The 115,343-nt window shown below is 58.3% G+C and carries 94 protein-coding genes and 4 pseudogenes (1 of these 98 only partly in view); 41 read left to right on the top strand and 57 right to left on the bottom strand.

Annotation, left to right across the window (positions count from 1 at the left end):
* The 6 genes from LDZ28_RS30925 to LDZ28_RS30900 all read left to right on the top strand — a co-directional run.
* Nucleotides 1–429 carry the end of an MmgE/PrpD family protein gene (locus LDZ28_RS30925; RefSeq protein WP_244832030.1) on the top strand. The gene continues 999 nt to the left of window position 1, outside the view, so 429 of the gene's 1,428 nt are visible here — the last part of the coding sequence; its start codon lies beyond the left edge, outside the window; its stop codon occupies nt 427–429.
* 74 nt (nt 430–503) lie between these two features.
* Nucleotides 504–1,700: a multidrug effflux MFS transporter gene (locus LDZ28_RS30920; protein ID WP_244832029.1), complete on the top strand. Its 1,197-nt coding sequence runs from the start codon at nt 504–506 to the stop codon at nt 1,698–1,700.
* Nucleotides 1,701–1,851: 151 nt separating this feature from the next.
* Entirely contained in the window at nt 1,852–3,084 is a 1,233-nt protein-coding gene (locus LDZ28_RS30915) for a porin (RefSeq protein WP_244832028.1), read from the top strand.
* A 216-nt stretch (nt 3,085–3,300) separates the two neighbouring features.
* A complete protein-coding gene (locus LDZ28_RS30910) occupies nt 3,301–4,428 on the top strand; it encodes a CaiB/BaiF CoA-transferase family protein (protein ID WP_244832027.1) in 1,128 nt (375 codons plus the stop codon).
* A gap of 40 nt (nt 4,429–4,468) precedes the next feature.
* A complete protein-coding gene (locus LDZ28_RS30905) occupies nt 4,469–5,386 on the top strand; it encodes a fumarylacetoacetate hydrolase family protein (protein WP_244832026.1) in 918 nt (305 codons plus the stop codon).
* Complete coding sequence (locus LDZ28_RS30900; RefSeq protein WP_244832025.1) at nt 5,335–6,264, top strand: alpha/beta fold hydrolase; 930 nt, start codon at nt 5,335–5,337, stop codon at nt 6,262–6,264. The genes LDZ28_RS30905 and LDZ28_RS30900 overlap by 52 nt, the downstream gene beginning before the upstream one ends.
* Nucleotides 6,265–6,313: 49 nt before the next feature.
* On the opposite strand, the gene LDZ28_RS30895 is transcribed toward LDZ28_RS30900, so the two are convergent.
* From LDZ28_RS30895 to LDZ28_RS30860, 8 genes are all read right to left on the bottom strand, one after another.
* Entirely contained in the window at nt 6,314–7,975 is a 1,662-nt protein-coding gene (locus LDZ28_RS30895) for an FAD-dependent oxidoreductase (RefSeq protein WP_244832024.1), read from the bottom strand.
* Between the two features lie 24 nt (nt 7,976–7,999).
* A complete protein-coding gene (locus LDZ28_RS30890; RefSeq protein ID WP_244832023.1) occupies nt 8,000–9,058 on the bottom strand; it encodes a cupin domain-containing protein in 1,059 nt (352 codons plus the stop codon).
* Nucleotides 9,059–9,082: 24 nt separating this feature from the next.
* On the bottom strand, nt 9,083–10,015 hold the full coding sequence (locus LDZ28_RS30885) for an electron transfer flavoprotein subunit alpha/FixB family protein (protein WP_244832022.1): 933 nt from the start codon (nt 10,013–10,015) through the stop codon (nt 9,083–9,085).
* Nucleotides 10,012–10,764: an electron transfer flavoprotein subunit beta/FixA family protein gene (locus LDZ28_RS30880; RefSeq protein ID WP_244832021.1), complete on the bottom strand. Its 753-nt coding sequence runs from the start codon at nt 10,762–10,764 to the stop codon at nt 10,012–10,014. Before LDZ28_RS30880 ends, LDZ28_RS30885 begins: the two co-directional genes overlap by 4 nt.
* Before the next feature lie 38 nt (nt 10,765–10,802).
* On the bottom strand, nt 10,803–11,945 hold the full coding sequence (locus LDZ28_RS30875) for an acyl-CoA dehydrogenase family protein (protein ID WP_244832020.1): 1,143 nt from the start codon (nt 11,943–11,945) through the stop codon (nt 10,803–10,805).
* Between the two features lie 14 nt (nt 11,946–11,959).
* Nucleotides 11,960–12,754, bottom strand: coding sequence for an SDR family NAD(P)-dependent oxidoreductase (locus LDZ28_RS30870; RefSeq protein ID WP_244832019.1), 795 nt, complete (start codon nt 12,752–12,754; stop codon nt 11,960–11,962).
* A gap of 54 nt (nt 12,755–12,808) precedes the next feature.
* Nucleotides 12,809–13,687 carry an enoyl-CoA hydratase/isomerase family protein gene (locus LDZ28_RS30865; RefSeq protein WP_244832018.1) on the bottom strand — a complete coding sequence of 293 codons (879 nt, stop codon included), beginning with the start codon at nt 13,685–13,687 and terminating at the stop codon, nt 12,809–12,811.
* A 63-nt stretch (nt 13,688–13,750) separates the two neighbouring features.
* Entirely contained in the window at nt 13,751–15,010 is a 1,260-nt protein-coding gene (locus LDZ28_RS30860) for a nitrate/nitrite transporter (RefSeq protein ID WP_244832017.1), read from the bottom strand.
* Between the two features lie 168 nt (nt 15,011–15,178).
* Between LDZ28_RS30860 and LDZ28_RS30855 the strand changes: the two genes are divergently transcribed.
* Complete coding sequence (locus LDZ28_RS30855) at nt 15,179–15,994, top strand: FadR/GntR family transcriptional regulator (RefSeq protein WP_244832016.1); 816 nt, start codon at nt 15,179–15,181, stop codon at nt 15,992–15,994.
* 16 nt (nt 15,995–16,010) lie between these two features.
* Here the strand turns inward: LDZ28_RS30855 and LDZ28_RS30850 are convergent, their stop codons facing one another.
* Genes LDZ28_RS30850 through LDZ28_RS30825 form a run of 6 tightly spaced genes read right to left on the bottom strand, consistent with a single transcriptional unit; the run spans nt 16,011 to nt 22,147 of the window.
* The gene (locus LDZ28_RS30850; RefSeq protein ID WP_244832015.1) at nt 16,011–17,450 is read right to left on the bottom strand and encodes an FAD-dependent oxidoreductase; all 1,440 of its coding nucleotides are present in this window, start codon (nt 17,448–17,450) and stop codon (nt 16,011–16,013) included.
* Between the two features lie 29 nt (nt 17,451–17,479).
* Nucleotides 17,480–18,190: an ABC transporter ATP-binding protein gene (locus LDZ28_RS30845; protein WP_244832014.1), complete on the bottom strand. Its 711-nt coding sequence runs from the start codon at nt 18,188–18,190 to the stop codon at nt 17,480–17,482.
* Complete coding sequence (locus tag LDZ28_RS30840) at nt 18,177–18,992, bottom strand: ABC transporter ATP-binding protein (RefSeq protein WP_244832013.1); 816 nt, start codon at nt 18,990–18,992, stop codon at nt 18,177–18,179. Before LDZ28_RS30840 ends, LDZ28_RS30845 begins: the two co-directional genes overlap by 14 nt.
* Nucleotides 18,989–20,011 carry a branched-chain amino acid ABC transporter permease gene (locus tag LDZ28_RS30835; protein ID WP_244832012.1) on the bottom strand — a complete coding sequence of 341 codons (1,023 nt, stop codon included), beginning with the start codon at nt 20,009–20,011 and terminating at the stop codon, nt 18,989–18,991. The genes LDZ28_RS30840 and LDZ28_RS30835 overlap by 4 nt, the downstream gene beginning before the upstream one ends.
* Nucleotides 20,008–20,889 carry a branched-chain amino acid ABC transporter permease gene (locus tag LDZ28_RS30830; RefSeq protein WP_244832011.1) on the bottom strand — a complete coding sequence of 294 codons (882 nt, stop codon included), beginning with the start codon at nt 20,887–20,889 and terminating at the stop codon, nt 20,008–20,010. The genes LDZ28_RS30835 and LDZ28_RS30830 overlap by 4 nt, the downstream gene beginning before the upstream one ends.
* Before the next feature lie 25 nt (nt 20,890–20,914).
* The gene (locus LDZ28_RS30825; RefSeq protein WP_244832010.1) at nt 20,915–22,147 is read right to left on the bottom strand and encodes an ABC transporter substrate-binding protein; all 1,233 of its coding nucleotides are present in this window, start codon (nt 22,145–22,147) and stop codon (nt 20,915–20,917) included.
* A gap of 205 nt (nt 22,148–22,352) precedes the next feature.
* On the opposite strand from LDZ28_RS30825, the gene LDZ28_RS30820 reads away from it, so the two are divergent.
* Entirely contained in the window at nt 22,353–23,438 is a 1,086-nt protein-coding gene (locus LDZ28_RS30820) for an alcohol dehydrogenase catalytic domain-containing protein (protein ID WP_244832009.1), read from the top strand.
* Here the strand turns inward: LDZ28_RS30820 and LDZ28_RS30815 are convergent.
* From LDZ28_RS30815 to LDZ28_RS30780, 8 genes are all read right to left on the bottom strand, one after another.
* Nucleotides 23,435–25,162: a GMC family oxidoreductase gene (locus tag LDZ28_RS30815; protein ID WP_244832008.1), complete on the bottom strand. Its 1,728-nt coding sequence runs from the start codon at nt 25,160–25,162 to the stop codon at nt 23,435–23,437. The genes LDZ28_RS30820 and LDZ28_RS30815 overlap by 4 nt on opposite strands.
* Nucleotides 25,163–25,164: 2 nt before the next feature.
* Nucleotides 25,165–26,673: an aldehyde dehydrogenase family protein gene (locus LDZ28_RS30810; protein WP_305038193.1), complete on the bottom strand. Its 1,509-nt coding sequence runs from the start codon at nt 26,671–26,673 to the stop codon at nt 25,165–25,167.
* 24 nt (nt 26,674–26,697) lie between these two features.
* Entirely contained in the window at nt 26,698–27,942 is a 1,245-nt protein-coding gene (locus LDZ28_RS30805; RefSeq protein ID WP_244832007.1) for an NAD(P)/FAD-dependent oxidoreductase, read from the bottom strand.
* 33 nt (nt 27,943–27,975) lie between these two features.
* Nucleotides 27,976–28,173, bottom strand: coding sequence for a ferredoxin (locus LDZ28_RS30800; protein WP_244832006.1), 198 nt, complete (start codon nt 28,171–28,173; stop codon nt 27,976–27,978).
* A 32-nt stretch (nt 28,174–28,205) separates the two neighbouring features.
* Nucleotides 28,206–29,417 (bottom strand): cytochrome P450, encoded by a 1,212-nt coding sequence (locus tag LDZ28_RS30795; RefSeq protein WP_244832005.1) that lies wholly within the window; start codon nt 29,415–29,417, stop codon nt 28,206–28,208.
* A 20-nt stretch (nt 29,418–29,437) separates the two neighbouring features.
* Entirely contained in the window at nt 29,438–30,697 is a 1,260-nt protein-coding gene (locus LDZ28_RS30790) for a CaiB/BaiF CoA-transferase family protein (RefSeq protein WP_244832004.1), read from the bottom strand.
* Complete coding sequence (locus LDZ28_RS30785) at nt 30,694–31,884, bottom strand: CaiB/BaiF CoA-transferase family protein (protein ID WP_244832003.1); 1,191 nt, start codon at nt 31,882–31,884, stop codon at nt 30,694–30,696. Before LDZ28_RS30785 ends, LDZ28_RS30790 begins: the two co-directional genes overlap by 4 nt.
* Nucleotides 31,885–32,203: 319 nt before the next feature.
* Entirely contained in the window at nt 32,204–32,455 is a 252-nt protein-coding gene (locus LDZ28_RS30780; protein WP_244832002.1) for a hypothetical protein, read from the bottom strand.
* Nucleotides 32,456–32,676: 221 nt separating this feature from the next.
* Between LDZ28_RS30780 and LDZ28_RS30775 the strand changes: the two genes are divergently transcribed.
* Nucleotides 32,677–33,327: a TetR/AcrR family transcriptional regulator gene (locus tag LDZ28_RS30775; protein WP_244832001.1), complete on the top strand. Its 651-nt coding sequence runs from the start codon at nt 32,677–32,679 to the stop codon at nt 33,325–33,327.
* 55 nt (nt 33,328–33,382) lie between these two features.
* Complete coding sequence (locus tag LDZ28_RS30770) at nt 33,383–33,739, top strand: BON domain-containing protein (protein WP_244832000.1); 357 nt, start codon at nt 33,383–33,385, stop codon at nt 33,737–33,739.
* Between the two features lie 1,197 nt (nt 33,740–34,936).
* Here LDZ28_RS30770 and LDZ28_RS30765 read toward each other — a convergent pair.
* A complete protein-coding gene (locus tag LDZ28_RS30765) occupies nt 34,937–36,325 on the bottom strand; it encodes an FAD-dependent oxidoreductase (protein ID WP_244831999.1) in 1,389 nt (462 codons plus the stop codon).
* A 251-nt stretch (nt 36,326–36,576) separates the two neighbouring features.
* A complete protein-coding gene (locus LDZ28_RS30760; RefSeq protein WP_244831998.1) occupies nt 36,577–39,255 on the bottom strand; it encodes a tetratricopeptide repeat protein in 2,679 nt (892 codons plus the stop codon).
* 550 nt (nt 39,256–39,805) lie between these two features.
* Between LDZ28_RS30760 and LDZ28_RS30755 the strand changes: the two genes are divergently transcribed.
* Together LDZ28_RS30755 and LDZ28_RS30750 are read left to right on the top strand one after the other, a co-directional pair.
* A complete protein-coding gene (locus LDZ28_RS30755; protein ID WP_244831997.1) occupies nt 39,806–40,225 on the top strand; it encodes a hypothetical protein in 420 nt (139 codons plus the stop codon).
* Between the two features lie 156 nt (nt 40,226–40,381).
* Nucleotides 40,382–40,777, top strand: a complete 396-nt coding sequence (locus LDZ28_RS30750; protein ID WP_244831996.1) for a DNA-binding transcriptional regulator — start codon at nt 40,382–40,384, stop codon at nt 40,775–40,777.
* 382 nt (nt 40,778–41,159) lie between these two features.
* On the opposite strand, the gene mobF is transcribed toward LDZ28_RS30750, so the two are convergent.
* Genes mobF through LDZ28_RS30735 form a run of 3 tightly spaced genes read right to left on the bottom strand, consistent with a single transcriptional unit; the run spans nt 41,160 to nt 46,127 of the window.
* A complete protein-coding gene (mobF, locus tag LDZ28_RS30745; protein WP_244831995.1) occupies nt 41,160–44,216 on the bottom strand; it encodes a MobF family relaxase in 3,057 nt (1,018 codons plus the stop codon).
* A complete protein-coding gene (locus tag LDZ28_RS30740; protein WP_244831994.1) occupies nt 44,216–45,772 on the bottom strand; it encodes a type IV secretion system DNA-binding domain-containing protein in 1,557 nt (518 codons plus the stop codon). Before LDZ28_RS30740 ends, mobF begins: the two co-directional genes overlap by 1 nt.
* Nucleotides 45,765–46,127 (bottom strand): hypothetical protein, encoded by a 363-nt coding sequence (locus tag LDZ28_RS30735; protein WP_244831993.1) that lies wholly within the window; start codon nt 46,125–46,127, stop codon nt 45,765–45,767. The genes LDZ28_RS30740 and LDZ28_RS30735 overlap by 8 nt, the downstream gene beginning before the upstream one ends.
* Nucleotides 46,128–46,576: 449 nt before the next feature.
* Here LDZ28_RS30735 and LDZ28_RS30730 point away from each other — a divergent pair, with 449 nt between their 5' ends.
* From LDZ28_RS30730 to stbC, 3 genes are read left to right on the top strand one after another with little or no spacing between them, the layout of a single operon-like run.
* Nucleotides 46,577–46,987 (top strand): hypothetical protein, encoded by a 411-nt coding sequence (locus tag LDZ28_RS30730; RefSeq protein ID WP_244831992.1) that lies wholly within the window; start codon nt 46,577–46,579, stop codon nt 46,985–46,987.
* Between the two features lie 8 nt (nt 46,988–46,995).
* Entirely contained in the window at nt 46,996–47,700 is a 705-nt protein-coding gene (gene stbB / locus LDZ28_RS30725) for a StbB family protein (RefSeq protein ID WP_244831991.1), read from the top strand.
* Entirely contained in the window at nt 47,700–48,089 is a 390-nt protein-coding gene (gene stbC / locus LDZ28_RS30720) for a plasmid stabilization protein StbC (protein WP_244831990.1), read from the top strand. The genes stbB and stbC overlap by 1 nt, the downstream gene beginning before the upstream one ends.
* A gap of 29 nt (nt 48,090–48,118) precedes the next feature.
* Here stbC and LDZ28_RS30715 read toward each other — a convergent pair whose 3' ends face one another.
* From LDZ28_RS30715 to LDZ28_RS30705, 3 genes are all read right to left on the bottom strand, one after another.
* On the bottom strand, nt 48,119–48,472 hold the full coding sequence (locus tag LDZ28_RS30715) for a TrfB-related DNA-binding protein (protein ID WP_244831989.1): 354 nt from the start codon (nt 48,470–48,472) through the stop codon (nt 48,119–48,121).
* Nucleotides 48,473–48,611: 139 nt separating this feature from the next.
* Nucleotides 48,612–49,031, bottom strand: coding sequence for a hypothetical protein (locus LDZ28_RS30710; protein ID WP_244831988.1), 420 nt, complete (start codon nt 49,029–49,031; stop codon nt 48,612–48,614).
* Between the two features lie 65 nt (nt 49,032–49,096).
* Complete coding sequence (locus tag LDZ28_RS30705; RefSeq protein ID WP_244831987.1) at nt 49,097–49,924, bottom strand: DUF932 domain-containing protein; 828 nt, start codon at nt 49,922–49,924, stop codon at nt 49,097–49,099.
* Between the two features lie 1,289 nt (nt 49,925–51,213).
* Between LDZ28_RS30705 and LDZ28_RS32940 the strand changes: the two genes are divergently transcribed.
* Both LDZ28_RS32940 and LDZ28_RS32935 read left to right on the top strand, forming a co-directional pair.
* Entirely contained in the window at nt 51,214–51,573 is a 360-nt protein-coding gene (locus tag LDZ28_RS32940; protein ID WP_370652299.1) for a transposase, read from the top strand.
* A 103-nt stretch (nt 51,574–51,676) separates the two neighbouring features.
* A pseudogene (locus tag LDZ28_RS32935) lies at nt 51,677–52,258 on the top strand (IS3 family transposase); the annotation flags it as partial.
* Nucleotides 52,259–52,823: 565 nt separating this feature from the next.
* Here the strand turns inward: LDZ28_RS32935 and LDZ28_RS30690 are convergent.
* The 6 genes and pseudogenes from LDZ28_RS30690 to LDZ28_RS30665 form a co-directional block, all read right to left on the bottom strand.
* Nucleotides 52,824–52,925, bottom strand: a pseudogene (locus LDZ28_RS30690) (AAA family ATPase); the annotation flags it as partial.
* A gap of 258 nt (nt 52,926–53,183) precedes the next feature.
* Nucleotides 53,184–53,720, bottom strand: a complete 537-nt coding sequence (locus tag LDZ28_RS30685; protein ID WP_244831986.1) for a DUF4411 family protein — start codon at nt 53,718–53,720, stop codon at nt 53,184–53,186.
* A 1-nt stretch (nt 53,721) separates the two neighbouring features.
* Nucleotides 53,722–54,900 (bottom strand): ImmA/IrrE family metallo-endopeptidase, encoded by a 1,179-nt coding sequence (locus LDZ28_RS30680; RefSeq protein WP_244831985.1) that lies wholly within the window; start codon nt 54,898–54,900, stop codon nt 53,722–53,724.
* A 150-nt stretch (nt 54,901–55,050) separates the two neighbouring features.
* The gene (locus tag LDZ28_RS30675; RefSeq protein ID WP_244831984.1) at nt 55,051–55,377 is read right to left on the bottom strand and encodes a hypothetical protein; all 327 of its coding nucleotides are present in this window, start codon (nt 55,375–55,377) and stop codon (nt 55,051–55,053) included.
* Nucleotides 55,378–55,458: 81 nt separating this feature from the next.
* Entirely contained in the window at nt 55,459–57,450 is a 1,992-nt protein-coding gene (locus LDZ28_RS30670; protein WP_244831983.1) for a phage integrase family protein, read from the bottom strand.
* Nucleotides 57,443–58,165 (bottom strand): hypothetical protein, encoded by a 723-nt coding sequence (locus LDZ28_RS30665; protein WP_244831982.1) that lies wholly within the window; start codon nt 58,163–58,165, stop codon nt 57,443–57,445. The genes LDZ28_RS30670 and LDZ28_RS30665 overlap by 8 nt, the downstream gene beginning before the upstream one ends.
* Nucleotides 58,166–58,444: 279 nt before the next feature.
* Here LDZ28_RS30665 and LDZ28_RS30660 point away from each other — a divergent pair, with 279 nt between their 5' ends.
* The 3 genes from LDZ28_RS30660 to LDZ28_RS30650 all read left to right on the top strand — a co-directional run bounded on the left by LDZ28_RS30660 (nt 58,445) and on the right by LDZ28_RS30650 (nt 61,854).
* Nucleotides 58,445–58,648: a hypothetical protein gene (locus tag LDZ28_RS30660; RefSeq protein WP_244831981.1), complete on the top strand. Its 204-nt coding sequence runs from the start codon at nt 58,445–58,447 to the stop codon at nt 58,646–58,648.
* Nucleotides 58,649–58,852: 204 nt separating this feature from the next.
* Nucleotides 58,853–59,302: a hypothetical protein gene (locus tag LDZ28_RS30655; RefSeq protein WP_244831980.1), complete on the top strand. Its 450-nt coding sequence runs from the start codon at nt 58,853–58,855 to the stop codon at nt 59,300–59,302.
* A gap of 1,445 nt (nt 59,303–60,747) precedes the next feature.
* Nucleotides 60,748–61,854: an IS5 family transposase gene (locus LDZ28_RS30650; protein WP_244829659.1), complete on the top strand. Its 1,107-nt coding sequence runs from the start codon at nt 60,748–60,750 to the stop codon at nt 61,852–61,854.
* Between the two features lie 441 nt (nt 61,855–62,295).
* On the opposite strand, the gene dld is transcribed toward LDZ28_RS30650, so the two are convergent.
* The 8 genes from dld to LDZ28_RS30610 all read right to left on the bottom strand — a co-directional run bounded on the left by dld (nt 62,296) and on the right by LDZ28_RS30610 (nt 72,552).
* On the bottom strand, nt 62,296–64,041 hold the full coding sequence (dld, locus tag LDZ28_RS30645; protein WP_244831979.1) for a D-lactate dehydrogenase: 1,746 nt from the start codon (nt 64,039–64,041) through the stop codon (nt 62,296–62,298).
* Nucleotides 64,042–64,209: 168 nt separating this feature from the next.
* The gene (locus tag LDZ28_RS30640) at nt 64,210–64,767 is read right to left on the bottom strand and encodes a gamma carbonic anhydrase family protein (RefSeq protein WP_244831978.1); all 558 of its coding nucleotides are present in this window, start codon (nt 64,765–64,767) and stop codon (nt 64,210–64,212) included.
* Nucleotides 64,767–66,368 (bottom strand): acyl-CoA synthetase, encoded by a 1,602-nt coding sequence (locus LDZ28_RS30635; RefSeq protein WP_244831977.1) that lies wholly within the window; start codon nt 66,366–66,368, stop codon nt 64,767–64,769. Before LDZ28_RS30635 ends, LDZ28_RS30640 begins: the two co-directional genes overlap by 1 nt.
* 40 nt (nt 66,369–66,408) lie before the next feature.
* Nucleotides 66,409–67,584 (bottom strand): acetyl-CoA acetyltransferase, encoded by a 1,176-nt coding sequence (locus LDZ28_RS30630; protein ID WP_370652304.1) that lies wholly within the window; start codon nt 67,582–67,584, stop codon nt 66,409–66,411.
* 19 nt (nt 67,585–67,603) lie between these two features.
* A complete protein-coding gene (locus LDZ28_RS30625; RefSeq protein ID WP_244831975.1) occupies nt 67,604–68,410 on the bottom strand; it encodes an SDR family NAD(P)-dependent oxidoreductase in 807 nt (268 codons plus the stop codon).
* 21 nt (nt 68,411–68,431) lie between these two features.
* A complete protein-coding gene (locus LDZ28_RS30620; RefSeq protein WP_244831974.1) occupies nt 68,432–70,327 on the bottom strand; it encodes a TRAP transporter large permease subunit in 1,896 nt (631 codons plus the stop codon).
* A 5-nt stretch (nt 70,328–70,332) separates the two neighbouring features.
* Nucleotides 70,333–71,352 carry a TRAP transporter substrate-binding protein gene (locus tag LDZ28_RS30615; RefSeq protein WP_244831973.1) on the bottom strand — a complete coding sequence of 340 codons (1,020 nt, stop codon included), beginning with the start codon at nt 71,350–71,352 and terminating at the stop codon, nt 70,333–70,335.
* Between the two features lie 129 nt (nt 71,353–71,481).
* Nucleotides 71,482–72,552: a sigma-54-dependent Fis family transcriptional regulator gene (locus LDZ28_RS30610; RefSeq protein WP_244831972.1), complete on the bottom strand. Its 1,071-nt coding sequence runs from the start codon at nt 72,550–72,552 to the stop codon at nt 71,482–71,484.
* Between the two features lie 108 nt (nt 72,553–72,660).
* Here LDZ28_RS30610 and LDZ28_RS30605 point away from each other — a divergent pair, with 108 nt between their 5' ends.
* The 3 genes from LDZ28_RS30605 to LDZ28_RS30595 all read left to right on the top strand — a co-directional run bounded on the left by LDZ28_RS30605 (nt 72,661) and on the right by LDZ28_RS30595 (nt 74,864).
* The gene (locus tag LDZ28_RS30605; RefSeq protein ID WP_370652298.1) at nt 72,661–73,623 is read left to right on the top strand and encodes a LysR family transcriptional regulator; all 963 of its coding nucleotides are present in this window, start codon (nt 72,661–72,663) and stop codon (nt 73,621–73,623) included.
* Nucleotides 73,624–74,160: 537 nt separating this feature from the next.
* Nucleotides 74,161–74,403, top strand: a complete 243-nt coding sequence (locus LDZ28_RS30600; RefSeq protein ID WP_244831971.1) for a hypothetical protein — start codon at nt 74,161–74,163, stop codon at nt 74,401–74,403.
* Nucleotides 74,400–74,864: a PCC domain-containing protein gene (locus tag LDZ28_RS30595; protein WP_244831970.1), complete on the top strand. Its 465-nt coding sequence runs from the start codon at nt 74,400–74,402 to the stop codon at nt 74,862–74,864. The genes LDZ28_RS30600 and LDZ28_RS30595 overlap by 4 nt, the downstream gene beginning before the upstream one ends.
* Nucleotides 74,865–75,104: 240 nt before the next feature.
* Here LDZ28_RS30595 and LDZ28_RS30590 read toward each other — a convergent pair whose 3' ends face one another.
* Complete coding sequence (locus LDZ28_RS30590; RefSeq protein ID WP_244831969.1) at nt 75,105–76,331, bottom strand: ISL3 family transposase; 1,227 nt, start codon at nt 76,329–76,331, stop codon at nt 75,105–75,107.
* Nucleotides 76,332–77,240: 909 nt separating this feature from the next.
* Here LDZ28_RS30590 and LDZ28_RS30585 point away from each other — a divergent pair.
* The 3 genes from LDZ28_RS30585 to LDZ28_RS30575 all read left to right on the top strand — a co-directional run bounded on the left by LDZ28_RS30585 (nt 77,241) and on the right by LDZ28_RS30575 (nt 81,159).
* A complete protein-coding gene (locus tag LDZ28_RS30585; protein WP_244831968.1) occupies nt 77,241–78,407 on the top strand; it encodes a thiolase domain-containing protein in 1,167 nt (388 codons plus the stop codon).
* Nucleotides 78,408–78,552: 145 nt separating this feature from the next.
* Nucleotides 78,553–79,779 carry an ISL3 family transposase gene (locus LDZ28_RS30580; protein ID WP_244831967.1) on the top strand — a complete coding sequence of 409 codons (1,227 nt, stop codon included), beginning with the start codon at nt 78,553–78,555 and terminating at the stop codon, nt 79,777–79,779.
* Nucleotides 79,780–80,169: 390 nt separating this feature from the next.
* Nucleotides 80,170–81,159 carry an aldo/keto reductase gene (locus LDZ28_RS30575; RefSeq protein WP_244832104.1) on the top strand — a complete coding sequence of 330 codons (990 nt, stop codon included), beginning with the start codon at nt 80,170–80,172 and terminating at the stop codon, nt 81,157–81,159.
* A 70-nt stretch (nt 81,160–81,229) separates the two neighbouring features.
* Here the strand turns inward: LDZ28_RS30575 and LDZ28_RS30570 are convergent, their stop codons facing one another.
* Nucleotides 81,230–81,955: a helix-turn-helix transcriptional regulator gene (locus LDZ28_RS30570; protein WP_244831966.1), complete on the bottom strand. Its 726-nt coding sequence runs from the start codon at nt 81,953–81,955 to the stop codon at nt 81,230–81,232.
* A gap of 217 nt (nt 81,956–82,172) precedes the next feature.
* Between LDZ28_RS30570 and LDZ28_RS30565 the strand changes: the two genes are divergently transcribed.
* The gene (locus LDZ28_RS30565) at nt 82,173–83,078 is read left to right on the top strand and encodes a DMT family transporter (protein ID WP_244831965.1); all 906 of its coding nucleotides are present in this window, start codon (nt 82,173–82,175) and stop codon (nt 83,076–83,078) included.
* Nucleotides 83,079–83,087: 9 nt separating this feature from the next.
* Entirely contained in the window at nt 83,088–84,041 is a 954-nt protein-coding gene (locus tag LDZ28_RS30560) for an ATP-binding protein (protein ID WP_244831964.1), read from the top strand.
* A gap of 142 nt (nt 84,042–84,183) precedes the next feature.
* Here the strand turns inward: LDZ28_RS30560 and LDZ28_RS30555 are convergent, their stop codons facing one another.
* Nucleotides 84,184–85,215: a CDP-6-deoxy-delta-3,4-glucoseen reductase gene (locus LDZ28_RS30555; protein ID WP_244832100.1), complete on the bottom strand. Its 1,032-nt coding sequence runs from the start codon at nt 85,213–85,215 to the stop codon at nt 84,184–84,186.
* 319 nt (nt 85,216–85,534) lie between these two features.
* Nucleotides 85,535–86,578 (bottom strand): sigma-54-dependent Fis family transcriptional regulator, encoded by a 1,044-nt coding sequence (locus tag LDZ28_RS30550; protein ID WP_244832103.1) that lies wholly within the window; start codon nt 86,576–86,578, stop codon nt 85,535–85,537.
* Between the two features lie 291 nt (nt 86,579–86,869).
* On the opposite strand from LDZ28_RS30550, the gene LDZ28_RS30545 reads away from it, so the two are divergent.
* The gene (locus LDZ28_RS30545) at nt 86,870–87,775 is read left to right on the top strand and encodes a LysR family transcriptional regulator (protein WP_244832099.1); all 906 of its coding nucleotides are present in this window, start codon (nt 86,870–86,872) and stop codon (nt 87,773–87,775) included.
* 748 nt (nt 87,776–88,523) lie between these two features.
* Nucleotides 88,524–88,958 (top strand): PPC domain-containing DNA-binding protein, encoded by a 435-nt coding sequence (locus LDZ28_RS30540; RefSeq protein WP_244832098.1) that lies wholly within the window; start codon nt 88,524–88,526, stop codon nt 88,956–88,958.
* 29 nt (nt 88,959–88,987) lie between these two features.
* On the opposite strand, the gene LDZ28_RS30535 is transcribed toward LDZ28_RS30540, so the two are convergent.
* From LDZ28_RS30535 to LDZ28_RS30515, 5 genes are all read right to left on the bottom strand, one after another.
* On the bottom strand, nt 88,988–90,190 hold the full coding sequence (locus tag LDZ28_RS30535) for a PLP-dependent aminotransferase family protein (RefSeq protein WP_244832097.1): 1,203 nt from the start codon (nt 90,188–90,190) through the stop codon (nt 88,988–88,990).
* Nucleotides 90,191–90,332: 142 nt separating this feature from the next.
* Nucleotides 90,333–90,821, bottom strand: coding sequence for an SRPBCC family protein (locus LDZ28_RS30530; protein ID WP_244832096.1), 489 nt, complete (start codon nt 90,819–90,821; stop codon nt 90,333–90,335).
* Between the two features lie 31 nt (nt 90,822–90,852).
* Nucleotides 90,853–94,500 (bottom strand): amino acid adenylation domain-containing protein, encoded by a 3,648-nt coding sequence (locus LDZ28_RS30525; RefSeq protein WP_244832095.1) that lies wholly within the window; start codon nt 94,498–94,500, stop codon nt 90,853–90,855.
* A gap of 10 nt (nt 94,501–94,510) precedes the next feature.
* On the bottom strand, nt 94,511–95,434 hold the full coding sequence (locus tag LDZ28_RS30520; RefSeq protein WP_244832094.1) for a diiron oxygenase: 924 nt from the start codon (nt 95,432–95,434) through the stop codon (nt 94,511–94,513).
* A gap of 85 nt (nt 95,435–95,519) precedes the next feature.
* The gene (locus tag LDZ28_RS30515; RefSeq protein WP_244832093.1) at nt 95,520–96,302 is read right to left on the bottom strand and encodes a DUF3050 domain-containing protein; all 783 of its coding nucleotides are present in this window, start codon (nt 96,300–96,302) and stop codon (nt 95,520–95,522) included.
* Between the two features lie 1,268 nt (nt 96,303–97,570).
* Between LDZ28_RS30515 and LDZ28_RS30510 the strand changes: the two genes are divergently transcribed.
* The 6 genes and pseudogenes from LDZ28_RS30510 to LDZ28_RS30485 form a co-directional block, all read left to right on the top strand.
* Nucleotides 97,571–98,338 carry a ParA family protein gene (locus LDZ28_RS30510; protein ID WP_244832092.1) on the top strand — a complete coding sequence of 256 codons (768 nt, stop codon included), beginning with the start codon at nt 97,571–97,573 and terminating at the stop codon, nt 98,336–98,338.
* A gap of 270 nt (nt 98,339–98,608) precedes the next feature.
* The gene (locus LDZ28_RS30505; protein WP_244832091.1) at nt 98,609–98,908 is read left to right on the top strand and encodes a hypothetical protein; all 300 of its coding nucleotides are present in this window, start codon (nt 98,609–98,611) and stop codon (nt 98,906–98,908) included.
* Between the two features lie 379 nt (nt 98,909–99,287).
* Nucleotides 99,288–99,689 (top strand): hypothetical protein, encoded by a 402-nt coding sequence (locus tag LDZ28_RS30500; protein ID WP_244832090.1) that lies wholly within the window; start codon nt 99,288–99,290, stop codon nt 99,687–99,689.
* 18 nt (nt 99,690–99,707) lie between these two features.
* Entirely contained in the window at nt 99,708–100,001 is a 294-nt protein-coding gene (locus tag LDZ28_RS30495) for a hypothetical protein (protein ID WP_244832089.1), read from the top strand.
* A gap of 7 nt (nt 100,002–100,008) precedes the next feature.
* Nucleotides 100,009–100,959, top strand: a pseudogene (locus LDZ28_RS30490) (tyrosine-type recombinase/integrase).
* Nucleotides 100,960–101,590: 631 nt separating this feature from the next.
* Nucleotides 101,591–101,878: pseudogene (locus LDZ28_RS30485) on the top strand (DUF6088 family protein); the annotation flags it as partial.
* Nucleotides 101,879–102,089: 211 nt separating this feature from the next.
* Here the strand turns inward: LDZ28_RS30485 and LDZ28_RS30480 are convergent.
* On the bottom strand, nt 102,090–103,217 hold the full coding sequence (locus LDZ28_RS30480) for a sensor histidine kinase KdpD (protein WP_244832088.1): 1,128 nt from the start codon (nt 103,215–103,217) through the stop codon (nt 102,090–102,092).
* A gap of 914 nt (nt 103,218–104,131) precedes the next feature.
* On the opposite strand from LDZ28_RS30480, the gene LDZ28_RS30475 reads away from it, so the two are divergent.
* The 5 genes from LDZ28_RS30475 (at nt 104,132) to LDZ28_RS30455 (ending at nt 110,441) form a co-directional block, all read left to right on the top strand.
* Nucleotides 104,132–104,665, top strand: a complete 534-nt coding sequence (locus LDZ28_RS30475; RefSeq protein WP_370652301.1) for a spore coat U domain-containing protein — start codon at nt 104,132–104,134, stop codon at nt 104,663–104,665.
* Nucleotides 104,666–104,675: 10 nt separating this feature from the next.
* A complete protein-coding gene (locus tag LDZ28_RS30470; RefSeq protein WP_244832087.1) occupies nt 104,676–105,449 on the top strand; it encodes a molecular chaperone in 774 nt (257 codons plus the stop codon).
* A 6-nt stretch (nt 105,450–105,455) separates the two neighbouring features.
* On the top strand, nt 105,456–107,942 hold the full coding sequence (locus LDZ28_RS30465) for a fimbria/pilus outer membrane usher protein (RefSeq protein ID WP_244832086.1): 2,487 nt from the start codon (nt 105,456–105,458) through the stop codon (nt 107,940–107,942).
* Complete coding sequence (locus LDZ28_RS30460) at nt 107,939–108,898, top strand: spore coat U domain-containing protein (RefSeq protein ID WP_244832085.1); 960 nt, start codon at nt 107,939–107,941, stop codon at nt 108,896–108,898. Before LDZ28_RS30465 ends, LDZ28_RS30460 begins: the two co-directional genes overlap by 4 nt.
* Before the next feature lie 436 nt (nt 108,899–109,334).
* Nucleotides 109,335–110,441, top strand: a complete 1,107-nt coding sequence (locus LDZ28_RS30455) for an IS5 family transposase (RefSeq protein ID WP_244829659.1) — start codon at nt 109,335–109,337, stop codon at nt 110,439–110,441.
* Nucleotides 110,442–110,618: 177 nt separating this feature from the next.
* On the opposite strand, the gene LDZ28_RS30450 is transcribed toward LDZ28_RS30455, so the two are convergent.
* The 3 genes from LDZ28_RS30450 to LDZ28_RS30440 form a co-directional block, all read right to left on the bottom strand.
* Entirely contained in the window at nt 110,619–111,869 is a 1,251-nt protein-coding gene (locus LDZ28_RS30450; RefSeq protein WP_244832084.1) for an IS256 family transposase, read from the bottom strand.
* 494 nt (nt 111,870–112,363) lie between these two features.
* Nucleotides 112,364–114,085, bottom strand: a complete 1,722-nt coding sequence (locus LDZ28_RS30445; protein WP_244832083.1) for a methyl-accepting chemotaxis protein — start codon at nt 114,083–114,085, stop codon at nt 112,364–112,366.
* A gap of 664 nt (nt 114,086–114,749) precedes the next feature.
* Nucleotides 114,750–115,214, bottom strand: a complete 465-nt coding sequence (locus LDZ28_RS30440; protein WP_244832082.1) for a hypothetical protein — start codon at nt 115,212–115,214, stop codon at nt 114,750–114,752.
* Between the last annotated feature and the right edge of the window lie 129 nt (nt 115,215–115,343).

Raw genomic sequence — 115,343 nt, 5'->3', positions numbered from 1 at the left:
GCCGAATTCAGCCACGCGCACGCGCTGGCTGCGGCGGCGTATCGCGTGCCTGCTGGGCCACGCTGGTACACACCGCAAACCATGAACGATCCAGCCATCTCCGACTTCCGCGCCCGCGTGAGCGTGACGGCGGAGCCGCGCGCGGCGAATATCGCCGAATGGATGACAGGCGGACAGTGGCGCGGCGTGCCGGGCGGCGTCGATATCCACGCGCGCTCACAGGTGTTCAGCGCGACAGCCGATTACGCACTCGGCGATCCGTGGCGCGAAGACACGCATCTGCCGGACGCCGCGCTGCTCGCAAAATTCAACGTAATGACCGGTGCCGACGCGGCTGGCGACACGCCACCCGCGCTCGCAAAGGCCGTCATGAACATCGCGGATTCGCCGGTCTCGCGCCTCACCGAGGCACTCACCGCACGCAGGTAAAGCACGATTGACGCGCCTTGCATGAATTCATATATTAATGGTTCATCCAATGACATAATGACAATTCAAACGATATGAACGATCCTGCCGCCGTCTCACGAGTCCGCGCGCCGTCGCTGTTCATTCTCGTGTGCATCACGCTGTCGGGCACCTTTCCGCTGCATGTGTTCGTGCCGGCGTTGCCGCTGGCGGCGAGCGAACTGGGGGCGTCGTCGGCAGGAATCGGCCTCACGATTACGCTGTACGTGATTGGCTTGTCGATCGGGCAACTGATCTACGGGCCGCTATCCGATCGCTATGGACGCCGGCCGGTGCTGCTTGCCGGTCTCACGCTGTTCGCACTCGCCAGCCTTGCCGCCACCTTCGCGCCGTCGCTCAGAAGTCTGGAATTCGCGCGCGTGGCGCAGGCGCTCGGCGGCTGTTCGGGGCTGGTGCTGGGGCGCGCCATTGCGCGCGATAGTTCCGGCTCGACCGCGCTGATCCGGCGGCTGGCCACGCTCAGCATCGCGATGGCGGTGGCCACGGCGGTGGCGCCCGTGATCGGCGCGCAGTTCGTCGCGCATCTCGGCTGGCGCGCGATCTTTCTCGCGCTCTCCGTTGCCAATGTGCTCGTGCTGGTCAGCGTGTGGCTGCTGGTGCCGGAAACACATACGGCGTCCCGCGATATCGCGGCGGGCCGTTATGCGCGCAGCTATCTGCGGCTGTTGCGCTCGCCGGTGTTTCTCGCTCACGCGCTGGGCGGTGCGAGCGCCACGACGGGCATCTATGCGTTTTTATCGGCGTCGCCCTTCATACTGGAAGCGCGGCTGGGCTTATCGGCGCAGGCTTTCAGCTTCGCTTACTTCGCGCTGGTGGTCGGACTGGCCGCCGGGCAATCCACGGCGAAGCGGCTCGCGGGCATGGTCCCGGCGCGCACGGCATTGATCGCCGCGAGCGTCATCATGGGCGTGGCGTCACTGAGCCTGTTCGTGTCGTGGTACTTCGACGTGCTCTCCGTCACCGCCGTGATGGCGCCGATGATCGTCATGTTCTTCGGCACCGGCTTGTCCAGTCCGTTTGCCATCAGCAGTGCGCTCGACGTCGAACCGGCCGTGGTCGGTGCGGCGGCAGGCCTCTACGGCTGCCTGCAAATGGGCTACGGCGCGCTGTGCACCGCCGCGGTGAGTCTCGCGCCCGGCAACCCCACGCTCTCCATGATCGTCGCGCTAGCCGTCTCCAGTGCAATTGCCTGGGCATCGTTCAAGGCCGTGCCGCGCCGTCTCGCCGTCTGAGCGCATCGCCCGATTAGGGTTTGTGCCGTTTGACACGAAAAACCGTCTCTCACATATTAAAGCTAACAAAGTCAATGGTTCATCCAATGAAATTATCGAAGTGAAGACACATCCCAGTCTGTCGATATAACAAAACATCCAGGAGACGAAATTGAACTTAGCGAAACCCTTGTTCGGTGCGCTCGCGCTGACAGTCGCAGGCAGCGCGTGGGCGCAGAGCAGCGTGACGCTGTACGGTCTGCTCGACGAAGGCATCAACTACGTGAACAACGCGCAGACCGCCCGCGCCGGCGCCCCGAACGGCCGCACCGGCGCCTCGGTCTGGTCGATGACTACCGGGCTTGCGCAGGCATCGCGCTGGGGTCTGCGCGGCGTGGAAGATTTGGGCAACGGCTACAAGGCCATCTTCGTGATCGAGAATGGCTTCGATGTCGGCACGGGCCGCTTCCAGCAGGGTGGCACCTTCTTCGGGCGTCAGGCGTATATCAGCCTGTCGACGCCGAAATGGGGCACCGTGTCGCTCGGCCGCCAGTACGACTCGATCGTCGACATGATCGGCCCGATGCAGGCAGGAAGCTATGCAGGCGGCGCCTTCGCCGACCATCCGGGCGATATCGACAACGTGGCGGATTCGCAGCGCATCAACAATGCCATCAAGTACACCAGCCCCAAGTTCGCGGGCGTGACGCTCACGGGTTTGTATAGTCTCGGCGGCGTGGCGGGATCGTTCGGGCGCAACAGCATCTGGTCGGTGGGCGGGCGTTTCGATACCGGGCCGGTCAGCATCGCGGCCGGTTACATGCACATCAACAATCCTAACCAGTCGTTCTACGGCAATAACGCGACGGGTTCGACCACGGCCAACAATCTCGGCCCGACGAGCGGCGTACAGGTCAATCCGATCTACGGCGGCTTCGCGTCGGCAGGCAGAATGCAGATCGTCGCGTCGGCGGCGCAGTACACGCTGGGCGATTTCATCCTCGGTCTGGGCTATTCAAATATTCGCTTTCAGGATCTGAATGATCCGGCTTCCGGCACGCTGTCGCTCACCAATCCCTTCGGCTACACGGGCAACGCCGCGTTCAACAACTACAACGTCTATGCGGCCTACTTCATCACGCCGGCGCTGGTGGCGGGCGGCTCGTACAACTATCTGCGCGGCGGCGCGGTGAACGGCAAGGACAGCGCGGCCTATCAGACCGTCAATGCCTCGCTCGATTATTTTCTTTCGAAGCGCACCGATGTGTATCTCGCGGCCGCTTATATGAAGGGCTCGGGCACCGATTCCACCAAGCAGGCGGCCGTGCCCTATCTCGTCACGCTCACGCCGGCCAATACGCAGAATCAGGTGGTGGCGCGTATCGGTATCCGGCACAAGTTCTGAGACCCAGACGCAGCGCACGCTTTTCGTGCACGACGGCCGGCAGATTCTGCCGGCCGTTTTTGTTTGCGCGGACCTTGGTGAACTTGACGCGCTTGACATCGCGCCGCATGCCGCTCAACATAGCGATGGAAATGTCATTGGTTGATCCAATGAAAAAAGAGACGAACAATCGATCTGGTGGTCGATGGTTCGATCGTTTGCCGAAACGGAGATGTGATGCCTGAAACCCCAACCCGCGCCCACGACACCGCCGGCCGTCCGCTCGACGGCGTGGTCGTCGTCGAAACATCGAGTTTTCTGACCGGCCCGTTCGCCTCGATGATGCTGTCCGATCTCGGCGCCGACGTCATCAAGGTCGAGCCGCCCGGCGGCGACGGCTTTCGCAAGTTCGGCCATAACCGCGATGGCTACGGCGCGTCGTGGACCAATGCCAATCGCGGCAAGCGCAGCGTGGTCATCGATCTGAAGACGGCGGAAGGCGTCGCGCGCCTCAAGAATCTGCTCGCACAGGCCGATGTGCTGGTGGAGAACTGGCGGCCGCGCGTGGCGGCATCGCTCGGTCTGGGTCAGGATGTGCTGGCCGAACTGAACCCGCGTCTGGTGCGCCTGTCGATCAACGGTTTCGGCGATACCGGCGCGCTCGCCAACGCGCCCGCCTTCGATTCGCTGATTCAGGGCCGCACGGGCATCGTCGCTGCCGAAGGCCGCAACGGCAAGCCGTCCGTGACGCCCTTCAACATGGTCGACAAGGTAACCGGCGTATTCGGCGCGCAAGCCATTCTGGCCGCGCTGCTGGAGCGCGAAAAGACCGGCCGCGGCGCACACGTCAAACTGCCGATGCTCGACGTGATGGGCTACTTCAACTTCCCCGACATGTACCAGCATCGCACCTTCGAGGGCGATACCTCGGCGTGGAAGCCGCCTGCATCCCAGGTACTGGAAACGTCGGACGGGCACGTGGTGATCTCGCCTGCCAACGGCGCGCAGATGTCGAAAACGCTCAATGCGATCGAACGTCCCGAGTGGAAGGACGAGTTCAAACAGATGCGCGATCCGGTGGCAATGGCGGAAGAATTTTTCCGTCGCGTGGGCGAGGTCGTGAAGACGCGCGATACGGCGTTCTGGCTGGAGCGCTTCGAAAGCCTCGACGTGCCTGCCGCGCCCGTGTTCTCCCTCGACGATTACCTCGACGATGCGCAAGTGGCGCACAACCGCGTGTTCGAAACCGTTGCCTCGCCGGTCGGACCGATCCGCACCGCGCGCTATCCCGCCACCTTCGACGAACGGCGTTTTGCCGCGCGCTTCGGTCCGCCCGCCATCGGCGAGCACGACGGCGAAATTTGATTCCACCCATTGCATACACCGTAGATCAAGGAGACACATCATGAAACTCGCAAGCTTCGACGGCGGGCGCATCGGTATCGTGGACGGCGGCGAGATCGTCGATATCACGGACATCGTCAACGCTACTCCAGGCGCATGGCCGCCCGTCGGCATGTTGCATCTGATCGATCGATTTCCCGCGCTGCGCGAGTCGCTCGCCGAACGCGCACGCAGCGCAACGCGCAAGCCACTTGCCGACGTGCGTCTGGAAACGCCCGTTGCGTGGCCAAACAAGGTGATTGCCTTTCCGGCGAACTATCACGCCCACGTCGAGGAAATGAAGTCCGGCACCGGCCTGATCTCGCCGTTCAAGGCGGACGGTCAAGGCTTCTTTCTCAAGGCCAATTCGAGTCTCAGTGGTCCGAACGATCCGATCCGCCTGCCCGACATTCCGGGCCGTCAGATTCATCACGAATGCGAGCTGGCCGTAATCATCGGTAAAGGCGGACGGCAGATCAGCCGCGAAAACGCGCTCGACCATGTGTTCGGCTATGCATGTCTGATCGATGTGGTGGTGCGCGGCAAGGAAGAGCGCGTGATGCGCAAGTCCTACGACACGTTCTGCCCGGTCGGCCCGTGGATCGTCACACGGGATGAAGTGCCCGATCACGAGGCCATCGACCTGAATCTGTCGGTCAATGGCGAGATCAGGCAACACGCCAGCACGCGCGATCTGATCGTCGATATTCCCGAGATGATCCGCATGGCCTCGGCGGTGATGACGCTCTATCCTGGCGACATCATCGCGTCGGGCACGCCGGCCGGCGTCGGGCCGATCGTGCATGGCGACAAGGTCGTGATCGAGATCGCCAACGTCGGCTCGATGACGCTCGATGTCGTGCAGGGCGAGGAAGGCGGCCATCCGGTGTGGGACAAATCGCGCACGGCGCCGGACCCGGCCGCCGTCACGGCATCGTGACGCGCGCGGATTTCGGCACCGCGCAAGCGCCCGTCAGCGAAGTACGTATCGACGCTGGCGACGGCGTCGTGCTGGCGGCGAGCGTTGCGGGCGAGCGCGGCCGGCCCGGCGTTATCCTGCTGCACGGCGCAGGGCAGACGCGCCATTCGTGGCGCGGCAGCGTCGCCACGCTCGGCGCGCTCGGCTATCACGCCCTCGCCTACGACGCACGCGGTCACGGCGACAGCGACTGGTCGTCCAAGCCCGACTATTCATACGAACGCCTCGCGGACGATCTCGACGCCATCGTGCGCCATATGGACTGCGTGCCCGCGATGATCGGCGCATCGATGGGCGGCATGACGGCGCTGCACAGCATCGCCCGCACGGACGCGCCGCGCGCCCGTGCGGTGGTGCTGGTGGATATCGCACCGCGTGTCGATCCGCGTGGCCTGAAGCGCGTCCACGATTTTCTGCACGGGCATCGCGAAGGCTTCGCCACCGTCGACGAAGCTGCCGATGCGGTCGCCGCCTACAATCCGCATCGGCCGCGCCCAAAGAGTCCGCGCGGGCTGATGAAAAACCTGCGTCTGCGTGACGACGGCCGTCTGCACTGGCACTGGGACCCGAGCTTTTTCCGCGAACGTGGCGACGGCGCACGCGAGCGTCATGCCGCGCGGCTGCTCGCTATGTGCAAGGGCGTATCGATTCCGGCGATGCTGGTCGTCGGCGAGGAAAGCGATGTGGTGAGTCAGGAAGGTATCGACGAATTGCGTGCTGCTCTGCCTCAACTGGAGCTCGGGCGCGTGACGGGCGCGGGGCACATGATCGCAGGTGATCGCAACGAAGCCTTCAACGGCGCGATTCTGCCGTTTCTGGAGCGTCATCCGGCAGCTTGAGGGTTGACCTTCGATAGGCAATCGGGCCGCATTGCGCGGCCCGATTTTTTTACGCTGCGTTCCGCGCTTCCTGTGCGCTGGCAGCCTGTTGCGCATACACGCCGCGCACCGTATCGATCAACGTGCCCGCGTCTTCCGGCAGCGCATCGCCGCGCCACGCCACGGTGCCGTCGGGACGGACCAGCACGAAGTCGCGCTCGTACAAGGCGCGCGCCTGCGCATGATCGATCCGCGCGACCTCGAACGGCACGCCGGCGGCGCGCGCGGCATCCGTTATCGCATCGACGCCTACGCGGTTGTCGCCGAAGCACATCAGCACGAACGACTTACCGAACAGATCGAGCGTCGAGCGGCCTTCTTCGAGCCATACATGCGGCGCGCGCGATCCCGGCCGCGCGGTCTGCACATAGCTCGATACTTCGTCGGCGGGTTGCGGCGTGCCGTCCGGGACCACGATCGGCGAGCCTTCGTACATATAACCCAGATGGATGCCGATGGAAAACCATTCGCGCTTCATCAGTTCGGTGTACGCATTACCGAATTCGATGCGCGCCGCATCGGCTTCCGGCCCTTCGTCGAAAATCGCTGCGGAGGGCGACACGACACGCGGCGACAACATGCGCTTCAGATTGCCGGTTGCTTCGGCCACGTTGCGGATTGCCACGGGACGCATCTCCGACTCGTAGGTATCGAGCAAATGTTCGCCGCCCCATCCCTGCAACATCGCCGCGAGTTTCCACGACAGATTCACCGCGTCCTGAATGCCCGTGTTCATGCCGAAACCACCCGTCGGCGAGGTCAGATGCGCCGCATCGCCGGCGATAAAAACGCGCTTCGTGCCGTACGTATCCGCGACCAGTTGACGCCGCACCCACGGCAGCATCGACAGAATCTCGAAGTCGAATTCGCGGCCCACGGCGCGCACGATCGCGCGGCGCATATGTTCCTCGTCGTGCGTCTGACGCGTATCGTCGCCGACCAGCGAGAAGCGCCACTGATCGCGGCCATTGATGGCCACCAACGTCGCCCACGTGCCTTCCGGACCGATAAAGATATACCGATACGCGCGCTTCTTGTCATGCAGCGCTTCGAGATCCTTGGTGCGAAACACGACATTGGTCGTATAGGTAAGTGTCGCCTCGCCGGTCATCTGAATGCCCAGCGCCTGACGCACGACACTCGCGCCACCGTCCGAACCGACGAGGTATTGCGCATCGACCGTGCGTTCCTCGCCGGTACGGACATCGCGCAGACGCACGTTCACGCCGTCTTCCGTTTCGACGAACCCGGCCAGCTCCGTGTGATATTCGATGGTCGCCAGCGACGAACGCTCGGCAAAGCGGCGCAATACCGGATCGAAGAAATTCTGTGGGCAGCGCTCGCGTTTCTGCGGGCTCTGCGGCGGGCACTTTTCGTCCTTCGGCGCGGGAAAAACTTCGCGGCCGAACTCGTAGCCGGTCAGCGTCGTGACCCACGCGCAATCCTGCGGATATTCGCGGTTGTAGCCCGCTTCGTGCACCCACGGCACGATGCCCCAGCGGCGGCAATATTCCATTGTCCGCACGCCGATCATGTCCATCTTCGGCTGGACCACCTGACCATCGCTGCGCTCGATCAGCATGCACGGCACGCCGCGAAAGCCCAGGTCGCCGGCGAGCGCGAGTCCGATCGGACCCGCTCCTACGATCAATACCGGTGTTTGCATCTTCATTCTCCCCTCTATGTCCTCATTGGTTCAGATTTGCGCATCTGCGGGTTCTTCGCGATACAAGCCGAGCGCGCGCAGCGCAGGAAAGTCGTTGACCTGGAAGAGCATCGCCGTGGTGTCGCTGCTGCGGTTGATGTGTTCGTGCACGGCCCACGGCGGAAGCGACATGAAATCGCCCGCGCCCCAGTCGAAATGCGTGCCATCGACGATGGTGGTGCCCGTGCCGCGCATCACGTAATACACCACGCTGCCCGTATGCCGATGCGCCTTGGTATGCACGCCCGGCCGCAGAGACTGCAGCACCGTGCCGATGGTCGGCAATGCCGGCCCGCCCGTCAGCGGATTGAGATATTCGAGCGCGGTGTCGTCGTACGGATCGGGTGGCAAAGCGCTGGCGAGATGCAAGGCTTCCTGTGCGCGCTCGGCCGAATACACGAGCAGCGGATTGAGCGCGGGCGTCGCGCGGTCGGCAAGCGGCTTCATAATGCCGCTGCCGTACTTGCGATACGACGCATCCGGCAGCGTGGCCACCGGCTGACGCGGCGCTTCCGAGCCTTCGAAGAAGGTCGCGTGCATGGAGCGAACCAGCGAGATATCGAGCACGTCGAGCCAGATCATCGGTTCGTCGCCCTTGTGCTCGTGGTCGTGCCATGTCCATGCAGGTGTTAGCACGAGATCGCCTTCTTTCATCTCGTAGCGTTCGCCATCGACGATGGTGTCCGCGCCGCGCCCTTTCATGATGAAGCGCAACGCACTCGCCGCATGACGATGCGCGGTGGCGATCTCACCCGGCAGGATCACCTGAATCGAGGCCCAGAACGTGGGCGTGGTGCCGAACGGCAGCCCGCGATTGGCGAGCCGCAGCGTGCGCCGCTGACCGCCCGCTTCGAGCTTGAGGTTTGCGCCGATCTTGTCGAGCAGGCGTTCGAGATCGCTCGCTTTCCAGTGCGCGGCCTGCATCGCCGACTGCGGCGTGCGCGTGAACAGCGGTGCATCGGTCGGCTGCGCGATGCGGCAGTTGTGCTGCGCGAGTTCATCGGCGAGCGCCGCGCGTTGCGCCGTATCGGTCATGACGGCTTCGGTCATGGCGGTCCTCCGCTTGAGTTGAATCTAGAGACGGTTGACGAAATCGGGCACGAGCGCGAACAGATCGCCGACCAGACCGTAATCGGCGACGCTGAAGATCGGCGCTTCCGGGTCCTTGTTGATCGCAACGATGACTTTCGAGTCCTTCATGCCCGCGAGATGCTGAATTGCGCCGGAGATGCCGACCGCGATATAAAGCTGCGGCGCGACGATCTTGCCGGTCTGCCCGACCTGATAGTCGTTCGGTACATAGCCCGCATCGACCGCCGCGCGCGATGCGCCGAGCGCGGCATTGAGCTTGTCGGCGAGTGGTTCGAGCGTGCGCGTGTAGTTTTCGCTGCTGCCCAGACCGCGCCCGCCGGACACGATGATCTGTGCGCTCGTGAGTTCCGGGCGATCGAGCTTCGTCACTTCACGGCTGATGAATTGCGACAGACCCGAGTCGGGCGCGGCTTCGATCGTTTCTATGCGAGCGTTGCCGCCTTCGTTTGCAGCGGGATCGAAACCCGTCGCGCGCACGGTGATGACCTTGACCGGATCGTTCGATTGAACCGTGGCGATGGCATTGCCCGCGTAGATCGGGCGCTCGAATGTGTCCGCGCTGACTACGGCCGTGATATCGCTGATTTGCGCGACGTCGAGCAGCGCGGCAATACGCGGCGCGATGTTCTTGCCGTATGCCTTCGCGGGCAGGCAAATATGCGAATAATCCTTCGCCATACTGATTACTGTTGCGGCGACGTTTTCGGCAAGACCGTCGGCTAGTTGCGGTGCATCGGCAAGCAGTACGGTCGATACACCGGCGATTTTCGCCGCCTGATCGGCCGCGCCTTGCGCATTCGCACCCGCGATCAGCACATGAATCTCGCCGCCGATCTTCGCGGCGGCTGCAACCGTATTCAGGGTGCCCGCCTTGATCGATGTCCGATCGTGTTCCGCGATGATGAGTGTCGTCATGAGAGCACCTTCGCTTCGGTCCTGAGTTTGTCGAGCAGCGTCGTCACATCCGGCACGGTGATTCCCGCGCCACGCTTCGGCGGTTCAGCGACCTTCAGCGTCTTCAATCGCGGCGCGATATCGACACCGAGATCGGCCGGCTTGATGATCGTCAACGGCTTCTTCTTTGCTTTCATGATGCTCGGCAGCGTCACATAACGCGGCTCGTTCAGACGCAGATCGGTGGTCACCACAGCGGGCAATCTCAGCGCAATCGTTTCGGTCCCGCCATCGACTTCACGCGATACCGTGGCCTTTCCTTGCTCGATCACGACACTCGATGCAAACGTCGCTTGCGGCCAGCCTGCGAGCGCGGCCAGCATTTGACCGGTCTGATTCGAATCGTCGTCGATCGCCTGTTTGCCGACGATCACGAGCTCGGGCTTCTCCTGATCCGCCAGCGCCTTCAGAAGCTTGGCGACCGCGAGCGGTTCCGGCGGTTCGTCCGACTCCACCAGAATGGCGCGATCCGCACCGATAGCCAGCGCCGTTCGTAAGGTTTCCTGACATTGCGCCACACCGCACGACACCGCGATCACCTCGGTCACGACGCCCGCTTCCTTCAGGCGCACCGCTTCTTCCACGGCGATCTCGTCGAACGGGTTCATCGACATTTTCGCGTTGGCGATATCGAGTCCCGAGCCATCGCGCTTCACGCGCGGCGTCACGTTGTAGTCGAGCACGCGCTTGACCGCCACCATCACTTTCATGTTTTCCGTTTCTCCGCTTCAGAAGGCGCTTTCCGTTCTCAGGCCGCTAGCAGCCGCCGCGCCACGATCAGCCGATGAATCTCGTTGGTGCCTTCGATAATCTGGTTGAGCTTGGCGTCGCGCATCATGCGTTCGACCGGAAACTCCTTCGAATAGCCGTAGCTGCCGAGCACCTGCACGGCTTCGGTGGTGACCTCCATCGCAATGTCCGTGACGAAGCACTTGGTGATCGACGACAGCATGTTCAGGCGCGAGTGGTCGCCGGAATCGATCTCGTCGGCGCAGTTGTAGAGCAGATTGCGCGCGGCTTCGACCTTGATCGCCATGTCGGCGAGCTTGAACTGCATGCCCTGGAATTCCGCGATCGGACGGCCGAACTGGCGACGATCCTTGGCATACGCGACCGCCACATCGAGCGCGCCCTGCGCCAGTCCGAGCGAGGTCGCGGCGATGGTCGGACGGTTCAGATCGAGCACCTTCATGCAGGCCTTGAAGCCCTCACCTTCCGCGCCCAGACGGCAATCGGCGGGCACGCGCATGTCGTCGAAGAAGAGCTCGTGATTGGGCGCGCCGTGGCGACCCATCTTGTGCTCCTGGCGGCCGAGCCGGAAACCGGGCGTGGTGGTATCGACGAGAAAGGCGCTGATGCCGTCCGAGCCGCCTGCTTCCGAGGTGCGCGCGAACACCAGCACATAGTGCGCGTGACCGCCCCAGGTGATCCAGTTTTTCTGGCCGTTGATCACATAGCTGTCGCCATCTCGAACGGCGCGCGTGCGAATGGACGACACATCCGATCCGGATTGCGGCTCCGTCACGGCAATCGCGCTGACCAGGCGACCTTCAGCCGCAAGCGGCAGCAAGCGGCTCTTTTGCTCCTCGGTGCCGAAGTGCAGCAGCGGCAGCACGAAGGAAATCGAGTTATTGCCGCAGAGCGTGGCCGCAGCGAGCGAGACCTTCGCAATCTCTTCCTTCACGATACACACGGTCTTCAGATTGCCGCCCGGACCGCCGTATTCCTCGGGCAGCCACAATTGCAGCAGACCCATATCGCCGAATACCGGCACCAGTTCCTGCGGAAAGCGGTCCTCTGCTTCCATGCTGGCGACGAGCGGAACGACATGCTTTTGCACCATGCGGCGAACCGAATCGCGAATGGCGACGAGATCTTCATCGAGACGCATATGAACTCCTGAATTCAATAGCCGGGAAACGAGAGGCCACCGTTGATGCTCAACGTCGATCCCGAGACTTGATCCGATTCGCGGCTCGCCAGATAGAGGATGTATTCGGCGAGGTCTTCTGCGCGGTTGAGCTTGAACTTCACGCGCTGCTCGGCCTTCGTAAAGGCCTTGACGATGACTTCCTGCGAACCCGCTTCCTTCGCCGCCAGAAAGCGATCGTGCGCGGGCGTGCCGGTGGTGAGCGTCGTCGCTACCGAATTGATACGGATACCGAAATGTGCAAGCTCCGCGCCGAGCGCGCGCGTCAGAAACATGATCGATGCCCCCGCCGCGCCGATCATCGATTCGCTGGGCGTGGGAATGCGCGCCGCGTCCGTGGTGATGAGCACGATCTTGCCGTAGCCCTGTTCGCGCATAAAGCGCGTGGCCGCGTGCACGGCATTCAGGCGCGGCATCAGCCGGCTGTTCAGACAAGCGACGCCTTCTTCCGGCGACATATCGACGAACAGCTTCGGTTTCGGGTCGCGCGGACCGCCGCTCGCCACCACGATATCCACCTTGCCGAAGCGCTCCACCGCATGCGCGACGGCACGCTCGATCCCTTCGTAACTCAGCAAATCGCTGTTGACGAACACGCGTTCGCCCGCATGTTCCTTGCATTCGTCGATCAGGGCGCGCGCGGCGTCTTCGTCGCGTCCCTGAATCACGACATTCGCGCCGCTTTGCGCGAGCTTCACGACCGAAGCCCGCCCGATACCCTTGGTGCCGCCGAGCACGACCGCCGCCGCGCCGGTGAGATCAGTAATCATGTTCTGCCCTTTTTACTTGCTCAGTTGCTTCTTCGATGGCCCTTGATGCCAGCATCATTCTTCAGTCTTGCCCTGCCCTTCGTAGCGCGATTCGCGCGAATGGGCCGCGCCCGTCACGCCCTTGCTGCGGCGCTCTTTCATGAAGTTGTTTTCATCGGACTCGTAGCGGATATTGGTGCCGAGCGCGTGCATCACATAGCCGTGCACGAACTGCGAGGTCATGCCGAGCGAGTCGAGCGACAAGTGCGTCGCCGCTTTGCCGATAGCGATGGCATCGCGCGGCAGGCGCACGATGCGCTCTGCCCAGTCCTCGCCAGCCGCAGCCAGTTCACTTGCAGGCACCGCCTTGTTCACGAGGCCGATGCGCGCCGCTTCGGTGCCGCTCATGGTTTCGCCAAGCAGAAGAATTTCGCGGGCCTTTTTCGGCCCGAGTGCGAGGATATTGATGCTCGTCATATAGGACGCGCCCGCGAGCCCCATCTTCTGTTCGGGATGGCCGATCTTCGCGTCGTCCGCTGCAATCGCCAGATCGCTCGCCTCGACGATATAAAGTCCCGCGCCGACGCAATAGCCTTGCACCAGCGAGAGCGTCGGCTTGGTGCAGTAGAGCAACTGACGGAATTGCTCGACGTGGCGCTTGTCGAAGGACAGACGAACGCGCTGGCTCGGGCGGCGCGCGCCCGGTTCCTTCGAGAAGCCATATTCCGCGCCACCGACCTGTGCGAGATCGTGCCCCGTGGAAAAGTCGCGCCCTTCGCTGCGGAAGATGATGGCGCGCACATCGTCGTCGGCTTCGGCGCGTTCGATGTGCTCCATCATCCGGTCGAACATTTCATAGGTCAGCGCATTGCGTTTCTCGTCCCGGCAAAACGTGATGTAGGCACGGCCGTCGTGCGCTTCGTAGGTCACGAGGTCTCGCAGGTCATCGCTCATCTTTATCTCCACAATATCATTGGTTGAACCTTTGAATAATAGTTGCGCAGATGCGCGTGGATGTCAAGCGTCCGCATCCAAATCGGATGCGTGTGGCTGTGGGTTCTCACGCACGAAGGCCAGCACGAGCGCGCCGGCGAGCGGCCCGGCGGCGATGACGGCGAGAGTGGTATCGACGGAGCGGCCGTGCGCGAACACATAGCCCGCGACGATGGGCGAGACGAAGCTGCCCACTGACCACACGGTATTGACGAGTCCCGCCGCCGCGCCCGCGAGACGTGCGCCGGATGCGCGTGTATAGAGTCCGATGAGCAAAGGCGTGTAGCCATAGGCGGCCGCGCCGAGCAGGGGCGCGATCACGTAGTAGCCCGTCATCGAAGTGCATTTGCCGAAGGCGATCAGCAGCACGACGAAGCACAAGAGCGCTGCAATGGCGATGAATCTGGCCTGCGCGTGCCATCGGTCGTAGAGCCAGCCGAAGCACGGCTTGGACACGAATGCGCCGACGCCGAAGCCCATCAGCACCGAGCCCGCGCCGATCTGCGAGACGCCGTGCGCCACCGTCAGCAAGGTATTCGCCCACGCGACAAAGCCGAGCGTGCCGTACAGCGCGCCCGCTCCCGCGAGCGCGACGAGCATGAGCGCGCGGTTTCGGAGCAGCGCAATCAGTTCACCCGATGTGACCCGTTCCCTCGCGCGTCGCCGTGGCGCGTTTCTCACCATCAGCACGCACAGCACGGTGAACGCGAACGTCGCGATACCGAGCCATCGATACGCCAACTGCCATCCCCACGATGCGGCGATGCGCGGCACCGTCGCGTTGGCGAGCACCACGGACACGGATGTGCCGGTCGCCCAGATGCCGAACGCGCGCCCTTTATCCTTGACGAACCACACGGTCAGCACTTTGATGGTCGCGCCGTACTCTGCGCCTGCGGCGAATCCCATTGCCGCGTGCAAGGCGACGGCCGTCGTGAAGCTCTGCGCATAGCCGAAGCAGAAGGTGAGCGCGGCGAGCGGGAACATCGACAGCGCGAGCGTCGCGCGGCTGCCGAACTTATCCGCCAGCACGCCGCCCAACGGGCACGACACCGTGTATCCCACATAGAAAGCCGTGGTCAGCGAGCCGAGCAGCGCTAACGGAAAGCCCAGTTCGCGTCCGACCGATGCGGCCACGCTCGCCCACGCGAAGCGGTCCACGCAACTCACGGTGAAGGCCGACCAGATCACCAGCAGAATGATCCAGCGATAACCCGGCGCCGCCACATCGTCATCGGTTTCGGCTGCGGCGGTTTCGTCAACTGTCAGGCGATTGGATTTCATTGCTTTAGTTTAAATACGCATATTTCAATGGTTCATCCATTGTTTATTTTAAGCAATTGGCGTATACCTGCGAAAGCGGAAACCGACTTCCCAATTGGCCATTCGGCCTGGCTTGTCGATTCCCGGACGAGCGGTTAGCATCTGTCTATCCCTTGAATGGATTAATCATTGAAAGCCACTGCCATGAACCGCACGCTGCGCCGCGCCGCCTCTCCCACCGCTGCTCCAGCGGCCGAATCGGGCGCTGCGTCTGCACGGCCCACCCCTGCTTACTCGCCGGTGCAGACGCGCCGGGCCTTCGAAGCGGTCGCCGATCAGATTCGCAGCCAGCTTGCGAGCGGCGCGCTTCAGCCTGGCGACCGGCTGCCGTCGGAACGTGATCTGGCGGAGTCGTTCGATCTGTCGCGCAACACGGTGCGCGAAGCGCTGCGCTCGCTGGAAATCGCCGGCGTGCTCGAATTCCGCAAGGGCGCAACCGGCGGCGCATTCGTGCGCGAAGGCCAGGGCGACGCGGTCATCGCAGGCTTTTCCGACTTGTTCCGGCTCGGCGCGATCAAACCTGCCGATCTCACCGAAGCGCGTCTGATCGTCAGCGTCGCGGCGGCGCGCTTCGCCTGTCTGCGCGCCAATGACGAAGACCTCGAAGCGATGAAGGAAAACGTGCGCGAAAGCGAAGCCGCCGTCGCTCAGGGCGATGTCCGCGAGCGTGTGCGCATCAATCTGGAATTTCATCGGCTGTTGGCACGGGCGGCGCGCAATCCGGTGATCGTGATCCTCACGGACGCGCTGGTCGAAATCCACGAACAGTTGCTCGAAGTGCTCGCGCCGCTGCCCGACAGCGCCGTGATGCCGTCACGCAAGCGCCTGCTCAAACATCTGATTGCGCGCGACGAAGAGAAAGCCGTCGCCGAGATGGAAACGCATCTGAAGGCGCTGCAGAAGCACTATCTTTCGCAGACGCTGGATACGAAACGCGCCGGTTGAACCGGCGCTTTCGTGTTTATTCCGCCGCGCGGTCGCCGGCAATCGCCTCGGCCGCGCGCATACCGAACACGGCGGCCTTGATCAGGCCGCCTACATAACCCGAGTTCGTACCGCCTTCGATTCCACCTGTCGTCGCGCCCGCCGCGTAGAGTCCGCGCACGGGGCGATCGTGTGAGTCGAGCGCGCGTGCGTCGGCGTCGATCACGATTCCGCCCATCGTGTAGGTCAGGCCCGCGCACAGCGGAATCGCGAGATAGCGCGGTCCGCGAATCGGCGCGGCGCCGCCTGCGAGCATCGCGGGCTTCACGGTACGCGGCGGCTGCAATGATCCGAGCGCGCCCCTTTCCAGCGCGGCGTTATACGTATCGATACTGCGCGCAAGGGCTTGCGCATTCATGCCGGTTTCGGCCGCCAGCGCATCGAGACCCCTCGCACGATGCAGCGTCGCGCCGAGCGATTCGAGCGCCGGATTCGGCGCGAGTAAAAACGCACGGCCTGCGGTTTCCCACAGGTTTTCATCGAGCACGACGAAGGACGACAGCGGTTCGTCCAGTGCCGCAATAGCGTTGGCGAGCGCAACCCCGCCCAGCCCTTCGTCCGTGAAACGACGCCCGTTCGCATCGACGACGATTGCGCAAGAGGCGACGATATCCAGCACCGGATACGGCCAGAGCGATTCGTCATACAAAGCATTTTTATGCTGCACATGCCCATAAAACCGGTCCATGCCGATCAGCGCCGCGCCCGCCTCTTGCGCCATGCGGATGCCATCGCCGAGACCCGTGCCCGCGCCGCGCCTGCACAGATGTTCCGGACGCGGCGAAATATGCTCTCGAACCATCTGCGCATTGCCGGCGAAACCGCCATCGGCGAGCAATACGCTGGATGCACGCACCACGAAGCGGCGACCATCCTTCATCTGTGCGTCGACGCCCGCGCATCGGCCATCGGACAACATCAGTTCGCGCGCCCGCGCACCGCGCACGATGCGCCCGCCGGCCGCGACAAACGCGTCCTCCAGCGCCTGCAACAGCCGGTCGCAGCCCTTGCCGCGCCAGTGATTTTGAAAGCCCGTCTCGCGCAGGCTGAACGGCATCAGCATATTGCCCATGAAGGGGTACTCGCCACCGCGTCCGAATTCGCCGCCGTGCGCGGCCAGCCAGCGCACCGTGCGCGCGCCGTCGTGGGCGAGTGCGAGGGCCAGTGAAGGATCGCGCAGACCCGCGCTTGCTTCGGTGATGGCCTGCGCGAGCACATGCGGTGCATCGTCGAGATCGCGGAAGGCGAGGTGGAATACGCCGCCCGCATAGCGCGAATTGGCCGCGTAATGCGCGTCCTCGCCCGCTTCGAGCAAGACGGCGGACAGGCCGAGTTCGGCGAGACGCACGGCCGCCGACAGACCGGCCAGCCCACCGCCGACGATCGCCGCATCCGCGCTGATCGCATCCTGAGTCATCGATAAATCTCCGGTGTCGATAAGCGGCATCAGCCGAGATAAGCCTGAGCGATCGCTTCGTGCTGCCGCAGCGTTTCGCCCGTGCCGTGCGCCGCCACGTTGCCGACCGACAGCACGTAGCCGTAGTCCGACAGCGCGAGCGCTTCGTCGGCATGTTGCTCGACCAGCAGAATGGTGAGTCCCGCCCGACGCAGCGTGTGCAGCACGTCGAACATGCGTTCGACCACCAGCGGCGCGAGACCGAGCGACGGCTCGTCGAGCAGGAGCAGCTTCGGATCGGCCATCAGCGCGCGGCCGATTGCGACCATCGACTGTTCGCCGCCGGAGAGCGTGATCGCGCGTTGATTCGCGCGTTCCTTGAGCTTGGGAAAGAGCTCGTACACGTAGTCCAGACGCTGGCGAAACAGCGCGGGATCGCGCCGTCTCAATAGCCGGTGAAACCCGAGCCGAAGATTCTCATGCACGGTAAGCGCGGCGAACACCTGCCGTCCTTCCGGCACTTGCACGATGCCCAGTCCCACCACTTCCGGCGCGGACAAGCGTGTGATGTCCTCGCCATCGAAGGTGATGCTGCCGCTGGTGACATCCACCAAACGCGAAATGGCGTTGATGAGTGTCGACTTGCCCGCGCCGTTCGCGCCCACCGCCGCGACGATACTGCCCGCCGCGATATCGAGCGAAATGCCGTGCAAGGCTTCGGTGCCTTTATAGCCCGCGCGGAGACTCTTAATGTTGAGCATTCGCCTTCCTCACGCCGAGATATGCTTCGATTACCTTAGGATTGGACTGCACCGTGGCGGCATCGCCTTCCGCGATCTTCGCGCCGTGATCCAGCACGACAATGCGATGGCACAGGTTCATGATGAAACCGATATCGTGTTCGACGATAAGAATGGTCAGGCCGTCGTCGTTGAGCTGGCGCAGCATACGGCCGAGCGCGGCGGTTTCGTCGTCGTTCAGACCGGCAGCGGGTTCGTCGAGCAGAAGGATGCCGGGTTCACTGGCGAGCGCGCGGGCAATCTCGATCAGGCGTTGCTGGCCGTGCGGCAGATGCGAAACCAGATCGTGTGCGCGCTGCGCGAGTCCCACGAATTGCAGCAGTTCCATCGCACGGGCGGCGCAGCGGCGTTCATCGGCGGCGACGCGGCGGCGGCGCACGAGCGAGGCGACAAAGCCATCCACGAGCATCGGATGAAAGCCGAGCATCACGTTTTCCAGAACCGTCAGTCCTCCGAACAGACGCACGATCTGGAACGTGCGCGCCATGCCCATTGCGCTGCGTCTATGCAGCGGCGTGCCGGTGATGCGCGCGCCTTTGTAGAACACATCGCCCGATGTCAGGCCGTCGACCCCGGTGATGAGATTGAACGTGGTCGATTTGCCCGCGCCGTTCGGCCCGATCAGTCCGACGGCTTCGCCCTGGCATACATCGAAGGACACGGTATCGACGGCGCACAGGCCGCCGAAGCGCTTGACGCCGCCTTGCATCGACAGCAGCACGGGCGCGTTCACCGGCGTGCGCGGTTGAGTCAGCGTTCTCATCGCCCGGCTCCTTTTCTGGCGACTTCTCCGCCGATGGGTTCGACCACCGCACGCGTACGCGGGCCGCGCAAGCGTGCGACGAGCCCGGCGATCAGCCCGGACAATCCGTTCGGCACGAAGATCAGGAACAGCAGCAGGCACGCGCCGTAGACCAGCGTTTGCAGGTCGCCGAAGCGGGCGAGAAACTGCGGCGCGATCACCACGACGATGGCCCCGAGGATCGGTCCGTAGCGCGTGGCGAGGCCGCCGACCACGGCGATGGTCAGCATCGAGACGAGCACGGGGAATTCACCCATGCCGGGACTGACCTGACGATTGACGATGGCGAACCCGACGCCGGCCACGCCCGCCAGCGCGGCGCTGAACACGAAGGCGCGCAGCTTCTGCACGGCGACGTTCACGCCGAGCGCGGCGGCGGCACGGTCGTCGTCGCGAATGGCTTGCAGCGAACGGCCCAGATGCCCGGACACGATGGTGTTCTGCAACACCAGCGCGACCGTGGTGGCGACGACGATCAGGTAGTAGAGCGTGACGCGGTCCAGCGGTGTATCGCCGATCATGATCGACGGAATCAGCAGGCCGGCCGAACCGCCCGTCACGTCGATCCACCGATTGGCCACGCCCGAGATCACCAGGCCGAAGCAGAGCGTAGCCATCGCCAGATAATGCGTGCGCAGCCGGAGCAGCGGAATGCCGATCAGCAATGCCGCGAGCGCGCACACGACGAGGCTCGCCGGGAACGCCGCCAGCGCGGAAAAGCCTGCTTTCGATTGCAGCAGCGCATAGACGTAAGCGGCGATGGCAAAGAAGCCCTGATGCCCCATCGATACCTGTCCGCAATAGCCGTACAGCACGTTGAAGCCCATGCCGAGGATCGCATAGATGCAGATGAGCGAGACCACGCGCAACTGAAATCCCGTGCTCATGACAAGCGGCGCGGCGAGCGCAACGGCGAGAAAAATCGCGAACGGCAAGTAGGGCGGCGCGACGCGGTGCGCCGAAGAAGAGGAGCTTTTCATCGGCGGGAGGCCTCGAAGTCGCCCAGCAGTCCGAACGGACGCACCAGCAGGACGAGCAGGATTAACAGAAAAATAATTGGTTCGGCATACAGACTACTTCCGTATCCCGCGACGAACGCCTCCAGCACGCCGATGGCAAGCCCGCCCGCCGCCGATGCGAACGGACTGCCCAGGCCGCCGAGAATCGCCGCCATGAAGCCCTTCACGGTCAGTTCGACGCCCATCGACACCTGTCCGCCGAGCAAAGGGCCGACCAGCACGCCCGCAAGGCCGCTGACCGCCGCGCTGAACATAAAGCCGAAGCGCACCACGCGCGAGGCGCGAATGCCCATCAGTTGCGCCACGCGCGGTTGCGCACCCGTCGCACGGATACACAGCCCGAAGCTGGTGCGATACAGCAGGAACCACGTCACCGTGAGCAGCACGACGAAGGCAACCATGATCGCGAGCTGCTGAAGGTTGGTCGTGAGCGGCCCGAGCGTGATCGGAGCGAGCGAAAAGATCGCGGGCACATACAACTGATTCGCACCCCATATCAACAACGCACCGCCGCTTGCGATGATCGCGCCCGCGAGCGTGCCGATCATGATGGTGAGCGGCGGCGCACCGCGCTTCATCAGCGGGCGATAGATGCCGAACTCCAGCGCGAGCGCCGCCACCAGCACCACGGCGATCACCGCCGCGATCGCGAACGGCGCGGGCAGGCTGCACGTCACCATGAAGAGAATCGCCGACATCGCGCCCGCCATCACGAAATCGCCCTGCGCGAAATTGATGATGCGGTTGGTGCCGTAGATCAGCGAAAGCGACAGGCCGATCAGCCCGTACACGCTGCCGTTGGTGAGACCGGCGAGCAGGAATACCGCCATTTTGTCCATTGGAAAGGCCTTATGTCAGACCGCGTCAGAGCGGCTTGAACTTCGAAAGATCGGGTTTGACGAGCTTCGCGCCATCGCCCGCCACTTCGACGAACACGTACCACTTTTCGTCGGGCGAACCGTGATGCTGTTGCGGACCGAAGCGATATGTCGCGCCCTGCTCGCCCTGCAGTCCCTTGTACTGCGTAAGCTTTTCGACGCCGTCGCGCAGGGCCTTGCGGGCTGCGTCGAGATCGCCTGCATCGAGCGCCTTTTGCACCGGCGGCGTGGCGATCACCTGAAGCGCAGCCTTCGCCGCGTCATAGCCGATCACCGGGTAGAGCGTCGGCTGATGCGGACCGTAGCGACCGTTGAAATCGGCGAAGAATTTCTGCACATCGGGGCGGGCGGGATCGACGGTATCGGGGATCAGCGCGCCGTCGCTGGCCTGGCCCGCGAGGCGGCGCAAGGTGTCGAGCAAGGCACTGCGCGACACGATCACCGGCGCGCTCATATTGAGCTGACGCGCGGTGCGCAGCACGCGTGCGCCATCGGCGGCGTAGGGGAACACCAGCAGCACGTCGGGCTTTGCTTCGCGGAGGTTGGTGAGTTGCGGCGACAGGTCGGTCGCGTTCACGTCGTAAGTCTGCTGCGCGACGACCGTGATGCCTTTCTTCTTGAGCGCGGCGGTGGTGGCACGTGCGCCGTCGGTTCCGAACGGCAGCGAATTGTTGATGATGGCCGGGCGCTTGAAACCCTGCTTGGCGAGCAGATCCGCAATCGCCGCAGCGTCCTGGCGATTCGCCGGTCCGAAGCGGAAGTGATACGGCGCGGGCGGATCGGTGAGCGAGTCGGTGCCGGCCGAGAGCATGAAGTAGGGAATCTTGTTTTCGGTAGCGACCGGAATCATCGCGGCGGCCGGGGCGGACGGATTCCCGCCGATGATGATCAGCGCGTGATCGTCTTCCGCACAGCGCGATGCAAACGTCGCGGTGAGCTGCGGATCGGTCTTGCCATCGTAGGCGACCAGTTTGATCTTGCGGCCCGCCACGCCGCCCGCCGCATTGGCTTCGTCGATCGCCATCTGCACGGCCTGATAGCCCTGCGTGCCGGTGTCGGCCGCCGCGCCGCTGCGGTCATCGACCGAGCAGATCACGATGGGGTCCGCCGCATGCGCCGACACCGAGCAGGCGAACGCCGCCGCAGCGAATGCGCTCCACATCATCTCTTTCCACCTGAATGCAGATTTCGGACCGGTTGCAACTTTTTCGCGATTCATTGTTTGTCTCCTCAACTTTTGAAAGCGGAATCAGGATTGTTTTTAACCTTTGACAATCGTTACTTTTATCATTGGATGAACCATTGCATTTATCATAGAAGCGTGCATTTTCCGCTGTCAAGAATGGGGCGCTCGGGGTTTAACCTCGGTAGCCGTGTGCCGGACTTGTGCGCGAATCTTTCCAACAATCGAACAGGAGACACTTATGCAAACCAACGGATGCTGCGACACCATGCTCGGCGTACGACTCGCGAGACCCGGTGAAGTCGGGCTCGCCGAATTACCGCGCCCGACGCCCGGTGCAGGCGAAGTGCTGCTGCGCGTGCTCGCGGCAGGCCTGTGTCAGACCGACCTGCATATCCGCAGCGCCGCCGACTCGCGCACGCCCGACGGCACCACGCTCGGACACGAGATCGCCGGCGTGATCGAGCAATGCGGCAACGGCGTCACGCGCTGGCATCCGGGCGAGCGCGTGGTCGTACATCCGTGCTGGTCGTGCGGTACGTGCGCCGCGTGTCTCGCGGGACGGCAGAACGCCTGCCGCAAGACTTCATCGCGCGTCGCGCCGCCGCATACGCCGGGCGTCACCAGGCACGGCGGCATGGCGCATTTCGTCTGCGCGCCCGCCGGCTCGCTCATGCCCATCGGCACACTCGATCCGGCCATCGCCGCCACGCTCACCGATGCCGCGCTCACGCCCTACCACGCCATCCGCACGTGCGCCGAACATCTGCATCCCGGTTCGACCACGGTCGTCATCGGTCTCGGCGGACTGGGCAATCTCGCCGTGCAAATCCTGCGTGCGACCACGGCCACGCGCATCGTCGCCGCCGATGTATCCGATGCCGCCATCGACGCCGCCCGCGCCCATGCCGACCTCACCCTGCGCGCCGATGCCCCCGATTTCGCCGATACCATCGTCGCCATGACCGACGGCTTCGGCGCGGACGTCGTGCTCGACTTCGTGGGCAACGACATCACCTTGCGCCACGCCGCAGCCATCGTCGGCCGATACGGCACGATCCGCGTGGTCGGTCTTTCCGGCGGCACGCTGCCGTTCATCGCGCGCTCCGCCAACAATCCTTTGCCGCGCGGCGTCACGGTCATGTGCCCGTACGGCGGCACGTATTCCGACCTCGCCGCCGTGATCGCACTCGCGCAATGCGGCGCGATCCAACCGCTCGTCACACGCTTCCCGCTCGCCGATGCCATGCAGGCTTTCGACGCTCTCGAAGCCGGCAACGTGCGTGGCCGAGCCGTGCTGATTCCCGACCACGCAACATCGTCCTAAGCCGTTTGCGCGGCCGCGAATCGCGGCTGCGCGATCATCATGTCGGCGATTTTTTCAGCGGCCATCATCACCGGGAAGTTGAGATTGCCGCTCGGGATATGCGGAAAGATCGATGCATCGACCACGCGCAAACCGTCCACGCCGCGCACGCGCGCTGCAGGGTCGGTGACGGCGAGCGGATCGTCGGCCGCGCCCATGCGGCACGAACACGACGGATGCCACACGCCCACGCATGCGCCGCGCACGAAGGCACGCAGCGCGGCCTCGTCGGCGAGCAGATCGGCAAGGGTCGGACCGCCTGCAATGACCTTGCGCATCAGCACATGACGCAGCGGCGCGGGACCGTCGAGCAGCGCGGCGAGTAGATCGGTAATGAGTTTGTTGCGCGGGCTGAGCATCGCCACTTGACGGACTTTCTCGCTGTAGCTGGCGGGGAACGGATTGTCGGTGACGGCGCGTACCGAGGCCAGCGCCTGCACGGCGGCCATGCGGCGGAAGCCGTCGGTCAGACGGTCGAGATCGCGCGTATCGGCGAGCATGTTGAAATCGATCTCGGGCGCGACGCGCCAGTCGGACGATGCGAGCCGTACTTCGCCGGTATTCGAGAACGGCTTGTTCACGTACATCAGCATGGTGCCGATCCGCTCGCCCACCGCATGCCACGACGTCCTCGTCACGATCGACACGAACATGTCGCCGGCCGGAGCGCCGCCCATCTTCGATGAATAACGCCAGCCGGTCATGATGTGCCGGCGCGTGGCGGCGTTGATGCGCGCGCCCTTCCTGATGAACGATGCCAGCGCCACCGACGGATGCTCCATCAGATGTTGTCCGACGCCTTCGAGTGCATGCACCACGTCGATACCATGTGCGCGCAGATGCGCTGCCGGCCCGACACCCGAGCGCATCAGAATCGCGGGCGACTGCAACGCGCCCGCCGACAGCACCACTTCGTTCGCGCGGACTTCGGACGGCTTGCCCGGTGCCGACAGACGAATGCCGACGCAGCGCTTTCCATCGAATATGAGGTTCGATACTTCCACGCCGGTCCAGATCGTCAGATTGGGACGCGCGCGCGTGGCGTCGTCGAGATAGGCCATCGAGGCCGACACGCGCTTCTCGCCGACGTTGGAAATGGCGATCGGAAAATAACCGTCGCGGAATTCGCCGTTCTGATCCGGCAGATAGTCGTAGCCCGATTCCGCCAGTGCAGTGGCAATGGCGGTGGCATGTCCCGGCCAGACATCGCGATGGATACGGCGCACGGGAATCGGCCCCGACGCGCCGTGCAGCGGGCCGTCGAAATCCAGATCGCGTTCGACCTTGCGAAAGTACGGCAGCACGTCGTCCCAGCTCCAGCCGGTCACGCCGCGCGCCTGCCAGTCGTCGTAATCGGTCGGCGCGCCGCGATTGAAGAACTGTCCGTTGATGGACGAGCCGCCGCCGAGAATGCGCGCCTGCTCGTATTTGCGCAGCTTGCGCGCGGCCTTGGAGCCGGGTTCCGGCGCAACGGTGGTGACCCGCAACTCGGGCCACAGATAGGCGGGATTCAGATAAGCCGTGCCCGGATAGCTGTCGAGAATCGCAGCGGGCAGCTTGTCGTTCGGCAGGTCCGCGCCCGCTTCGCACAGCAGCACGCGGCGCGCCGGATCGGCGGAAAGACGGTTGGCGAGCACCGAGCCCGCCGAGCCGCCGCCGACAATGATCGTGTCGAAGGTTGTCATCGTTAGTCGAGGTTCACGGCCACGCTTTTAATCGACGTGTACAGGTCCAGCACTTCGCGCCCGCGCTCGCGTCCCCAGCCGGACTGCTTGTAGCCGCCGAACGGCAGCGCCGGTTCGTTCACCATATGCGCATTGACCGATACCGAACCCGCCTTGATGCGCCGCGCCAGCTTGTGCGCCAGCGACAGATTGCGCGTCCAGATGCCCGCGAACAGGCCGAACTCCGTCTGGTTCGCTTCAGCCGCGATGCGTTCGAGATCGTCGTCGTCGAAGGGCATGGCGCAGACCACGGGGCCGAAGATTTCCTCGCGGCGGATGGTCATGTCGGCGGAGGTATCGACGAATACGGAGGGCGCGACGAAATAGCCGTCTGAATCGAATGCGCGGGGAGCGCCGAGCCGTCGCGCGCCTTCTTCCTCGCCGAGCGCGACATAGCGTTCCACCCGCTCCTGCTGCTGACGCGAAATGACCGGGCCGATCTGGCTGGCGGGATCGAGGCCATGCCCGACCGTGATCGAATCGCCATGCGCGATCACGCCTTCGATCACGCGATCGAAGACCTTCTTGTGAACGTAGAGCCGCGAACCCGCCGAGCACACCTGACCGGCGTTGAAGAAGATCGCGTTGGCGGCGCCCGGTGCGGCGCGTTCGAGGTCGGCGTCGGGAAAGACGAACACGGGCGATTTGCCGCCCAGTTCCAGCGACACCTTCTTAAGATTGCCGAGCGACGCCTCGACAATGCGCTTGCCCGTCGCGGTGGAACCGGTGAAAGCGATCTTGTCGACATCCTCATGCGCGGCAAGCGCGGCGCCCGCCGTCGCGCCGAAACCGGTGACGATATTCACCACGCCCGCCGGAAAGCCCGCTTCCTCGATAATCTGCCCGAGCCGCAGCGCATTGAGCGGCGTCTGTTCCGCCGGTTTCAGCACGACGGTGCAGCCCACCGTGAGCGCGGGCGCGAGCTTCCAGATCGCCATCGACAGCGGAAAATTCCAAGGGATGATTTGCCCGACCACGCCGACCGCCTCGCGCGATGTGTACGCGTGCCATTCGCCGGGCACGGAGACATCGACTGTCTCGCCGTTCAGCTTGGTCGCCCAGCCGGCCATGTAGCGCACCATTTCCGCCGTGCCCGCAATGCCGCGTTTGGCGATGGCGACGGGCTTGCCGTTATCGACCGCTTCGATCTCGGCCAGCTCATCGCCGTGGGCTTCGATGAGATTGGCGAGCTTCAGCAGCAGGCGCGTGCGATCGGCGGGTCTGGTGCGCGGCCACGGACCGCTTTCGAATGCGCGGCGGGCCGCTTTCACGGCGAGATCGATATCTTCCGCGCCGCCTTCCGGCACGCGCGCGACGACCTGTCCGGTGCCGGGATCGAAGACATCGAAGGTCTTGCCGGACTGCGCTTCGACCCATTGCCCGCCGATCAACATGCGATGCGCCGCGCCGATAAAGCGCGCACTCGTCGCCCCGAGCGATGCATATCGTGAGGATGACAAAACATTAGACATGACGTTGAATCCCTTCTCTTCTTTTTAGGTGACCGGTTCGAGCAGCGTGCGCAGATCCAACGCGGCATCGGCGATATGTTCCGGCGTGACGGGCGCGCCCGCTGCAATCAGACGGCGTGCCGCGATGTGATCGGCCGGACGATTGACGGACTCCACCGCGATCAGTCGGCCATTCGCGAAACCGTAGGCGGAGAACTTCATGCCCGGACGATCGCCGCGCAGCACGATATCGTCGGCGTTCAGCATGCCGAGGCCCGCAATCTGCAGCTTCGCGCCGCCCTGATCGCTCCAGAACCACGGCACGGCGTCGAAGGTGCGCGGCGCGTCGGGGTTCTGTCCGGCAAGTCGTGCGGCGAGAAAGCGCGCCTGATCGACCGCGTTCTGCACCGACTCGATCCGGCATCGGCCGCCTGCGAATCTCGACGGATACGCAGCGCAGTCGCCGAGCGCGAAGATATGCGGATCAGTGGTGGCAAGCGATTCATCGACGACGATGCCGTTGTCGGTGGGCAAACCTGCATCGCGTGCGAGTTCCACGTTCGGCACCACGCCGATGCAGATCAGCACCAGATCCGCGACGATATGCCGGTTATCCGCCAGTTCCACGCCGCTCACGCGCCCGTCCTGCGCGTGGATGGCGCGCACGCTGGCATCGAAAATAAACCCGGTGCCGATTGTTTCGTGATGCGAACGAAATGCCTGCGCGACGGGTGCGCTCACGGCGCGGCTCATCGGCGCGGGACCGGCTTCGATCACTGTCGCCGGCACACCGCGCGTCGCTGCCACGGCGGCGAATTCCAGCCCCAGAAAACCCGCACCGATCACGACGATGTTCGACGCCTGACCGAGCGCATCGCGCAGTGCACGGGCATGATGAAGCGTACGCAGATCGAAGATGCCGGATGCATCCGGCACGCCCGCGAACGCACGGTTGCGCGCGCCGGTGGCAAAGACCAGCGCGTCGTATTCGATGCGCTGTCCATCGTCCGTCAGCACGCAACGCGCTTCACGCTCGACACGTTCCACGCGTACGCCCGCCATCAGTTCGATCGAAACTTTCTCATAGAACGCTTCGCCCTGAAACGTCAGATGCTCCGCCTCGCACGCGCCACTCTGAAACGCCTTCGACAAGGGCGGACGCTGATACGGCAAGGTCCCTTCCTCGCCGATCAGCACCACGCGCTTTGTGTATCCCGCGTCGCGCAGCGAGGCCGCGAGCTGATAGCCCGCCTGCCCTGCGCCGATGATCACCACGCCTCGCTCCGTCATCTCACGACCTCGATCGAACGCATCGAAATAAACTCACTCTTCCTCACAGGTAATCACGAGCGCCGGGCAAAGACGCGCCGCCTCGCGCACCGACGCGTGCAACTCGGGCGGCGGGCTTTCCTGCAACACGATGACGAGACCGTCGTCCTCGTTCTGGCTGAACACCTGGGGCGCTGCGACCACGCACAATCCCGCGCCGATACACTTGGTTGCGTCTACCTTGATCTTCATATCCGTCTCCTTCTGCTTTGAAATTGGCCGCTTCACCATTCGACGGGAAGCGCGCCCACGCCGTACACGAACGCGTCGTGCCGGAACTTGATTTCCTCGGGCGATACCGCGAGCCGCAGCTTCGGCAAGCGCTGGAACAGCGTCGTGAAAACGATCTGCAATTCCGCGCGCGCGAGCGGTTGTCCGAGGCACTGATGCACGCCATAGCTGAACGCAACGTGATGCAGCGCATCGCGATGGATATCGAAGGAATCCGGCTCGGGAAACGCGTTCGGATCGCGATTCGCGGCGCTGATAAGCGCGAGCACGCCCTCGCCCTTTTTGATTTGCGTGCCGGCCACCGTGACGTCTTCGAGCGCAACGCGCGGCCCGTTGTAATGCACGATGGTGTGAAAGCGCAGCATCTCTTCCACCGTATTGCGCACTAGCGATGGATCGGCCACCAAGGCATCTTTCTGCGCCGGATTGAGCAGCAGCGACAGCGCACCGAGCGCGATCATGTTCGCGGTGGTTTCGTGCCCGCCCATCAGCAGCAGTTCGACCGTTGCGAGCGCTTCTTCACGCGTCATATGGCCGGGCACGACCTGACTCGTCACCAGGCGGCTGATGAGATCGCTGCGATTGCCCGGCTCCTTCATCTTTTCGGTGATGAGGCGGTCGAGGTATTCGCGCATTTCCGCACCGGCGCGCACCGGCACTTCGGGATCGGCGGTGAGATCGAGCTTGGCCTTGCTGCGCTCCTGGAAGAAATTGCGATCTTCATAGGGCACGCCGAGAATGCGCGAGATCACCGTGGTCGGCACCGCGAGCGCGAAGTCTTCGAACAGATCGGCGGGCGAGCCTTTCGCTTCGAGTTCGTCGATCAGAATATCGACGGTGTTCTGCAACTCGGGCCGCATGGCTTCGACATGGTGAACCATGAATTCCTTGGTCAGCATGCGGCGATAGCGCGTGTGATCCGGCGGGTCCATGCGAATGATGGTCGGCGGATGCTCGTTCATCAGCAGCGAGGCGCGCGCCGGTGCGATAAACGGATAACCCGGCGTGGACGGCACGGTGGAAAACCGGTTGTCGCCGAGGATCGCGCGGACGTCTTCATAGCGCGTCGCGATCCATGCCTGCGTGCCGTCGGGCATGGTGACGCGCGAGAGTCCTTCCTGCTTGCGAATCTCGCCGTATTCCTGCGGCGGCGCGAAGGGGCATCGGCGCATCGGGAATGCGGGCGCGGCGGTCTGATCTTGCATGACTAGGTCTCCTGATGATTTCAATAAACGATATTCGCAGCGCGCAAACGCGCGATGGCCGCGTCGTCCAGTCCGAGCCGCTCGCCGAGAATGCGGTCGGTGTGTTCGCCCAACAGCGGCGGCGCTTTGGGCGCGGCCAGCGAGCTTTCCTCGAGCTTTAGCGGCGAGTTCACGAGGCTGATGCGCCCGGCAGTCGGATGATCGATTTCGCAGACCATCTCGCGCGCCTTCGCCTGATCGGACGTCAGTGCTTCGAGCACGTTCTGCACGAGTCCCGCCGGTACGCCCGCCGCGCGAAACAGCGGCAGCCATTCGAGGCGCGAGCGTGTGAGGAAGCGCGCGGACATGATCTCGTCGAGCGCATCGCGGTTGGCGCGGCGGCCGTCGTTATCGAGGAAACGCGGGTCTTTCGAGAGCTCCGGCAAACCGAGCACGTCGGCGCAAAAGCGTGCGAACTGCTGATCGCTGCCGACGTGGAACATCAGCGGGCCATCTGCTGCGTGATAAAGCCCTTGCGGAATGATGTCGGCGTGACTGTTGCCATAGCGTCCGGGCGCTTTGTTCAGCAACAGCGCATTGGCCGCCACCGACACGTGATTGGCGAGCGTGCAGTCGAACAGCGCGATATCGATCGCCTCGCCGTGGCCGTTGCGCAGGCGGCGCACGAAAGCCGCGAGAATGGCCTGCGTCGCGTACATGCCGGCGGTGATATCGCAGATCGGCACGCCGGCTTTCGAGGCTTCGCCTTCCGGTTCGCCGGTGATCGACATCAGACCGCTTTCGGCCTGAATGACCGAGTCGTAACCGGGGCGCGCCGCGTCCGGACCGGTACGTCCGTAGCCGCTCACCGAGCAATAGATCAGCTTCGGATTTTCGGCTTTCAGCGCTTCGTAGCCGAGACCGTAACGTTCGAGCGTACCCAGCAGATAGTTTTCGACGAGGATGTCGCTCTGCCGCGCAAGCGACTTCACGAGCGCCACGCCTTCGGGCTTCGAAAAGTCGATCGCGACCGACTGCTTGTTGCGATTGATCGCCAGATAGTAGGTGCGCTCGCCGCCCTGAATCGCCGTGCCCCAGTGACGCGTCTGGTCGCCGCCTCTCGGATGCTCGACCTTGATGACCTCGGCGCCGAGATCGGCGAGCATCATCGCGGAGAACGGTGCTGCCAGCACGCGCGACAGATCGAGCACGCGCACGCCTTTCAAGGGCGGTTCGTGCTTCGCCAGCGGCGGCAAACCGTCCTGCGTGGGCGATGCAGCCGCGTCCATGGTGGCGCTCATCCCTGCGCTCCAGCAGTCGCGGCCGGCGCGGCAAAGTCGGCGGGATCGATACCGAATTCACGCAGCACTTCTTCGGTATGCTGACCAACCGTCGGCGGAGGACGGCGAATGCTGGTCGGGGTATCGGACAGGCGCAGCGGATTGGTCACGACCTTGAAGCGCCCGGCACTCGGATGATCGAGTTCGGCGACGAGATCGCGCTGCACGCGCGGGTCCTCGAAGACTTCCTCGAAGTTGAGCACGGGCGAGAACATCGCGTGCGCTTTCAGCAAGGTCTCGTTCCAGTGCGCAAGCGGCATCTTCGCGAACGCAGCCGACAAACCCGCATCGACGATATCGCGGTGCGCGAGGCGTCCGTCCTTGCTTGCAAGGCGCTCGTCGGCCAGCAATTCATGCGCACCGACCGCTTCGGCCAGCACGCGCCAGAACTTGTCCGTATGCGCGATCACCATGATGTGACGATCGTCGGAGGTCGCGTACGTGTTGTACGGCACGATCTGCCAATGCGCATTGCCGATGCGGCCCGGCGTCTCGCCGGTGGCGAAGTAATACGCGTCGCGCGGAATCATGCTGAAGATGGTGGCGTCGATCATCGACAAATCGATACGCTGGCCGCGCCCGGTCTTGTTGCGCGCCTCGATCGCCGCCATCACGCCGATGGTCGACAACAGCGGCGTGATCAGATCGGCGTAGGGCATGCCCGTCTTGAGCGGGCCGGTCTGCGCGTCGCCGGTGAGTTGCATGATGCCGGACATCGCCTGCACGACCGGGTCCATGCCGGGACGGAAACTGTCCGGACCGGTGCGGCCGAACGCGGACGTCGAACAATAGATCAGACGCGGATTCGACGCCGCCAGCTTTTCGTAGCTGATCCCCAGCTTCTCGGCCACACCCGGCCGGAAATTTTCGACGACGATATCGACCTGTTCGGCAATCTTGCCGGCGAGCCGCTGCCCTTCTTCGGTCGTCAGATCGATCACGACGCTGCGCTTGTTGCGATTCAGCGTGAGGAAGTACACCGCGTCGTCGCCCAGGAAAGTCTCGCCGGTCAGCCTCATCGTGTCGCCCTGCGGCGGTTCGACCTTGATGACGTCGGCGCCGAAATCGCCCAGCAACATGGTGCCGAACGGGCCGTTCATCATCTGCGTGAAATCGAGGACCTTGAGACCCTCAAGTGCGCCCTTCATCGTTTCTTCTCCTGTTTTTGCGCATGCCGGGACGTAGGTGACTTCTGCTCGACTACATGGCCCCGGCGAATGATCTTTTGTCTGATACATCCAAAACGTAGAAAAGTCATTGGATGAACCATTGATATACTGCGGTGCTCAACCTTCGATGTCAAGCCATCGCGTGAGAAAGACGGTTAGTAGCTTTTGCGGTCGCGTCCGAGGTAGCGGTCGACGGTCTTTTCATCGATCGGCATACACGACGGGTCCGCCATCTGGCTCGCGGCGCAGATATAGAGCAGCCAATGCTTTGCGCGACTCATCCATCGCCCGAGCGTGTTCATTGCGCCAGCCAGGTGCGCGGCGCACGTCCGCCCATGCAGGGACCACGACGTTCGGGCGGAAACACCATCCATGTTCCGTCGCCATGCCGGAAAAAGCGCATCGACACGAGGCTCGCCGTGCGCGTGACTTCGATCCGCACGCAGCGGCGCTCACCCGCCCGCTCACGCACGATCCTTGCGTGCGACATGGCCGACTGTCCCAGCCACTTGTCGACGACCCGATGTAGGGAATCCATACGATCGTTCATTTCCCGTGCCCTCCGGCACACCGCCGTTATTGGTCCGATGACCGGACTTTAATGGTCAATTGACCAATAGACAAGAAATCTGAGACCGGGCTTTTCACCTACACGTAAGCCCTACGCATCGGCTTGCAAGCAGATGAAATCGATGGCCGTCAAAGGCGCGTATAATTGGTCGAAAGACCGGGTTCATGCGCGTCTTCAGTCCAGTCACCAGACCTAATACGATGAAATCCCTGACGATCGCACTCAACGATGCCGTCGAGAAAGACACCAAAGGCACGCAGCGCGGACGGCGAGAAACACGCGTGCCCGAGATCCTCGAAGCCGCGATCCGCGTGTTCGCGATGGAAGGCAATGCCGGCTTCACGCAGCGCGGCGTAGCCGCCGCCGCCGATGTCCGGCTGGCCACGTTGCAGCACTATTTCGGCAGTCGCGACTCGCTCTTGCAGGCGACGATAGAAGAGCTGGCGAAGCGCTATCTGAGCCGCTTCCGGCAGATTGCAGAGGACGTATCAAATACGCCAGAGGCACGGCTTGAAGCATTGCTGGACGAAACGTTCGACGTCCTTGCCGGACCGGACAACGTCGTCAGCCCGTTCGCACTAGAAGTCTGGTGTCTCGCCGAACACCACGAAACCGTGCGCAACATGATGGTCGATGTGAGCGGAGACTTTCAGTCCTTGTTCAGTGGCCTCGTCGAGCAAATGAACCCGAAACTGGGCGCGAGCGAATGCCATATTCGCGGCGCGCTCATCTATTCGCATTGGCAAGGGCTGATCGTGTTTTTGCGGCGGGCGGGACGCAACACACCGGACCTGACCGCCTTTCGCCGCGCGACCCGCGTGGTCTGGAATGCACTAAGCACGGCTCCGTGATTTTCACGGATTGATTCGCACGACTGATTTATAACGACATCAAAGGAGAACGGGTATGAAAATCAGAATGGCGGTAGTCACGCTCTGCGGTATGGCGTTGCTGAGTGCGTCCATGACCGGATTCGCGCAGAACGCGAGCGACTCGGGCGCGATGGTGGCGTCGAGCGCCGCGCCTGCATCGAACAACAAGGCGGCAAACCGGAAGCTGGCGAAGGATGTGCGGCGCGCACTCAGCCGCACTAAGGACGTCAGCGTGGCCAATATCAACGTGCGCGCGTTGAACGGTGTCGTCACGCTTGCAGGTACGGTGCCCGATGAATCTCAGATCGACAAGGCGACGAAGAGCGCGCAGGGTGTCGCGGGCGTGACGTCCGTCAAGAATGCGTTGACGATTCGGCCAGTGGGCCAATAGGCGCCAAGTCCAAGCACAATAAGGCATCGCAATACGCTGCTTCAGACTGCTGACCAACCCCATGTTGTCCCATACTTGGGGTTTGGTTTTCACCAAAAGCGTGTTGCGCTAGTGCCGCGCAAATCGGAGTAAATCGAACCAATACGAACGATCAGCGTCTGGCAGTCCGGATCAACTGGTATAAATCTGCGTAAAAGCCGCCGCAGACGGCTTGACAGCAGTGCAATCTGCTTGATTTTTTCCACAGCTCCCGTCCGCAGGCATTGCGCTGTTAGACGCAGTCGCTCCCCGCATGCAAGCAAAACGATGCCCATGCGGTTGCTTAGCTTCTGCGGAGCTGCGTTCCACCGTCTCCTTGCGACGGGCATAAATTCCCTGCCGCGTACACACAGGCGTCACGCTTCACGCGCTCCTTGTCGCGCTCCCGTAACGGACGCACCGTCGCCTTAATCTATAGGCAGCATTATTGCATTGCGGTTGAGCCGTGCGCCCCCGCCAGTCCCGCAGTTGGATTTGAATTGACGAGAGCCCTACGGTTCGTAGTGCGGTAGAACAGTGACGGCCCTTTCGCACAAATGTATTCATCGCACTAGGCATCGTATTCGTGCAAGCGCTAACGAAAGGTGCCAGGTTATTTTTGTGGGCGTGCGATACCCCGCCCTGCGCGCCTCGCTGTTCCAGAGCGTGACACACCGCAAAGGTAAAATAGTCGGCATCCAGTCCCACTGTCTGCACTTCGAAGCCGAAGCGCTCGAGGCACCAAGCGCGACGAACCCGTGCAAGTCGTCACGCGTCTTCGGGTATCGTTTGTTTAACCGAGGCAAAGCGTTGTCCTGCTGGAGAAAGTTGCGCCATTACGATAACTATTCTTATCGCGATAGTAGTATTCGCGCGGTAGACGGGCGATCTGCAAGGTGTCCTAATCTTTAACAACCACTCTGCTCGACCGACTCCGTCGTTGATGCCTAACGGGGCCGGGCAACTCGAACCTATCGTCTGCGCCCGAAGTCGCGGTGAGGGCGTGTCGCCTCGCCTACACAGCTGCCTGTCAAGCGTTGAGGAAATTGAGATTAAACCAAATGTTTGGGAAAAACTTCCATGCGGATCGAGTTCTGATGAAGAGGCAGCGACGCAGCAGTCCCCTGAAGCCTATGTAGCACCTGAGACAGCATGGCAGGCTGTGTGACAGAATCATCGCTACGTAGCGAGCCCAAGCGATTTCAGTAGGGTCCACGTGGCGCGACGCCCGCTTTCCGCCGCGCCGTTCATAAAACCTTGGAAATCGGGACTGCAGTGTTCGCCCGCGAAGCAGATCGAGCCAACGTTCTCCCCCTCAATGCCAGCCACCGAAGTCCACTGTCCGGGACGATAGCAACTGTACGCTCCCAACGAGAACGGCTTGCTCGGCCAATGCACACGCCGTATTGTCCCTGTTCGTTGCGCCGCGACGCCAGGGAACACAGCATTCAAATGCGCCGCCATGGCATCTGCATGCGCTTCGGCGGTTCCCTCTCCTAGTTTCCTACCGGCGTTTCCACCTAGAAAGAATGTATAGACGCCAAGTTCGCCCTGGCGAAGCCGACTACTGTCCCACCCGGTCTGAAAGGGCAAGTCGGAGTAGAGGTCACCTCCAAAACCGTCATCTCGCCATAATCGCGAGTGCGTCCCAAGTAACAACTTCGCACCCTGACCATAGCCTAGCTCGTCTATCGCTCGGCGCTTAGCAGGTGGGAACGTGTCTCCTAGATCTACCTGCCGTAATAACGTAAATGGGAGCGCAAGAACTACGCCATCCACTCGCACCTCATGCGCGCTACCGGTGACATCAAGGGTAAGCGAAACGTCGTGGTCGTTGCGACGCATTCGTACAAGTCTGTTTTCCAGATTGATACATGATTCGAGCTTTCGGGCAAGCGCCTGCGTAATCTGTTCATTGCCGCCGATGACCTTGAAGCGTTGATCGCTTTCGCCGAATACTGCGAATCCAGACTTCACGTCTGTCCCTATCAGCGTAAGAAGGTTGAGCGACGATTGTTCTCCCGTCTCCAGCCCATACTCCGTGAGGTACGCAACATCAATTAATTCACGGAACCACCCGCTTACACCCAGCCGGTCTAGGTATTCAGCGACCGACAGGCGATCGAGTGCAATTGCCGTGTCATTTTGACTCCAATGGTTGATGTTGTCGGGAAGGCGCGCTATGTCAGCGGCGAATTGCGGCGCGACGTCTGCAAATGCGCGAACCACGTCACCCTCGCTGTAATGCTGGCCTCGGATGAAGTACGCGTCTGACATTGCAGTTTCGCTCAGGCGTTGGATATCAAGCAATGGCAGCTCGAGATATTCCGCCAAGGCCAACATGTCTACATGCGAGCTGTCAATGAACTCACCGCCTAGCTCAGAGACCAGGCCCGGTTGCAAACCACTCACATCCGTAAGCACGCGTCCGCCCACTCGGTCAGAAGCCTCATAGATCTGGACATCACACCCAGCCTGTTTCAAGAAAAAAGCGGAATTGAGCCCCGCCAAGCCTGCGCCGACAACGGCAACACGCGGCGACTGCCGGTCGAGCGATATTGGTGGCACCCGATACGACGCCACAAGTGCGTCTCTTTCTGGCGTTGAGCTCGCGTGGGCCGAAGGGTCCGACGTAGACATCCGACGATCTTCCAATCCTGGCTTTTGTGCCGCTCTGACCAAGCTCATCCGCCAACGATGCCAATACGGACTGTGTCCAGTTCCGCGTGCCGCGCGCTGGGTCCCATCGAAAGGCTGCACCATAGTGCTTGTCTCCGGTAACGAGCTTTTGAGTTACGAACAAATGCCTGATTGAGCGTCTACGCTTCTTGGGAGACTTGCAGCGAGAGCGCCGATACTTCTTCCACGAGAGAGGCGCACGAGGCCTCTACCTCTATCGCATATGCGGCGCCGTCTTGCTTGAGATTCTTCAGTTCGAGATCGAAGTACGCCGGAAATGAATTAAACGTCAGTTCGACGGAATCACGGTCCGCTATGGGTGCCTCGACTGGCCAGAACGTTTTAAACCTTGCCAACGCGACAGCACGCTGTTCGTCATTTAACGCCTCCATTCTCGCAATGACATCCCGCACCATTCTGAAGTAGAAAGTCACCGTGTAAGGGTCGGGCGGACAGGGTTCAACCTGAAAGCGGTAGGCGTGGGATACTGCGAGCAAATAATTGTCAACGGCCTGCTCTAACTTTCCTTGTGCAATGCAGAGATCTCCTCGCACTCGATAGCTGTCTGCAACAACTTCCGGGTCTTCCTCCGCCAACCCCAAGGAAAGCGCCTCCTTGGAGTGTCTGAGACCAGCGTCGTACTGCCCAAACTCGAGGTTCAGGTCTGCCAAGTGATACGAAGTAAACGCAAGATCCCATCGATCCGAGTTAGCCCTGAATAATTCGCACGCTTCGCTGTACCATTTGGCGGCCGTAGGGAAATTTCCATCCCCAAAGCGATATGCCTCAGCGAGAAAAATATCAAACAGCGCCCTCACGTGTCGGCGCTCCAAACTTTTCAGGTCGGCAATTGGACAATCGAGTCCGGCTAGATTCATCAGCTCGTGCAGCGTGGCTGCGACAATCTTCCACGAACCCTGCCTCCGATCGGTAGGCGTCAAGGATTCAATGGCGTAGTTTTCCTGGAAGCGTCTGAGTAACGTCACGAGATGCCGGCCCGACTCCGACAGGCCACTTTGCTGCAGAGCCTCTATGAGTTGCTCGCAAAACTCATATTCGACAAAACATCCCCACCACCAAAAAGCATTTAGATATGTCCCCAAGAAAGCCATCAGACTTTCTGCTTCATCGCCTACATGCGACAAATGATGAAGCCAATTATCCAATGCGGCCAGCCACTCCGGCGTCTCATATCGAAGCCATCGCAAATAGGCATGCGGATCCTGAGGCGTCCCGGTATCCGCGGTGTAACCCTCCTCAAGCGTTACGAGTAGGTCGCGGTAATATTCGAATGCTCCCTGATGTAACGCCACGCGCGACTTCGGGTCCAATTTTAAGCTGGCATAGTCGTGGATGACACGATGGACCGTGTACATACCCTTTCTGTCATGCAATTCAACGAGCCCAGCGTCGACCAAACCCCACAACGTCGAACGTGTTATGTGGCACAGGCGCTCCGCTTCATTGAGTGAGAAACCGTAGGGCCTTGCCCGGAAAATTGATAGTGCGGCAAAAGCTTCACGGTATTCGTCGCTTGGAAGTGCCTTGACACTGAGATCGATGATCTCACCAAACGAGCGTTCGTCGTCCCGAAGGCTGAAACGCTGACCTGCCTGCGTCATGCGAGTAAAAGCCGTGCGGGTGCGCTCTTCGTCTCCGTGACTCGCCTCATAGCGCAGGTAGTTGCCAATCAAAACAAGGGCGAGAGGTAGGCCATCTACAGCCCCGACGATCTCGAGCGCCGCCTTCCTGTCGTAAGCAACGGCTTGCGGCGCAAGCGATTCAAGGACACGACAGCCGTCTTCTTCGGATAGCGCTTCAATTTTTGTGACACCTTCGTCGTTACCTACAAGCTGGCTTGCCACGCGTTGTTCTCTGGTCGTAATCAGGTAGACACAGTTACGTCCAACATTGCGCATGATTCGCCTTGCCGAATCAAGCTTGCTACCAACGACATCGTCAAGGATCAAGAGCATTCTGCGCTTTCCAATCGCATCATTGACGGCCGCCTCCCATTGCTGGTCGTTCTTCAGCAATGCCTTCTCCTCCACTTGAATGTCAAGTGCTGACGCCCAATTTCTCAAAGCAGTCTCGAGATTGATTTCGAGACCCATCTCTGCCAACAGCACGCCGTCGAACTTCTGCATAACCTCAGGGTCATTTCCGATTTCAAGCGCTATCGCCGTCTTGCCCACTCCTATGCGATAAACCAACGCGCAATTGAGCGCAGTGAGAAGTCTAGATTTCAGGGCATTCGCAATAAAATTTCGGCCAACGATAGGGTGAAGGTCGCGCCTGGGAAGGCTACAAGGTTTTTCTTTCGAGTGCGTAAGGGAAGTGGTGAGAGCCTCAGCACCTTCCACTTCTTTCACTCCGATAACAATCGACTCCAAATCGAAGTTTTTGATTTCGTCGTACAGTTCTGGGCGGCCCATCAGATCGCAGAGCGAAGCGACCATCCTCCACATGTGCTCATCGTGCGAAGGGAGCGCGCCTACTGCCTTCATGCCTTTAAGTAACGCCGAGATCCGAGCGTCGCTGACACCGTAGCCTTGGGTGACCATCTTTCGCACGACTTCTTGCGACGGTGGTGTAGGGAGAAAGGAGGCCATTTCGTAGGCTGCCCTTTTCCATGTCAGATCAACTTCTTCCGGCATCGACCAGCGGCATCTCCGCCACAACTCGCGAAGTTGTGTTTCGAATGGCGCCCTCTTGTCCCCTAGCGTGTTTCGAACCATTTGCACCGCCTCCCGGCCTTCCGGCTGTCTGGATGAGACCGGAACATTCCGATGTCTCGTCATGTTCTTGAATAGGTTCATGCGTAACTGCTTCGACGAATCAGAAATCTATACGTTGAAGTGAGTACTCGCAAATTTCTTATTAACTCGGCGGCACGGAGGAGGAAACATGGCTAGGCGAATATTCGTTCCGGATGACGCAAAGCTTGCCAATAGCTTGCGTCACCTCGGGAAAGCTCAGGCATTTATGCTTTTCAAACAATTGAAGACGACCCCTCGTCAAGGAGACCAGATATCTGCAGTCGTGTTTCCGCTTGATCGAAATACAACGCTTCGGTGCTCTATCGAATGGTGTGACGATAAAACCATTTTCATTCGTCGGGTGGAGATACTGACCAAAGAGGAGCTTGACCACTGATTCACATCGAACCGCTGCGCATTAAGCGGATTTGGAAGCGGAATAAGGAGCGGAATTTTCCGGGTGCTTCCACCCTCTCTTACCAGGCAATTCCGCCGCCTTCGTCAGCTCTATATTGGAATCGTCGAGTTACCCAACCGACAGAGACTTAGGTCTTAGATAAGCAGCGGCAAAACCGCTACTGAACCTCCACGCAAACACATAGGTGCGGACATGGAGAAACGCAGACTGAACAGAGTCGTTTTCGACCCCGAAGGCTCCATCTTCCCGAAGATAACAGCCACTCAGTTGTTCTTCGTTCATTACGTCTTGCAGCGAGTCGATCGTGTGCGCGGCAAAGACGATGGTGAAACCACGATTCCGATAGATGAGTGTCGGAGGCTGTACGTGACGTTCGAGTGGCTCGATGCCAGGACTGTCGCCGTTAAGAGCACCTGCGTTTTGTTGCTCGAAGGTCGATGGCATGTCTGGTGGTACGCGCGAGTGACCAAGGTCCAACCAATCCTTGGGGCTATTGCTGCAGCCATTGCAATCGGGACGTTTGTTGTAGGCGTGCTCTTGCATATGCCGTCGGTCGAGATTCATCCTAGAACCGAAGTAGCGCATGCGAAACACGTTGATGGAAAAACCTGACGGTGCATGTTTCGACGAAGTGACGTTTGGCGCAGCGTCACTTCGTTTCACACGCGCGCCGACACAAAGTTGAACAGGAAGCCTACAACGTCGCTAAACCAGCGAAACTACGGCTATCAAATCGTTTCAACCATTGACTCTTGGAGTTTATCGAAAATGAAGAAAGCAGATATTGCGGCTGTGCCGGGCATGGTGCTCATGCAAGTCGACTGGCCGACAGCTGAAGAGATAAAGCAATTTCGTCAGGAGTTGGGTATGACGCAACAACAATTTTCCTCAACCTTCGACATTCCATTGGATACTGTTCGTCGATGGGAGCAGGAGCAGAATGCTCCGCAACGCTCCAACGCAGTCAACACGCAGTCGAGAAAGCTATGTCGCACGCATCGTACGCGTAGACAGCGCCAGGGCCAGCAGCAAGAGAGCGATGAGTCCCATTCAGGCCGGGTTCAGTCAAATAACTTCATCACTGCCGGTGCGCCTCTGTGCGGTGTGCCTTTCTTCGACATCCACCAATCCGGCACGGCCATCGTGCAAATGCTGGGTGTCTGATAACTAGCACGAAGCACAACAGTCTAGAGGCACGTGGGCACGTACATCAATCGCACGTCGGACGTGCTCACTCGCCGGTGAAATTCCGGCATGCACCTTTCGTTGATGCTTGCGCGCGTCCCCGATATGTTCAACGAAATCCAAGACTATTATGAAATCAGCTCTTATGTTCCCCGCGTAGCGCTGGTCAATACGCTCGATCTGTTTAACGACGTCGTCGAGCAAGACCGGGAACGGCTCAGTCGCATGGCATCTATCTCAGAGTCGCGAGGTGCCGACGAAACCCACCGTCTATCGAGCCTCACAGAGCTGCCGTGTTCGTCAATTCGAAGATCGAGAATTTTCATTCGAGGAACCTCCAGAAAGTCGAAGCGCGATCGCTTCACTGACCGATACCCAAGTCTGGACCACCCGCAGCCTTCTCTTTACTTCGGATCTTTCGATCATTCGGCGACGAACCGCTCGTGCTGTGCCCGTGGTCAATCCAGTGCTTAAGTTGGCTGAGCTCAAGCGCAGCTGTCTTGGTCGCTTCTCGTAACACAGCACTAGGCAGCCGCGCACGGTTATCGGTGAATATCTCTGCCTCGTATCGGGCGCGCGAGACTGCGACGTAGTAGACGTCTTTTGCCGTGGTGAGGGATCGCGTATCGAGGTTGATCAGCACCTTATCGCTCGTTAGACCTTGAGCACTGTGGACGGTCGAAGCGTAGGCGAGCGCTGCATACATGGCTCGCGTCGCATCGAGCTTGATGGACCGCCCATGCGACTCAACAACGATCTCCGTCTCTTGAACCTCCCGGACCTTCAGTCGATCACCATTCGCAAGATCCCGATCCTTGTCGTTGCGTGTGACTTTGATCTGATCGCCCACCGCCACCTCGATACGCTCGGGTCGATAGACGGATAGCTGCGTGGTCTGGGCTGGCGAGAACATCAACACTGCGCTGTCCGGTGCGCGGACGGTGAGCCGATTTCCGGGTCCCGTGTCCAGCACCTCGTATTGCTCGCCGCGGCGCAGACCGATGGCGTAGTCGCGTTCCGGGATGATGACGGCGCCCTTCTCATAGTATTTGCTGTGTCGCCGCTCGGCTTGTGTCGTATCGAGCCGGTCGAGTAACGTGTACTCGCGACCGGTTCCCTTCAACCCTAGCGCCTGTTGTATTCCCTCGTTGATCGCCTTGCGACTCTGGTTCGTTCCGGTGATCACGAGCGTCTGTACGCGTTCTACCGGCGACAGGTCGACGTAGGTCTTTACGATCTGAGCATAGCGCTCGGCCGCTTCCTTGACCTCGTTGATACGCGTCACGTGCACGAGCGAGTCGGCAGTCTTGCCCACCGCGGCCAGCTCAACTGCCTTCAACAATTCCGGATCCTTCTGACGCTGGATCGTCCGAATCTCGGTCGATTGCATCCCAGCTTTCAGGAGCTGTTCGAACGGCTTGCCCGCCTCGATCGCTTTCGTTTGCGCCGTGTCTCCCAGAAACACGACGCGCGCATGATGCGCCTCAACAATCTTCATCGTTTCAAGCATCTGGCGAGCCGGGATGACGCCGGCTTCATCCACGAAGATGACTGTGCCGCTGTTGAGCTTCTTGTTCTTCGCCTTGAGAAACGACTGGAGCGTGCGTGCCTCGATCCCTTCCGACTCGAGCGCCTTCTTCTGGCTCCCGTAGGGCGCGAGCGCGACGACCGAATAACCCTGCTGCTCAAGCAGCTCTTTCGCCGCCTTGGTCATGTAGCTTTTCCCGACACCTGCGAAGCCGGGCACCGCCATGAATCGATTAATCGAATCTGCGATGCGCGCGACCGCTCGCGCCTGCTCGACGTTCAGCCCTGCGTGCTCGACCGTCTGGGTGCGTGTCGCCAGATAAGCGTCAATCTGCTGCGCCGTGATGCGCGAGCCGACCGCCCCGCGCCCCGCCGACTCGAGTGCCAAGATGTCACGCTCGCGCCGCTGAGCGATGTGCGTTGTGTAGCGCGCCCCGATCCTCTCCAGGCGTCCTTGCGCAATGCCGGCGTCGACCAGCGCCCGCGCCTGTTCGCGGGTCCGTCCACCCCGGGTGCCTTCACCCTCGCCCTGGTCACCCATCAACTGAGCGATCCATTTCTCGCGTGACATCGCAGGTCCCGTCGGCCCCGTCGATGCCGTCTTATCGGCCGCACGCTCGGCCGGATTCAGCGATCGGTAGAGGGCCTCCTCTCGGATGAGATGTCCGCTGCGCTGCGCGCGGTCTATCGCGGCGCGAATGTCGGTCGCACTCAGCCGCCCGTAGCCGTGCCTGAGCGCGACCGCAAGGAGCTGTTCGCGCGTGACGATCGCCTGCCGCTCAGTCAAACTCTGGATCGCAAATTTCACGGTTTGGTCGGCGTGAAAGACGAGCGGCTGGTCGATCTGTGGCGGTCGGCTCGAATGGCCGCATTCATCTGCAGGGACGTTGCGTGATCCATCACGGGGTTCATTGCCCGATTCATTGCCTGGTTCATTGCCTAACCGATCGCGCAATCCGCTGTCCGGTGAGCTGGCTGGGCCGTCATTCCCCACGCCGGCCCACTCACGGCGATCGAAATCGATCCCGAGTTCTTTGGCGCGCGCAAGCCAGGACTCGCGCACGTCATCCCGATTGATGACGCTCTTTCGCTCGCGGGTCTGCATCGCGGCCAGATCGCGCTGCTCAGGCGTGGCGCTCTCGCGACTCAAACCCCATTCAGCCAGCTTCGCGTCGATCTGGTTGCGCCTCGCGCTGAACTCGGAGATCTGGTGCTCGGTAAAATGCGCGAGATCGAAGGTGCCGTTGCGCTCGAACTTCAGTTTGAAGCCTTGCAACTCGAGCGCCTTCGCGAGCTCTGCTTTATAGACGTTCCCGAGGTGGCTCAACGAATTGACGATGCCGTCATTGACAAGCGCACGCCATTCGCCGTTCGCACGTTGGGTCATGTTGAGCACGAAGGCATGCGTGTGCAGGTCCGGATCCACTTCGCGCGAGGTTTCATGCCGGAAGGTCGCCGCGACCAGCTTATGAGTGTGCTCCACGCTCGTCTTACCGTTCAAGGTGGAGCGGGCCGCGGCCAGCATCTCGGCCTCGCGCAAGGCAGCGGCCACCGCACTATCGTGCGCCGCAATGATCCGCGCGTCACCGTGTACAAGCGCCTGCAGCGAGACGCCCTTAGGAGCTGAGAACGTCAGGTCGTAACCCAGCCGCTCCTTTCGGGTCTCCGAGGGCTTGGTTCGGCGCAATTGCGTGCGCTCATCGATCCGGCCATCCAGCAGTTCAGCAAAGCGACTTTGCTCAACCGCTCCGGCCAACCCGAGCGCTTCCGCCCCTTTCCCATGCCACTGCATGGCGCTGCCATCCTTCGCGTAGTAGTCGTCGGCGCTGTCGGCGTAGTAGCCCACGACTTTGCCGACGTTCTGCCGCTTGACGGTCGTGATGTTAAGCATCAGACCGCCCCGAGAATTTCGCCATCGGGCGACACGATCCCGGGAACGCGGCGCTTGCGCGTGTAGGTCACCGATTCGGTTTTGAAGCGAGCGACGGGCAGATCGCCCGGAAAGGCGAGATACCCTTCGAGGTTCGGAAGCCGCATCAATTCAGACGCAAGCACGACCGACTCCGGCTTGATCTCCTCATTTTGGCTGTTGGTGCCTAACCCGCCGAGCGCGCGGCGGCTGCGTCCCGAGCGATGACGCATGATTTCATGTTGGCCAAGGGCGCGCGACATCTTCTCAGCCGTCTTCTCGCCCATGCGGCCGACGCCGAGGGCCACCATCGTGCGGTGATTGCCGAGCATGGTCTCAGCGAGATTCTCGCCGTACACGTCCACCAGCTGGGTATAGGTCTGGTATCCGGACACGACCCGCAAGCCCTTCTTCCGTCCTTTCGTTAGCGCGTCGCCCAGGGTCGGCAGGCGGGCGAGCGACTCCAGCTCGTCCAGATAGACCCAGAGCCGGCGATTCAAGTCGGCGCTCATCCCGAGCACGCTGCTGAAAATCGTATCCGCAAAGCAGGAAATCAGCGGAACGAGCGCCGCCCGCATATTTTCGTCCCAGGTGATGAACAGATTCCCGCCCTCGGGATCGGCGATCCAGTCGCGCAGTGAAAAGTCGCCATGAGGCATGTCGAGATGCGGTGGCAGCTTGTTGGACAGCACGAATCGCGCACTACCGGACGCGCGGCTATTTCCCGTGAAAAGCGCCTGCGCATTGGTCCCCTCTACATAGGCTTCCAATTCTTCAAGGGACTTGCGATTCGTCCACTCGAACACCTCTTCCATAGTCGGATTGCGCGAGGTTGCATACACCTTTCGGGCGACCTCTGTGAAAAGCAGCCGACCGTAGTCATTCCACTCTTCCGATTCGACGCTGCCCGACCGCTGAATAATCGACGCTGAGTAGCGCTTGAAGTCAAATTCCACGCGAATTTCATTAAAAAACGACCAGCCTTCCGATCTCGCATCGTAGGGGTTTAGGACCTTGTCGCCATTGCGGTAAAAGGTCGAGAGAAACTCGCCGTCGGGATCCAGTACCACCATGCGATCACCACGAGCGAGCGAACCTAAAATCATCTCTTTGAAGATCGTTGATTTTCCCGTCCCCGTTGACCCTCCGATGGAGACATGGGTGTTCTCTGCCGAGAGAGGGATGGGTACGCCGGCAATCGTGATTTGATGCTTTCCCTTTTCCTGCGTCTTTCTCGCCAGCTCATTTGCAGTGACGATTTCTGTTCCGCGAAAGAACTTCGAAAATGCTGCGCCTTTGAACGGTCCATTCCCGGCTCTTGCCGCGATCACCAATCCAATTATTGCCACGACTTCGCCACCAATCAGCGCTGCCCAAAGCGGAACCAGATGAAAGGTGTTCGAGATCAGATATGGAACCACGACCCGTGCATCCTGTGGCGTGAAACCGAAGACCGCCTTTGCCGTGACAAACCAGGCGAAAAGCGGAACGAACACTAACGCAGCCATCGCGGCCTGTCGCTTTTGAATATCATCCACGATTGCTCTCCGGTGCAGGCTGCCATGAGCGGATATCCAGGCGGTCGAGCTCTGCGCGCGCGCCGCGCAACTTGTCGGGTGGTAGCGCCATTCTGAGTAAGATCAATATTTCCATCAACATATGAGAGGCAGACTCGCTGTCGTCCGAACCTGATTGACCTTGAGAATGACTCGCCATCTTTGAGACGGAGATCGTCAACTCGTCCAGTTGCGCAATCAGAGCCTGTCGCTGGTCCTGGGCTTCTCCAAATAACGCGTGCTTGATGTAGTCCGATACGTTCCCTTCGTGTCGTGAAGACCGCTCCTCCAGCTCGATTTTCTGAGATTCCGACACACGCAGGCTGATGGTGGGCATGAGCTCACTCCGGTAATACGCTTGTCCTACACCCTAATCCTTATGCGATAGCACGTTCAAGGGGTTGTGTAGGACCCCGGTTTTACAGCATGGATTTTTGTTGATCGGCAAAGACTGCGCTGAATCAAGTACTTATGCAATGCGAAGCATTGCGTATGGTGTATAGCCTTTAAGGGCCAGGGCGACCCACTGATTTAAGGGGAAGTCGGGAATGTTTACAACCTATTTGCGCGTTCAAATAACGTTCTTTCTATCCTTCACGCATCGCGTGAAGGCATCTGCGCAAATAGACCGAAAGAGGACACGAAGGAGACACATCGGTTACCAATCGAGGCAACAGAGAGGACTGAATAGCACGTTTCAAGAGACAACATGCTTGCGTCAAGTCGCTGTGATCATTAAAGTGACTTCAAACTCACGAAGACGCTACTCACCGGGAGGGATTGCCAATGCCGCTATCGCAACTCAAACCGAAAAGCGATTCGGCGGTCGTGCGCAACATGCTTGGAGAAATTGAAACAGCGTTAAGTATCGGTGCCTCACGTGAATCGATCTGGAAGATGCTTTGCGAAGAACAGGGACTGACACTCACGTTCGAAGGCTTCGTAAAGGCTTTGTGGCGGGCCAGAAGATCTCACGAACACCCGACCTTGCTTCAATCGCAACTCCAAGAGTTGGAATCTCGCACACCGGCTCCGACAAGTCGCTCGACTGAACGATTTTTTCCGGACGAAAAAAATCAAGAGGCATCTGATAAGCCGCAAGACGCCGCAGCAAAGCGCAATCGCATTAAGACAACGCGTGACTTTGAAAGTGTTCACAGTATGGATTTCAGTGAGTTCGACGATAAATTCAAGTGAGGTGGAATTTGAAAATTGCCGTCTTAAACTACAGCGGGAGCGTGGGCAAGACAGTCGCCGCGCATTACCTTCTCAAGCCGCGGATGCCGAGTGCAGCGTTCTTTTCAGTCGAGACTATCAATCAATCCGCGAGCGATCTTGGCGCTGATCAAGTCTTACAACTGCAGGGAAAGAAGTTTGGCGAATTGCTTGAAGCACTCGTTTTAGAAGACGACGCCATCATCGATATCGGGGCCTCCAACATCGAGCCGTTCTTCGAGGCCATGTCACGGTTTTCCGATGCCGAACAGGAGTTCGATCTGTATGTGATTCCGGTGACGCCCGATCAGAAGGCGTGGCAGGAGAGTTTGAAGACCGTCGAAGCGCTTTCGAATATCGGGGTTCAGCCAGCAAAAATTCGCCTGTTGCCGAACAGAATTTCGTCGGAGCCGACCGGCGAAATTCCAGCCGTGTTCAATTACGTCAAGAAAACCAAGAAGGCGTGGATCGATCCGAATGCGTACCTGTTCGAGAGCGACATCTACGGCTATCTGGCAGCCAAGCGAATCGGCTTTGACCAGTTGATCGATGACGGTGTGGATTACCGGACGCTCGCCAAATCCGAGTCCGACCCGGACAAGGCCAAGGAATTCGCTCGCATGTATCGGTGGAAGAAGCTGGCCATACCGGTGCGGAACAACCTCAACGACGCATTTTCGACGCTGGTGTCGTGATGGATCGGCCGCCGTCCAAAGAGGAGGTACTGCTTGAGTGGTTCCTTGGCGACTCGAAGGAGATCGCTGCCAACCTAAAGGTGGCGGTGGCCGACGCTGAAAGCGTCCGGGAACGGATCGTCTCGGCGAAGGGCGAACTGGATGCTACGGTCCAGGCAGCGACACGAGAATTGGTGGCGGCACACCGCGAACTGGCGCAGACGCTCCGCGATGCAAAAGCCAGCCACGCAGACGCTACGCGATCTGTCTCCGCAACGACTCAAGGTGCTGTCTCAGCGGGCGTGCGACGGTCAATTCCCCTGCTCGTGGTGTGTTGCGGCACGACCGCGACGATCGGCGCTACCATTGGCGCAGCGATCGCTATCCTCATGGTCCGCCATCTCGCCTAGGACGGTATGGAAATTTGGCGGCGTCGCTGTTAGGAAGCTGGTCTGCGCCGGAGCGCGGACCTTGGATTGCCTCGGCGCTGGGTACTTCTCGGTTGGTCTGTTTGCTTGATGCGCGCCTTCGCCTCATCAGCCATCTGCCGCACTTGCGTCGCGAGTTCAGGCGGCAGCCACACCTCCACCTGCACCCAGTTTGCCGGGTACTCTTGCGACACAGCCAGCACAGATTTAATCACTGCGCCAACGCGCTGTTTCGTCAATCCGCTTTCATTCGCGGCGTCAGTCTGCGAGATGCCATCGACCAATACGCGACGCGCAACTTCAACGTTGCCGACCGTCATGCGTTTAAGACGGGGCATGAGCGACTTAAAATCCTTCGCTGTCATGCTCTCTCCTGCCATGTTTGTGCCCCTATCTGAATGCGTGAATTTGGGGCTAGATTATCTGCCTGGAGTCAATAGCAGTCAATAGAGTCCAAAAAGAACGCCGCACGGCGTTCTGCGTGCGGCGTGCTGTCCTCTCGCGTCAGTGGTGCAGGATCTTCTGCGCGATCAGTGGACGAGGAAGCGTGGCGACACCCTGGAATCGCCAGTAGCGCGACCCTTTTCGGGCATAGATGAAGGTGACGTTTCCCTCGACGGGTTCGCTACCTTTGAACGATTCGACGCCAACGCTAAGTTGCCAGACAAGCGGCGGCCAGGGGCCGGACATGGCTGCGTGATATTCGGCCTCGGTGATTTCCTCCGGGTGAGTCGATAATGCGCGCTCCTGCTGCTCGATGAAAGAATCCTCCTCACCGATCACCACGCCCGGATAGCGCTGCGCCAGCTGGTCGAGCGTTTCGCGTGTCCAGTTTGTGACGTAAATGGTGGTTGGGCCGTCCGTCAGTTCCAACGCGTAATCGATCGCGGTCGGCTCGCCCGGAATATAAAAGACCTTGCTCATGGTGTTCTCTCCATGTGTCCAAGGGAGCTACCGGGCGGTTGCATTCGCCCGGTAGCCTATCCGCGTTAGCCCATCATCTTGCGCATCTCATCGGCGAGAACCCACAAAGCCCGATTCAGTTTAACGTTCTGGTCGATGCCGCTGACCGCTCGGGTAGTGGTCGTGCGGCCCGTCGCACTTCGTCCGCGCAGCCCGCCCTTCACCATGTTTTCTTGCACACGGTTAAAGGTCGTCCACAGGTCCGACCCACCATCCTCCATGCGGCGGGGGCGGAGAATCTGCGTTTCCGTTACGGGCGCCGCGGTGTCTTCCGTGTCGTACTTCAATTCGAGGGCCGCGCGCGCAAAGGCGTTTTGTGCGCCGGTGTCGAGCGTCACGACCTGCATGCCTTCGCGCTGCTCGTCCACCACCTCGAAGTTGTCAAGCACGCGAAATGCGCCTTCGATGACTTCGCCAACAACGTCGCCTTTATGCGGAACGCGCACCTCGCCGACGTTCGTGCCGCACACCATGCCGTTGCAGCAGACGAAGCGGAACATACCGGCGAGCATCTGATAGCTGCTCGTTCCATCGTGGCTGTTCAACAGGATGATTTCGTTCGCCTCTTTGCCACTAATCTGGTCGGCATGGCGAAGGCGAATCATGTGCTTGGTGAAATCGCGCTTGTCGTCGTTGCGCACGCGCGTCTGCGCAACCATGAAGGGCTGGAACCCTTCGCGGCGCAGGCCGTTGAGTACATCGATCGTTGGAATATAGGTGTAACGCTTCGAGCGGCTTTCGTGCTTCTCAGCAGCGAATATCGACGGCGCGATGCTTTGGATTTGGTCATCCGTCAGGGGGAGTTCCGAACGGAGAACGGGCGCGTTATAACCTAACTTGGATGCGAGTTGCATTTTCAGTACTCCTAAATTGCGGTGTTGTGATATGTCCGAGAGCGGTTGCCGCCGCTTGATTCCCGGTATCGACACGCCGTGCTGTTTAGCGTGTCGATGTATGTATGATAGGACGAAATCTACAAAAAGTCAATACATGTAAATATATCTATTTATTGTGTTTACTGTCTGGCGTCAAGAAGTTTGCGTTCAAGGTCCTGCCCCGAGGACGAGTGAGGGAGCGGATCGTTCATTCCAGACGGGCGCGTAAGCGCCTGTCTTACTTCCTCCGGCGTAAAGCACGCGAGGACGCTCGTTGGTTCTGCTCGTCGGAGTCGGTCGGTCGCGGTAAGCCCGTTCTGCTGCGCGCACCGGCGCGGTCAAGGGAACGTGGAATACCGCAGAGCGCGCAGCGGTCGAGGATATGCCGCGAAAGTCCCTGACCGGGAAAGCCGGAGCGTGTGGCAGATTCAAGGACGTGAGCGACTGGCCGACTCCGACGAGCAGATACGCCCGACAACCTGTGCGACACAACTAGCAAGACCTATTAACTAGCGACAGCGTGCGCAGCGCCGCCAGGCGCAAAAGTCGGTGTTTCACTTGGTGTTTCGCAAGCTCGTCGATATAATGAGACGAGTTGGATCCCGTTCTACTCCTGCGGTGTTGGACGGAAAGGCTCGATGCGTTGCCGCGCTCCGAGCCTTTTGTTTTTTATCGATGACGGGATGCTCCGATTATGGCATCGATCTCATGTACCGCCCGTTTGTTCCGCCTCGTTCGCGTCGTTGAGAACGATGAAGAAGCTTGCCTTTCCGGCCAACTCAACTAGAGAGAATCCGTCCCAGACTTCAGCACCTCCTGAGCGGATACAGAGATTCCACACTGGGTAGAATCCGTAAGATGCTCTGCGCTATCAAAAAACGCGATGCCCCTTTGCTCGCCGACTTCCTGCCGTTGGCGAACGAGAGCTCGAGATGGCTAATGACGAGCATGTTGCTGTTGCGCTTCGATCTCAGCAGCTCATTTCTCGTGTGCTGCGCAACTGCACCCTTGCCCATTCCAAGGCTCGAAATAAAGCGTGCTCGCCGCACATCGTCTGCGAGATATTTCTTAACAAGGGCCAGTTGCCAGTCGCGAAGTTGAGTCGTTTGTTTTGGCGGTTGGTTCATAGGGGGCGTAAGGGTATGCTTGGATTCCAAATAAGCGCGCAGAAATCGACGTCTGGAACTCTTTGATCTGAGCGTGCAGGCTATGTCCACTGTTTTCGATGAACTGACCCCCGAAGGTTGCACCTATCTTTGGGGAATGTCTTGGGAAAATATACAGAACAAGCGAAGCTCGCTGCCGTTAAGGATTATTGCGCTGGCCATGACGGGCGCAAGGTCGTCGCGCGACGTCATGGCATCAACGTAGAATCGCTGCGTAGATGGGCAGCGCTTTACCGCGTACATGGCGCTGAAGGTGTGCAGGAGAAGCGTAGAGCGACCTATAGCTTAGAATTCAAGCTATCGGTTTTGCAACGTATGCGAAATGACGAATTGTCCTACCGCCAAGTTGCAGCCCTCTTTGATAACCGAAATTTCAACATCATTGGCAACTGGGAACACGCATACGACGAAGCGGCATGGCCGGCTTGTCGCCGTACGCTTCCGTGCGCCGCCCAAGAATGAAAAAGCCGTCAACTAAAAAGCCTCAGCCGAAGTCATATGATGGCAGCTCCCCTAGCCGCAAAGAGTTGCTGGCAGAACTGGATCATCTTCGAATGGAGAACGCATACCTAAAAAAACTCGACGCCTTAGTTCAAGCGAAGAAGCAAGAAGCGCAGCAGTAAAAGCGCGAATCGTGCTTGAACTAAGGCAACAATATCCACTCGCTGGCTTGCTCAAGGTGGCGGGCCTGGCACGGAGTACCTTCTACTATCAGAAGAAGGCGCTCGGGATTGCCGACAAGTATGCAAGCCTGAAGGTCCGGATTCGCTCGATCTTTGACGAGCATAAGGGGCGGTATGGCTATCGCCGCATCACTGCCGTGATACGGCAAGAAGGCACCAAGATCAACCACAAGACAATTCAGCGCCTGATGGGTGAACTTCGGCTGAAGTCGTACGTCCGGTTGAAAAAGTACCGTGCATTCAGAGGCGAGGTGGGCCTTGCGGCACCGAACATTCTTGAACGGCGATTCGATGCGAAGCGTCCGAACGACAAATGGGTAACTGACGTCACCGAGTTCAATGTCGGTGGCGAGAAGCTGTATCTCTCGCCCGTTCTCGACCTGTACAACGCCGAGGTTATCGCTTTCGAGATAGCCCGACGACCTCTGTTCGACATGGTTGGGACCATGCTCAAGAGAGCGTTCGCGCGCCTCGGACCGAACGACAGACCCATGCTCCACTCGGATCAAGGCTGGCAAGGCGGATTCAACCGGTCGTCGCAACACTGGATTGTTGAACAGATTTTAGGTATTCGTCCAGAGCTTCTGCAGGCGTCTTCCATCCAAGAGTTTTTCGCGGCCTTGAGTTCAACGTATTAGCAACAGCTTGGATTTCGCGAGTCCGGAAAAAACTTAGTTCGGTTTCAGCAGCAAGCGGCAGCGGCGGTAGACCTTCAAAAAATTGAGGAAGCTGACCGTCCTTCAATTCGTAGCGAACGACGGCTAGAGCCTCGGAGCAATTTGGGTCGAGGTCGATGACAAATGGGCTCAACGGTCCCAATTGCGGTTGGTTTGGATCGTACTCAAAAGTCAGTCGCAGCTCGATGTAGGGGACGAGCACACGGACTGCATCATCGGGTTCGCCATTATTTCTGGCCTCCCACGCCAGACGAAAACCGTCATAGCAGGCACTGGAAAAGTCCTCCAGCTGAAACTGCGCACTCCCGTCGGTAAGAAGCCGTCGAATGACTTCAGAAAGCGACGTCTTGCCACTGTTGTTGCGACCAACAACGACCGTAGTCAGATCCTCCAAGACGAGCTCGACATCTGAGAGAAGCCGGAAGTTTTTTATCCGAGCGTGACGCAACTTCATTAAGCCCCCGAAATAAAAATTTTCAACGTTAGCTTCGCGTATGTTAGATCATACGGATGTCGTTGTGGAGTCTCAGGGGGGCGACTAAGACTAAAGCCAATATTTTGCGACAACGCCGGTTATACTAATTGATTGAAATCTGCTAGCGAAGTCTCGGTTATCGACGCGTATATGACTATAATTTCGTATAACTAACTGAAAAAAGGGCGGCTAGTCTAATTGGAAGTTGCATGCCAACGCAGATATCGGTTGGTCAGGCTAGTCAGCCGGCTTCACCCAGGTGGTCGTGAAACCGAGGTCCCGCAGCATCGCGAACGTATTGCAGCATGTGACACTGTTGTCGCGGCACACGTCCGGGACGCGGCGATTTGCTCGCTTCTTCGCGGGTGAAGACACTTCAATTGAGACTACGACGCGATTGTCAGGGTCTGCCGCGGCATAAGCGATCAAAAATGGATCCCTGCCTACCTCGTCAAGTTCAGTGTCGTCAAGGTCAGGCGCATAGCCTTTTGCGATGACTTCTGTCACGATTCCTGGGTCAGCATCCTCATCGAGGACGAGCTTTTTATACACATCAGCGCGGTTGAGCCACGTCACGAGTGCATCCTTTTTTGCCTTGCCACCACCATCTCGAACTTCTTCCAACGTCTCGAGCGGCATCTTCACATGGCCGAGTTCCGCCATGTGAAGCAGCCAATCCCAGAAGACAGGCACCATCTCCATCGAGTAATAGTCGCGGTTGGCGGTGATCAGGACGTTCGCGTCAAGAAGGTAAAGCTTTGTACCACCCGTCATGTCACGCTGCCCCTACCAACTCTTGAACATTGGTCGGTCGAACGCCCAGGATTCGACCGGCCTTCGTCGGCGTGACAAAGCCTTCTGCGATTGCTCGACGCGTAACCTCGACAAGGGCGTTCCCAACTCGATGGCGTTTGACAACGTAGTAGCTTGGGCCACTAGTTGATTCGGCTGCTTGTTCTTTCTTTCTTGCGCGCTCGACTTCCCATTGGCGTCGAAACTCCTCCGCTAAATCCAACCATTGTTTGCGACTGATCTGATGGCGTTTGAGAAGTCGATAAACAACAAGGGCGCGGCTCACCTTACGCCTGCTCGCAAAATCACTAATCGCATCGATTAGTCCTTGCCGGTCGTCGCCCATTGGCCGAAACGCTTCCATTTCAGCCTCGGGTAGAAGAATTTCGCTTGCGACGTCATTGCAAAACTGCTCGATCTTCTGCTCAATGTCAGCGCCGCTCAATCCGGTACGTCCGAGCCAAATATGGGCAAGCTCGTGAAGCAAAGTGAAGGACCACGCGACTTTTGCGTCTTGGTCATTGACCACAATAAACGGGGCAACCTTTTCCGCGAGCGCAAAGCCTCGGAAGGTGTCAGTGCTCAGCGCTGTGTGATGCGTTCCGAGGTTTCCGATGAGCAGGACAAAAACACCGAGCTTCTCGGTCAGTCCGCGAATGTAATTGAACGAGTCTTCGATCGACTTTTTGCCACGGAATGCAGTCAAATCAAACGAGAGGCGCTCGCAAATAACCTTTGCTGCTACCGCTACAGGCTGTGCCAACGTGATGCTACCAACGAAATCCAAGGGCTGTGCTTCGTCGGCGTCTTCAAGGATGGACCGTACCAGACGCTGTCGGACAAATACATCGCGGACGAGTGCATCCAGTTTAGGCGCAGTCTCGAACGCCTGCCCCCCTGGCAGGGTACGGAAGTCTTCGCCGCGCTGGCTTTTCGCCGGCGGCTGCTGAAGATAAAACGTGAGGAGCGGACGACGATAGAGCTTGGCCATTCTGAGAAGCAATGGACGGCTCGGCGGTTTGCCGCCTCCTTCGTACTCTTCCAACGCTTCCGAACCGCTTTGGCGAACGCCACCAAGCTGCAACGCCTTGGCAGCCTCGTCGATGCCGAGGCCAGCAGTGCTTCTAGCCCATATGAGAATTTCGGGATTGACCTGCGGCATGTGTCGTATCGGTACTTGGATGCTGAGCGTGAGTCTTCGATCGCTGGTCGAAAGGTTATCACACACGATAAAGGGTCGGATTCTCAGTTTTGATGCTTTGCCCGCCGTCTTGATTTAGTAAAACAGACTGCGCAGATCCTTTTCCTTTGCTCAGCGCGAAAACCGTCCCGTTGCAATCTGCCACGACTTCATATCGTCATCCTCAACCCAGCTTGCTGCGAGCTCACACGCCGCGCGCGCAGCCGCAGCATTGATGTCGCCATTTTGGATTGTCACTTCGACGCTCCCAGTCCCGTTTTCTGCAGCGAGTTCGCCATCACGAGGCGGCGTAAAAGAGATGCCCGTTTGCACCAGCAGCTTGATCAGGTCCTCGGGCGAGTTCAACGGATCGAACGTATCCAAGTTCACAGCCACCACACGATTCGAATCGGCAAACGCGGCGAACCCCGCGCGCAGGTTTAATTCTTTATCAGTCATCGTCCTATCCTCAATGTCGGCGCCCTGTGCGCCGGCCAGTGCTGCGCACTGTATCAAAGCACCGCAGTCGATGGGATACGCTTAAGTTGCCGTCCGACGTACGGCGACCCCCGCGTAGTAGCGCGCCACCTCCTCGAGGACGCGCTGCTTTTCGGCCTGCACGTAGATGGTCGTGGTCTGCAGCGACACGTGACCGAGCACTTTTTGGACGACGTCGACCGGGACATCGTCCGCTACGGATTGCGTCCCGAAGGTGTGCCGAAACGCATGCGCATTCACCTGCCCCAGCCGCATGCGCTCCTCCAGGTCCAGCGAATCCATCGTTTCGACGAGCGTCTGGGTCATCCGGCCGATTAGCCGGTTGAGCCCATCGGCGGTGTAGCCGGTTTCAGTCAGGGCCGCAGAAGTATGTTCATCTGCGTTGACGACTCGCGCTTGCCGGTGGCGGCGACGCGACGCGTCGGTCCACGGGATGATGATTGGCGCCAGCAAGGGGCCAGTTGGATCCGGACTATCCCTTTCGCCTACGCTCTCTTCGTCGAAGCGGCCATCGAAAGTCCGCGCTCGATCCTGCCAGTGCGCACGCAACGCGCTGAGCGTCGCAAGGCTCACCGGCACCGTGCGCTCGCGACGCCCCTTGCCCACGATGGTCAGTTCCCACACCGGACGATCGAGCGTGCCGTAGACAGACGGCTTCAGACCCTCGCGGCGCGCCGACGCGGCCTCTTCGCGACGCAGTCCCGAATCGCCCATCAACAGCACCGTCGCGCGTAACGCCCGCCATTGCGAGGCGAGCGGATCCGCACATCGCACGTCGAGTTCATCGCGGAGCTTGCGCCATAACTCGGCCGGCAACGCTCGGTCGATCTTCATCGAGTTCGCGCGCCGAATAATCGGCGGATCATTGACTGCCACCCACGGGTTGCCGGCCAGATAGCGCACGTCGACGAGCCACGCGAACGCGCTGCGCAGGAGTCGCACCGCGTAGCGCTGCGACTCCGGCAGCAGCACCGCCGAGCCATCCGCCGTTGCAGTCGATTTGGATGCAGCAAAAGGACGCCACCGCGGCGAATGGCGCGCGAAGCGCTCGCCCACGAAACGCGGATCGGGCTTTTTCAGGAAATCCTTGTAGGCCTCGCAATCGTCGACTTTCAGGTCGCTCAGCGCCTTGCCGCGCAACACCACCGCCCACAGTAAAAATCGCTCGAGTTCCTTGGTGTACGCGCGCAGCGTCTTCGGCTGATCGCGGTAGCGGTTCAGATACGCGCGCACCGCATCGAGATCGTGATTGGCCTGGATGTAGCAGAACGCACTTGACCGGTTCTCGCCATCGGCGCCGGACAACGCGTGCGGCACCGACAGGCGTTCGAGCGGCGCGAGCCGAAGACGCGGTAACGTTCCAAGCGGTCCCCGGTCCGCGTAATACTCGGGGACTACTTCGACGAGTTCATCCGCGACCAGCGGCACGCCGTCGCGCTCTTCCGAATCGACATCGATCTCGACCGTGAGCTGCAGCTTCGCCTGGTGTTTCCGCAACCAGCTCACGATGGCCCGCGCCCGACCGCGCCCGATGCGCGGAATCGAACGCCACCAGCTGGCGCCGCGCCGGTTGCAGAAAGCCAACAGTTCGCCGAGCGTGGCGATGCCCTCCCCTTTCAGCCGGCGCGCGATGCGCGGACGCAGCCACGCACCGATCGGGTGATCCGCGTGCGGGGTGGCCGCCACGAGTTGCGCCGCTTCGGTCACCATCCGGAAAGTCACGGCGGTGAGCAACGGGCGACCGTGCTGTTTAATTGACGCGCGCAGGTGCGTGGCGAGCGCCGACGAGCCGTGCGCCATCGCGAGCTGTACCAGCGAATCGAGCATGCCGTTCAGGTGCCGTTCCATCGCGGCCGGTGTGGCCGCATGCGCGTCTTCATCCGGGTCGTAGTAGGTGCGCGCGATGATCGCTGGCGCGATGCGCTGCACGAAGGCGCGCAGCGCCGTGAAATCCTTGGTCGTGAAGCCTCGTTCGATCGCAACCGTAGCGACCGGTGAGACGTTCGTTTTCGACATCGACTTACGCTCAGGCATCACCGCCCTCCTCGCTATCTGCGTCGTTACCTTCGTCGTCGTCACCGTCCTTGTGGTCACCTTCGTTGTGGCCACCTTTCTTGCGGTGGTGCTCGTCGACGCCGTGACGCTGAGCCTCGATATCGCTCAACGGCGGGACAAGATCCGCCTCCGGCGGCCGCACCCGTATGCCGAGTCCGGCCAGCACCGCGTGAGTTTGCGCGAGAAACACCTCGGGCCAGGTCGCACAGAGAAACTCGAATGCCACGCGCGCGTCGCGCACCGCGTCCGCGAGCCGCGCGTTTTCTGCGGCGTAGGCGGTGACGTCGAAATCGGTCACCGGGCGCGCACCATACATCACGCGCTGGATGAACACCACCGCGCCGTAATCGGCGATGAAGTCGATCACCGGTACGAAGCGTGACTCTTTATATAGCGGTGCGCCGTAGGTCTCGGCGAGCGCGATGACCACGGCCAGTTCCATGCGCGTGGGCTTCACTGGAAGTAAGGGCACGGTGTCACCATGCGCGGTGAGCCACGCCGCGGCCGCGGTGCGTTTCAACGTGATGGATTCATCGACCTTCAAGACCACGCGCGCGACGTCGGGCGTGGGGGCTTCATCGGGCCAACGATCATTTTGATCGCGCGGATCGCCCGACCGTCGTAGCCAGCCGTCGCCGCCGAAGTCACCACCATCGTCCGGATCACCGGAATCGCTCGGAAAGTCTTGTGCCACGGGGCCCTGCCCTCTCACGCGTTTTGAAATGGGCCGATTCTACCCCTGAAACGCTATCCCGATATTATACGATTATCAGGATAAGATTATTGATAGATTCAAAATATTGACGGTGCGCTCGATGTGCTGCGGATGCGACGTGGCGTTGTAAAGGCCTCGCCGCCGGGGCATGGAGCTACTTACTCTCCCCTACAGCCGGCGCGACCATCCTTACGGTCAACGACGCCTTCCTTCATGTCTCCTCCTTGCTTCGCGAAAAAATGGTGGGGCGGAACTTTTTTGAAGTATTTCAAAACGAAGCTGACGCAAATGACACGGGTCACTGGCAAAAGACAGCTTGGCGAACCGGCCAAGCTTCGCTTCGAGAAGACGTCGCTGATCGGCATTTCTATATCGAGCACGACGACATGCGGCGCCCAGGCCGACGGCGCATTGAACACGGCGCTGCCCTTAGTGAGAACGAGCTTTATCCTTCGCCGGTAAGTATGGCCGCCAATGCTTCGGCGCCGACGGGAGCGCGAGCGATCTCTGATCGTAGTAGTTTGGAACGACACATCCGACTTGGGCCTCATGCATTCTTCAAGCCAATCGAGAACGGGATTTGCTGTCTCCGATTGATACCCGATCCTCTTCTGTCTCGAATGCCCAATGGTGCCTAAACCAAAGTCGCGAAAACCGATCCGTAGCGTGGCAAAAGCGGCAAGGCATAAGAAGGTCCTTTATCTCCCGCTCGATCCGGATTCGGTCGCACAAATTTCGATCCAGGTCCGCATGGCACTTGAAGTCGCCCGTGCCGGGCAAGGCGACGCGGCGACTTTGCGTTGCCTAGCGCAAGCCGTGGCCTTAACAGGATTGATCGCAGCGGTCGGGCACGGCGAGATCGACGAGCGAAGCCTTGCCTCCGCCGAGGCTGCGCTTACTGGCGTCCTCGCGTCGGGAAATTTAAGCGGTTGGGGATTGAGCACGGATGAGATGGCAATTGCGACAGCGGTGGTCAACGAGCATGACCGTCAGCTTAGAGAGACGCGCCTTGACGTTGTTGTGCGTGCCTTTGAACAAATCGAGCGAGGGCTTGGAACGGGGATGACGCTCGCCGGTCTGTTCGCGCTTCGGCGGCTAGTTCTTCATGTTCGGTAACCTCGCATTAGAAAGATCATGCAATTATCCAACGGCGTTGCATGTTAAGACGGTAAACCGATGCCTAGCTAGACGTTCAAGAACCTTGTTTGAGGAGTGTTCAGAAGTTATGACCGGCATAGCTATTAGCCATCGATCAAGCGCTCACGGAGTCGATTGCGTGGTAGACGTCGCGCACCGCTCGTGCGCAAGAAATTCTAATCGGCATGATTGCGCATGATCTGCGCAATCCGCTCGGCGGCATCGTTATGTCCGCCCATTACCTGATTCGTAACGAAGCGCTGGGCGGGGCACATATTGAGCAGCGCTGAGGCGATGGAAAAGATTGTTGCGGATCTGCTCGATTTTGCTCAAGTACGTATGGGCGGGCAATTTTCAATTCGAAGCCAAAAGATGTCATTACGCGACGTTTGCAACGATGCAGTTGGAGAACTGCGTGTATTTCACCGAAGCGCTCCATCGCTCCATCGAACTCGACGTACGTGATCGACTAGACGGTCACTGGGATCGGATTCGAGTCAAGTAAGTGATCTCCAATCTCATAAGTACTACTCTCAACCATGACGACCATAATGCCCCGGTCACGGTGAGCGCATCAAAAGCAGATGGGTGCGTGAGGCTTGATGTTCATAACCTCGGCGAAACCATTCCTTAGGATGCGCAGGCAGATTTTGATCCACTCAAGCGCATCCCAAACAATGGGGAGGCGGGGCATAAGAAAGCCACGGCATTGGACGCGGTCTTTTCATCATCAAGGGAGTTGCCGAGTGCACGGCGGGTCTGTATCAGTCGTGTCCAACCATGAATCCGGCACAACATTTATGGTCGTGCTGCCGATCGCCTACCATCATGCTCATAATAAATCCGAGCTGGTGCAGGCTTCTATGACGAGCCTCCAGTAAGAGGCTTGTGCGCGCCAGTCCTATAATGAATCATGAATCTTCTCCGGCGTGGCGAGATCCCTATGGAAGCAAGGTATCGAGGGCATCGATTGATCATCGAACTGCTTCCCGTTGACGAGCGCGCGTTGACGCTTAAGATCGTTAGCTTAGACGGGTTCAGTTGGCCTCTTCTGACTTTCGAGGTAGGGGAAAGCTGTGACTTGGTTTATCGCGCTTCGCTCGACCATGGCATGCAACTGATCGACGAAGCGTGCAGTGATCGTCTCGCCTTCCCATGGGATGAAAATCAACCGCGGTTATAGCCATCTTAATCTCTTAATCAACTTTTGGTTTAAGGAGCCCAATTTTAGGCCTCTTTAAAGATGTTCAAAGGAGTCCCGCTTCTGCCCATTGACGCCGTCGTAAGGCGTCACTGCTTTTCGTGTTTCAACGCCACGACCTAAGATCAGCCTTAGCAGGCTGTTGAAATACCCTTTGCGCGGTCATCCGTGCGTAAGGGAGAGACGTTGATTTAAAGAATTCGACGACACAGAGACAGAAGCGATGCGCGGCCCCGACAGCTACACTGAATCGATGTTCACGATGTCCAGACTGGACGATTTCGTTCCGGCCAATCATCCGCTGCGACCGATTCGCCTGTGGCTGAACGAGGCGCTCAGGCGCATGGACGAGGTGTTTTCGCGCATGTACGAGAGCGAGGCCAAGGGCGGTCGCCCGAGCATCGCGCCGGAGAAACTGATACGCGCGCTGTTGTTGCAGGTGTTGTATTCGATTCGCAGCGAACGCATGCTGATGGAGCAAATCTCCTACAACATGCTGTTTCGATGGTTCGTCGGACTGGCGATGGATGATGCGGTCTGGGACCACTCTACCTTCAGCAAGAACCGCGACCGGCTGATGGTCCACGATGTCATGGTCAGCTTGTTCAACGAGACTGTCGAGACGGCGCGCGTGCAAGGTCACCTGTCGGGCGAGCACTTCAGCGTCGACGGCACGCTCATTCAGGCGTGGGCGGGACACAAGAGTTTCGTGCCCAAGACAAAGTCGGATGACGATTCGCCGCCTGAGGGCGGAGACGGCTCGCAGGAGAACTGGCGCGGCGAGAAACGCAGCAACGACACCCATGAATCCAGCACGGACAGTCAGGCGCGCTTGTTCCGCAAGAGTCGTGGCACGGGCGCGGTGCTTTGTTACATGGGTCACGTGCTGACCGATAATCGGCATGGTCTCGTGGTCAACGCACAGGTCACGCAGGCCAATGGCACGGCCGAACGGGATGCGGCCGCGCAGATGCTTGCGGATGCTGCGCAATTTGCCGGTACGACCATAACGGTCGGTGCTGACAAGAACTACGATACGGCGGGCTTCGTGGCGACGTGTCGCGAGAACAACGTGACACCGCACGTGGCGCAAAACGATGCACGCGCGGGCGGTTCCGCGATTGACGCTCGAACCACACGATGGCCAGGCTATGCAATCAGTCAGTGCAAACGCAAACGCATCGAGCAGGTGTTCGGATGGGCAAAGACCGTTGGCAGAATTCGGCAGGCGATGTATCGAGGTCTGAAGCGAGTCGACCAGCTCTTCGTGCTCACTCAGGCGGCGTACAACCTCACTCGCATGCGAACGCTTGCTGCTAAGGCAGCTTGAAAGAGTAAGCGAGAAGGAACGCGGCATCGGCGGCATCTGAATCAAGGAGAATCGGCGTCAATTTATTTGGAACATTCCAACGCGCTAGCTCTTCCGAATAATCGAGCCCACGTTCATTGAGGCATATTTCAACAGCCTGTTAGAGCTCGTCCGACTTCTTGAGCCAGGCACCTCGCCCCCAAACCGCTTATGGCAAGCGCATCCTATCTATCGTAAGCGCTAAAACGAGCACACCTTTCTTCGAGGGGCGTTAAGAGCGACGATTGCGTCCGCAACCTACATGAACCGCACCCCATTTTCCAGTATCGCGCCGTCGACCCGTCGAACGCCACGGCGATGATTCATTTGCCAGCTGCTTTCGTCCATTTGCGAATCAAATCATCTTCGGCCTGCGTAGATTGGTTGTGACGATTGGTCACGGACAGAATTGACGATTCGGATTCACTCGGCGACCGCGGTTGCGTTCGGCTCTCTGTAATTAGCGAACTTCGAGGTTTGTCCAATGCCTGGATTCAAGCAATTGCAGGGGTCAAGGTTCCGATAGAACTGCGCGAGACCGTCTTCCGCCTGATAGAGATGGCCGACGTTATGCTCTGCCGGGTACTTAGCACCTCGCGCGTCGCAGATTCTCAGAAGTTCATGCTCGGTCGCAACACAATCCACGCCTCTACGTACGATGTAGTCTTGATGAAACACGTGACATAGAAAATGCCCATAGTAAAGCTTTAAGACAAATTTTTGGTCGAGGTTCTCAGGCAAGTTTTCAAGCCAGTCCCTATCATTCCTTCTTAGAGCTATGTCGAGCGCTACGATGTCTTCGACTTCCCGTCGGTGGACGGCGCGATATCGGACTGCAGCACTCGCCGCAACGAATCGGTGCAAGAACGCTTTTCCGGCCTCGGCATCCGTACATTCAAAAAATTCGGCGTTAGCGGGCTCCAACGACGATGTCAAGAATTTGCGCACTTGGTTTGCAGAGGAAGCCGAGACTTTGACTATCAAATGATGTTCAAAACGCCGTCGCATGTCCTGCATTCGTTCGGGTAGGTGATTAGGCATCAGCCGGCTCATCCACTGAAGTAACCGGTCAGAAGTTCCTTCGCCTGCAAAACCCAGTCGAGCCAAGGCTGAGTCGAACCGACTTTTCGCTGAGAATAGAGCGGGGAGCCTGCGCGTCCCTAGAAGTTTAATGGCAAGAAACAGGTCTTTGCCGTATATTGCCGCCGTGTCGTAGGCATCGCGATGAAGGTATTCGCCGGCAATCGGTATCGTGGAGCAACCTGTAAGGAGGTAACGACGAACATCGGTCAGATATGATTTTTCATTTGTTCCAATGTAATAGGTTGTGGTCGCGTTTTCTGAAGGGAACGTATCCAGACGAACCGCGAAAACCATTACCTTTCCAGCGCAACCCGCTGCTTCATGCAGGCGAAGTGGGTCCGCATTATATCGGGCTGGCGTCGGCGCGTTCACATCCCGCACGTGCTCCGAGTATGTGTTATCTGAGGCAGCTGCATCCGTGTAATGCACATCCTCTTCGCCGAAGTGCCCCGCCTCTAAGCGAGACAAGATTTCCTCAGGTTCAGTTCCAAGGTCAATCCCGAGATGGTTCACGAGCTCAATATGTCCATTCAAGTCGACCCGCGCGTACAGCGCGAGCTCTGTGTACGCAGGACCACGTCGAACTAGTGAGCCTCCCGAGTTATTGCAAATCCCACCGATGACGGAGGCGCCAATACATGATGACCCGATAACAGAGTGCGGCTCGCGTTGCAATGGCCTGAGGACTCGCTCAAGCTGATCCAGCGTTGTTCCAGCCAAGCAGACGACCTGCTCTCCTCCGAGGACGAGATGCAACTGCCGAATCCGAGTAGTGTTGATAACCACAACCTTGCGACCGTAGTCGTCGCCATTCGGTGTGGACCCGCCAGTGAGCCCTGTATTCGAAGCCTGCGTTATTACAACTGCGTTCTGCTGTACGCATGCTGAAAAGGCACGCCACATCTCGCGTAAGGATCCGGGTCGCACGACGGCAAGCGCCGGGCCGTCGCCAAAGCGAAATCCGCTAGTGAAACGACGGGTAGCCGGCTTATCGGTCAGAACATAGCGCTCGCCGACAATCGAGCGAAGCGAGTGCAAGAGGTCGCGAGCTGCTCGACCTGTATCAATCGATGATACGTCTGCCATTTCATTTCTGGCATTACGTGACCAACGAGCGGAATTCTTCTTTAGCCGACGCATAAACTTGCTCTGGACTCGTGCGGAGGAACTGCGCAGAGGAACCGCTCTGCGCAACTTCGTTCCTGATGTTTGGGTGATTGGGCCAGCGTTTAGTTTCAGAAAATTTATGGACCTTCAAAGCGAAGCACTTGCATTAACGCGAACATTTTGGCCTAGTCGCCGCAACTCATGACGGTAACGCTGCGCCCTCTCGCGATACTCTCGCGCATTGCGAGCTATAAAAGCTGCTTCTTCATCGGACAGGGTCCGTAACGCCTTCGCCGGGCTGCCGATAATCAGAGAGGAATCCTTAACCACCTTGCCTTGCGGCACGAGTGCGCATGCGCCGACAAGACACCTATTCCCAATAACTGCGCCATTCAGCACTACAGCCTGTATGCCAACGAGGCTTGCCGCACCAACTTGGCAGCCATGCAGCACTGCCATATGTCCAATCGACACGGAGTCGCCTATAACAACAGGATAGCCGGGGTCAGCGTGGATTACGGCACCATCCTGGATATTCGAATCGGGCCCAATTACAATTTTCTCGTTATCGCCGCGGATGATGACCCCTGGCCAGACGGATGCACCCTCTGCAATTTCCACGTTTCCAATCACGATAGCGTGACTGGAAATGTAGGCATCGGGATGAATCCTGGGGCTGAATTGGCCGATGCTATATTCGGCCACTACGCACTTACCACACTCGCGACGTTGGCCGCGACGCCTTCTGCTTCGGCAATCAAACGAGCGCGAACGTCCTTCTTTGTGATCTTCCCGTACGCTGATTTGGGAAGTGCATCCCAGTAGACGAAGCGTCGCGGCCATTTGTATTTGGCCAGACGACCGTCAAGATACGCTAATAGTTCCTCATCCGAGACGGCGAGGCCGCCCCGACGCACGATGACGGCAACGCCGATTTCACCCCACTTTTCGTCTGGCATGCCGAGCACAGCAACCTCTTGCGCGCCTGGGTGCTGCAAAAGTACTTCCTCGACTTCTCGTGGATAGACGTTGGAGCCACCGGAGATATACATATCGGAAGAACGTCCCGTCACATACAGGAAGCCATCGCGGTCGATGTGACCGAGGTCGCCTGTGTGAAACCAATTGTGCTTAAAAGCTTTCCTGTTAGCTTCCGGATTGTCGTCGTATCCCACCATGACAGCGGGACCGCGCACGCAGATTTCGCCGGTCTGAAACGGTGCTAGTCGATTACCTTCGTCGTCGAGAATGGCGACGTCAATTCCCGTTCTTGGATAACCACACGTTCCGACCCGTGCGTCCGCCGCATCGTCATCTTCTCTGTGCATCCACGTTGGGAGCACGGTGATATTGCCAGTTACTTCTCCTAGCCCATAGTATTGGACGAGGACCGGTCCCAACTTCTTAAGCGCATGCTTTTGGTCAGCGCGGTACATCGGAGCACCAGCATAAATCAAGAACTTGAGAGAGCTGTGATCGTAGCGGTCAACGCTTTCGTGCTCACTGATGACCTTGACGATTGTTGGCACGGTGAACATATTATCCACACGGTGTTTTTCAACCAAACACCAAACCTCTTCAGCGTCGAGGCGATCACCGCTCGGTATCACGCTTGCGGCGCCGCGAGCTGTGTTGACCAGGGCGTGAATACCTGCGCCATGGGATAGGGGCGCGACAACCAACGAGCGAGATCGATGGTCGATACCGGGCATTAGGTCTGCAAGGTGATTTGTGATGACGAACGCCATCTGTCCGTGGGTCAGGGTTCCGGCCTTCGGACGACCGGTAGTGCCAGATGTGTAGAAAAACCAAAGGGGGGCGTCCCTATCTACTTCCGCCGAGTTGAAGTCTGTGCTCGGCGCGCCAGCGAGTTCCTCGTAATTTAGCTCCCCGTCGCGTGGCTTACCAAGCGCGACGACGGTCTTTAGAACCGGCGACACCTCGCGAACAGCGTCAACGTAATTCTCGAACCCACTGTCATAGATCATCACGCTCGCGCGGCTAGATTGCCCTAGATAAGCGGCCTCCGGAGGTGCAATTTTATAGTTTGTAGGAACCCAAATGGCACCGAGTTTGAACGCAGCCCACGCGCTTTCAAAAAGCGCGATATTGTTGCGGGAATGCACCAGCACTCGGTCTCCCGGCTTAACGCCCTCTTGACGTAAAGCAACACAAACAGCGTTCACTCGCGCGTTGATTTCTTCCCACGTCCACGTCCTTTCCGACGTGATAAAGCCAGGTTCTTTGGGAAAGCGTCGAGCAACCTGAGTCAGGAGGTCACCCAAATTCATAACGGTGGTAAGCATGTCAATCCTCAATACAATGCGTCTTTCGACCAGATGTGCGTTAAGCTGTTCGCTCAAGGATGCTTAAGTAGTTAGTGACGGCAGCACCGCCCATGTTGAATACGCCGGCGAAAGTAGCGTTCGGAATTTGCATGTCGCCGGCTTCGTTGGCGAGTTGCATGGCTGCCATAACGTGCATAGAGACGCCTGTGGCACCTATCGGATGCCCCTTGGCTTTCAAACCGCCCGAGGGATTAACCGGCAACTTCCCGTCCTTGGCCGTAACGCCGTCAAGGATGACCCTGGCACCTTCGCCAGACTTTGCAAGGCCCATCGCTTCGTATTCAAGCAGTTCTGCAATCGTGAAACAGTCGTGGGTCTCGACGAAAGAGAGGTCGTCAAGCGTCAACTTAGCTTGTTCGAGCCCATGCTGCCAAGCGCGTTGCGCGCCTTCAAACCGAGTCTTGTCGCGCCTAGAGAGCGGGAGGTAATCGCTGATCTGCAAGCTCGAACGAAACGCGATTGCGCGGCGAGGACTTGTAGCAACGTTATCGGCGGCAATGATCATCGCGGCGGCCCCGTCAGAAATCAGAGAGCAATCGGTACGCTTGAGCGGCCCCGCAACGAAAGGATTTTTTTCAGACGGATTGCGGCAGAAGTCGAATCCGAAGTCGCGACGCATGTGAGCATACGGGTTAGCCATGCCATTGCGATGATTCTTTGCTGCGATAGCGGCAAGTGCGTCGGACTGATCGCCATACTTGTCAAAGTAGGCTTGCGCGATTGTCCCGAAGATGCCCGCAAAACCACCAGGCACACCGGCTTCCTCTTTTGCGTACGAGCACTTTTGCAGGATGTCCCCCACTTCCTTCGTGGGAATTGAAGTCATCTTTTCCATGCCGATCACGAGCGCGTATTTCGAACGTCCCGAGCGCACAGCGTCGAGTGCCGAGTACAGAGCTGCGGAGCCGGTCGCGCATGCGTTCTCGCAACGCACGGTCGCAGCATAGCGAAGGCTGGGAATTGAATTGAAGATAAGTGCCGACGGGAAATCCTGATACACAAATCCCGCATTAAAAGTTCCTATGTGAACCGAATCGATAACACTGGCGTCAATCCCTGCGTGCTCGATGGCACCTGACGCGGACTTAGAAATCATTTCTTCAGGTTCGAGCGCATCGAGCTTTCCAAACGGAAGATGACTCCACCCGATGATGAGAGGTTGAGCGGTCACGATAAATTCCTCCAAGTTAGTACTAAATTTCAAGCACACCAGCGGCAATGAATCCGCCATCGACGGCGAGCGTTTGTCCGGTTACGTAAGAGGCGTCATCTGAAGCGAGAAAGGAGACGACGCCGGCAATTTCTTCTGGGGCACCGTATCGCTTCATGGGCACTTGCTTCAGAAAATTGTCCCTGGTGGTGTCGGAGTGCAGTGTTGCCACCATTGGAGTTTCAATGGGACCAGGAGCAATGGCGTTTGCAGTCACGCCTTGAGCTGCCAGTTCGATCGCCATCTGTCGGGTCAATCCAATGACGGCAGACTTAGACGTCCCGTACGCTGTTCGACCTGCGCTGGCTCGAATACCAGCTACAGACGCGATGTTGATGACCCGACCCCAGCTTTGCTTCTTCATGTGCTGGACGGCCTGTTGTGCGAGGAGCATAGGTCCCGTCACATTGACATCCATCACTGCACGCCAATGCGCGAGCGGATAAGACTCAAAGGGGTAAGTTTTAGCAATGCCTGCGTTGTTGACCAGAACATCGCAGCGTGCAAAGTGCGCCACAATCTGTTCGAACGCCGCATGAATCGAGGCATCACTTCCGACATCTAGCGTGACCGCGATCGCGGTGTGTCCTTGGGCGCAGAGCTCTTGAGCAAGCGACTCAGCTGCGTCGAGATTTAGGTCGCCCAACACAACGCTAAAGCCGTCGGCTGCTAGACGTTTTGCAATCGCAGCTCCAATGCCCATTGCGGCGCCAGTGACGAGCGCGACGCGACCATTCGAATTAGCCACACGACGTGCTTTTGATACTTCTGTGTTAGTGGTATCCCGCATGATAATTACTCCGCAAGCGGTTCAGATATGGGCCGAAGAGAGGAAACCCGTGGATAACCAAGGGACGAAGGTCACAACGAGGAGCGCAATCAGTAACGCGAACATGTAACGCCACACCTTCGGGCCAACGCCGTCCGGCGAAACCTTTCCGATCGCACACGCTGCATAAAAGCCAACCCCGAATGGTGGTGCAAATAGGCCGAGCCCCATCGCAAGGATGACGACCATCGCGTAGTGCACGTCGTTGACGTGAAGTGCTCTTGCGACAGGGAAAAGCAACGGCCCGAACAGAACGATAGCGGGGATACCTTCCAGCACGCTGCCGAGGATTGCGAAACTAACGATCGTCACCAGCATGAAGCCAATCGACCCGCCGGGCGCGCTCTGCATCAACGCGACAAGTTGGTTTGAGAAACCAGAGCGCGTAAGGGCCCAAGCCATCGATGTTGCCAAACCGATGATAAGGAGAATCGCGCCTGAGAGAGCAGCGGCGTCTACAAGCATGGTGTAGAGCCGTTTAAGCTGCACGTTGCGGCCGACGGCTCGTGCAAGCAAAGCGAATACGAGCGTGTAACCGACAGCGAGAGTCGATACCTCCGTCGCCGTCGCAACGCCTTCAACCACGGCGACCCGGATGAGGATGGGAAGCAACAGCGCAGGGAACGCCGCGAGGAAGGTCAGGCCGATCTGCTTAAGCGAAGCGCGTTTCAGTGTCGGTGCCGGACCCGACCGCGCGCGTAGCCAGCAAACCACTGCAATTGCCAACGTTGCTACGACCGCCGGAAGCAGACCGCCAACGAACAAGGCGCTGATCGACACACCGCACACGGCTCCGATTGTTATAAGTACTAGGCTCGGCGGGATGGTTTCGGTCATAGCCCCGGATGCACTAAGGAGCGCGGCCAGCTCATCAGGATCAGAGCCGTGCTTCTTCATCTCCGGGAACAGTGCGGGTGCGACAGCGGCCATGTCGGCGGCTTTCGACCCCGAAATGCCAGAAACAAGAAAAATCGCCCCTAATAGTACGTATTGCAAGCCGCCGCGAACATGTCCAAGCAGCGAACACATGAAGTTGACGAGCGACCGCGCAAGTCCGCTAATTTCAAGAAGCGTACCAAGCAGAACGAAGACTGGGACCGCCAACAGCACCAAGTTAGCCATGCCCTCGTCCATGCGGCTAACGACGATAGCAAGCGGAGCATGTGTGACAAGCACCAAATAACTCACCGTCGCGATTCCAAATGCAAAGGCGATAGGCGTGCCGAGAATAATTGCTCCGCCGACGATTGCAATGAAAAAAATGAGTAGGTTCAAATTGCCCATAGACAAAAGCGCGGGAGCGCTGAACCAAAGAGCAGCCGCGACAACACCGACGGTAGCAAATGCCGCAACACACGACTTCAAGCTGTTCAACATAAACAATTTCGTGATGGCGACTATAAGCATCAGCGCAGCACCCACAGGAAGTGCGGCAGCGCGAAAACCGTCAGGCATACCAAGCGCTGGAGTTGTAATGTCCATCTGCTCGCTAGCGTGGTGAGTCGCAGGAAGCATAATCATCGCGACGAACACGCAAACAGTCAGGGACGCTACACTCTCCGCCCACGCTTGTGCGGCTGGCGACCACTTCTTGACGACGGCGGTCATCTTCATGTGTTCGCCACGGCTCAGAGCCAGTACCGCGCCAAGCATAGCTAGCCAACTGAACAGTGCAGATGCCACTTCGTCGGACCAAACGAGTGGATCGTTCAAGGCATACCGCCAAATCACCCCACAAAAAAGAACGCCAACTTCAATGGCAAGAATCGCGGCAGCGGCAAGCTCCACGACGCGGACAAGCGCCTTGGCCAATACGGCAGACAGGCGGATCGACTGAGCGGCATCGGAACCATGCGTAAGGGAATGCGTGGTTTGCATGACGATTACCCCAACTTTCCAGAGTATTTCTCAAGAAGCGCCCAAGCCTGCGGCCCGAACTTTTTTTGCCATTCAGCGTAGAAGCCAGCCGCTTGGAGCTGTTGGCGGAAAGACGCCTTGTCAACTTCGTTGAATGTCAGGCCAGTGCTTTCAAGCTTGGCGCGCAGCGTTTGGTCGAGTTGAACAACGTCCTCTCGCTGTTTCGTGCCAGCATCATTAATTGCGTTTCGTACTATGGTCTGAAGTTCCGGAGAGAGGCGGCCAAATGACTCCTTGTTACCAAGGAACCAGAACCCGTCCCACATGTGGTTCGTCAGCGAGCAAAACTTCTGAACTTCGTAGAGTTTTGCCGTATAGATGATGGACAGAGGGTTTTCTTGACCTTCAACGACGTGCGTCTGAAGAGCCGAATACACTTCGGCAAAGTTGACGCTCGCTGGAGCAGCTCCAAAATCCTTGAACATTGATGTCCACAGAGGGCTCGGGGGAACGCGAAGCTTCACGCCCTGGAGGTCTCTGGCCTGCGCGATGGGTTTGGCGCCAGTTGTGATTTGGCGGAAGCCGCCATTCCAGATCTTCTCGAAAGCGAAGATTGACGTTGCACCAATCTGCTTGCGGACGTGAGCGCCTAACTCCCCGTCCATTGCGGCCCAAACGTTGTTGTAGTCGTTGAACGCAAAGCCGATCCCGCTGATCTGGGCCGCGGGAATGAACGTTCCAAGAATCAAGGGCGATAGCGTGAAAAAGTCGACCGCGCCCGAACGGAGCTGCGAAAGAGTGTCTGTGTCGCTTCCCAACTGGTTATTCGGGAAGATCTGAATTTCCACCCGTCCCTTGGACTCTGAAGCCACGCGCGCAGCCATCTCCTTGGCTCGAACATTCATGGGGTGCGCGGAAGGTAGATTGTTAGCGTAACGGAGGGTAAACTCTGCCGCTCGGGCAGAATGCGAGGTCACAGCAAGAGATGGCGCGGAAGCTGCAACCGCCATGACTTTAAGGAAGGAACGTCTGTTGGTTGTGTACATCAATGTCTCCTGAACAGCCGTTTGTCGGCCTTTTATAAGGGAAAACGATTAGGTCAACTTACTGAGAACGTCGGTTCCATGAGCATGTTGCGACGCACTAATAAGACATTTACAAATAGCTTTGTAGATTTATCGTCTGGCGGCAAGGACAGGTGAGGCGCTACTCAACGCCACCTCAGCGTCCTTGATGTGGGTAATACCGAGGGACTTTAGTTGCCGATAAAGTGTGGATCGGCAGATCCCAAGATTTTTCGCTGCGGCAGACATGTTCCATCGACTGCCCGCTAGAACTTGGATGACGCGTTCGCGTTTTTGAGAGGGGTTAGCATCTGCGAAGATGTCCGCCTTGTTCACTAAGCTCGAGTGGATCGAGCGCTCAGCTTCTAACGAAGGGACAGCCGGCGGGAGGAGAATAAGGTCAAGGGGCAAGTCGTGAGGACGAAGCGTGCCGTCTTTACTCAACGCACATGCACACCGCAGCGCTGCCCGCAGTTGTCGAATGTTTCCAGGCCATTCGCATTCAAGGAGCAGCTCCCAAGTACTTGTTTCAATTGATACCGAACCACCGAATTCTTCTTCTGCAATTTGTGATACGAGAATTTCGAAGTCAGCGCGCTCCCGTAGCGTCGGCAGACGAAGAATTCCAACTGCAATCCGATAGAAAAGGTCAGAGCGGAAAGCACCTGTGCGAACAAGCTTCGGCAAGTCTTGGTGCGTCGCGCAAATTAGTTGGAAATCAACGGGCACGGGTTTCGTGGCACCTAGTGGCGTGATTTCTCGCTCTGAAAGTGCTCGCAGTAGTCGAGCCTGTTGATTAAGTGGCATGTCGCCGATTTCGTCAAGGAAGAGCGTACCGCCATCGGCCGCTTCAATCTTCCCTTTCATACCGCCGGGCAATGCACCGGAGAATGCACCGCGAGCATAGCCGAAGAGCTCGCTTTCCACCAATGACTCAGGAATCGATGCGCAGTTGAGCGTAATGAGAGGCTGTGCCCCGCGCGTGCTTTGCTCGTGCAACTTCCGAGCAACCACTTCTTTGCCGGTCCCAGTCTCACCGAGCAGTAGAACTGGAATACCGCGATCGGTGAAACATCGGCCACGGTCCATAACGTCCAGCATTGCACTGTCGAGTACGTCAGGCTTTCGTTTAACCACTGAACCCTGTGAAGGGGCGTTGTGGGCTACTTTTTGGTGGCTCACGACTGTCTCCGTTCTTGTATTCGGCTCACTTGGTGGTAAGCCATAGCTCTTAACCGGCGCGCTAACGGCTTTTGGCCGATACATATGCGACTGTGTGATGCAAGAGTAATGCTCGCCACTCATATTTTCCAATACAATAAAAGGCAGGCTGTGATACCTACAGGGAATAACATGGAGTTACGGCATCTCCACTACTTTGTTACCTTGGCGGAAACCCTGCACTTTGGGCGCGCTGCTGAACGTCTGAACATTTCACAACCGCCGTTGTCGCGACAAATCGCGTTGCTTGAGGAGGAGGTGGGCGTTGTGCTGTTTGAGCGCAATCGGAGGAGCGTAAAGTTGTCGGCCGCAGGCAAGAGGTTTCAGCACGATGCCAAAGACATTCTTGGGTCGGTGGAGCGAGCAAAACAGAATGCGAGGACCGCGAGCCAAGGCGGCAGTGGCTCTCTTTCGGTAGGTTTTATGTTCGCGGCGGCATACAGCGTCGTGCCCCCGATAACGCTGGCCTACGCTTCTCGGTATCCGGCAGTGGATCTTCACCTCACTGAGTCGATTCCTCGACTTCTCATGCAAGACATTCGACAAAGCACTACCGACGTCGCTCTGATGTACCCGCCGGTCGACCTTCGTGAACTGGCAACAAAGACGGTTTTTCGGGAACCCCTCTTGGCTGCTCTTCCGGCGGGCCATCATCTGGCTCGTGGGAGTGGCCCCATCGACGTCGTTGATCTACGAGACGAGTCGTTCCTAATCTCGCCGAGAACAGCAGCTCCATACATCTACGACATTATCCTCGGGCACTGCAAGCAGCGCGGCTTCGAGCCAAAGATACGTCTCGAGACAAACTATCAGCAAACAATCGTGACACTGGTCGGGCAAGGTCTTGGCGTCGCATTAGTACACAAGTCAATGAAGACCGCACGGCCAAGGAAAGTAAAGTTCAGGCCGCTGCGAGATCCGCCATACATCGAATTAAATGTCACTTGGGATCCGCTAAACAGGAACCCATGCATCGAGACATTCGTAGCTGTTGCTGAGGAGGTCGGTGCATTGGGAGATCCTAGTGCCTGATGTAGTACACAGGTGTCGCGTGCGCTGCGCTACATCTGTTGCATGCTGAGTCGATATGGATTTCGTTTTTGAGCGTCGCAGACGCTCAAGAACGCTAACCTGCGCGCCTTTCGGAGATTCTTGTAGCACCGGCACCCTTTTTGCAAGGATGGGCTGGCCTTTATCGAGGCGCTCAGAGGAGAACCATTCATGCATCACTCAATGTCAGCCCCCGGCACCCTTGCCTCAGAGGCACGGCGGGACGACGATCGAAAATTTCATTCTCAGCCCTTCATTCATCCGGGACAGGTGACTCACCCTCGTTTGATAGACGTATCCACCAGTCAGGTGACCGAGGAACTTCGGATTTCAGTGCCCAGAGGCAGTAACGTGGGACGCGTCCTCCACGGGGTCATAGACGATTATGGTCTTCGAGCCGGTTGTGGCCGCATCGTCGGTGGCTTCTGCCAGAAAGTCCAGTATCACGTAATGACACGAGCGTCTGAAGGAGTAAAGCCATATATATATGGCCCTCCTATCGTTGTCACTGGGGTAAGCATGCTGATCGGTGCCGCGATCACGGTTGGTCACAAATATGATCGCACCAGGATCCTTCACTGTCATGGCGGCTTTGTTGATGAGACCGGGAAAGCACACGGCGGTCATATTATATTGGACCAAAGTTATGCAGGCTGCGACGGATTGACCGTCAGGCTATGCCTTTTCGACGGTGTCGACCTCTTGGTCACACCAGATATCGAAACCACTTTTGACTTACTGAAGCCGGTCATCAAATCATGAGCGAACACATCGCCGATGCAGTCGTTGTAAAACGTGGGCACTACGGCCGACTACTGGTTGCTCGAATAAAACCTAACCAAGACCTGGCTGAATCACTGGTCGTGCTGTGTCGTGCAAATGGCTTTCATAATGCCGTGGTTCGTGGAGTGGTCGGCAGCTTAATCGACGGCAATCTCGCGCGTGGTCAAGACGATTCCGAGCAAATTGTCCACATTCGGGGCCCCGGCGTCGAAATATTAAGCGTGTACGGTGAGATATTGAATGCAACGAGCGATGCTGCAGCGGTATCGCTCCACGGCGTTGTCGCCGACACGGCTGGGCAGATCTACGCCGGTCGATTCATGCCAGGATCGAACCTATCTTTCATCACTATTGAGGTATCGGTACAGGAGTGGATTGAGGATGCGGAAGTCATGATAGCGCCGCGACGTCAAATAGGTTCAAACAACGAGATTGCATAACTTGGCCTAAGGGGCTCGCGATAGCATCCCTTCGTATGATCACGAGAAGTTAGCAATCTCGAGAGGTTAGCTCGTGCTCGCGACTCACGAGTTATTAGCCCGGGAAAGCCGGGCTCTTTTTTTTAATGCCACGTTTTGCCTAATTTTCCTTCTTTTATACTTGCCAAATACTGGTTCCAGACATCCGCTGTAGTCGTATGTTTATCTAGGCTCTTTTGAAAACGGAGTGGGTAACGGGGCTCATCGGGCATGCTCATTAAAGCGCGAGAAGTCGAATTTTCCGGCGATGAGAAACAGGACAGTGCGCATGGTTTCGAAGCGAGCGTACCCGCGTGCTTTGCGTTTGGCGGCCTGAAACAGGCCGTTGATGGCTTCGATGAAGCCGTTGGTCTGGCGCGTCTGAGTCCAGGCGACAATGCCCTCGAAGTGTCGGCGAATCAGTCGGGCGACGTCCTTCATCGGTTCGACCTTCGAGCGCATGACGTTCGTACACCACTGGTGCAACATCGCCGACACGACATTGATTTGCTTGCGCTCAAGAATGTCGCGCAGTTGCTCGCGGTACAGCCACGCCCGGGCCGTGCGCTTGGTGGTGTACTGACTGACGAGCGCCTCGAGGTCGGTCAGTTGGGCGAGATTCAGTTTGTTGGCATCTTTGAGCAGCGTCCAGCGCATGCCTTTGAGTTGCGGGTCGACCTTCTGTTGCTGCCTGCGCACCGTGTCGAGCGCCTTGGACGCGTGAGCAACGACGTGAAACTTGTCAAAGGTCAGTCGCGCGTCGGGCAGATGTTCATTGACGCCCTTGATGAAAGCTGGCGACATGTCGATGCTGACCGAGCTGATTTGCTCGGACGTGCCACCGTGTTCGCCCAGGTAGGCCGCAAAGCGTTCAATCGTGCTGGCATCCTTGCCGGTCGTGACGAACACGACCCGCCGCGCTCGCATATCGGCGACCAGCGTCAGATACTCATGACCGCGCCGATACGAGGTTTCGTCAATTGCCACTGCCTTCACCTCAGACAGGTCAGCCCCCGCGAGTGCCAGCTCCACATACCGCGAACAGATGGCGTGTACTCGATGCCACGACAGGTTGACCGCACGCGCGACAGCGGCAAACGGCATCTGCTGGGCGAGCATCAGTACGAGTGCCTCGAACAGCAGCGTAAAGCCGCTGAGTTGACCGACCCAATCAGGTTCGACCAACCGCACGGAGCCATCGGGCAAGCGCACACGCGGCACCCGCACTTCCAGAAAACATTCGTGTTGAAAGAAATTCAGGTGACGCAGACGCTTGATTTGCGTGTCGTGGACAGGATGCTCACCGGCAACTCCAGCATAGGAAAACCGGGTGCCCGCGACGAAGTCCACGGCAATGGTGAGTTGACGCTGAGCGGCATTGAAGTCAACGCCTTGAACGTACCAGGGCGCGGTTATACCGAGAGCGGATTCGAACAGTTCATTCGTCATGGTTGCTTTGTCATGGCTCAGCTTATCAATTCTGGGCGCCTCAAGGATTCGCTTCGCCGGGCCTACGCCCGTCCTTGACCCGCCAACCCACCCACTCAAAACTCAAAAGAGGCTTTATCTATTGGTTTTGCTTCCTGTCTACGACGTTCAATGTTCGCATCGGATTAACGGATGCAATCAGTGCTTTGAGCAGGACCGGATAGTGACAAAATCATGTATCTCTGCCGGGACAGCACACTGCATGCAGTAGAAAAAGATAGCATTGCTAAACGCACTTGTTTGAACCTTTCGAAACCCCTCTGGTGCTTCTAAGTTCTTCAGCCGCTCACTTTCGACTGCTTCTACTGGACACCGCACGTTCGCGCTTCGTAGGCAGTGCGGACAGAACACGGCAATTGAGGTATCGATCATTGGCGTAGCCTCCTGCATCCGATGCTATGAAGTAATATTGTCGGCCGGCATTCTTGCACATGAGTGAAAGACGGTTCTCTTCTCTGAGATCGCGGCCGTGATGGAAAGACATGTACGTGGATCAGCTGCTTCTTGGATATGTCGTCTCTGTCGGAGAGTAGATGACAGCTGCCAGTGGGTCAAATCAACAAGGGCTAGACATGATGCATCTAGGATGCAGATAGCGCTACAGAGGCGATATCAGCAATCGCCCGGAACAGGATGTAGTTGTCGAACTGTCTTGTCGTACAAAGTGAACAGGTGTCTAACGTATGCGACAACTGTCGCAAGTACAACTTCACGAAAGCTTTCCAAATCACTTGCGGCTCTAATGGCCCGCTCAGTTAGATCAACCTTGACGTTAGCCATCAGGTTCGCCGCGAAAAAATCTTCGTCGTCTTCCTTGATGGCGTAGCTCTTGCATGTTGGATGGTCCATCGATATTTAACGTTATCTAGCATGAAACCGACCATCATCGGATGGAGTCACAGTTCGTTCGATACGCTCGATCATATGGATGTTAAACGATTGATCGCCGACACTGCACGTGAAGCGTTCGACCATGCCGGAATCGATGTGAGACAAATCGATTCCATCCACGTTGGGACGTTCAACGGCACCTCTGCCTACGAAAATATTTCCTCTGCATCTGTATTTGAGTCAGTTCCCGAATTACGTTTCACGTCGACTGTCCGGTGCGAAAACGCTTGCTCGACAGGTTCGGCAGCAATCTACTCGGCGTTGGATGCATTAAGGTCTGGACGTTCGACCTGCACCCTCGTTTTAGGATACGAAAAAACGTCTAGCCATCCAACTGCCGAGATAGAAGAAGTTGCACGAAACCGTTCCTACACGAGGGACTTGGTACAGGCATCGGATCGTCTAGCTACGATCTTTGGCAAACTCACCCAGACGTACTTTGACCGTTATGGTGATCAGTCTGACGCGCTCGCGTCGATCGCCTCCAAGAACTATTGCAACGGTATATCAAACCACTACGTCCCCACAAAAAGAGCCTTTGATTTCGCCTTCTGTCGCACGCCTTCCGATGAAAACCCTTATGTTGCCGGTCCCCTAAAGCGCTCCGACTGTTCGAGGATTTCAGATGGTGCATCAGCGTTGATCATTGCGACACCACGGGTTGCAAGACGCATGAAAAATGCCGTTGAGTTCAGGGCTGCGGTTCAAATTAGCGACCTTCACACCTTGTCGCGACATGATCCAATCGCCTTCGAGGGCGCGCAGATAGCTTGGCGGAAAGGCCTTGCGCAAGCCGAAATGACGCTAGGCGATCTATCCCTCGTAGAAACGCACGACTGCTTTACGATCGCTGAGCTGATCCAATACGAAGCAATGGGTCTAGCCGCGCCTGGAAAGGGAGCTAACGTCATCCTCGACGGCGTCACGAGCAAGAAAGGAGTTTTACCTGTCAACCCATCTGGAGGCCTTGCGGCGAGAGGACACCCGATCGGCGCCACTGGGGTCTCGATGCATGTAATGGCCGCGATGCAAGTGAGCGGTCAAGCGGGCAAGATGCAAATTCGAAATGCGCGAACGGCGGGCGTGTTCAATATGGGAGGCGTAGCCGTCACGAACTATTTAAGCATCCTTGAGGCACGCCGTTGACTCACTTCAAATTGCAGGGATTAATCAATGTTGCCTCTTTTGAGTTTTGAGTGGGTGGGTTGGCGGGTCAAGGACGGGAGTAGGCCCGGCGAAGCGAATCCTTGAGGCGCCCAGAATTGATAAGCTGAGCCATGACAAAGCAACCATGACGAATGAACTGTTCGAATCCGCTCTCGGTATAACCGCGCCCTGGTACGTTCAAGGCGTTGACTTCAATGCCGCTCAGCGTCAACTCACCATTGCCGTGGACTTCGTCGCGGGCACCCGGTTTTCCTATGCTGGAGTTGCCGGTGAGCATCCTGTCCACGACACGCAAATCAAGCGTCTGCGTCACCTGAATTTCTTTCAACACGAATGTTTTCTGGAAGTGCGGGTGCCGCGTGTGCGCTTGCCCGATGGCTCCGTGCGGTTGGTCGAACCTGATTGGGTCGGTCAACTCAGCGGCTTTACGCTGCTGTTCGAGGCACTCGTACTGATGCTCGCCCAGCAGATGCCGTTTGCCGCTGTCGCGCGTGCGGTCAACCTGTCGTGGCATCGAGTACACGCCATCTGTTCGCGGTATGTGGAGCTGGCACTCGCGGGGGCTGACCTGTCTGAGGTGAAGGCAGTGGCAATTGACGAAACCTCGTATCGGCGCGGTCATGAGTATCTGACGCTGGTCGCCGATATGCGAGCGCGGCGGGTCGTGTTCGTCACGACCGGCAAGGATGCCAGCACGATTGAACGCTTTGCGGCCTACCTGGGCGAACACGGTGGCACGTCCGAGCAAATCAGCTCGGTCAGCATCGACATGTCGCCAGCTTTCATCAAGGGCGTCAATGAACATCTGCCCGACGCGCGACTGACCTTTGACAAGTTTCACGTCGTTGCTCACGCGTCCAAGGCGCTCGACACGGTGCGCAGGCAGCAACAGAAGGTCGACCCGCAACTCAAAGGCATGCGCTGGACGCCGCTCAAAGATGCCAACAAACTGAATCTCGCCCAACTGACCGACCTCGAGGCGCTCGTCAGTCAGTACACCACCAAGCGCACGGCCCGGGCGTGGCTGTACCGCGAGCAACTGCGCGACATTCTTGAGCGCAAGCAAATCAATGTCGTGTCGGCGATGTTGCACCAGTGGTGTACGAACGTCATGCGCTCGAAGGTCGAACCGATGAAGGACGTCGCCCGACTGATTCGCCGACACTTCGAGGGCATTGTCGCCTGGACTCAGACGCGCCAGACCAACGGCTTCATCGAAGCCATCAACGGCCTGTTTCAGGCCGCCAAACGCAAAGCACGCGGGTACGCTCGCTTCGAAACCATGCGCACTGTCCTGTTTCTCATCGCCGGAAAATTCGACTTCTCGCGCTTTAATGAGCATGCCCGATGAGCCCCGTTACCCACTCCGTTTTCAAAAGAGCCTCAATGTTTAAGTCGTTTGCGAAGTTGAGGAATTCGCCTATCTCACGTCGTCGCATTGCGCCTTTCGACCGGCGCTCGCAAAGCCAGCCGTACGGCGACAAGCGTGAATGCGACTTGCGCGGCGAAGTTTTGGCGCACTTCAGCTCAGCCGGCTTTTATGTCGTCGAAGTGCAAACTGAACTCGTCAATGCGCGCGATGGATCGATCGCTCGGTGCCAGCAAAAGCGGTGCTGGCCAGGCAAAGAGCGCCTTTGTCGACGTGCCGTCAAAATTTAGGGAAGGGCATGAAGTACCGCTTACTACGCCGAAAAAAACTCTGTCAACGATAAAACACAACTCTCACGACGAAGGAAACACTATGTTGCCACGCCGCATGTTGGGATCGCAAGGTTTGGAAGTCTCTGCGCTGGGACTCGGATGTATGGGCATGAGTTTCGCGTATGGCCCGGCCGACGATGCTGAGTCCCTCTCAACTTTGGACCGGGCTTTCGATCTCGGCTGTGACTTCTACGATACGGCGGAAGTTTACGGACCATTCAAAAATGAAGAACTGCTCTCACAGTTCATCAAAGGGCGCAGAGATCGCGTTGTGATTGCAACAAAATTTGGTTTCCGAATCAATGACGGTAAGATTTCGGGTACCGATAGCCGACCGTCTCATATACGAGACGTGGTCGAAGCGAGCTTGCAGCGGTTGGATACAGACTACATTGATCTGCTTTACCAACATCGGGTCGACCCAACTGTGCCAATTGAAGATGTCGCAGGTACTGTCGGCGACTTGATCAATGCGGGAAAGGTCCGTTATTTCGGACTCTCGGAGGCGAGTGCGCGCACCATCCGTCGTGCCCATGCCGTCCATCCAGTAACAGCATTGCAAAGCGAGTATTCGTTGTGGGAACGCGATATCGAAGCTGAGATCCTTCCTTGTCTGAGGGAACTGGGTATTGGACTCGTTCCCTTCGCACCCTTGGGCCGCGGATTCCTTACCAATTCGGCGCGCCGCGCAGAAGAGTTTCCAGAAGGGGATTCCCGCCGAACTTCTGATCCGCGATTGCAAGGCGACAATTTTGATACAAACTTGCGCCTCGTCGATTTATTGAACGATTTGGCAAAGGAAGCCGGGGGCACGCCCGCGCAACTGGCGCTTGCTTGGGCACTGGCTCAAGGTCGTGACATCGTACCAATTCCCGGTACCCGACGAGTACGCAATCTAGAGCAAAATTTAGCGGCTGCAACGTTGGAACTTCCTGGTTCACTACTGGCGCGTCTTGACAAGGTCTTCGCGCCCGGCGCAACTGCCGGGCCGCGTTACACTGCCGCGATGGAACAAATGGTCGATCGATAGCTTCCTATTAGTCGCGAACGCCCGTTAAGCCTTTTACTATGGATCACGGGCGTAGCGTCGAGTCAGAAAGTCAAGAGTAGAAAGCTGAGGGTGCGACGCCGAAATGACGCTTGAACATTGCGGTGAATGCGCTTTGACTGGTATATCCGTGGTCCATAGCGACAGCAATGATCTTTTCGCCATGAGCAATGCGTTGCAATGCTAGCAGCAACCTTGCTTGCTGCCGCCAAGCACCGAAGTTAACGCCTGTTTCCCGCTGAAACCAACGATAAAAAGTTTTCTCTGAGACTTCTAGTGTTTTGGCCCAAGCGCCAACTGTTCGATTGTCGTCCGGAGTGGCAATCACCATTTGACAGACGCTGCGCAGGCGTATATCGCTCGGCCACGGCAAATAAAGCGGCAGCAACGGCATGGCGTTCAATTCCGCAAGAAGTAAACACATCAGGTGATCGTCGCGTGATCCGGTTGCATAGTCCAACGGCACATTAATAGCGGATAAAATGAGCTCGCGAAGCAAACTATGGACTTCGACGACACAACTTCTGCTTGGTAGATGCGCCGCCGCACCCGGTTCGACAAACACCGTCCGCATCTTCACGTCACCGCTCATTTTGACCGAATGTTCGACGCTAGGCTCGAGCCAAACACCACGCGTTGGGGGCACAACCCATGACCCCGTTGCCGACTCAATTGTCATGACGCCCTCAATTGCATAAAGCAATTGCGCCCGGCGATGCCTATGCGGGGCGATAACCGTTCCGTGCGGATACCAAGCCGCCATCGCGGATACCGGCATGGGCGTATGTTCGAATGGTAAGTGTGCATCCAACCCCGTTGGCTCGAATGCATCGCTAGGAGACGGCAGGGGCGCCAAAGTTCTACCTATCATTTTTTTCATCAGGGTGAGAGTGACTGTTTTGCGATGAATGAAGGCTCTTTGACGTTAGACGGACCGCAAGGACTGCGTGCATCATTGGTGCCCTTGGATAGATTTCAACGGTTCAGAGCTTGTTATGAAGAGATCGTATTTCCTGTATCCGTTGTTTGCAATTTTTCTTTGGGCGGGCAACGTTATCGTATCCAAGCTATCGGCTCATACGATCCATCCGTCGGCAATCACCTTTTACCGGCTGCTGTTAGCTGTGGCGTTGATGAGTATGTTCACGCTGAAGCCTGCATGGGCGAACCGCAAAACTATCGTGCAGCAGTTGCCTAAACTTGCTGTTCTCGGTTTCCTGGCGATGGCATTGTTTCAGAGCCTCTCTTATGAAGCGGCGAAGACCACAACTGCTACGAACATGGCGGTCATAACGGCGTTGATACCGCTGATGACTATGGCGGTTAGCACTCTATTACTTGGCGACACACCCACGACCGGCATGGTGGGAGGCGGTATCCTCTCTCTGGCGGGAGTGGTGTATTTGATAACTCAGGGCGAACCGGGCAAGCTGCTACACAGCGGAGCGCATCTCGGTGATCTACTTATGATCCTAGCCGCGCTTGCGTACGCCCTTTATGGAGTACTGCTTAAGCGCTGGCACATGAACCTCCCGTCCTGGCAATCAATCTACCTCCAAGCTATATTCGCGCTCCTTTTCATGGTGCCTATGCTGTTGCGTCTTCCCGCAGCCGAAGCGGTGCCCACCTTGGCTAGCGCGCCGCTAATATTGTACGCTGGCGTATTAGCATCTGTGGTCCTGCCATTTCTTTGGATGCAGGGTGTCAAACTCATTGGCCCAAACCAGTGCGCTCTCTTCATGAATGTATTGCCGATCGCAACCGCTCTGATGGCCGTCGCGATGTTCGGAGAGGCAGTACATGTCTATGACGCTCTTGGCGGTGGTACTGCACTCCTCGGAGTGATTGTCGCGCAACTTTTCAGACCAACAATTCCAGAGGCAGTCCCGGCTCGGGATTAAGGAGAAAAGATGGCCGTTGAAACTACAAACAAGGACGAGCTTGATACTGTCGGGCTATTCAAACGGCTCGATCGGCTAGCCATGTGGGCAGAAATAGCTCTGGGAAGCTCTCAAACGAATGATGACGATTGGCGTGGGGCTATTGCGTTTCGCTGGCACGGCGCCGCCGGGCCGTTTGGAAAGCCTCGCTTGGCCGCCGTGAGCAATCCGATGCTGACTCCGTTCGACGAGTTATGCAACGTTGATCGCCAGATAGAAACCATTCGGCAAAACACGCGCCAGTTTGTGATGGGATATCCCGCGAACAACGTTCTCCTCACTGGGGCGCGCGGAACAGGCAAGTCTTCCCTTGTCAGAGCTTGCTTGCATGCATTTGCGCCCGAGGGTCTGCGGCTTATTGAAGTCGGAAAGGACTCCCTGAATGACTTACCGGATATCTTCGATCGCGTGCGTCACCGGTCCGAGCGCTTCCTAATCTTTTGCGACGACTTGTCCTTCGAACCGGGCGAGACGGGCTATAAGGGACTTAAAACGGTGCTTGATGGGTCTGTGACTGGCCACGCCAGCAATGTGCTCATTTATGCAACGTCGAACCGGCGCCATTTGTTAGCAGAAGACGCAAGAGACAACGAAGCCCATTCCGTTGCGGAAAATGGCGAACTACATCCGGGCGACGCGATCGAGGAGAAAATTTCGCTGTCAGAACGCTTCGGAATCTGGATAACCTTCTATCCGTTTTCGCAGGAGCATTATCTAGGCGTCGTTGATCAGCGGCTTAGGATGCTTGGACTGACTCCGACACAGGTTGACGAAGCACGGCAATGCGCTTTGCAATGGGCTCTCGGGCGAGGTGGCCGCTCCGGTCGAATTGCAACACAATTCGCTCAAGATTACGCTGGCCGTCTGGCTTGCGTCGGCAATGACGGTGGATATTCTGACCGCAAGGGCAACTCGAGCCGTTAGCAAGCTGGGAGTGCTGCTTGCCAACAATGCATCGCAGCAATGTCGGAATCAACGGGCATCAGACTCGATAGCCGACGACTTGATGAGTGGCGCATCGCGCGGATTCGCTCTGCCAACATAGGATCAAAAACGTCTCTTCGAATCACACCACATTTTTGACGTCTGCTGAACTTGTGAACGAATCTGCAAAGAATTCGTCAGTTGGCAACCGGTGGCAAAGTGTGAAGTCGCGCCGCGCCGCTTCCACCATTACTGGCGCGCCACAAGCATATACCTGATAACCGCTCAAGTCGGGCAAATCTTCGATAACCGCGCGGTGTACCAAACCTGTCCGGCCGAGCCAACTCCCGTTAACGCCGGGTTCGGAGAGTACCGGAACGAAGGTGAAACCCGGCACCTCTCTCGCCCAACGTTCTGCCAAAGCCATCATGTAAAGGTCTTCCTTTCGGCGTCCTCCCCAATACAACGAAATCGGACGACTCAGTTCCTTGAACAATGCGTGCTCGATCATGGCCTTGATCGGCGCAAAGCCCGTCCCCGACGCGAAAAAAATGACTGGTTTGTCCGAATCTTCACGTAAAAAGAAAGTGCCAAATGGACCTTCAATGCGCAGAAGATCACGTTCCTTCATTGCACCAAAGACATGGTCCGTTAATACGCCGCCAGGCATCCAGCGGATGTGTAGTTCAAGGGGTCCGTTAAGATGAGGCGGACTGGCCATCGAGTAACTTCGCCTATTGCCATCTTTTAGGAGAATCTCGATGTACTGTCCAGCGAGATATTGAAGCCGCATATCGTGCGCTGTTTTGAGCTTCAATTCGATGACATCATCGGTCTTACGGTCCAGCTTCTCAACCCTGCATGGCATTCTCTTCGGCTTGATGCCAGTAACAGCGATCACTTCGTCAACTTCAATGATGAGGTCGGTCTGCGCTGTCGAACAGCAGAACAGCGCCATTCCCTGGCTTCTCTGATCGTTGGACAGTGCAGACGGAGAATGCGCTCCTTGCACAACTTTACCCTTCACGATCATGCCTCTGCACGCACCGCATGCGCCGTTCTTGCATCCGTGGGGCAAAGGCACACTCTTACGCAGCGCAGCATTTAAAACAGTTTCGCCCAGCTCGACTTCGAACTGTCGGCCGCTTTGCTGAATCGTCACCTGATAAGCCATTCGATTTCCCCGCGTTTATATACTATAAATCTCGATCGCAAAAAAGCCTGCGCAGATTTCAGAGTCGGTGAACGTCGCGGCCGAAGGATTCGTGTAGCGTTAACCGCCCTTCACGCGCCCTACTGTTTTCAAAGGCCAACGCATCGCCAGCAGATTGACTTGTCCGACGCGCCGCCTATACACCTGCCACGACACTAGCATTTGTAAGCGCGTATTCGCGAAGATCAACTCGGCGCCCCTTTGGGCCGCAGAATGCTTACTCTCGCTTTGCAGGCTATCGCGTGTAGTATCGGTATGGCGCTCGAAGTGCAACTATCGTTTAACCGGCGTCCGCCATAAGGATGTCACTTCCCATGTCGCGCACATGTGGTATGCGAAGCTCCCGCAACTTCCGATACAGCGATGCTCGACAAATCCCAAGATCACGTGATGCGGCAGAAATATTCCATCGGCTCGCTGAGAGCGCACGGAGGATATTGTCACGCTCGCTAGGTAGAGAGGCGGACGGGCCTCGCATATCTGTATGCCACTTGAGAGGTCGCGCGCTGGACCGCTCAACTAGCGAGCCGGAGGCGTCTGGCGACATATCGAATGAGGGTTGTTGCGTTACCCCTGGGCGGTGCCTCTTGCTAACGATCTTGCCAGGCATAAGATTACTAGGCAGGTCCGCTGCGCGGATCATTTCGTCGCTTCTGACTGCACATGCATACTGAATGGCCGCGCGCATTTGGCGCAGATTTCCAGGCCATTGGTTTTGCATCAGAATGTCGCGTGCCTCCCGGTCGACATTGCGTTCTAAGGTCATGCCGGGGACTTCGCTTTCAAGAATCGATTGCAATATCCAAGCAAGGTCGAGCCTTTCCCGCACAGGTGGCAATTGTATGATACCGACCGCTATTCGATAGTAAAGATCTTCTCGGAACGTTCCAGCTTCAACATGCGATTCAATATTCTGATGAGTCGCGCAGATCAGCTGAAGATCCACTTTAAGAGGTTCCGTCGACCCGATCGGAGTTACCTCGCGCTCAGAGAGCACTCGCAAAAGACGAGTTTGTTGGGCGGCCGGCATATCTCCGATCTCATCAAGGAAAAGAGTACCGCGATGCGCGAGCATCACCTTTCCCTTCATGCCGCTCGAGAGCGCGCCGGAAAAGGCTCCGCGAGAATATCCGAACAACTCGCTCTCGATCAAATTTTCCGGAATTGAGCCGCAATTGACTGGGACCATTGCCGCACGGCATCGGCTACTGTACTCGTGTAACGCACGAGCAAGGTACTCCTTCCCCGTGCCAGTTTCGCCAAGGATAAGGATGGGAAGCTGTCGGTCGATCAATAGGCGAGCTCGCGACAGTGTGGCTATCATCGCAGGGTCATCACCGCAAAGTCTACTCAAGGGAAGCGAAGATAATGGGGGCGAGCTTGCACCAGCGCGATCCAACGGTTCGTGGGCGGTCATGGCATCTCTCATATTTATTTAGTCGGCAGAATCGGCGGGGCTTGTGGCCTCGCGAATCACGTGAGGAGCTGCCGACGGCTTGTCTCCGAGACCAAGGATAGAAGGCTTTATTAATATGCTCCAATACATTATTATGCGAGCGTCGATACGGCAAAGGTATCGATAAACGCCTGAAGCGCGAATCTGGGGCCGCTACGCATGGAACTGAGGCAAATACGCTATTTCGTGGTGCTAGCAGAGACGCTCCATTTCGGACGAGCGGCTTCACTCCTCCATATATCCCAACCGCCGTTGTCGCGCCAAATTGCGTTGCTCGAAACCGAACTCGGCGTACTTTTACTAGATCGTACAAGTCGCGTTGTTCGCCTCTCGCCAGCAGGGCATCGCTTTTATAGCGACGCGAAGATGATCCTGGCCACTGTGGATAAAGCGCGCAGCCACGCACGCGCCGCCGACTTAGGTGAGGAGGGATCACTGGTAGCCGGGTTTATGTTCGCTGCGGCTTACAGTATCGTTCCAATCTTGACACGCGCTTATTCGTCGGCATTCCCACGCGTCGAATTGAAGCTCAGCGAGAGCATTCCTACACAGTTAGTCGCCGATATCCACGCAGGTAAAGCCGATATTGGCGTCATGTATCCATCCGATTCGGCGATTGAGCTTGAGACCCGCACAGTGTTCAGGGAGCAATTGGTCGCGGTGTTGCCGGAAAGGCATCGGCTCTGTATGCGAGCCGCTATATCCATCGCCGAGTTGCGCGAAGACTGGTTCATCATTTCTCCACATTCTGCATCTCCATTCATCTACAACACCATTGTCGAGCACTGTCGTCGGTCAAATTTCACACCGCGCGTGCGCATTGAGACGAAATTCCAGCAAACCATCGTGAACTTGGTGGCACAGGACCTTGGTGTGGCGCTTGTTCACAGTTCGATGCGCAGCACTCGTGCTGAGAACGTTCGTTTCGTGCCGCTGCTACATGCTCCGTTCGTCGATGTGGCACTCGTCTGGAATCCACACACGCTTAATCCGTGTGTAGAGCGCTTTGTCGATATTGCCGCCCAAATGGGCCTCTCCGGCAGGAATGCGAGGGAAGTGATTTAACGTGTCTTGTCGCACCTCTTCGGCCGTTTGACGATTCCGAACAACAACGTCTGAGCGACCGCCTATCGCTACACCTGTCGCTTCCCAGAACCATCTGTAGACGTTGATGCAGGACAAAACAAATGCGAAGCCGTTGCTGAGCAAGATTTACAAGCGCTACGTCAAAAGGCATCAAATTTGCTATCTTATGGTTTCCTAACCATAAGGGCCGCCGAATGATGCCAACAACTAACGTGTTCCATCACCCTGGATTAGCAGCGCATCCGCGGGTGCTAGCTGCGCTTGTGCGGCAGCCGAGTGAAATACGTGTGGAAATTCCTAGCGGAAGATGCGCTGGCGTTGAATTACGGGCTCTGGCGACACGCTACGCGTTCGCCGGCGCAACTGGCCGAATTTCTAGCGGGACTGCTAGCGCTCTGCAATACCACCTAGTCACTCAGGCAATGCAAGGCGAACGTCCTTACGTCTACGGCGCGCCAATGCTAGAAACCGGCGAAGTCGCCTTATTGCATGGTTCCATTACGATCGGCCGGAATCATTCAGGAGGGGTTGAACTGCACTGCCACGGAGCTTTCGTCAGTACGGATGGGCGCCTACATGGCGGTCACTTCGATTTGGATCGGCTTGAAGTGGGCCAAGAGTCATTGATATTACATCTTTGTACCTCCGAGGATGTGGGCTTCGCTAAGTATGACGACGCGGAAACGCGATACACACTATTTGGACCAACCACGATAGGGTGAGCACCGTGAAGACGCTTATTGATTCGTGTGACGTTGAAATGAAATGTGGTGTCTACGGACGGACTGTAATCGCTCGCTTGAAACCGAACGAAGACATCGTCGAATCGCTGGAGAAACTGTGCGAGAGCTTTGAAATCCGACGAGCCATCGTGCGCAGCGCGGTCGGCAGCTTGATCGATGGAAATCTGTCGGTCGGTGGGAACACGACACTACCCGTGCAATTGGTTAAAGGGCCGGGCGTCGAGATCGTCGGACTGTTTGGGGAGGTTGTATCGACATCGGCGTCAATACTGGATGATCAATACTCAACGGAGCTAACCGCAATACTGTCTGGAACGGACAGTCAGGTAGTCGCCGGGCGCTTAGTACGTGGCATGAATCCCACCTTCATCACTGTTGAGGTGACTGTACAAGAGTGGCTATCGGACTCTTCGCAATAAGGTCGATGCGGGCGGTGCAATTGCCCGCATCACTGACGAAGACTGGCTTCTATTATTCGGCCCAGCAGCTCGATCCCGCTACGAATTTGAGCGGACGTTGCGGTCGTGAACGATAATCTCAGCGTATTATGCTGTGGCTCCGTCGCATAAAAGGCGGCTCCTGGCACAACCGCTACGCCGGCTTGCATTGCCGCGACGAATACATCAGAAGCGTCAAGCTGGGTTGGTAAAGTTATCCACAGAAACATCCCTCCTTCGGGACGACTCCAAGTTACGCCGGGCGACATAAAAAGTTCTAGGCTTTGCAACATTATTTCGCATTGCTCGGAATACCTGACCTTCAATTCGTCGAGGTGCGATGCGAAGAAACCGTTTCTAAAGGCGTGATACGCTACCCGTTGCGTAATGCCAGCTGTGTGCAAGTCGCTAGCTTGCTTCGCTTGTACTAGTTTCGCCATCAAATCGTCTGGTGCGACCAAATAGCCCACACGCAAGCCGGGGGCCAAGATTTTCGAAAAGGAACCTAAATAAACGACCGTGTCGGACGCCAGGGACCGTATCGAGGGAAGCGCACCACCCTTATAGACTAGGTCACCATAGGGATCGTCCTCAACTACGAGGAGATTGTTGGCAAGCGATAACTCCGCAAGTTGGCGGCGACGTTCAGGAGCCAGGCGCCGTCCCGTTGGATTCTGAAAGTTCGGTTGGGTATAAAGGAGACGTGCCTCCTGCACTTGGCTCTGGGACAGCAGACTGGGTATCAAGCCCGCGTCATCGCTCTTTACCTGCTCGAATTGTGGCTCATATTGTGAGAAGGCCTGCACGGCGCCAAGATACGTGGGCGCTTCAATTAATACCTTGCTGCCTTCATCGATAAGCACGCGCGCAAGTAGGTCAAGCGCCTGCTGCGAGCCAGTCGTCACCAACACCTGCGAGGGATAGACCGTCGAACCCGTGCTCGAGAGCTGCTCAGCAATCGCCTCACGTAACGGCGTATAACCCTCCGATGGACCATACTGCAGCGTCCCTACCGCGTCGGTCTCTAAAATGCGTTTCAGAACCTCCTTGATGCGGTCCGATGGCAGCAGAGCGGGCGATGGGAGCCCGCCCGCAAATGAGATAACGTCGGGTCGCTCAGCCACTTTTAGCAGTTCCCGCAAAGCGGAATGAGTCATTTGCCCTGTGCGTTTTGCCAGTTTCCAGCGACTTCCAGGCGGATTGTATCGGTCCATGACTTAAATTTTGGTTGATCACGATCCGCGCGAAACTAGTCGATTTGCGACTTAGTCGCCTTAGATCCCATCTGATTGACGCTCGGCCGCGGCTTCACGGCGACCCCGCAAGGCCGCGACCCAGACTCGCTTAGATCCTGCCTCAGTTGAACATCTTGCGAAGGTTGTCCATCGCCATCTTGAGAAAGTCAACCGCAAACTTGTCGAATGCGGGCTGGTCCTTAGAATCACCCGATCTTGCCTCACCAGCTATTCGGTAGGTGGCAGTACATGCGTTGTCGCCGCGAGGCACGACTTCCATGGACGCCCACATGTTACCGATGTCAAACGTGGTATAGATGAGGGTCCACGTCATGGTCATATTTTCGTCGTCGCGAGAGTTCAACTGCTCCACGACTAGATCGCCACCGGTAAAAAATTTGTTGCGCAGCGAACGCAGTCCGTTGGCCGTGCCCGTCATCTCGATGCGCTCCAAGCCGGTAACGAACCGGTTGTATCCATCAAAACGGCCAACGGTTTCCCACACCTTGCGAGCGGGTGCGTTGAGTTCAGCGACGCCCTCGTGGATCGTCGTGTCCAAATTGGCAATCGACGTATCTGGACGCAATTTGTTCAGTACTTCTTGCTGCATGATGCTCTCCTTTGTAGTGGAACAACGCTTTTCAAGCCGACTGCGCGGCGTCCGGCTGCATGACGTCCGGCTCGGCTGCCTGCTTATTCGTCGTCAATGATTTGGTAGAAGGTGGGACAGGCAAGAAACCATTGCGAATTAAGAAGCGAAAATGTGCATCGAGCAATGCGGCGTCTTTCTCCGGGTACGAGAGACCCAGCCGCTTCAAAGTCGCCGCGCTCAATTCATGCGCGATCCTCGACATGTCGCCGATGTCTTCTTGGGAGTCGTCCAAATAGAACGCGATCACGTCGAACAAAGCATTGTTCTCGTCGATTCCCGGCAATCTTTGACGCCACAGCTCAGGTTCTTCGAGCGTAAGTTGAAAGCCAAGGCGAGATAGTGCTCCAAGGTAAGACGCCCAAGTCAACGGCTGCGGATTTTGGAAGTGAAACACTTGCAGCTCTCGATGTGGATCCAGCGTACAACGGACGATCGCTTGAGCGAGAAAATCAACTGGCGTGAAGTCAAACGCAGTATCTCCGGCAGGGGCAAAGCCCAATTGCAGCGAACCCTTGACCAGTAAAAGTACGCGATTGCGATCGGGTAAGCAAAAGCCAGATCCAGCAACGCCTGTGATGTTTCCAGGCCTGAGGATCGTCGCGTCTATACCCCGCCGCGCCGCCTCCCATACAAGATGTTCCGATACCCACTTGGTGACGTTGTAACCGTTGTTAACGAATGCGGGGGCGTTGAGCGAAGGACCGTCCTCCACCAACTTTCCCACTTCGTCGGTCGCACTCGCGGCCGAGAGAGTTGACACGAAATGCAGTGATTTATTACGGCGTTCGCATGCGAGTCGCAGCAATTCTAGCGTCGAGCCAACGTTAGCGCGATACAGGAACGGGTAGTCGTACACGTGATTGACGTGGGCGCCGTTATGGTAAATCGCATCGATTTTATCGGCGAAGCGAGCCCAAGTTTCTTTCGACAGCCCAAGCCGAACTTTCGCAAGGTCGCCTAGTACCACTTGCAGGCGTGAATGTCCAGCTAACGCGCCCATTCCGTTTGCGCGCAGCGCAGCGTCTAGTCGCGCGCGACCATCCGTTTCGTTCTCGGCCCGAATCAGACACCAAACGGTTGCTTTTGACTGTGCCAGCAATTCTGCGGCTATGAAGCTACCGAGGAAGCCGTTTGCCCCAGTAAGCAACACGTTGCTCAGCTTGCGCGGATCAGGCCGTAGACCTTCTAACGGACGAATATCGTCTGCTAATCGCATATCTTCGTAGACGCGCGGTGGGATACGATCACCCTTCTTACGCTCGCGGTCAGTGAGCAATGAGGCAAGCGCTTCGATCGTAGGTTTTTCCATAAAACGTGCTAAAGGCGCGTTGCCAGCCATCTGCCGTTTGACGGCGAGCATCAGACGCGACACGAGTAGAGAGTGTCCGCCCAAATCGAAGAACGAATCGTGCCGTCCTATTTCTTCTTCTTCGAGATCGAGTAGCGTCGCCCATAGCCCGCGCAACTGCCGTTCCGTCGCGTTTGCCGGTTCCCTATCGTTTGCTGGAGCAGCCTCGCGCTGCGACGGAATGCGCGCCAGTGCGCCGCGATCTATTTTGCCGTTGTGAGTGGAAGGCAGCGCGTCAATCACTAGCGCTTCGTACGGCAACATGTAGTCCGGTAATTTGACCGCCAATGCGGCTCGCAGCATCTCTGCGGTCACTGCTTGATCCAGCGGCTTGCTAAGGAAAATTCGAACTCGCTTCCGATCGTCCACCACGCACGCGCATTGGCCAAACATTCCCGTGGCGAGCGCGGCGTTTTCGATCTCACCGAGTTCAACGCGAAAGCCACGAATTTTGACCTGTGCATCGCGTCGGCCGACAAAATGGAGCGAGCCTTTGTTGTCCCATTGCACAATATCGCCCGTGCGGTACAGCATCTCATTGTCCCAAAGTCCATTTGCAGTGGCATATCGATTCGACACGAACCGTTCACCGCTCAAATCGGGGCGGCGCAAATACCCCTTCGCGACTCCCGCGCCCGCTACGCAAAGTTCTCCAGCTTCGCCTGTCCGAACCGGGTATCCAGTTTCGTCGAGTACATAGCAGCGAACGTTGGCCATGGGGTGGCCGATCAAGCGGTTATTATCGGTAGGCTGAAGTCTGGCGATAGTGACCAGCACCGTGCATTCGGCTGGCCCGAAGATGTTGTGAAACTGACGTTCCGAGCCAAAACGCGCGATCGTTTCCGGAAAGCAGATGTCGCCGCCGGTCAGCAGATGTTTGAGCTCCGGCCACTCCGCGGGTGGCATTACCGCTAGCAGTGCCGGCGGCAAGAATGCGTGAGACAGACGCTGCCTCGCAATGAGTTGACTGAGGTCATCTAGCGCATGGCGCTGTTCCTCAGTCGGGACGACGAGCGTCGCACCCGCGAGGAAGGTTGGGAAGATGTCGAGCAGCGAAACATCGAATGCAACCGTGCAGAACTGCAATACACGCGATGCCGCAGTTAGTTCAGCGTATTCGCGATACCAATGGCAGAAGTGCACAATATTGCGGTGTGTAAGCATCACGCCCTTTGGTACGCCTGTCGAGCCCGACGTAAAGATCGTGATCGCACACCGAGAGGCGCGTTCTGGGTCGTCTTCGAGCGGCCAAGCCGAATCATCCAATATCGAGCTCTCGAAGACTTTACGCGTCAGAGGCACTACCCGGATCGGCAGATCGCTTAATGCAGAGCTATCGAACGCTTCATCAGTGATGAGACACTCCGCGTGCGCTTGCTCCAAGATCACGCGAACTCGCTCCATTGGAAACGACGGATCAAGTGGAAGGTAAGCGGCTCCCGATCCGATAGCGCCAAGTATCGCCACGTACAACAAGGAAGACTTACGCAATCGAACTGCTATTACGCGAGGAGCGCCAGCGTCGTCGTATGCTACGGTCGACGAAGCTGTGAAGCCGGCGGATAATTGTTGCGCTAGTTTCTTCGCAGCACTTACGAATGTCGCGTAGTCAATCGTGCCGTCTTCGTCATGCAAAGCAACGGCTTGGGGATTCGCCTGCGCCGCGCTAAACACCATTTCCGGCAGTGAGGCATCAAGGTCAAAGTGCCGGTCTGTCAGGTTGCTCGCGTGCCACCCCGCAAGCTTCGCCAGGTCGACTGCGAAAGTACCGTCATCGAGAATATTTCCACTCAAGACAGTCATGGCGTCGTCGTTGAATGCATCCCTGCCGAGCAGACTGACAATCTCGATGAAAAGCTCCTCAGCCGCAGTTTCTACTTCGGCAACCATGTCAGCACCACACAGCTTCGATGCGAGCTCAATGTCGCGGCTAGAAGCCCGCCGCACTGTGCCATCGGGATCGATCGATTGCCATTCCACACGGATCAGACTGGGCGGAAACGTTGCCGACGACGCGCTGAAAGCAAGAATTTTTGGCTGGTCGACGCCTGACAGGCGTTGCTTGCGCAAATCGATCGACGCGTCGCAACCTATCAACCAGTCGATCGATCGACCATCGGCGTCCAATACCGATGGATTCTCTCCCAATCCAAGCGCTTCCGTGATGTCGCGCAATGGTCCTGACTGCGTCTCGTTCGTCTCCACGGAATGGCCCATTTCGTGGAGCATTGCTAGCACATTCGCGCCTAATCGGGTGTTGCCACTCACTGCGAAGGTAAGGTTTCTCATGCGCTGTCCCTCAGAGGTACGCGCCAACTGCGGCGCGCGTGGGTTCATGTTCCAGCAAACCCGCCATCTTCAAGAACTTGCGGATATTCGCGATCATTGGATGTTTGCTCGTGATCGGATATGCCCCGACCATATCGTTAGCGATTTGTTCGCGTGTATCCCGCGGTAGATCGAGCGATTCAATAAGCCTGCGATCAAATTCGAGCTGAAGCTCGTTCGTCAAGTACTCTTTGAGGAAGTAAGGCAATCCCAAGCCCAACGCTTCGCGAGCAGCTTCGTCGACTTCCGACCAATAGAGCTTGACGAGGTTGATCCAAAAAATCGAATGCCGCCCTTCATCCGCCAGATGGTCCGCCATCACCCCCTTCACCGAGCGCTTAAGCGTCGTATCGCGCGAGAACGCTGCAACTTCCGCAGTCACGGTGTTTTCCGATATTGCGACCGCTAGCAACTCCATGCCGGCCGCGTATTGCGCCGGGACATGCGCAATGGCTCTTGGAATCGCGCGCGACAGCTCAATTTCGTTATTCTGTGTAATAGGCGCGATTCCGGTGCTTCGTTCAACCTGATCTAGATAATCCATTGCAACGTACGCATGGTAATGCTCGTCGATCACTACCGACATCGCATCGCTCTTGCACGCGAAAGGAAAATCAAACGGAAATCGACTTTTGGCGATTGCAAGCGCGGTGCGGTTGACGATCTCTGTCTCGAAGATGATTACGTCGTTGATGTATTTGTAGAAGCTTTGGAGAAGGATGTAATCTTGCACCTCCTGACCTGCGTCCATAACCGTCGGATGTGCATAGAGCGGCTGACGCTCGATCGGGTAGTAGCTGAGCGCATCGTCTTCGACCACACGTCGAGGACGCGAACGGATCGTGGCGCGTTGCTCCCACTGATCCGCATGACTGACGTAATTTTGAGTGGACATAGTGACCATTGCCTCGGAAGTTATAAAACCGGAGGGCGCGGACGTCGGCAGTCTTATCGCTGCATAAGAGACTCCGTCCCCGGCCTCACGCAGCGATGGCGTCTTTCTGATTGCTAAGATGTGCTTGCAAACCGTCCCAAAGACGAAGGCGCTCGTCGATTGCGTTTAATCCCGCTTCGAGTGCTTCGTGCATCTTGCGCTCGTCGCCGCCGGTGGACTCTTCGATCATGGCCCGCGCTGCTGGCCCATGTTCGCCTGAATCGACCTCAATGTGCCGGTCGAGATAGAAGCTCAGTAGAGGAACGCTGGCACGATCGATCTTCCAGCCGGCAAGCAAAGTGCGAAACATATCTGGGATCGCGTTTTCGCGGCCGTAGAAGAAGTTGCCGAGCACTTGATGAGTCGCACCCTCGAAGCAGGTGACGAATGTCGAATTCACGAAACGGACCACGGGCGCCGGAGCTTCGACCGCGTTTAACGCGCTTTGCACGCTTGCGCCCTTTTGGAGCAAAGAAATCAAATGCTCGATGCGTTCGGTGCTGGCTCCAACATCGCGCATCGCATGTAAGTAGAGGTCGAAGTGGCTCATGTGCCCCTTCGGGGTTTCATCGCACTCTTCACCAAGAACGATTTCGTTGATCAGGCGTGCTGCATTAGGGCTGCGCGGAGCCAACCACGGAAGCGTGATCGTCGTAAGATCAGCTTGGAGACGTTTGACGAGCGACATGAAGTCCCACACTGCAAACACATGCCATTCCATGAACGTGCGCAACCCGTGCATAGTCTCGATCGAATGGAAGATCGGGTGCGTAGCGAGCGCCGCGTGTTGCTTCTCAAGTTGCGCTTCCAGTGCATCAATGCTGTTCACAATTGTGGCCCTCAATTAGTCTCAAAGATATCGATAGATACGACGGCAAAAGGAACCTCACCTTCGCAACGCTTATAAGGCAAGACCGATGCCAATCGCCCGACTTCCTTGATAACAAAGGGCACGCCGCGCTTCCCAGGCAAACGTTTGTACATGTGTGACAGCCATCTGTTTATTTTTTTAAACACCTGTCGCTCTGGCTTTTCCGTGCCGCCGTACCAAATGGCGGTCAAGTACCTGGGGCACACGGTGCACCTGCCACCAGAAATGCTCTTTAACTTTTCATTCCTAATTTATATAGTTCGTCAGTTTTATCCAAAATAAAGATTCTTCGAAGCGGATGCCGATCCGAGACAGTCGAGTCGTCGTCGTGACCGAAGCAGCTAAGAGTCTGACGCGTCTGGCATGCCAGCCCACGTTCGTTATCAAGCTGTAGGTAACATATCGACAAGACACTATTATCTTGGCGTAATCGCGGATGCGTCCGAAAGCGGCAGGAGGAGTGAGTCCGTCCGACGAAGCATGTGAACGGCGCTTGTAACCTAGCCCTGTCGGATGGCCAACGTCCGCCCTTCGACTGCTGCTGACGCTCGCCGCTCATCCACTGTGCGGCTGCAGCTCATCACTTCGCCTTCGTTCGCGATGCGGCGCATTGTGCGTCGGCTTCCCCGAAAGGCGATTGAGTCAAACCGACCCACAGCCGTCAATTGTTCTTTCAGCGCGAGCGTCCTCACCACGCTCGAAAGCGGCCGCTGGTTTACAAGGGGCTCGTGCGGAGACATCGGCCGTCGAGCCGAAACGGTGCCCCATCATTCGAATGCAGCTTCTTTACAATCGTTGGTAGATAGCGTGCACGCGGCGATGCGTTTTTACGCTTTATTGCTGTGAACCGGATTTTAGAGAGTGGATCGACAACGGTGCACAAATAGCAGCAAAACGAAGATTTATTGCACTCTGCTGCAGACCGTTTTTAGCGGCGTCCAACGCGCCTGTGCGGCCATTTGCGCGCCGTAAGAGCGAAATTTACTACAAGCGGCCGGTGACACGCTGGTCTCTCGTCACAGTAGATCGTCTTCCCGTTGGAGCCCGCGCCCGCGAACCCGTGTGAGGCGAGCCTGCTAACCGGCTTTTGACACCGTGGCAAACGCTGAATGGATGCGGGCTTGCCGTGAGCAATTTCACGGTGGCAGCGTGAGCCATAATCTCGCGGGGTTTCGATATGTTGTTATTTCGCGCGTTGCGTAGAATTCGCGCTGTCTACACTGATCATGAAAAAAATCGCGCTGTTTAACCATAAGGGTGGCGTGGGGAAGACCACCTTGACTGTCAATCTCGCCGATGCATTTAACGACAAAGGCAAAACAGTTCTTTTGGTGGATGCCGATCCCCAGTGCAACCTTACGTCCTTTTATATCGACGAAGATCAACTGGAAACGCTCCTCGGTGATTCTGACAACGAAGATTCCGCAGACACGCTGTGGTCCGCCATCAGGCCCGTCGTGGTCGGCCGTGGTGGCATAAAGGAAATTCCACACTGGACGCTCCCCTCGAAGAACATTCATTTGCTGCCGGGTGACGTGCTTTTGTCCGACTATGAAGAGGCGCTGCCGGCCGCATGGACCGACAGTTTCGCGCGCCGGACCAGAGGTTACGACGTGACGACTGCCTTGTCGCAGGTCGTGAACCAAGTCGCCGAGTCTGTCGAGGCGGACGTTGTCATGTATGACGTTGGGCCGAACGTCGGTGCGTTGAACCGCGCGATCTTGCTCGATTGCGACTACTTCATCACTCCTGTTGCCGCAGATCTTTTTTCTCTTCGGGCGCTGACTACCGTCGGTCGCTCTGTTTCCAAGTGGGTTTCCGATTGGGCCACGATCCGCGGAATGGCATCTGAGGCCGATCAAGCGATGTTGCCGCGGGGGCTGCCGCATTATTTGGGTTACATCACTTCTGCTTACAAAGTGGGTAGGGGTGCACAAGCGGCATACCGGTTGGGAGAAAGATATCGGCCCGCGCGTTCGATACCGCGTCATTGATACATTGCGCAAGACGAATCCTGCGCTGGCCACACCTGGCGCAAGCAAACTTGGTGGCATCCGGCATTATCATAGCCTCGCACCTGAGGCCCAGCGACACGGCGTCGCGATCGGCAAACTGCGTGGGATAGTCAATTCCGGCCAGAATGATCACGTGGACGAAGCCAAGCATGAGTTCGCAACATTGGCGCAGGAAATCCTTAGGCGAATTGGCGTCTGATACCTTGATTGCGGGCAACTTGCTCGCCAAAAACGAGTGATAAGGGTGCTATGGCAAATTACACGGTACGGGTGGAGTTAATCGGAGTCGACCACGACTCCCATAAATACGACGAGCTTCACGATGCGCTAAAAAAGAAAAGCTTTTCGCGGAAACTGAACCTTGACGCAGGCAGCTTCAAACTGCCGCCGGCTGAATATAGCAAGGTCACCGATGATAAGAAGACGGAAGTCTTGGCCGCTGCAAAAAGCGCTGCAACGTCAGTTATGGGGAGCGACAAGAAACACCGCATCCTTGTGACCCGATCCGAGGAGCCGCGTGCGTATTGGAATCTGGAGGCGGCTGAATAACTGCGACGCGCGCAACATGGGCGAGACATAAGGTGTCTTTCTGCGCGCTGGCAGTCTATGCGCTGGTCTGGGCCGAGCCCTTCACGATGGCGGCGAACTCTTGCAATTTTCCGCCGCTTGAAAACTCGTGAACGCCTGCTCCGGACGATAGCAAGGTGAACCGGGGCTAGAAAAGAATGTGGACGGCGTCAAGCTGCTCGGCGGCCCTGTATTTGACCCCTGCCCTCTGGCGCAGCTGCTTGACCCGTCTGATGCCTGTAATACGGTCCAGGTGGACCGCTATCTGGGGTTAAAGACCGGTTGGCAACCAGAACAACAAGGTCGGTGAGAGGTGGGCTTCTATATACGATAATGTCCTTTATCAGATATAGGAGAAGAGATGGAGCGCGCTGCGACGCTGCGCCTGACTCTGGTGCGTTCGGCCAACGACGAGGCCGCGTTCAGCCCGAACTACCAGCGTCAGCTCAAACAGTTTTACCACCTGGTGCGCGCCAATCACACTCGCATCAGCGCCATCGCGTTCACGATGCCAAGGGTGTCGGACGACAGCGGCTTTACGGGTGAATTCGTTGTGCCTCTCAGCCAGGAGATCGGGTCGGTGCTCGCGCAAGCGGCGCTGGCGTGGCGCAATGCTCGGGCCGGCCGCATCGTCCGATTGACGCTTGGTACCCTGGATTTTGATGTCGGAACAGCAGGCGCACTGGAAGCGCTGGTGACGCGGGCGCAGGCGCTGCTAGTGGCAGAGGCAACGACCGTCAAACCTGAGAGGACAAAGAAGTGATCTCTGGAGAACCTCCCTATGCCCGATAAGCTTATTTTCGACCTTCGTACGGAGGTGGCTGCTGTCCTCGAGGCCCTTGAAGGTCTCGTCATCACGGTTGACTTCGATAGTGAAGATCCGGATAGCGTAGAGGCTGCCATTGAAAAGGTCGAAGCGACGATCGACGCTACCGTGGAGCCTTACCGCGGCCATCCTTTGATCGAATCGGCGGTCGCTGACCTGAAGGCCGAGTGTCGAGAAGGCCTCTATGAACACGCCGAGCGTGCTGCGCCGATTAAACCGGGCATCACGACCAAGCCGACGCTTCACTGAAGATCCGATGAGCTCAATCCTAGTTCCGGCGACCTCTCTTCCCGCGCTTGTGGTCTCCGCTGGCGAGCAAGCAAGTATTCGCTTTTTGGAGTTCTTTGCCTCGGCGATTCGCAATCCGCACACACGGCGCGCGTATGCGCGTGCAGCGGGGGATTTTTTGAGCTGGTGCGCCGCCGCTGGCGTCACGTCCATTACCGCCGTGCAGCCGCTGCACGTCGCCGCGTGGATCGAGCTGCAGACGCAAACTCACTCGGCGCCGACGGTCAAGCAGCGCCTGGCGGCGATCCGCCACCTATTCGACTGGCTCGTCACCGGCCAGATCGTCCCGCACAACCCGGCCGCATCGGTGCGCGGCCCGAGCCACACTGCCAAGAAGGGGAAAACGCCGGTGCTCGATGCGGGTGAAGCGCGGCTGCTGTTCGACAGCATCGATGCCTCTACGCCGATTGGGTTGCGGGATCGGGCACTGATCGCGCTGATGGTGTTTTCGTTCGCGCGGGTGGGCGCGGCACTCGCAATGCGGGTGGATGACGTGTACACGCAGAACAAACGGTTATGGGTGCGCTTGCTTGAAAACGACGGAAAGCAGCACGAGATGGTCTGACATCACACTCTCGAGGCGTACCTGCATGCGTATCTGGAACAGACCAGCGTGGGCAATGAACCGAAGAGTCCCCTATTCCGTACAATTGCTCGCGGCACGGCGCAGCTGAGCCCGCGGCCCCTGCCGCAGGCAAACGCTTATGTGATGGTGCGACGCCGCGCGCTCGCAGCCGGCATCGGCACAGCGATCGGCAACCACACGTTCCGTGCGACCGGCATCACCGCCTATCTGAAAAACGGCGGCACGCCTGAGAACGCGGCGACGATGGCTCATGTGTCGCCGCGCTCCACCATCCGCTACAGCGACTCACCTTATGAAGTCGAGCTCGACGAAATCGAGCGGATTTTCATATAAATCGACTTTCAAATTTGACGTCGGCTATCCCCTTCAACTTCGGTCACTCGAAGACGGTAGCTGGATGTCTCTTGATGGGCCGGTTGCCGAAATTCAAAGGCAAACGCCGATCGAGCGCTGCGGTCGGGCGGTCGAACTTCCGTCACCGACCCCAAGCGGCCGTTCAAGAGCGTACATTCGTTAAGGCCGGTCTCAACGTATAGCGGCCTTGATGAACGCTTAATGGGTCAGTTCTGCATGAACATCAACAGCCAAGAGCAACCTTGGCACCTTTGGGCGCGGTGAGCAGGTGATAGGACGCCCGTACGGGCTGAAGCGCAAAGCCGAGATATTGCCCCGGCGCACTATGCTTCGTTGGTTTTATCTCGACGTTCAAAAGTCAAGTGAATTGTCAGATTCTGCGCACGGATCCCGGTCGAGGACATCAGCATTGGCGTGAAGCCGGATCGCCGGTCGCGTCCATGAGTTTCTTCAGGAATCACCTAGATCTTTGATCCACAACGTGTCGTGAGCTCGGCCCACCCTCCGAGTAAACTGCAAGAGGCTCCTCGTGCACCCCTTGCATGTCAGAAAAAGATACATTATTTTCTGACGCATGAAGACGATAGCCGCCTCTGTTCCTGACTGGGTCATGAAGCGCGTCCGCGCCAGCGTCCTTAAGCCCAGCGACTTCCTCACGGTTGCCGCTCGCCCGTCTGTCGATCGGGCCCTCTCCCGGCTAGTAAAGGGCGGACAGCTCCGCCGGCTTGCGCGTGGGCTCTACGACTTCCCCAAGCTGCACCCAAAGCTCGGGGCACTGTCCCCTGCGCCGGACGATGTCGCACACGCTCTTGCCCGGGAGACCGGCTCCCAGGTGCAGATCGCCGGCGCACGGGCAGCGAACGCGCTCGGCCTTTCGGCGCAGGTCCCGGCCAAAGCACTTACCTGACATCGGACGCGAGAACTTAAGGGTACCCCCACCGCATTTGATTTGATGGCCTGCCAGCCAAAGGGGACGGCGAACCTGCGCGCTCGAAACTTGTTTCGATTTATTTTTGGAGCGCGTTCCGACAATCTGCAAAAAATTTTTGCGCTCTGCCGTCGTGGAAAAGCGCAACGTGCTGTTCGCAGTAGAGATGAGGTTTTTTGATTCAGATGCTATGGCGCGGCAAATTAATCGTGAATATGCATCCGACACCGGGCCGATTAGTTACCGTCAAGTTACCATCAAACGATTCAATGATCCCTTTAGTGATTGAGAGGCCCATGCCTAAACCACTTTTGTCTTTCGATTGTTGCGTGAAAGGTTGAAACATGGTTGCGACGCTGCCAGGAGGAAGTCCGCCGCAGTGGTCACGTACTTCGATTAAAATGCGGTCTCCTGCCGCGTAGGCGACGAGCTCCACCTCGGTATTCGGTTTTGTGAATTTAAAACCGTTTTGCACTAGATTAGTCACTGCGGAATATAATTCGTCGCGGTCTGCCCAAACGGCGAGACCTTGTTCGATTGGCAGAGCCGTAAAAGCAACATCACGAACGTGCGCGGCCAACGTTGCGGCGTGCGCCACATCCTGAATAAATCCCGCCAACTGAAATTTCTCACTCGAAAGCCCTTTGTCCGTCTCTCCTTTAAGTTCGTCAAGTGACCGATTGATCAGGTTGCGTAGACTATCAAGTCCGCGCTGGAGGACTGTGCCTGTTGCGCCGTTAAGATTCAAGTTACCTTTCTTCGCCGCTTCGAACGCTAAAGTCGCACTCGACAACGCGTTGCGTAGTTCGTGAACAAGTGCCGCTGTGTCTTCTCGGTCCTGTTTTCCTTGAGCGCTACGATCGGCGTTACCGCGCTGATAAGCGAACTCCATAACCGCCTTTGCGATTGCGTTGTCAAGACAACGGTTTAACGTTTGATATTCATCTACCAGAAACGGGACATCGCGTTCGCGAGCAAGTGCCATGATAACTTGGCAGAGATCGCCGTAATGATGAACGACCTCTTCTATGGACACATCTAAAAGCTGCAGCTTATTTGCGTATTGTCCTGCCGATGCGCCCATCTCCGAAGCGTCGTTCGATCCCAAACTAGGGCCGGATATGGCACGACTTGTTAGCGGGTCGCTGCCCTGTTCCACGCGCAGGGTTACGATCAATTGGTCTAAGAATAACGCGATTCCGGTTTCTAACCGTTCCGAAGCATGAGTGAAAGAAGACCGGGCGACGACGCGAAGTCTGCATCGTTCAATCAGTTCACTTCGATTGTTCGACAGGAAATTGTGCATCATAGAATTTCCCCTACGTTGGTTCACATTTTCGTAAAGCTTAATGGCGCAGCCTTTAGTCGCATTTTTTGTTAATCGCCGAAGAGCGAATTTTATGTAAGAGGCCTCTCGCCCGTACTCGTTGGTCTTGGTTGCACTGTTCGCTTGCTATCAATCGACGCAAAAGATCCGCCCAATAGGCTGCATCTAATCTGGGCATCTGTGTAGTGGCAGAAAGCAGTTCAATCTGTATGATCATTAGCGAAATATGCTCAATAATCTCGTCGGCTGCGCGCGCGGAAATTCGATGTGTTTGGACCCTTAAAGAGTAGACCATTTGGTTCTCCTTTTGTTGTTCTATCCAGAGCAATAACCCAGCCTGTAATTGGCGCACAACCTATATCGCCAGATATAAAAATGTTTTGCTCATCAAATTGATAAATCGTTCACTGAAGGTCGCGAAAATGGTTGGTTCGAGCGTTATTTGCGCGCTGGGGTGTCCACGCTCCAAACTTTAAAATGATCAGACGGTCAGGACCGGCGACTTAGTGGATGGAGGAAAAATGCCCCAGCCATGCCTCGTGCTCCCAAAATCCGAACGGCCATTTCATTTCCTGCCCCTGAGGCGCATTCTAGGGTAATGGCTAGCTTCGAAGTTGTTTGCCAAACCTCACTCGTCGGCGTTGCTAATGCAACGAGGCTTCAGTAGATGAGTGCTTCGTAGGGTATTTGACTTCGAGCGTCTTCGATCTGGTCAACGCGGGGGCGAGCGTGCTCTCGGCAGTGCTAGGACAGTCAAGTTTTGGTAACGCAAACGAAGTTTCGATAGAAAACTTCGATGGCTTCGGACTTAAGAGGATTGTTGCTTGGCCGTTAAGGAAGCAGGGAGCGGCCGTTAATCTGGTGGCTCCGCACACACACGCATATTCGGAGAAATAATGCGGAAAAATATTGAGAGAACCGCGCGATTGGTCCGTCGCGCAGGTGAGATCGCGCTCGTCCTCACACTGGCAAGCGGTTTACCCCTAGCAGCAGAGGGCGCGACATCTAAGACGGCGACGTTCACCGTGTCGCTGACCATTCAAGCCGATTGCGACATCACCGCCAATTCGCTCGATTTCGGCTCGACGGGCATTATCCAGACAAACATCGACCAAACAACCACGGTCAACGTGACCTGCACGAAGGGCACGGCCTACAACATCGGGCTGGATCAGGGCTCGGTAAGCGGCTCGGCCGTGGCGACGCGTCTTCTGGGCGGCATGGGTTCACCCAATCCGACAGTCAACTTCGGCCTCTATCGCGACTCGGCGCGCACTCAGAACTGGGGCCAAACGATCGGCACCGATACGCTCTCGGGCACCGGCACCGGCTCCTCGCAAGCCCTCACCGTCTATGGCCGAGTGCCGACGCAAACCGCCCCGGCGGCGGGCGCCTACACGTCGACCATCACGGCGACGGTTACATTCTGAGGCCCCGGCGATGTCCTTTTTCCGTTCTTTCAAGCTCGCGGCCGGGGCGCTTGCCGTGGCGCTCGCCGTGCCCGCGCATGCCGGTGCGCTGCAGGTTTCGCCCATCCGCGTCGATCTTTCGCCCGAACAACCCGCCGCCGTCATGAAGCTGCAGAACCGCGGCAGCGAGACCATCACCGCGCAAGTGCGCGTGTTCGGCTGGTCGCAAACGCTCGACGAAGACCGTCTCGACGAAGCGCGCGGCATCGTTGCAAGCCCGCCGATCATCAGCATTCCTGCCGGTGGCGAGCAAACCGTACGCATCTTGCGCACGAGCCGCGAAGCGCCGCGCGGCGAGGAGACGTATCGCCTGCTGGTGGACGAGATTCCGCAAGCCGAAACCGCCCGCACGACTGGCGTGCGCATGCAGTTGCGCTATTCGGTGCCCGTCTTCGCGAACGCCACGTCCGGCCCCGCCACGCCTAAGGTCGATTTCACGCTGGAGCGCGCAAGCGCCGGCGCCGATCCGAAAGCCGCGCCCGCGCGCCTGATGTTGCGCGCCGCCAATGCCGATGCGCTGCACGCGCAACTGAGCCAGGTGCGGATCGAATGGCCGGACGGCCGCGTCACCGAAATGGCGCCGGGACTCCTCGGTTACGCGCTGGCGCACGCGACACGCCAATGGCCTGTTGCGGATGCCGCCAGCACCGCAACCACCGCCACCGTGCACGCGACCATCAACGGCACGCCCGTCTCGACGCAGATCTCGCTCGCTAGCCCGCTCGTCGTCTCGTCGGCGAAGTGACGTGACGTGAAGGCCGGTCATGTCGAGAGCCGCAAAAGGCGCGGCGGCAGGCGCGCGCGTGCGCGTCTGCCGTTCGTGCTCGCGGCGAGCGCCAGTCTCAGCATGGCGGTGAGCGCCGCGTGGGCCGCGCAGATGGTGACGTCGCCCGTGGCATCCGCCAGCGCCAGTGCTGCCAGTGCTGCCAGCGCGGCCAGCGCGGCGAACCCCAAACGCGATGGCGTGCTCTATCTGGAAGTGGTCATCAACGACATCTCCACGGATCAGGTCGCGCAGTTTTTCATGGTGGACGGTGCGCTCCACGCCATGCCGCGTGAGCTCGCGGAGATCGGCATCCTCGCGGGGGAGACGCCCGTGGATGCGCAAGGCCGCGTGGCGCTTGCGACCATCGCCGGGCTGTCGTATGCGTACCGGCCGGAACTGCAGCGCATCGATATCCGTGTCAGCGACGCGCGCCGTGTGCCGTCCACACTTAACGACGGCTCGTTGCGCCGCCCGACGACCTCCACGGCCACCGGCGCGCTTATCAACTATGAATTCACCGCGCAGCCCCAATACGAGTCGCGCTACGCGCTCTTCAGCGAGGAGCGCTTGTTTTATCCGGGCGGCACCTTCAGCAACACCGGCACCGCTTACCGATACGGCGAACGCACGGGCTACACGCGCCTCGATACGTCGTGGCGGCGCTCGAACCCCGACACGATGATCACCACCCGCATTGGCGACACGATCAGCTCGTCGCTCTCCTGGACGCGCGCGGTGCGTCTCGGCGGCGTGCAGGTATCGCGCGACTTTTCGCTGCGTCCCGACCTCGTGACTTATCCGGTGCCGACGCTCGGCGGCTCGGCGGCCGTGCCCACCGCCGTGGATCTCTACGTGAACAACGTGCGTCAATACAGCGGTCAGGCGCCATCCGGCCCGTTCGTCATCAATGCGGTGCCGGCGGTGACGGGCGCGGGCGAGGCAACCATCGTCACGCGCGATGCACTCGGCCGCAACGTGATGACCACGGTGCCGCTCTATATCGACGCGCGTCTGCTCGCCACCGGTCTCACCGATTTTTCGATGGAAGGCGGCTTTCTGCGCCGCAACTATGGTTTCGAATCGCTCGGCTATTCGGGCGAGCCGTCGCTGTCCGCGTCGCTTCGCCATGGTGTTTCCGAACGTTTCACGGTCGAGGCACATGCCGAAGCGACGCGTCACATCGTCAATCTGGGCGTGGGCGGCCTGATCCGCGCGGGCGCAGCGGGCGTGGTCAACGTCTCCGTGGCGGCAAGCACGGGCAAGAGCACGGTACAGACCATCGGCTACGAGGGCGGCGTTCCCGTCGCGGGATCGACCACCACCGGCGCGGGCGCGCAGTTCAGCGCAGGCTGGCAGTACCGCGCGCCGCTTTTGTCCGTCGACATGCAAGTGCAGCGCGCAACGTCGCATTACGGCGATCTGGCCTCGAGCGAAGGCGCGCCCGCGCCGGCATCGACCGACCGCGCAACGGTGGCCGTGCCCTTGCAGATCGTCGGCCAGCCGGGCGCAGTGAGCATGACATACGTCGGCGTCAACGATAGTTACTCGGGCCGCGCGCGCATCGGCTCGCTCGCGTATTCGTCGTCGATAGGCGGGCGCGTCGCGCTCTCGGCAAGCGTCTATCGCGACTTCGGCACGACGCGCAATGCGGGGCTCTTCATCGCGCTCAGCATGCCAATCGGCAGCAGCATGAACGCGAGCGTGAGCGGCGGTTTCGACCAGCATTCGCCGCTCATGAATGCCTCGCTCTCGCGCACGCCGGATTACGACGGCGGCTTCGGCTGGCAAGTGCAGGGCGGCCAGCAGAACGGCAGTGTGCAGGGACTCGCGCAGGGCACGTATCGCAATCGTTATGGCGATGTGATCGGCTCGGTGTATCAGAACCGCGGACGCACGGCGACCGAGCTCGACGGCTCCGGCTCCATCGTGCTGATGGCAGGCGACGTGCTCGCGGGCCGCCGCATCGACGACGCCTTCGCCGTGGTCGATACGAACGGCGTGGCAAACGTTCCCGTGCTGCACGAGAACCGGCTGATCGGCAAGACCAATGGCGCGGGTCATCTGCTGGTGCCGAACCTGCTCGCCTACGATTCGAACCATCTCGCCATCGACCCGCTCGGACTGCCCGCGACCACGTCGATCAGCGCGACGAGCCTGAACATCGCGCCGCAAGCGCGCGCGGGCGTGCTGGCGCGCTTTTCCATCGAGCACTTCAGCGGCGCGCAGCTCAAGCTCGTCGACGACAACGGCAAGCCCTTGCAGCCGGGCGCGCACGCCATCGTGAGCGCAAGCGGCAAACAATACCTCGTGGGCTATGATGGCCTCACCTTCATCGACGATCTCAAGGCGCAAAATCATGTGTTCGCTCAATGGAATGCCGGTTCCTGCGAAGCCGATATCGCGTTCGCGCCGCAAACCGCTCAGTCGCTCGAAACGCTCGGGCCGTTCGTCTGCCATGCGGTGACGCGATGAAACTGCTTCGTCATGTGATTGCGCTGATCGTGTTCGTGCTTTGCGCACTGGCCGCGGGCAACGCGCAAGCGCAGGTCTGCACGGCTATATCGACGGGCATGAGCTTCGGCTCGTACAGTCCGGTGACGGGAACGCCGAGCGCGAGCGCGACCATCGCCATCAAATGCTCCGGGCTGCTCGCAAAGTTGCGCGTGTGTGTCGCGCTCGGGCCGGGCGTCGGGCAGACGAGCTATGCGCCGCGGTACATGACGAACGGCGTGAGCACGTTGCAATACAACCTCTATAGCGATTCGGCGGGCACAAGCGTGGTCGGCTCGATCTTTGGTCCCTATGCTCCCGCGTTTTACGATTTACCGGTGAACGCGGGCGCGGTGAACACGACCGTGACTGTGTACGGCAAGATACTGCCGTCACAATCGAGCGTGCAGGCGGGCAGCTTCGGCGCCACGTTCGGCAGCACGGCGATTGTCGGCTATCAGACGCTGCCGACCACCGGCACGTTTCTCGACTGCCTCGCGCTACCGGTTTTATCCGGGTCTTTCTCGTTTGCCGTAACGGCGAACGTCATCAACGACTGCACGATCTCGGCGTCGAATATCGACTTCGGCTCGAAGGGTCTGCTCTCCTCGACGTTGACGGCGGCGGGCAGCTTATCCGTGGCCTGCACCAATGCGGGTGCGTATGCCATTTCGCTTTCGGCGGGAAACGGCGTCAACGCGACATCCGCGACGCGCTACATGACGCTCGCCGGCGGCAGCGACAAGATCGGCTACGGGCTGTATCCGAGCGCATCGTATTCGGTGCCTTGGGGCGATGGCACGTCGGGATCGACGACCGTAAGCGGCACTGGCAACGGCGCGACGCAAACCATTCCGGTGTATTCGCGCGTGCTGCCGCAACCGACACCGCCGCCAGGCAGTTATAGCGATACGGTAATCGCAACGGTGATCTTTTAAGGCGCGTGATCAACCTACGGTCCGCAATCAGCGTTTGCTATACGAAGCCCAAGATAATTTGCGAAAGAGCATCGCTTGGAGTGCTGATAACGTTCATCGTTAAAGCCATCTCTTCGGAACTTCATCGCTCATCTAAGACGGTCGGTGTTGATAACGCCTCGACCAATGCTCTCCTCATTTTGTCTAATTTAGCTAACCTTCAAAGTCACCCCGAATCGCTTGCTAGAACGCGACTTCCACTGTAGTTAGGTCAGGATGAGATCCCTCAATTTCTGCCGACCTAAACACGGCGAAAGAACCGCCTGGAACAATGCGATATTGACCACGAATCGAGCACTCGACATCTAGCAGGCTGTTGAAATACCCTTTGCGCGGTCATCCGTGCGTAAGGGAGAGACGTTGATTTAAAGAATTCGACGACACAGAGACAGAAGCGATGCGCGGCCCCGACAGCTACACTGAATCGATGTTCACGATGTCCAGACTGGACGATTTCGTTCCGGCCAATCATCCGCTGCGACCGATTCGCCTGTGGCTGAACGAGGCGCTCAGGCGCATGGACGAGGTGTTTTCGCGCATGTACGAGAGCGAGGCCAAGGGCGGTCGCCCGAGCATCGCGCCGGAGAAACTGATACGCGCGCTGTTGTTGCAGGTGTTGTATTCGATTCGCAGCGAACGCATGCTGATGGAGCAAATCTCCTACAACATGCTGTTTCGATGGTTCGTCGGACTGGCGATGGATGATGCGGTCTGGGACCACTCTACCTTCAGCAAGAACCGCGACCGGCTGATGGTCCACGATGTCATGGTCAGCTTGTTCAACGAGACTGTCGAGACGGCGCGCGTGCAAGGTCACCTGTCGGGCGAGCACTTCAGCGTCGACGGCACGCTCATTCAGGCGTGGGCGGGACACAAGAGTTTCGTGCCCAAGACAAAGTCGGATGACGATTCGCCGCCTGAGGGCGGAGACGGCTCGCAGGAGAACTGGCGCGGCGAGAAACGCAGCAACGACACCCATGAATCCAGCACGGACAGTCAGGCGCGCTTGTTCCGCAAGAGTCGTGGCACGGGCGCGGTGCTTTGTTACATGGGTCACGTGCTGACCGATAATCGGCATGGTCTCGTGGTCAACGCACAGGTCACGCAGGCCAATGGCACGGCCGAACGGGATGCGGCCGCGCAGATGCTTGCGGATGCTGCGCAATTTGCCGGTACGACCATAACGGTCGGTGCTGACAAGAACTACGATACGGCGGGCTTCGTGGCGACGTGTCGCGAGAACAACGTGACACCGCACGTGGCGCAAAACGATGCACGCGCGGGCGGTTCCGCGATTGACGCTCGAACCACACGATGGCCAGGCTATGCAATCAGTCAGTGCAAACGCAAACGCATCGAGCAGGTGTTCGGATGGGCAAAGACCGTTGGCAGAATTCGGCAGGCGATGTATCGAGGTCTGAAGCGAGTCGACCAGCTCTTCGTGCTCACTCAGGCGGCGTACAACCTCACTCGCATGCGAACGCTTGCTGCTAAGGCAGCTTGAAAGAGTAAGCGAGAAGGAACGCGGCATCGGCGGCATCTGAATCAAGGAGAATCGGCGTCAATTTATTTGGAACATTCCAACGCGCTAGCTCTTCCGAATAATCGGGACTGTCAGATTTTTTGTGTTTGAGGCAGTTAAGGCAACCCGCTTTTCAGCGGGTAGCGGTTTGAGGATCTTTCAGTCGTAGGGATGCGTGAAGCGCGCCTCGTACAGTATCGCGAATTGGTTCATGGCGGCTTTCCAGTCGTGTGCGGCACGCGTCCAGCCTGCCGTGATGTTGCGTAATACCAGCCACAGCAGCTTGGTCGCGGCTTCGTCACTCGGGAAGTGGCCGCGCGTGCGAATGATCTTGCGCAAACCTGCATTCACGCTTTCAAGTGCGTTTGTCGTGTAGATCACCTTGCGTACTGCTGGCGGGAACGTAAAGAAGGGAATGACACGCTCCCACACCCGTCGCCATGCCGAAGCCACCGTCGGATAGCGACGACCCCATTCGCCTTGGTCGAACGCATCGAGTTCGGCAGCAGCGGCTTCGGCGCTGGGTGCGGTGTACACCGGCTTGAGCGCGGCGGCCAACGGCTTACGGTCCTTCCAGTTCGCGTAGTCCAGACTGCTGCGAATCAGGTGCACGATGCAAGTCTGCAACGTTGTCTTCGGGAACACGGCTCCAAGCGCTTGCTCCATGCCTTGCAGGCCGTCGGTGACGGCGATCAGGATGTCATGAACGCCGCGCGTCTTCAAGTCATTAAAGACCTTCATCCAGAACTTGGCGCCTTCGGTGTTCTCGATCCACAGGCCCAGAATATCGCGAGAACCGTCCGGCAGGACGCCCAGGGCTAGATAGACCGCTTTGTTGCGCACCAAGCCGTCTGCACGGATTTTTACCCGTAAAGCGTCGAAGAAGACCACCGGATACATCGGCTCGAGCGGACGGCTCTGCCAGACAAGCACCTCGTCCATGACGGCGTCGGTGACCGAGCTAATGAACTCCGGCGACACCTCCGTGCCGTACTGCTCCTGCAAAAACGCCCGAATCTCGCGCACCGTCATGCCGCGCGCGTACAGGGCGATAATCTTGTCGTCGAAGCCCGTAAAACGGCGCTCGTGCTTCGGGATGAGGATCGGTTCGAAGGTGGAATCACGGTCTCGCGGAATCTGCAGGTGTAGCGGGCCATCGGATGTCAGCACCTTCTTGGCGCTGTGCCCGTTGCGCTGATTCGTGGCCGTAGCCGGCTTCTCAGCCCCGGGCTCGTAGCCCAGATGCTGACCGAGTTCAGCCCCCAGAGCGCGCTCGATGAGCGCCTTCTTCAAAGCGGCGGACAGATCCTCAATTGAAGCTGCCGTCATCGGGCCTGAGGCCAATTGGTCGAGCAGCTCTTTAGGGATTGACGGCAGTTCTCGTGGCGGTGTCTTGGGTTTGCGTGGCATAACGGCTCCATTTCCATAATGGTAGCCTCACACACAAAATTGCTGACAGTCCCTAACGACTCCATTTCCATAATGGTAGCCTCACACACAAAATTGCTGACAGTCCCGAATAATCGAGCCCACGTTCATTGAGGCATATTTCAACAGCCTGCTAGACGAGGAGCAGCGGTAATGAAAGTGCAGGTTTCACTTACAGTTAGCTTGACTGGTATGGCTATAGTGTCTTCGCCTGCATGGCAAAACGAGGTTGCGCCGAACGCGAGCGCAGACAAAACGAACATCGCTATCGACGTATATGTACTGAATGCCATCATGGTCGGAAAACAGTGGATAGGAACAGACTCAGACGAGCTGCAAACTGCTGCATTGCCAACACGGTGTCGATCGGACTATTACTAAATTCGCGCTTACGAGATTACTGCTTATCCTTCGCCTCTTGCAAGGGCAAGCGCTTCACGCCTTCATCGTTCGCCCGCCAGTGGGAAAACTGTCACCTAGAAAGCCTGCCAGTCGCCATCGCTTGATACGGTTGCTTGCCTCGATGCTGGCGGTCGAATTGAGGCGCTCATCTTCTTTGAATGTTTGGGACGAGCTAAAGGTGGAAGAGAAATCAGCGGCGGCGTAGACAGTAATTCGGTCGAGACACGCACCTCGGCGCAACTGATCCCAAGCTGGAAAACCGATACCACATCGCGGAGCGCGCCTGATTGCTGAGCCATCGATTGGGCTGCCGCGCTCGCTTGCTCCACCAAGGCGGCATTCTGCTGCGTAACTTCATCCATTTGAGAGACGGCCACGTTTACTTGCTCGATACCGGTGTGCTGCTCGGAGGACGCGGCCGAGATCTCACCCATCAGGTCGGCGACGCGCTTGACCGACTGTACTACCTCATTCATCGTCTGACCGGCTTCTTCGACGAGTTGTGAGCCGGCACTTACCTTCAACACCGACACGTCAATGAGGTCCTTGATCTCCTTGGCAGCGGTCGCGCTGCGCTGAGCCAAGGTTCGTACTTCACCGGCTACCACCGCAAAACCCCGGCCCTGCTCGCCTGCGCGCGCGGCCTCAACTGCCGCATTTAATGCAAGTATGTTGGTCTGGAACGCGATGCCTTCGATTACCGTGATGATATCCGCGACCTTCGCAGAGCTCGCGCTGATCTCCTTCATCGTATCGACCACACGGCTAACGACCACACCGCCGCGCGCGGCCACTTCCGACGCATTCGCCGCCAGGGTATTGCCTTGCTGCGCATTTTCGGTGTTTTGCTTGACCGTTGATGTCAGTTCTTCCATGCTGGCGGCCGTCTCCTGGAGCGACGCCGCCTGCTCTTCCGTGCGCTGACTAAGATCAGTGTTGCCAGCCGCGATCTGTGCCGAAGCCGTGGCAATGCTCTCGCTACCACTGCGCACACGTCCGACAATGTCGGCAAGCCGCTCGTTCATATGACGCAGTGCGCGGAGCAGTTGTCCCGTTTCGTCCGCGCCATCATCGATAATTTCGGAAGTCAAATTTCCTTGTGCGACGGTCTGCGCAACCTCAAGCGAACGGCGGATAGGCGCGACGATTGATCGAGCGATTAAGATCGCCCCAACAACGCTGAATGCAATGGCCAGAGCTACCAGCACAATGGTAGTGACCAATGTCTTTTGATAGTCGTCAGCGGCTGCTGCTGCGGCATCGTTGGCCCCCTTCGTATTCAGTACGATGTCGCGCGTGATCAGATCAGACACCGTCGAGAATAAAGCCGAGGACTGATTTGCCGCCAATTCCCTAGCTTCAGTGTAATGGTCTGCTCCACCATCGTTCAGTGCGTTGACCTTGTTGTCGACCGTCAAATAGGCCGCCCAAGCCGTCTTGAAGTCCTCGAAAAGCTGCTTTTCATCCGGCGAAGATATAAGCGATTGGTATTTAGCCAGCGCGCCGTCGAGACTCGCTAATGCATCGCTGCGCTTCTTCTCTTGCGCGGCCTTCTCGTGCGCGTTGGTTGCCAACAGCGCCCCCGACGAACCACGTCTTACCGCATTGGTTGCCGAGCGAACTTCCCCCAGCGTCAACACGCTCGGCATCCAGTTGGTCGCAAGGTCATTGGTGCCTTTGTACACGCGCGACACCTGCACCAGTGCGAGCCCGCCGATCAGGCAAAGCGCAACTAGCGTCAACCCGAAGCCAACGCCAAGCTTCGCCCCGATACTAATATTTCGTAAAGCTTTCATTGAACTCTTCCCTAGTTGTACCACGCAAGAACGGGCTACGAATTCGACACCTCCGATCTACCTTTTCATAACTAACGGCGATAGCGCGTGTAACTTTAGATTTTTCCAATTCAAGAAAGGGTGCTCGACTAGAAATCAACTAATAAAATAAAAAGCCGGCACAAAGGCCGGCTCGAAGAGCCTGTAACGCGGGGAACGAAACAGGTGAAGAGCGCTCATCATACGATTGGTGGCACTGCATCACAACTTCTATTTTTGCCAATTTTTTCTATCGGATCGATTGCATTCCCGCAAGACACGACCTTTTATCCCTCAAAAGGAGTAAGACGAATGGAAGATGATCTGATCCTCAAAACTTGCGAAAGCTGCAGTCCTCCAAGGGGTGTCCGTGTGCACTATGCAGGTTTGGTTGGAGGATGAAAGCTGGTCGCTGAATGGGACCTTGCGATTGAAGTCATAAGGGAAATCGCAGCAAAATGGTAAGCGCACAGGTACGCCGTGAACAAGCCCGCCATGCCTATCGCTGGGTTGAGCCAACTGCGTGCCTGTGCGCTGATGCAAGTGACACGCGACCACACAACGGACCATAAACGCTTCGCCGCGGGCGTCCGTGTATAGCCAAAAAAGCGACCAAAAAGCACGACGAGTCAAGAAATCCGGCGACTCACATCAGCGCGGCCGCCGCGCGAATTTGAAGCAAACACCCCCGCGCTTCTTCGTTGTTTTTCTCCGCCGCCTGCGCGAGTTGAAGCATCGCCGCGAAACTCTTGGCGAAATCGCGCAGGTGGCGCGCGGCTTCCCCCTCCTCCGCTCCGGAGCGATTCGCCTCCGCTTGCTCGATGACGGGCTCAAGCTCTTGCGCTGCTCGCGCGCAATCTCGCAGGCCTGCGGCCACCGAAAGGCATGGCGTGGACAAAATGCGGTTGAACGCTTCCTCAAGGCGCAGAGCGCCCTGCGCGCCGTGCCCGCCTCGTCGCTTTGCGTTCCGAAGGGCGGCCAGAGACGCCGCCCGAAGCGCTTCGATTTCTCGCTCTTCTTCGCGCAGGCTCGCGCCCGCTCGCTCGGCCAACTTTCTGGCGTCGCGAAGCTCCGCGAGCATCGCCCGCAAATCAACGCTTTCTTCTTTCATGTCCGCTCGCTTTTGTAGGAGAAGGCGCGGCCATCTCTGCCATCGCTGTCGTCAACGTGTTGTCGGCCCGGCCGCCCGCATCTTTAGCTCGCGCTCCGCCTTGCCTGAAACGCCCGACGGCTTAATTGA

The sequence above is a fragment of the Caballeronia sp. TF1N1 genome (assembly GCF_022878925.1).
Taxonomy (GTDB): domain Bacteria; phylum Pseudomonadota; class Gammaproteobacteria; order Burkholderiales; family Burkholderiaceae; genus Caballeronia.
Note: the sequence above shows the minus strand (reverse complement) of the source record. Positions and strands in the feature narration are given on the sequence as shown.

Excerpts from the sequence above, each read along its gene's own strand:
- LDZ28_RS30735 (WP_244831993.1), bottom strand. The coding sequence starts at position 46,127 with ATGCCCACCATCAGCCTGCGTGTGTCGGAATCTCAGAAAATCGAGCTG.
- LDZ28_RS30440 (WP_244832082.1), bottom strand. The coding sequence starts at position 115,214 with ATGAAAGAAGAAAGCGTTGATTTGCGGGCGATGCTCGCGGAGCTTCGC.
- LDZ28_RS30605 (WP_370652298.1), top strand. The coding sequence starts at position 72,661 with ATGCTCGCCACTCATATTTTCCAATACAATAAAAGGCAGGCTGTGATA.
- LDZ28_RS30920 (WP_244832029.1), top strand. The coding sequence starts at position 504 with ATGAACGATCCTGCCGCCGTCTCACGAGTCCGCGCGCCGTCGCTGTTC.
- LDZ28_RS30450 (WP_244832084.1), bottom strand. The coding sequence starts at position 111,869 with ATGCCACGCAAACCCAAGACACCGCCACGAGAACTGCCGTCAATCCCT.
- LDZ28_RS30820 (WP_244832009.1), top strand. The coding sequence starts at position 22,353 with ATGCAAACCAACGGATGCTGCGACACCATGCTCGGCGTACGACTCGCG.
- LDZ28_RS30650 (WP_244829659.1), top strand. The coding sequence starts at position 60,748 with ATGCGCGGCCCCGACAGCTACACTGAATCGATGTTCACGATGTCCAGA.
- LDZ28_RS30525 (WP_244832095.1), bottom strand. The coding sequence starts at position 94,500 with ATGAGAAACCTTACCTTCGCAGTGAGTGGCAACACCCGATTAGGCGCG.
- LDZ28_RS30870 (WP_244832019.1), bottom strand. The coding sequence starts at position 12,754 with ATGATTACTGATCTCACCGGCGCGGCGGCGGTCGTGCTCGGCGGCACC.
- LDZ28_RS30785 (WP_244832003.1), bottom strand. The coding sequence starts at position 31,884 with ATGAAGGGCGCACTTGAGGGTCTCAAGGTCCTCGATTTCACGCAGATG.
- LDZ28_RS30880 (WP_244832021.1), bottom strand. The coding sequence starts at position 10,764 with ATGAAAGTGATGGTGGCGGTCAAGCGCGTGCTCGACTACAACGTGACG.
- mobF (WP_244831995.1), bottom strand. The coding sequence starts at position 44,216 with ATGCTTAACATCACGACCGTCAAGCGGCAGAACGTCGGCAAAGTCGTG.
- LDZ28_RS30875 (WP_244832020.1), bottom strand. The coding sequence starts at position 11,945 with ATGCGTCTCGATGAAGATCTCGTCGCCATTCGCGATTCGGTTCGCCGC.
- LDZ28_RS30550 (WP_244832103.1), bottom strand. The coding sequence starts at position 86,578 with ATGATAGCCACACTGTCGCGAGCTCGCCTATTGATCGACCGACAGCTT.
- LDZ28_RS30865 (WP_244832018.1), bottom strand. The coding sequence starts at position 13,687 with ATGAGCGATGACCTGCGAGACCTCGTGACCTACGAAGCGCACGACGGC.
- LDZ28_RS30530 (WP_244832096.1), bottom strand. The coding sequence starts at position 90,821 with ATGCAGCAAGAAGTACTGAACAAATTGCGTCCAGATACGTCGATTGCC.
- LDZ28_RS30590 (WP_244831969.1), bottom strand. The coding sequence starts at position 76,331 with ATGACGAATGAACTGTTCGAATCCGCTCTCGGTATAACCGCGCCCTGG.
- LDZ28_RS30715 (WP_244831989.1), bottom strand. The coding sequence starts at position 48,472 with ATGACAGCGAAGGATTTTAAGTCGCTCATGCCCCGTCTTAAACGCATG.
- LDZ28_RS30770 (WP_244832000.1), top strand. The coding sequence starts at position 33,383 with ATGAAAATCAGAATGGCGGTAGTCACGCTCTGCGGTATGGCGTTGCTG.
- LDZ28_RS30455 (WP_244829659.1), top strand. The coding sequence starts at position 109,335 with ATGCGCGGCCCCGACAGCTACACTGAATCGATGTTCACGATGTCCAGA.
- LDZ28_RS30885 (WP_244832022.1), bottom strand. The coding sequence starts at position 10,015 with ATGACGACACTCATCATCGCGGAACACGATCGGACATCGATCAAGGCG.
- LDZ28_RS30750 (WP_244831996.1), top strand. The coding sequence starts at position 40,382 with ATGAAGAAAGCAGATATTGCGGCTGTGCCGGGCATGGTGCTCATGCAA.
- LDZ28_RS30800 (WP_244832006.1), bottom strand. The coding sequence starts at position 28,173 with ATGAAGATCAAGGTAGACGCAACCAAGTGTATCGGCGCGGGATTGTGC.
- LDZ28_RS30575 (WP_244832104.1), top strand. The coding sequence starts at position 80,170 with ATGTTGCCACGCCGCATGTTGGGATCGCAAGGTTTGGAAGTCTCTGCG.
- LDZ28_RS30565 (WP_244831965.1), top strand. The coding sequence starts at position 82,173 with ATGAAGAGATCGTATTTCCTGTATCCGTTGTTTGCAATTTTTCTTTGG.
- LDZ28_RS30845 (WP_244832014.1), bottom strand. The coding sequence starts at position 18,190 with ATGCTCAACATTAAGAGTCTCCGCGCGGGCTATAAAGGCACCGAAGCC.
- LDZ28_RS30560 (WP_244831964.1), top strand. The coding sequence starts at position 83,088 with ATGGCCGTTGAAACTACAAACAAGGACGAGCTTGATACTGTCGGGCTA.
- LDZ28_RS30730 (WP_244831992.1), top strand. The coding sequence starts at position 46,577 with ATGCCGCTATCGCAACTCAAACCGAAAAGCGATTCGGCGGTCGTGCGC.
- LDZ28_RS30620 (WP_244831974.1), bottom strand. The coding sequence starts at position 70,327 with ATGCAAACCACGCATTCCCTTACGCATGGTTCCGATGCCGCTCAGTCG.
- LDZ28_RS30460 (WP_244832085.1), top strand. The coding sequence starts at position 107,939 with ATGAAACTGCTTCGTCATGTGATTGCGCTGATCGTGTTCGTGCTTTGC.
- LDZ28_RS30510 (WP_244832092.1), top strand. The coding sequence starts at position 97,571 with ATGAAAAAAATCGCGCTGTTTAACCATAAGGGTGGCGTGGGGAAGACC.
- LDZ28_RS30475 (WP_370652301.1), top strand. The coding sequence starts at position 104,132 with ATGCGGAAAAATATTGAGAGAACCGCGCGATTGGTCCGTCGCGCAGGT.
- LDZ28_RS30850 (WP_244832015.1), bottom strand. The coding sequence starts at position 17,450 with ATGACTCAGGATGCGATCAGCGCGGATGCGGCGATCGTCGGCGGTGGG.
- dld (WP_244831979.1), bottom strand. The coding sequence starts at position 64,041 with ATGGCAGACGTATCATCGATTGATACAGGTCGAGCAGCTCGCGACCTC.
- LDZ28_RS30505 (WP_244832091.1), top strand. The coding sequence starts at position 98,609 with ATGGCAAATTACACGGTACGGGTGGAGTTAATCGGAGTCGACCACGAC.
- LDZ28_RS30570 (WP_244831966.1), bottom strand. The coding sequence starts at position 81,955 with ATGCCGGTATCCGCGATGGCGGCTTGGTATCCGCACGGAACGGTTATC.
- LDZ28_RS30755 (WP_244831997.1), top strand. The coding sequence starts at position 39,806 with ATGGAGAAACGCAGACTGAACAGAGTCGTTTTCGACCCCGAAGGCTCC.
- LDZ28_RS30705 (WP_244831987.1), bottom strand. The coding sequence starts at position 49,924 with ATGCAACTCGCATCCAAGTTAGGTTATAACGCGCCCGTTCTCCGTTCG.
- LDZ28_RS30830 (WP_244832011.1), bottom strand. The coding sequence starts at position 20,889 with ATGGACAAAATGGCGGTATTCCTGCTCGCCGGTCTCACCAACGGCAGC.
- LDZ28_RS30625 (WP_244831975.1), bottom strand. The coding sequence starts at position 68,410 with ATGCGGGATACCACTAACACAGAAGTATCAAAAGCACGTCGTGTGGCT.
- LDZ28_RS30480 (WP_244832088.1), bottom strand. The coding sequence starts at position 103,217 with ATGATGCACAATTTCCTGTCGAACAATCGAAGTGAACTGATTGAACGA.
- LDZ28_RS30615 (WP_244831973.1), bottom strand. The coding sequence starts at position 71,352 with ATGTACACAACCAACAGACGTTCCTTCCTTAAAGTCATGGCGGTTGCA.
- LDZ28_RS30780 (WP_244832002.1), bottom strand. The coding sequence starts at position 32,455 with ATGAACGATCGTATGGATTCCCTACATCGGGTCGTCGACAAGTGGCTG.
- LDZ28_RS30910 (WP_244832027.1), top strand. The coding sequence starts at position 3,301 with ATGCCTGAAACCCCAACCCGCGCCCACGACACCGCCGGCCGTCCGCTC.
- LDZ28_RS30775 (WP_244832001.1), top strand. The coding sequence starts at position 32,677 with ATGAAATCCCTGACGATCGCACTCAACGATGCCGTCGAGAAAGACACC.
- LDZ28_RS30895 (WP_244832024.1), bottom strand. The coding sequence starts at position 7,975 with ATGAAGATGCAAACACCGGTATTGATCGTAGGAGCGGGTCCGATCGGA.
- LDZ28_RS30790 (WP_244832004.1), bottom strand. The coding sequence starts at position 30,697 with ATGAGCGCCACCATGGACGCGGCTGCATCGCCCACGCAGGACGGTTTG.
- LDZ28_RS30710 (WP_244831988.1), bottom strand. The coding sequence starts at position 49,031 with ATGAGCAAGGTCTTTTATATTCCGGGCGAGCCGACCGCGATCGATTAC.
- LDZ28_RS30580 (WP_244831967.1), top strand. The coding sequence starts at position 78,553 with ATGACGAATGAACTGTTCGAATCCGCTCTCGGTATAACCGCGCCCTGG.
- LDZ28_RS30585 (WP_244831968.1), top strand. The coding sequence starts at position 77,241 with ATGAAACCGACCATCATCGGATGGAGTCACAGTTCGTTCGATACGCTC.
- LDZ28_RS30795 (WP_244832005.1), bottom strand. The coding sequence starts at position 29,417 with ATGCAAGATCAGACCGCCGCGCCCGCATTCCCGATGCGCCGATGCCCC.
- stbC (WP_244831990.1), top strand. The coding sequence starts at position 47,700 with ATGGATCGGCCGCCGTCCAAAGAGGAGGTACTGCTTGAGTGGTTCCTT.
- LDZ28_RS30760 (WP_244831998.1), bottom strand. The coding sequence starts at position 39,255 with ATGAACCTATTCAAGAACATGACGAGACATCGGAATGTTCCGGTCTCA.
- LDZ28_RS30890 (WP_244832023.1), bottom strand. The coding sequence starts at position 9,058 with ATGACCGAAGCCGTCATGACCGATACGGCGCAACGCGCGGCGCTCGCC.
- LDZ28_RS30445 (WP_244832083.1), bottom strand. The coding sequence starts at position 114,085 with ATGAAAGCTTTACGAAATATTAGTATCGGGGCGAAGCTTGGCGTTGGC.
- LDZ28_RS30685 (WP_244831986.1), bottom strand. The coding sequence starts at position 53,720 with ATGACGGGTGGTACAAAGCTTTACCTTCTTGACGCGAACGTCCTGATC.
- LDZ28_RS30545 (WP_244832099.1), top strand. The coding sequence starts at position 86,870 with ATGGAACTGAGGCAAATACGCTATTTCGTGGTGCTAGCAGAGACGCTC.
- LDZ28_RS30675 (WP_244831984.1), bottom strand. The coding sequence starts at position 55,377 with ATGACTGATAAAGAATTAAACCTGCGCGCGGGGTTCGCCGCGTTTGCC.
- LDZ28_RS30670 (WP_244831983.1), bottom strand. The coding sequence starts at position 57,450 with ATGCCTGAGCGTAAGTCGATGTCGAAAACGAACGTCTCACCGGTCGCT.
- LDZ28_RS30635 (WP_244831977.1), bottom strand. The coding sequence starts at position 66,368 with ATGCTTACCACCGTTATGAATTTGGGTGACCTCCTGACTCAGGTTGCT.
- LDZ28_RS30840 (WP_244832013.1), bottom strand. The coding sequence starts at position 18,992 with ATGAGAACGCTGACTCAACCGCGCACGCCGGTGAACGCGCCCGTGCTG.
- LDZ28_RS30805 (WP_244832007.1), bottom strand. The coding sequence starts at position 27,942 with ATGACGGAGCGAGGCGTGGTGATCATCGGCGCAGGGCAGGCGGGCTAT.
- LDZ28_RS30535 (WP_244832097.1), bottom strand. The coding sequence starts at position 90,190 with ATGGACCGATACAATCCGCCTGGAAGTCGCTGGAAACTGGCAAAACGC.
- LDZ28_RS30495 (WP_244832089.1), top strand. The coding sequence starts at position 99,708 with ATGCCCGATAAGCTTATTTTCGACCTTCGTACGGAGGTGGCTGCTGTC.
- LDZ28_RS30680 (WP_244831985.1), bottom strand. The coding sequence starts at position 54,900 with ATGCCGCAGGTCAATCCCGAAATTCTCATATGGGCTAGAAGCACTGCT.
- LDZ28_RS30470 (WP_244832087.1), top strand. The coding sequence starts at position 104,676 with ATGTCCTTTTTCCGTTCTTTCAAGCTCGCGGCCGGGGCGCTTGCCGTG.
- LDZ28_RS30825 (WP_244832010.1), bottom strand. The coding sequence starts at position 22,147 with ATGAATCGCGAAAAAGTTGCAACCGGTCCGAAATCTGCATTCAGGTGG.
- LDZ28_RS30905 (WP_244832026.1), top strand. The coding sequence starts at position 4,469 with ATGAAACTCGCAAGCTTCGACGGCGGGCGCATCGGTATCGTGGACGGC.
- LDZ28_RS30520 (WP_244832094.1), bottom strand. The coding sequence starts at position 95,434 with ATGTCCACTCAAAATTACGTCAGTCATGCGGATCAGTGGGAGCAACGC.
- LDZ28_RS30835 (WP_244832012.1), bottom strand. The coding sequence starts at position 20,011 with ATGAAAAGCTCCTCTTCTTCGGCGCACCGCGTCGCGCCGCCCTACTTG.
- LDZ28_RS30810 (WP_305038193.1), bottom strand. The coding sequence starts at position 26,673 with ATGTCTAATGTTTTGTCATCCTCACGATATGCATCGCTCGGGGCGACG.
- LDZ28_RS30500 (WP_244832090.1), top strand. The coding sequence starts at position 99,288 with ATGGAGCGCGCTGCGACGCTGCGCCTGACTCTGGTGCGTTCGGCCAAC.
- LDZ28_RS30595 (WP_244831970.1), top strand. The coding sequence starts at position 74,400 with ATGAGCGAACACATCGCCGATGCAGTCGTTGTAAAACGTGGGCACTAC.
- LDZ28_RS30860 (WP_244832017.1), bottom strand. The coding sequence starts at position 15,010 with ATGAAATCCAATCGCCTGACAGTTGACGAAACCGCCGCAGCCGAAACC.
- LDZ28_RS30555 (WP_244832100.1), bottom strand. The coding sequence starts at position 85,215 with ATGGCTTATCAGGTGACGATTCAGCAAAGCGGCCGACAGTTCGAAGTC.
- LDZ28_RS30600 (WP_244831971.1), top strand. The coding sequence starts at position 74,161 with ATGCTGATCGGTGCCGCGATCACGGTTGGTCACAAATATGATCGCACC.
- LDZ28_RS30815 (WP_244832008.1), bottom strand. The coding sequence starts at position 25,162 with ATGACAACCTTCGACACGATCATTGTCGGCGGCGGCTCGGCGGGCTCG.